Origin of the sequence: Maribacter sp. PR66, assembly GCF_028464205.1 — a bacterium.
In the GTDB taxonomy this organism is placed as follows: Bacteria; Bacteroidota; Bacteroidia; order Flavobacteriales; family Flavobacteriaceae; genus Maribacter; species Maribacter flavus.
Genome location: NZ_JAQPCH010000009.1, coordinates 1 through 115343 on the forward strand (window position 1 = coordinate 1; position 115343 = coordinate 115343).

Below are 115343 nucleotides of genomic sequence, written 5' to 3' on the forward strand. Positions count from 1 at the left end.
TATCGGGCGAGCCACCTAATTGAGCAAAGAGGTCGTTGTTGTCGAAGGTGTCCCCTTGGCAAATAGTTAACGTTCCGTCGCTTCCAGCGTTGGGAGGTGCCTGTTGGGTTACGGTCACTGTACTCGAATCATTGGTCGTACATGGTGCGGATGCCAAAACGGTATAGGTATGTGTCCCGTCACCATTGTCGGTCCATGTCCCTCCGGTATCTGGAGAGCCGCCGAGCTGTGTGAAAAGGTCGTTGTTGTCGAAGGTATCGCCCTGACAAATATTTAAGGTTCCGTCGGTACCGGCGTTGGGAGGGGCCTGTTGGGTTACGGTCACGGTACTCGAATCGTCGGTCGTACAAGGTAAAGTTGCCAGAACGGTATAGGTATGTGTCCCGTCGCCGTTGTCGGTCCATGTCCCCCCGGTATCGGGCGAACCACCGAGCTGCGCGAAAAGGTCGTTGTTGTCAAAAGTGTCCCCTTGGCAGATGTTCAAAACACCGTCGCTTCCGGCGTTGGGAGGTGCCTGTTGGGTTACGGTCACTGTACTCGAATCATTGGTCGTACAAGGTGAAGTTGCCAGAACGGTATAGGTATGCGTCCCGTCCCCGTTGTCGGTCCATGTCCCTCCGGCATCGGGCGAACCACCTAATTGAGCGAAAAGGTCGGTATTATCAAAGGTATCGCCCTGACAAATATTTAAGGTTCCGTCGGTCCCGGCGTTGGGAGGTGCCTGTTGGGTTACGGTCACTGTACTCGAATCATTGGTCGTACATGGTGCGGATGCCAAAACTGTATAGGTATGTGTCCCGTCCCCGTTATCGGTCCATGTCCCTCCGGTATCTGGAGAGCCGCCGAGCTGTGTGAAAAGGTCATTATTGTCAAAAGTGTCCCCCTGGCAGATGTTCAAAACACCATCTGTGCCCGCATTGGGAGGTGCCTGTTCCACCACGGTCACTGTACTCGAATCATTGGTCGTACATGGTGCGGATGCCAAAACGGTATAGGTATGTGTCCCGTCGCCGTTGTCGGTCCATATCCCGCCGGCATCCGGCAAACCGCCTAATTGTGCGAAAAGGTCGTTGTTGTCGAACGTATCGCCCTGGCAAATGTTTAATACTCCGTCTGTACCAGCATCCGGACAAGCAAATATGGTAATCGTCACCGTTGCATATTGTGTGTGTCCCTTAGAGTCCAAAATTCCGTAAACAAAGGAGTCAGAACCAAAATAATCAGTGTTGGGAGTATAGGTAAAATAGTCATCCACGGGATTGGTCGGTGTGCTATTATTATCCAATACAGTTGCTCCATTGGTCGGTGTGCTTACTAAAATAATACTACCCGTATTGGGACCATTCCCACCAAAATCATCATTGGTAGTAACTAAAATATTCACGGAATCATCTTCTTCAACTGTGGCCGTATCGTCTCGAGGTACTGGAAAGAAACTTTCGGTAAGGTCATCCAATAGATTTCCATCCGAATCAATTCCGTCATCGGAAATATCAAAAGTGTCTTTGGGCCCGTATGGACTGTCTCCCGTTGCCGTTGCCTGATTAATAACCCCTCCGGCATCAATTGCATTTCCATCAAAACTATATCCAGCAGCGTAGGTGGCTATTTCATTTGCTTGTAAAGTTCCTTCCCCAGAACCCATAGTTGCAGAAATGAAAGAAGGGGCACTGGTTAACGTCAACGGGTTTCCATTGGCATCCGTAAAAGTATCGGTGAGTTCGATATTTATGATTTCCACATTACCCGTGTTCTCTACTTGAATCGTATAATTGACCGCATCACCAATGGATACGGGCGTGCTATAATTTTCGGTTACTGTTTTGGTTACTTCAATGGAAGGTTCAGCAATTATCAGATTGGATAGCACAAATTCTACGTTTTCGTTAAAGCTGATTAGGCTTCCGGAAACCGATACGTCCATTTCGATGGATTGAACTGGAGCATCCATACGCATTGTCCCTCCTCCTGTACCTTGGTCCACACCATTTCCACACTCGCCGCCATTGGAGCTGAGTAGGGCACCCGCATCAATTTGAAATTGTGTGTTGTTTGATTGAAAAATGGGTCCATTGCTACTAATATTGGTCCAAGTTTCATTGGTCAAGGTAAAAACTCCGGTATTTGTCCCGTTCAACAGTGGAAACGGCAAAATACCATAGGTACCTACCTTATCAACATTTACCAATGGATTGGTAAGGTAAACCGGATTTCCAGTGGTTGCATCAAAAAAATGAAACTCCAAAGTACCCGTCAATAAAGATGCAACGGAAATTTCAAGGGACGGACTTCCAAAAACGTCCGGTGTAGGATTGTTATAGGTGTTGTCCGAAGTACAGCCCATGGTCTCATTTCCAGATATCAGTACACTCCCTGTTACCCTACATTCTACACGGACAAGACCGTCAGAACTTAAGGATTCCCAAGTGTTTAAATTAATAGGGGTCCAGGTAGTGGTTTGTTGTGAGTAAAGACAACAACTGACTAATAGTAATAAAAATAAAAAAAACCGTTTCCCAAGATTTGTTTTGGTCAATTGGTCTTTAATTGGTTTGGCCATTACTTAACAATCCTAATTTTATTCCCTTTTCCAACCTGGTTTTTGTTGAATTGTGGCACTATATTGATTTATAAAAGTAATCTGACCCTAATTCTTTAGAAATATAATGTTGTAAAGACAGTAAAAGGAAAGGTAAACCTTAGATTATCTGTTGGTAACAGATTTGAAGTTTTTAAAATTATCTACCTTGGTAGTTGGGAATATTTTTCCCTATTTAGGACATAAACCCAGTGATATACCTTTTTTTATCATAAAATTCTTGGCTGCATCATGCTCATTTGGGATTTCACCCTCCAGGATAGCCTCCTTAATGGCTTCCTTTATTATACCAATTTCTTTTGAAGGTTTTAGGTTAAAGGTGTCCATAATCTCCTCTCCCGAAACCGGAGGTTGAAAGTTTCGAATCCTATCCCGTTCTTCTACTTCCTTGATCTTTTGGCGGACAAGTTTAAAATTGTTCTTATACCTCCGCTGTTTTTTTGGGTTTTTTGTTGTAATGTCCGCTTCGCATAAGGTCATCAAATCCTCAACGTTGTTACCGGCGTCGAAAACCAATCTTCGTACCGCGGAATCAGTCACATGTTCCTCTGCTAAAATAATGGGGCGTGAACTCATCATGACCATTTTTTGAACGAATTTCATTTTGTCGTTCAGTGGCATGCGCAATCGTTTAAAAAGTTTGTACACCATTTTGGAGCCTACAAATTCATGGCCATGGAAGGTCCAGCCAATTTTCTTATGGAAACGTTTCGTAGGTGCCTTCCCAATATCATGGAGTAGTGCAGCCCAACGCAGCCAAAGGTCATCAGTCTCCGTGGAAATATTATCCACTACTTCCAGTGTGTGCCAAAAATTATCCTTGTGCCGTTGTCCTTCTATTTCCTCTATTCCCTGCAGAGCGGTCAATTCTGGCATGATGATGTCCAATAGGCCCGTTTTATGCAATAAGGAGAATCCTTTGGACGGGGTTGGGCAGAGCATAATTTTGTGAAGCTCCTCTACAATACGTTCTTTGGAAATAATCTTGATGCGTTCTTTGTTGCGTGTAATGGCATCCAAGGATGAGGCTTCAATCCTGAATTCCAATTGGGTTGCAAATCGGATTGCCCGCATCATTCTCAAGGGATCATCGGAATAGGTGATATCTGGATCTAGTGGAGTCCGTATCAGTTTGTTTTCCAGATCCTCCAATCCATTGAAGGGGTCTAAAAGGGTGCCATAATCCTTTTTGTTCAATGATATGGCCAAGGCATTGATGGTGAAATCCCTTCGCTTTTGATCTTCTTCCAATGTACCGTCCTCAACGACCGGTTTTCTACTATCCCTATGGTAACTTTCCTTTCTGGCACCTACGAATTCAAGCTCCAGTTCATCATGTTTGACCATGGCGGTACCAAAATTTTTAAAAACGGAAACTTGGGGCTTTCTCGGAAGTTTTGATGCCAATTGTGTAGCCAGTTCGATACCGCTTCCAACGGCGACAACATCGATGTCTTTTGGAATTTTTCTCTTTAAGAGGTAATCCCTAACAAATCCGCCAATGACATAGGTGTCCAGCTTGAGTTCGTCTGCAGTGCGACCAATAATTTCAAAAATGGGTTGGCTTATGGCCTTTTTATAGTCCATTGGATATTCTTCGGCATTATTCCCTAATCACTTTCACGCGGCCATCGATACCCATTTTAATTATGGAGGATGGACCCGCATACTGATTTTCAGGCTTCAAATTTACCACATAGTCCACACCTGTTAAAATGGCCTTGTCAATTTCTTTGAAATTTAAAGCAATTGGTTGGTCTTGAAGATTTGCACTGGTGGAAACAATGGGTTTTTTGAACTTTCCAATGAGGTATTTGCAAAATTTATCGGAAGCGACCCTAATGGCGACCGAATTGTCCTGGGCAATTACATTTGAGGCGAAGCCTTTCGGTCTATCATAAACAAGGGTGGTAGGTTTGGTGGCCAAGTCCATAATGTCGTATGCCAAATCCGGAACCTTTTCCACATGCCGTTCCAGCATAGCATCGCTAGCAACAAGACATACGAGGCCTTTGTCATCTAACCCTTTCAATGTAAGTACTTTTTCTACAGCGGCCGTATTGGTCGCGTCGCAACCAATCCCCCAGACGGTATCGGTAGGGTAGAGGACAAGGCCGCCATTTTGTAGTACTTTAAGGGCTTTGTTTAATTCGTTGGTGAAATCCATTCTTTAGATCGGTTCAATTAATTTCAAATACTTTTTTAATTGAAATGGGTAATTCCACTTCTTATGGGTATATAATTTCTTTGTTTCCAAGCTGTTGTTTGAAATACTGTTGAAGAGTTGCGCAAGGCTTTCAGAATCCTCGTAGAAATATGAGTTTTCGTATAAATCGGGCATTACGCTCATTTCTTGGGGTGTGATTAAAGGTTTTTTATAGGCAAATGCCAAATTATAGGCTCCTGTTATCTTGTATTTCAAATAATTCTGTTCAGTATTGGAAACCGGTGCCATAATGAAATCAGAAGTTTTTATATACTCGTGAAATATTTCATTTTCTATAAAGTGATCGAAAGTGATTAGGAAAGGGGTTAAATTCAGCTCTTGGACTTGTGAAGAGAACAGGGCAACATCCGGATTTTTTGGATTCATTTTTCCCAAAATAATAATCTTTAGGTTGGTACTCTCCAATTCCAATCTGGACAATGCTTCCAGTACTATCTTATAGTTTCTTCTTTTATAGTTGACCTCCCCAGGGATACAAATCCAAACATCATTCTTTTTATCCATTATTTTCGAACTTGGGAACTTCGGGAAATAAATGGGATAGTAAGGAAAAAGCCGAATGTTCCTATCATTAAGTACTGTAGAATCCACCAAAAAATCGTTCAGGACATAGTAGTTCTGAATCCGTTTACTAATGATTTTTTGTGAAAAACTGCCGTTCAGTTTTTTTAAATTATGGATACTCCCAAAGCATTTGATTCTTTTTGGCAACAGCCTGGTAAGTGCAATCGTTTCCTTATTACTACTGGCCGTATTGAAAATTACCACATCAAATCCATTTCTAACAATATATTGGTAGGTTGTAAACCAATTGTAAATTCTTTTTATAAAAAAAGAGGAGCTCCGTGGGTCTAGAAATCTAGTTTTGCTCGTTTCTATACCATAATGAACTATGTTTTTATGGATCTTTGGATGTATTATTAAATGAACATCGTAATTGGCGTCCTTTAGAAATCGGATTTGACTGTATAAACATTCTTCATGGTACGTGGTTAGCTCTATAAGGGCTATTTTCTTTTTGAGCATGTTTATCTTCTATTAATTTTCAAAGATACTGGAAGACTTTTATATTTTTGCCAAACTATGACCAATACACCAGAGGACCTAAAAATAAGTGTAATTGTGAGCACCTACAATGCGGAGGAGTGGCTCAAGAAGGTTCTTTGGGGTTTCAACCAGCAGACGTTCAAGAATTTTGAAGTGGTAATTGCCGACGATGGGTCCAAACCCGCGACCAAGGAGTTGTTGGACCAAATGTCGAAGGAGGTATTTTACCCAATCGTGCATGTATGGCAGGAGGACGATGGGTTTCAAAAGTCAAGAATCCTAAACAAAGCGGTCGTTGCGTGCCGGACGGATTATATTATTATGACCGATGGCGATTGTATTCCCCGGGAGGATTTTGTGCATGTGCATTACATCAATAAGGAACCTGGTTATTTTATTTCTGGTGGATATTACATGTTGCCGATGAATATTTCCAAATTGATAAGCCTTGACGATATCGAACAGCAACGTTGTTTTGATATCCATTGGCTCAAGGAAAAGGGCATCCCCAAAACATTTAAGAACAACAAGTTAACGGCCAGCGGCCTTATTTCAAAGGTATTGAATTGGGTCACACCAACGAACGCCAGTTGGAACGGCCATAATTCATCGGGGTGGAAACAGGATATTTTGAACGTGAACGGTTTTGATGAGCGAATGCAGTACGGCGGTCAGGATAGGGAGCTGGGTGAACGCCTTTTCAATTTCGGGATCAAATCTAAGCAATTGCGATACAGTGCCGTTTGTGTGCATTTAGATCACAAAAGAGGATACAAAACTCCGGAATCCATTGCAAAAAACCAGGGGATTAGAAAAAAGACAAAAAAGGAAAAGAGGGTTTGGACCTTTTACGGCATTACCAAATAGTAGGCCAACTCGTTTTTTTGTTCCAGACGCTTTAGTTCCCTGAATCTTTCCAAGACGCCAAGTGCGTTCAAATAGCAGATTACATAACCTTTTTTGCCGTCCAAAAACCCAAGTCTTAGAACATAATGGTTAAAGAACTTCCAACCAGTTTTTAGGTACATCGCGGCATAATTGAATTTTCGTTCGCGGTAGAAACATTCAATTGCCTTTAATCTACCATAATTTAACATTTTGGACTTGTAGTCCTCGTAGTTTTTATAGCAATAATGGGTAAGTTTTTCATTTAGAATACCGGAAGTACCTTCCACATCCAACGTCTCATGGACGATTCTCCTATCCGAAAATTTAGCTTTGCTTTTTCTAAAGAGTCGGTAATTCTTGTCAGTTTGCCATCCGCTGAACCTTAATTTCTCGTTTTGGAACATGAACTGTCTGAAGAACCAATACGCCACGATTTCAGTTTGTTTGGAAACCGTTTCCAAAATTTCATTTTTCAAGGGTGTAGGCACAATTTCATCGGCATCCAAAAATAGCACCCAATCATGGGTCGCCTGCTTGAGCGCGAAGGACTTTTGGGCGGTAAAATTTTCAAATGGATTTTGAATGACTTTTACCTTGTGATGCTTTAAAAGATATTCATAGGTGCCATCCGTACTAAAGGAATCCACCACAATGATTTCGTCAACAAAGGAAACGGACTCTAAACACTTTTCAATGTATCCAATCTCATTGTAGGTGATTATCAGGGCCGTAATTTTTTCTCTATTACTCATCATATTTTTCGAATAAGTAGGGTCGGTAGCATTGGGCTAACAAAGGTATAACAAAAAAAAAAGGCAAAAATTGTAATCCTTGGTAGATTTCTTACAAATTGCTTTAAAGACCCATGTTTTTAAGGAGATGTTAAAACCCGTTTAGGGTTGCGTTTCGAAGTTTATTTAAATGGATTTCACTTAAAACATCACTTAAATTTCAATGCCCCTTAAAAATATTAGGCCGATATTTTCAATAGTATAAAAATCGAAAACATCGGCCCTTGAAATTTTTTACAGATTTCTTTATACGGCTACATCATACTCTCTAAGCGCTTCGTTCAAGGAAGTTTTTTTGTTGGTACTTTCCTTACGTTTGCCAATGATTAAAGCGCAAGGCACCTGATATTCGCCCGCCGCGAATTTTTTGGTATAGCTACCTGGAATTACAACCGACCGGGGCGGCACAAATCCTTTGTACTCGACAGGCTCGTCTCCCGTAACATCGATTATCTTTGTGGAAGCCGTAAGCACCACATTAGCACCCAAAACGGCTTCTTTACCTACTCGAACGCCTTCAACTACGATACATCGAGATCCAATAAAAGCATTGTCCTCTATAATGACCGGGGATGCCTGCAAGGGTTCCAAAACTCCTCCAATTCCTACACCTCCGCTTAGGTGAACGTTCTTTCCTATTTGAGCACAGCTACCTACCGTCGCCCAGGTATCAACCATGGTTCCTTCATCCACGTATGCGCCAATATTTACATAACTGGGCATTAGGATAGTCCCTGGGGAAATGTAGGCACCATGTCTAGCCACGGCATTGGGCACAACCCTGATACCTTTTTCCTTATAGCCTTTTTTCAAAGGCATTTTATCATGATATTCAAAAATACCCGCTTCTAAAGTCTCCATTTTTTGGATAGGGAAATAAAGTACCACGGCCTTTTTTACCCACTCATTGATTTGCCAATCGTCCCCGTTAGGTTCTGCGCAACGTAATTTTCCCGCATCAATAAGGTCAATGACCTCTCTAATGGCGTTTTGGGTATCCGTTTCTTTTAAAAGGTCCCTGTTTTCCCATGCTTTTTCTATGGTATCCCGTAATTCTGTCATCTGTATTAAAATTTTGTCAAATATAAGCGGAAGCCTAGGAATTCCCTATCGGTCTATCTTCATATAACAAATTATCCTTTATTTTTGCCAAAAATTTAAAGTGGGAAGAATTCTTGCGTTGGACTATGGTCAAAAGAGAACGGGCATTGCGGTAACGGACGAGTTTCGCATCATTGCATCGGGACTGACAACGATACCTACGGATGAAATCATTCCATTTTTGACCCACTATTTTAAGGAGGAGTCGGTCGATGTACTTGTCGTTGGGGAACCCAAACAAATGAACAACCAGCCATCGGAATCCGAAGTATTTATAAAACCGTTTTTGACAAAACTGTCCGAAGCCTTTCCCGATATAAAAATCGAACGTCAGGATGAGCGGTTTACCTCTAAAATGGCATTCCAGAGTATGTTGGATAGTGGGTTGAAAAAAAAGCAGCGAAGGAACAAGGAACTGATCGATGAAATTAGTGCAACGCTCATTTTACAGGATTATTTAAAGAGAATCTAAATGATATTACCAATTGTAGCCTATGGCGACCCGGTCTTGAGAAAGGTAGGGGAAGATATTGATAAGGACTACCCAAAACTATCCGAGCTTATTTCCAATATGTGGGAAACCATGTACAATGCCAGTGGCGTTGGGTTGGCCGCACCCCAGATAGGATTGCCCATTCGATTGTTCGTGGTGGATACTACACCTTTTTCGGACGATGAAGACCTTTCGCCCGAAGAGCAAAAGCAGCTGAACGGTTTCAAAAAGGTATTTATAAACGCCCAAATTGAGGAAGAGACAGGTGCCGATTGGCCTTTTAACGAAGGCTGTCTAAGTATTCCAGATGTTCGCGAAGACGTCAATAGGAAGGAGCAGATACGGATTACCTATTTAGATGAAAATTTCGAGGAATACCAGGAAACCTACGACGGACTATTGGCCAGGGTCATTCAGCACGAATATGACCACATTGAAGGGATTCTGTTTACGGATAAACTTTCCTCCTTAAAAAAGCGATTGCTAAAGGGAAGGCTGGCCAATATATCCAAAGGGAAAATAAGCGTGGATTACAGGATGCGCTTTCCCAATGTAAAAAAAGGAAGGTAAAGGGATTTAATTCATAAGAAAAGTGGCATCTTTGCCCACTCAAAAAAAATAAAAAATAGTGCCTATGGGTTTGGAGAAAATTTTGTCGGTTGCCGGTAAACCTGGATTGTATAAATTGATAACACAGACACGGACAGGCTTTGTGGCGGAGTCTCTATTGGACGGAAAGAAGATCAGTGTAGGTTTGCGAAGCAACGTCAGTGTACTTTCTGAAATAGCCATTTATACTTTGGACGAGGAATTACCATTGCGGGATGTTTTCTTAAAGATTCAGGAGAAGGAAAATGGTGAAAAAACATCGGTAAGCCACAAGGACGAAAAGATAAAATTGGAGGAGTACTTTTTTGATGTATTGCCCAATTACGATGAGGATAGGGTGTATACCAGCGATATCAAGAAAATCATTCAGTGGTACAATCTTTTGGTAGAAAATGATTTGGCCGATTTCTCTAAGGAAGAAACTAAGGACACAGAGAAAAAATAGGAAAAAAAGTAGATTGTTAGAGATCTAATTTTATAAAAGGCCCTCATTCAGGGTCTTTTTTTATGGGGAATACGAAATCGAAGAATGCTTTAGAATCTTCATAGAATTTTGGTCGTGGGGCGAAAAAAGCTCTCCTCCCCGGGTAGGGAAGGGTGTTCCGCGACAGCGGAACCGGGATGGCGAGGCAGTAAACAGATTCTTCCTCCTCGCTACGCTCGTCATCAGAATGACAAAATCCACCTGTTTGTCTTACTGAGCAAAGCGAAGTATCCATTGTAGTAAAGATTGCCCAAAGGGAAACCGAGCAACGGAACGTGGAGGGTCGGGATTTCGTTACGCTAATATCCCACCTACCTTTTTATTTGAAATAAAAAAACCTTAATCCTTTTCAATGGTCTCGTACGTGAACTTACTTTTTTTCCAATCGATTAACGGGGATGGGTAGTAGTTCACATTGTTCCGATCCAAGAATGGGGCCTGGTCACCCAAACGGACTTTGTAATCTTCCCAATCCCTGTTTTCAGGTACCGTCCACGCAAGTTCTGAATATCCAATCATACGTGGAAACGCCAAATACTCCAATTCGCTGATATTGGTAATGGTTTCAGACCATAGGGGAGCTTCGGTTCCTAAAATATTTTCCTTTGGAATTCCGTAATCCTCCGGAGACCATTGGTAGGCCGAATCCACCGGAATGTAGGCCGCCCAGTGAAGCCCTAGGTCGGTCAGGGTATCGTATTTCATATCCAAATAGGCCTTGTTCGCAGGTGAGACGATGACTTTCATGTTTTTTGCCACCGCTTTCTTTGCATTTTCTTCACTGGCCCACCATTGTGCAATGGCGTTGGAGTCAATATCCGCATTGGCAACTTCGTCCCAACCGATCATGAGCTTGCCGTGTTTTTGCACAATTTTCTCCACCTTGTTCACAAAATGGATATAGTCGTTCTTTTTGGTAACATGGCTTTCATCCCCTCCCATGTGGAAATAAGGGCCAGGGGTCATTTCGGAGATTTCCCGTACCACATCGTCAATAAAGGCATAGACCGTATCCTTTCGGGTATCAAAGGTGCTAAACCCTACCTGCATGCCCGTGTACAGCCTTGGCGTTTTTCCATTGCCGTTCAAGATGGGATAAGCCACGGAGGCCGAGTTCGTGTGTCCGGGCATGTCCACTTCGGGTATAATCGTCATATAGCGTTCCTGTGCATAACGCACGATTTCCTTATAATCCTCTTGGGTGTAAAATCCGCCTGGCCCACCGCCAACTTCCGTGCTGCCACCAATCTCGGTAAGTTTTGGCCAGGACTTGATCTCGATGCGCCAGCCCTGATCGTCCGTGAGGTGCAGGTGCAACATGTTGATCTTGTAGTAGGCTAATAGGTCGATGTATTTTTTCACGTCCTCCACACTAAAAAAATGTCGGGCTACGTCCAACATGGCACCCCGATAGCCAAAATTGGGATTGTCCGTTATTTTCCCCGATGGTATGGGCCAAATTTTCTGAGCGGCAAGGGTGTCATTGCTCACATTTGGAATCAACTGACGCAAGGTCTGGATACCTCTAAAGGCACCTTCGGCGGTATTTGCGTTCAAGATGATGGAATCCTGATTGATGTACAGCTGATAGGCTTCGGGAGCGTTCAATTCAAGACTGTCCGACTGGTTGATGTAAATGACCCGTTCCACTGTGTTGGCATTTTCTCCGTTCACGGGTACGTCCAAGTCGATGTGCGCCTTAATTTTTTCGGCCAAAAATTCGCCAACCTTGTCAAAGCCCGTGGCATTTTTGGAAGTGTAAATGGCGGTGAATTGATCCAGTGCAAAAGCCGAATTCGTTGGAATCACCTTTACAGGCTTTGGAATTAAGCTAATTATTGCCAAATCCGTTTCGGGCATTTGGATGCGTGGTTTTTCAGGTTCGTTTTGACAGGCCAAAAAGACCATCCCAAGGGACAGGAAAAAAAGACTTCTGATGAAAACAGTTTTGATCATTGCTGTGGTTTAGGGGTTGTTTACTAAATGTTGCATGGCATGGAACCAAATGTCATATCCTTTTTGGTTCATGTGAAGGCCATCTGATACAAAGATATCCTTTTTGACTTCTTTCCCATTAAGCATGGGATACCAGACATCCGCAAAGAGGAGGGATTCGTCCTTTTTGGTCAATCTTAGGAATTTTCTATTGAGGCGTTTGTATTTTCTCCGCAAGTGCCATCTGCTGATACTGGGCTTGGCCGATATCAACACAATTTTCATGTCCGGGTTTTGTCTTCTGAGTTTGCCGATAATCATTTCCGTAGTGCCGATGATCTTCCGTGGTCTTTTTTTGGCCGAAATATCATTGTCCCCTTCGTAAATAAAAACTTTGGTGGGATTGTACCGAAGCACTAGGGTGTCCAAATAATAGAGCAAGTCCGATGCCTGGGAGCCGCCAAAACCGGCATTTAGTACCTGATGCTCTGGAAAGGAAGCTTGTAAATTGTCCCATTTACGTATACTGGAACTCCCCGTAAAAACAATGGTTTCCTTGTTTGGGTCCCAAAGGGAATCGTTTTTTTGGGTCAATGCCTCGACTTCTTCAGCAAAGGCGGGTCTTTCTTGGGCCGATAGCCAAAATGTGGTGCCTAAAAAGAAAATTATTAGAAGGATACTACCTTTTATTAAGGGTATTTTAATTTTCAAGATTAGAATATTATTTGGGTTCAACTTTATCAATTACTTTGCTTAATATCCCCAGAGTTTATCTCCACCTCCCACCAATCATAAAACCGTTGGATCCAATCATCAGAGGGTAGGTTTTGTTGTTTCATTCCAAAGCCATGTCCACCTTTGGAATACATATGTAGGCCCACGGTTTTGTTTGCCTTAAGCCATGAGGAATAGAGTTCAATGCTCCCGGCGGCCAAGCCTAACGGGTCGTCTGTGGCACAAATGATCAGCATCGGCGGGGCGTCCTGCGGTACCGCTTGGACGGGTTGGGCCGTGGTCCATGGATATACGGGCACTAGGAAGTCGGGCCTATTTTTTTCATTGTAGTTGTAGGCTACGCCCATGGTGACAGCACCCCCGGCGGAAAAGCCCATAAAACCAATTTTATGGGGGTCTAACTTATATTTTTCGGCATTGGTCCGCACGTATTCAATGGCGGACAGTCCGTCCCGTACGGACAAGGGAAGGACGGGTGCGACCCGTTGCATGATCCGTTGGGGATTGGTGGCTCCCTCCATACTAATTTCCTGTACCCCATCCTCCCCGGTGGGAACCAATCGGTATTTCAATACAAAGGCCGTAATGCCCCTTTCCGCCAGCCATTTTGCGACATCGTTTCCTTCGCTATTGATACTCAAGGCATACAATCCTCCACCTGGAGCTACGATAACGCTGGTGCCGTTGGGATTTTCCGGAGCAAATACCTCCATGGTGGGGGTAGAGACGTTGGTGACCACCTGGGTCTGCCAAATATCCGAAAAGTATTCCTTCTCGCCTCCTTCCCACTGTACAGTTGGTGGGATTTGATGGGGCAAGTCAATAATTTGCTGAGCAAAAATACTGCTTGAAAAGATAAGGACTAAAACTTTGATTATATGCTTCATAACTATCTAATTAATTCAATAACAAAAATACGCCTGCTGCCATTAGGGCACCTATAACCGGGCCCAAAACCGGCACCCAAGCATAGCTCCAATCGCTCTTTCCCTTGTTTTTCAAAGGTAGGATGGCATGCATGATCCGTGGCCCCAAATCCCTAGCGGGATTGATAGCATAGCCCGTGGGACCGCCCAATCCAAAACCGATGCCCATCACCAAGAGGGCTACGGGAAGGGCATCTAGGGACCCTAGGGAAATCGGTTCGTTGGCCAAGGCACCACCAGCGATGTAGAACACCCCAAAAACGAGGGCGAAGGTGCCGATCGCTTCGGTAACCACGTTCCAACCATAGCTTCGCACGGCCGGTGCCGTACTGAAGGTGGCCAATACGGCATCGGTATCATCGGTAAGGTCATATTGTTTTTTATAGGTGAGCCATACCAAAAAATTGCCGACCATGGCCCCAAAAATTTGGGCAATGATATAGCCGGGCACCAAGGTCCAGGAAAATTTTCCGGCGGCGGCAAGCCCAATAGTCACGGCGGGATTCAAATGGGCACCGCTGACATCAGCAGATATAAAAACCCCAATGAAGACGGCAATTCCCCAAGCCAGGGAGATGCCAATCCATCCGCTATCGGCACCTTTGGTGCCTTTTAAAACAAGATTTGCCACTACCCCGTTGCCTATAAGGATAAGCATTCCGGTACCGATGATTTCAAAAATATACGCTGTCATAGTTGGTTGGTTTATACTTTTTTAAAGAGATGGAATAATAATTTCGTGTTCAAACCCCAAATTGCTGTAAGTGATGCTCCAGATGCTTAGAAAATAGGGTGTTCCATTCCGTTTGGGTCAAGGTTCCAAAAGCATAGGATTCCTTCCCGTCAAAGTGGGCCGACCCTAGTTCCTGGGTCTTTCGCATGTTGGCAATGAGATTGTTCTTTTCCTTTTCAAAATCCCGTTCATCACTGATCTTAAATACGGGCGAAGTGGGGCCGTTTTTCTTGTATGGTTTTGGGCCTACAACGGTATTTTTTGCCAATAGCTTGATCAGGAATTTTTGGACGCCTTTGGGCCTGGGGTGTTTGTCCGTATAGGTGCTTTCATAGGCAACGTTACAATGCGCCAACATTTGGGAAACGTTCATCTTACCCCATTTAGGGGCGGTTTCTGGAGTAAGGTTATTGATGCGCGAAATGGTTTCCTCGCATTCCTGCTTGTCGAATAAATTTTTCCAGGTCATTTTGATTGTGTTTAATTAATGCCTTTTACTTTCATCTGTAAGATATAAACGGCGTCCATGGCCGTAATAAAGAGTATGTCCCTTTCCGGGCCTCCAAAAGTGACATTGGCGGTCCAATTTTCAGGGACCTTAATGTGTTTTATTTGTTTACCATCTTTGTTGAATACCGTTACCCCATTACCGGTTAGATATAGGTTGCCTTTATTGTCCAAGGTCATACCGTCCGACCCCATCTCACAAAATAATTCCCGATCGGAAAGGCTTCCGTCCTTATTGATTTTATATACATATGTTTTTTTATCCCCCGGATCGGCGATAAACAATTTTTTGCCATTTTTGGACCCTATGATTCCATTGGGCATCACCAAATCCTCTTCAACAATGGTCAGTTGGGTACTCCCAGGAGCTAAATAGTAAACACGTCTTTTCTCGACTTCTGGTTCCCTATCTTTCCACCAATCTCTTTTGTACAGAGGGTCCGTTATATACATTCCCCCTTTTGGGTCTACCCATACATCATTGGGTCCTCCCAAAAATTTTCCCTCAAATTTTTCTACGAGTACCGTAACATTCTTTTCCGGATCAATGTTCCATAATTGATTATTTTCATCGGCACAGGATATCAGGTTCCCTTGGTGATCAAAATAGAGTCCGTTCGAACGGCCACTGGGGTGCATCCAATCTGAAACGGTATTGGTCTCTGCGTCCCATTTTACGATGCGGTCATTGGGCTGGTCCGTGAAATATACATTTCCCTCAGCGTCCCTCGCCGGACCTTCGGTAAATTTGAATTCTTCAGATACCAAAGTAAGTGAAGCACCCGCTTCTACAATATCTTGGGCGTAAGCGCAGGAGTTCAAAAGAAGTAAAGCAAAGAGTACATTTATGGTTTTCATCGATTAGTCAATAATTATTTTGTTAGTTTTTTAGTTTACTTAGTGGCACCCGGACCTTTTACGAATCGGCCTGAAAAAGTTCCCGTATGTTCCCCGTCTTTTAAAACATGGCCCCCATTTACGAATACATGCTGCATGCCCGTGGCATATTGGTGGGGTTCCTTAAAAGTGGCGTTTGCCTTGATGGTTTTTGGGTCGAAGACGACCACATCGGCAAAATACCCGGCTTTTAAAGCCCCTCTTTTTTTCAATTTTAAATTGGTGGCCGGTAGTGTCGTCAACTTATAAATAGCCTCTTCCAAGGAAATCACTTTTTCATCGCGCACAAAATGGCCCAACAAACGGGCAAAGGAGCCATAGGCGCGGGGATGGGTACTTTGTTCCAAGAAGACCCCTTCATTGGTATAAGAACCCGCATCGGAACATATACTCATGTACGGCAGTTTCAATTTCTTTTTTACGTTTTCTTCGGACATGGAAAAATAGACGACCTGGATCCTGCTGTCGTCCTCGTAGATGAGGTCTACCAAGGTTTCGTTGGCCGATTTCTGACGTTCTTCGGCAACTTCCGCCAAGGTCTTCCCGATCAAATGCCTCAGTTCTTTATTTCTAAAACCGACCAACAGAATATTCTCGGGTGGTACGTGGAAGTCGATTTCGTCCATCATCTTTTTTCGGGTGGCCGGATTTTCCATCAGCGTAATCGTCGATTTATGTCCGCCTTCCTTGGCCCATGCCGGAAGTACCACGTTCAATCCCGTAGAACTGGCATTGTACATGTACATATCCGTCGTGATGGCCAGACCTTCGGTACGGGCGGCGTTTACCATGGTAATCGCACTGTCCAACAAATGCCAATTCGCGTTCCCCGATGCCTTAAAGTGATAAATTTCGGCTGGGAGTTTCGCTTCCCTGGAAATGGTAATCAGTTCGTCCACTGCCTCCAAAAGCCCGCCTTCCTCGTCCCGAATGTGGGAAATATACATGCCGTCATACTCGGCAACTACCTTCGCCAGTTCTATGATTTCATTGGTATCGGCATGGCCACTGGGCACATAAATCAAGGAAGTGGAAAGTCCAACGGCGCCCTCTTCCATACCTTGCCGCAACAGGTTTTTCATGGTTTCCATTTCTTCGGGCGAAGGAGGTCTTTTTTCTATGCCGATGGCGTATTCCCGCAACGTTGCATTCCCAACAAAGGAAGCGACATTGGTAGATATGCCCTTCTTTTCCAAATAATTAAGGTATTCTCCCAAAGAGGTCCATGGGATATCGTATTTGATATCGCCCTGCCCATTCTTCATCTCCTGCTTCATCACTTCACTTAAAGGTCCCATGGATGATCCCTCGCCCAATACCTCAAGGGTAACCCCTTGCCGGATATCTCCTTGTGAACGTCCGTCTTCCAACAGGGCCACATTGGCCCAGCTCAACATGTTGATGAAACCCGGCGCGACCGAAAGTCCGGTAGCGTCTATTTCCGCTTTGCCCACTGTATTTTCAAGGGAGCCTATGGCCGCAATGGTATCGGCATTGATGGCGATGTCCCCGGTAAAGGATGCCTTGCCGGAGCCATCCAAGATCTGCCCGTTACGTATAACGACATCATAAGTTGTTTTTTCGGGATTTTCGCAGGCCGTGAATAACGCCCATAGCAGCGTTAGACAGAGAAGGTATTGTTTTGACATCTAGAGGTTGTTAAGAAAATCCATATTGTGTTGCATGCTTTCCAAAGGGGTACTGGCGTATTCTTCTTGTTCAATCAGAATGTGTTTTACTCCGGATAACTCCCGGTTTTTCATCATGGCCTTGATATCCAAACCGCCCTTACCAAATTCCGTACTTTCCTTTTTGGTCATGTCCATATCCTTTAAATGCCAAAGCGGGAACCTGCCCGGATATTTTTTGAAATAGTCCAAGGGGTCCTTACCAGCGACGACCACCCAGCCCAGATCGAGTTCCATATGCACCAAATTTGGGTCGGTTTGGTCCATAAGTACGTCGTAAAGCACTTGCCCTTGGTCCGATTCAAACTCGTATTCGTGGTTGTGGTAGCCGAACTTGATGCCCAATTTTTGGCAGGCTTCACCGGCCTTGTTGAATTCCTCCGCCACCTTTTTATAATTCTCCACAGTTTGACCGTCGGACGGCATGGAGGAGCATATCAGGTAGTCCTGACCGGAGGCAGCGGCCTCTTCCATTGTTTTTTCGAAGTGCTTGTCCAGATGTACGTGTCCGCTGACCAATTTCATGCCCAGATCTTCGCAGGCCTGTTTCATACTCTTGGGCGTGAGCCCGTAATAATGCCCTTTAGTGCTCCTGGCGGATTCTATTTCTTTGATGCCGATGTTGGCAATCTGCTCCAAGGTGCCCAACGGGTCTTTGGCCATCTGGTTCCTAAAACTGTACAGTTGCACCCCGAATTTCAGATCGGTTTCCAAGGCGAAAGATACCGCGGGCAAAAGAACCGACCCTACCGAAAAAAGCGAGGAACGGACTAAAAAATTTCTTCTATGCATTTGCTCTTAGTGTTTGTCCCGATGCGTTTTATGGAAAGCATCACAATTTCCCAAGTTACTAAAATATACAACATGGCCTGTACCCTTAGATTTGTACTTTTGCAAAAACTTTTGAAATGAATACCAGGGAGGAGAAACTAAAGGCATTTGATCGTTTGCTTACCATAATGGACGAGCTCCGGGAGGAGTGTCCTTGGGACCGAAAACAGACCATGGAAAGCCTTAGGCACTTGACCATTGAGGAAACCTATGAGTTGGGAGATGCCATTTTGGACAATGATTTAAAGGAGGTACAGGGAGAATTGGGCGATTTGCTGCTTCATATCGTTTTTTACGCCAAGATTGGTTCAGAAAGTGGAAGTTTCGATATTGCCGATGTAGCTAATGGTATTTGTGAGAAGTTGATCAATAGGCATCCACACATTTATGGCGATGTAAAAGTGGAAAATGAAGAAGAGGTAAAACAGAATTGGGAAAAAATAAAGCTCAAGGAAGGAAAGAAAAGCGTTTTACAAGGAGTGCCAAAAAGTCTGCCCGCTATGGTAAAGGCGAATCGAATTCAAGACAAGGTGGCCGGTGTAGGTTTTGACTGGGAACAACCGGAGCAGGTCTTTGAAAAACTACAGGAAGAATTGGGGGAGTTGCAAGAAGAGCTTTCTACTGGAGATAAGGACAAGATAGAATCAGAGTTTGGTGATGTACTTTTCTCTATAATCAACTACGCCCGATTCCTGGGAATCAACCCTGAAAACGCCTTGGAGCGGACCAATAAAAAATTCTCAAAGCGGTTTCAGTTTTTGGAAATCGAGGCCCAAAAGCAGGGAAAGGCCTTAAAGGATATGAGTTTGGCCGAGATGGATATCTATTGGAACAAGGCCAAGGAAATGGACTGAATCCCTGCCTTTAAAATCGGTTTATAAAAGTATCTTTGTCGTTCTAAATTTCCAACCGTGTTTTCGAACTACACCAAAGAATTCGCATACAACATAAAACTTTCCGTACCCGTCATCTTGGGGATGCTGGGCCATACCTTTGTGCAGTTTGCGGACAATATCATGGTAGGCCAATTGGGTACGGCAGAACTGGCTGCCGTTTCGTTGGGGAATAGTTTTGTGTTCATTGCCATGTCACTGGGCATCGGGTTTTCCACGGCCATTACACCCTTGGTCGCGGAAGCCGATGGTGCCGGGAACAAGCAAAATGCCAAAAGTGCCCTAAAACATGGATTGGTACTCTGTACTATTTTGGGTTTTTCGTTATTTCTTCTAATTCTATTGGCCAAGCCATTGATGTATCTAATGGAGCAACCGGAGGAAGTGGTGGAACTTGCCATGCCCTATTTGGATTTGGTCGCCTTCTCATTGGTACCGCTCATCATTTTTCAGGCTTTTAAGCAATTCTCAGAGGGCTTGTCCCAAACCAGATATCCCATGTATGCAACCATTTTGGCCAATGTGGTAAACATCACCCTGAACTATCTTTTGATATTCGGAACCTTTGGATTTCCAAAATTGGGTATTGTGGGCGCTGCGTGGGGTACCTTGATATCAAGGGTCGTTATGGTATTTTATTTGTGGATGCTCCTCAAGAACAAGAAAAAATTCCACGATTACGTAACCGGTTTCAACCTAAAGAACATTGAAAAACGGGTACTACGAAAAATAATTTCCTTAGGGTTTCCATCCGCCTTACAGATGTTTTTCGAGGTGGCCATTTTTACGGCGGCCATTTGGTTGAGCGGCGTTTTGGGGAAAAATTCGCAGGCGGCAAACCAGATTGCGTTGAACTTGAGCAGCATGACCTTTATGTTTGGCATGGGACTGGGGGTCGCTGCCATGATCCGGGTAGGCAATCAGAAGGGACTTAAGGATTATAGGGAATTGCGGCGGATTGCCCAATCCATATTTTTTCTGACCTTGTTGTTGGAAATTCTATTTGCCATTCTTTTCCTTTTGGGCAAGGATTGGTTCCCCACGCTATATTTGGACGTGGACGATAGGATGAATTTTATGGACAATACAGAGGTGATATTATTGGCTTCCCAACTGTTATTGGTAGCGGCTTTCTTTCAGATTTCGGATGGGATTCAGGTGGTGGTTTTGGGTGCCTTGCGGGGCTTGCAGGATGTGAAAATACCCACGTTCATTACCTTTGTGGCCTATTGGTTGATCGGGTTTCCCATTTCCTACTATCTGGGTTTGCATACCTCATTGGAGAGTGTGGGGATTTGGGTGGGACTCCTTACGGGCCTCACGGCGTCCGCGATTATGTTGTATATGCGATTTAACTATTTGACCCAAAAATTGATTCGGACTACTTAACTTTTTGAGTGTATATTTATCGGAGTTTAGTAAAATCAAACGAATGGAATTACCCAAGTTTATATTAGGCGACAATACGGATTATCCAAACGCCATCTATGTTATCCATACCGATTATCCCAGGTTTATCATCAACTTGGAGGACGATGAGGTGGAATGGTTGGAAGAATTTTCAAAGGAGGACGAAAAGGAACTGGAATCCGAAGCCGAAAACCTGATAGAGGCGGCCACGGCCTTTTACGACAGGGAAGTTTCGAGATACGGGGAATAAGGATGCTCGACCAACTACTGCAGTTAGACAAGGATATATTTATCTATTTGAATGGTTTGGGAACCCCTGCATGGGATACCTTTTGGCAATTCATTTCGCATAAATTAAGTGCCCTTCCCCTGTACCTTTTCCTGCTGATTCTTTCCTATCGGAAATTTGGGTTGAAAGGGACCTTGGTTTTGATGGTGACGGTTGCGTTGTTGATAACGGTATCCGATCAGTTGAGCAATTTTTTTAAATATGGCGTGGGTAGGTTACGGCCCTGTCATGACCCTGAAATTTCTTCCCTAATGCGCCTGGTAAAGAGCTATTGCGGTGGGAAGTATGGATACTTCTCGGCCCATGCCTCCAACGCCTTTGCCGTTGCCCTGTTTTTTGGGATGCTTTTGAAATCGGGTTTACGGTATATCGGTCTCGGTCTTGTTTTTTGGGCTATGGTGGTGGCCTATAGTCGGGTGTACATCGGGGTACATTATCCATTGGATGTCTTGACCGGAGCCCTGATGGGGAGTTTCTTGGGGTGGTTGTTTGCGAAGTTATATATATTTGCACATCGGAAATACTCCCTATGATATCCAACCTAAGGTATTGGTTTTTAGTAGTTCTTATTGTTTTGGTGTATATCGCCGGTAGTATCGTGACCCTCTTTGAAAACGATTCCGCCCAGTTCGCCGTGATGGCCATGCGCATGGTGAACGAGAACGATTTTATCAATCTGTTCAAGGGCCCTAACGAGTATTTGGACAAGCCGCATATGCACTATTGGCTGGCGGCACTCTCCTATAAAATTTTTGGAATCCACGATTGGGCCTACAGAATTCCCGGTATTTTGGCAACACTCTTGGGTGCCTATAGTTGCTACGGACTTGGTAAGCTTTTGTACAACGTGGATACGGGGAAATTGGCAGCGCTCGTATTCATGAGCGCCCAGACCATAGTATTGGGAGCGATAGACGTACGTACCGATGCTGTTTTGACCGGCTTTACCATTTTCGCCATTTGGCAACTAACGGCCTACATTGAAAAAGGAAATCTTATGGCAATTCTCTTGGGAGGTTTTGGCGCCGGGATGGCCTTTTCCACCAAGGGTCAGATTGCCTTGGTGGTCATAGGATTGCCGATTTTATGCCATTTGGCCTATACCCGAAAGTGGCACCGATTTCTAAGTTGGAAGGTACTTTTGGCCCTGGTAATTTTTGGATTGACCATTGCGCCCATGTTATATGCATATTACCTGCAATTTGACCTACATCCGGAAAAAGTGATTCGGGGTAGGGGAAACCGAAGTGGCATCTTTTTTATTTTCTGGGAACAGAGTTTTGAGCGCATGAGTGGGGAAGGCATCGGGAAGAACAGCAGTGATTACTTTTTCTTCTTCCATACCTTTTTATGGGTCTTCCTACCTTGGACCCTTATGGCGTTGGCAGCTTATTGGAGTAAGGCAAAGGCCTTTTTAAAAGTACGGTTTGCCTACAAGCCCGGCCATGAATTTTTGACCTTGGGCGGGATTACCTTGGTCTTTGTACTGATTAGTTTTGCCCAATTCAAATTGCCACATTACCTGAATGTTACCATCCCCTTGTTTTCGGTTCTTACGGCTTCTTTTGCGTACGATGTGCATCGGTCCGACAAAAATAGGATGACCAAATTTTTATTGGGAGGCCAATATTTTATCTTATCGGTGGTATTCGTGGCGAGTGCCTTGATCTGTTTTTTTGTATTTAAGTTCGATGGTCTTTTAATTCCGATACTACTGAGTGTAGCCGGATTGGTCATTGTTTATTTTGCACTTAAAAGGGAGACCTATTATGAAAAACTCATTACCGTTTCGGTTTGCGCCTCCGTTTTGTTAAATGCGGTTTTGAACCTTCACTTCTACCCGAACCTTCTCAACTATCAGGGTGGATCTAATATGTCTGAATTGATTTCGGAACATACTATATCCGTAGATAAAATTTATAAAATTGGAGATGACCATACTTGGGCCTTGGACTTTTACAACAAGTTTCCCGTACAGATCAGTTCCTTGGATGAACTAAAAAACAAAGAGGATGTTTGGGTCTATGTAAACGATGCCGAATTGGAGACCATACGACAATCCCCACTGGACTGGGACAGGCAGTTGACGGTGAATCAATTTAGAATCACCCGGTTACAGGGCAAGTTTTTAAATCCATCCACTAGAAACCAAGTGGTGCGAAAGATGCATTTGGTGCATTTAAAGCATAAATAGGAGTATTGTCAATTAAATCCTTTCTTTTTATTTTAAGAAAGTCCACTTCAAATTGGAAAACAATCAACTCGTGACTTCCAGCAAGAATTTTTTTGTCGCACTAGCAATATGCACATTTCTATCATCGAAATGTAATTCTAACAATTCAATCCACTTTTAAGACGATTCAAAACATAGTCATTTTATTTAGGGTGTAGTGTGTCCATCTTTGGCCTATCGATAAAACCTTAAAACACTTAAAATGACCGCAACAATTGTTTTTTCACTGGCAAATATTTTAGTCTTACCCATGTGGGTTTTGATGATTTTTCTACGAAAATGGAGGCCGACCAGGTTCCTAATTGATAATAAAATTATACCGATCGTCCTATCGGGTATATATGTTTTTTACATCCTGCAAGTGCTGATCTCAAACGGTATGATGGACTTTGGGAGTCTTAAAAGCGTGATGGAATTGTTTACGATAGAAAATGCAGCATTGGCAGGATGGATACACTATTTGGCATTTGACCTCTTGATCGGAATGTGGATGATAGATCAAAATAAGGACCTTAACCTTCATCAGGTATTGATGGCACCTTGCCTTTTCCTAACCTTTATGTTTGGCCCCTTAGGTTTTCTACTGTTTATGGTTCTAAAAGGGCTTAAGTCCAATCCCATATAATTTAACAAAATACATTATTTAACAATTAAAAATATCAATCATGGAACAGCTAATATCCATATTCGTAAAAAATGACCAGTCTTCTTCTGAAAACCTAACCAACCATTCGTTGGTCGGGATAAAACTAAAACGTCTTTTTTCAATAGTGAAGGACCAAAGTCCTGTTTTGTATTGGATATCTATAGTTATATCCCTTTTGGGTCTGTTCTGTATTGTAGGAATTTTTATCGATGAAAGAACTTTATTAGGGGTCAATGTTTGGCTCAAGCCGTTAAAGTTTTCCATATCTATTTCTATCTATTTGATAACTCTTGGATACTTGGTTTCAAAATATCCGTACTCCCAGAAAAAGAAGGCAATAATCAACCATCTTACTGCATGGACCCTGCTGTTGGAGTTCTTGATAATTTTCTATCAAGGATCTAGGGGAGTTCAAAGTCATTACAACGTTGCAACTCCTCTTGATGGCATTCTGTTCATGTTCATGGGGATATTTGTAGGAATTAATGTTTTGACCATGGTTTTATTTTTGATTGATGCCATTCGGTTAAAGCTAAGGGTTGCAAAGTCCGTTCAATGGGCCATTTTTTTAGGTTGGCTAATCGTTATTTTTGGAAGTTGGGTGGGAGGACAGATGATAAGTCAACTGGGCCACAATGTTGGTGTTGCCGAAGGGCAGGAAGGCTTGCCCTTGGTCAATTGGAGCGTAAAAGGAGGGGATTTAAGGGTAGCACACTTCTTCGCGTTGCACTGCATACAGATAATTCCGTTATTCGCCATGTGGCTAGGTCATAGATGGAAATTCCCCCAAGGCAAACAAATTTGGGTCGTATCTTTATTTGCTTTAATGTTCGCCTCGGTGATAGGGTATATTTTTTTTCAGGCAAAACAGGGCGTTCCTTTTATAGCATTTTAATTTTCTTGTAGTGATATATAATAAAGAAAGTCGAATAAAATATTTAGGATTTGATGATTTTTGGTTTTCTGTTGTTGGTATTTTTATCCTAAGCATTGTTACCTCATATCTTTTCAGTAGCACAACATCGGATATTTCGCTTTTAGAAGTCGCTTTAAGTTGGGTGATTGCATTGATGTTTTCCGCCATAGACTGGGTGATAAATCGAGGGATGATGATTTATTTACGAAGGAAATACCCAGAATTTACTGACGATGCCAAGCGTATCGTATTGTTTTTTCTTACCATAACCTTCACGGTTGTATTTGTAGATTATATAGGAGGGAAGTTATTATCCTTAATACCGGGTATAAATTATAACGTTAATGTATCCAGACTTAAAATGCTTTTGCCCATTATATTAATTACCATAATGACCATGGCGATATACGAGGCTATTTATTATAATATACGTCTTCAAAAATCCATCAGGCAAGAGGAGCGTTCCAAACAAGCCATAGTACAGGCGCAGTTGGACGTTTTACGAAACCAGGCGCAACCGCACTTTTTTTTTAATACCTTGAATACATTACGTGATATTATCGACCAAAACCCTAGGGAGGATGCCAAGAAATTTGTAGATAAGTTATCCGATATGTACCGATTTATACTAGAGACCGGTAATGAAAATCTTCTCCCACTACGAGACGAGCTAAAGTTCGCAAGAGCCTATATCCATATACAATCAGAGCGATTTGGAACCAATCTAATGGTGAATTGGCATATTCCCGAAACTTCAATGGATTATAGGGTTGTCCCTATGAGCCTTCAATTATTGCTTGAAAATGCGATTAAGCACAACATAATATCCAAGGCAAAACCATTAACCATAGCAGTAGTTGTAAACGATGATAAATTGATCGTGGAAAATAAGATTCAACCCAAATCCACTCAGCTACCGTCCACAAAACTGGGACATGTCAACATTCAAAAAAGATATGCGCTGATTTCCGATACATCCATTGAAATCCATAATGATGGAAACAGGTTTAGAGTAAGCCTACCCTTAATTAAAGTTTCAGAACTAAAAACTAGCCATGAAAATATTGATTATTGAAGACGAGGCAAGGGCCGCAAGTCAATTGCAGCGTATGTTAACTACTTGTGGTTTTGAATACGATCTTTTGGACATAATAGACACTGTAGAGAACAGTATACAATGGTTTCAAGGCAACGCCGCACCAGATTTGGTGTTCATGGACATACAATTGGCCGACGGGTTGAGTTTTGAAATTTTTCAGAAAATCGAAATTGAGGCACCCATTATTTTTACGACTGCATTTGACCAATATGCCATACAGGCCTTTAGGGTGAATAGTGTGGATTATTTGTTAAAGCCTATTCAAGATGCCGATTTGAAAAGGGCCTTGGATAAGTTCAACAGATCTAATAAACCAAACACCCTTGATCCAAGTGTTTTGAGACAACTTCTAAGCAGTTTCCAAATGACTCCCAAACGGGAAGGTATCTTGGTCAAAGATGGTAGCGGTTTTTTTCAGATTAAAGTTTCTGAACTTTTGTACTGTTATTCCGAGGAAAGTGTCACTTTTGGCGTGACTTCTGGAAAACGTTTCATCATTAATGAAACGCTTGATGAACTGTTCGAATCTTTGGACCCAAACAGATTTTTTAAAATAAACCGTAGTCAAATCATTGCCAAAAATGCCATTGAAAAAATAGATTCCTATTTTAACCACCGAGTGAAACTCACCATTACAAACCCACGTGAACAGGAATTCATTGTTAGTCGACCAAAAACCACTAATTTTAAGGAATGGTTGAATATGTAATATGTGAATCGAATTTCTCAGTAACTATCAATCTAATGTACCTTGCATTACTTCAGTAAAACACTATTAAGGGAAAACTACGAGACGTATGTAGTATTTATGATTTGCTAAAGTTTAATGTTCTTAAAATGAAAAACAATCCCCGTCAAGGAGACCAACGCCGTAATCAAAAAGAACACTACACTAATCCCAACGGAGGTGCTTTCTTCTAGGTTCAGTAAAGCGGCACCATAGAAAAAGGTCACTTCCCTACTACCCAAACCTCCAAGGGTCAATGGGATAACGGATACGATGGAAGAAACCAAAAATATAACCAGATACGCAATAATATTGCCCTCAATGGATAGTGCCTTCATAATACAGAGTACACAGAGAAGCTGGGCGAATTGTACTAGGGCGGAATACCCAACGGACTTCCAAAAAATGGGCAGGACATACTGGAAAAATCGCTTGTTTAAAAAGAAAAAGGTCCCCACAGATATGGGTATTAAAAGCAAGAATAACCATCGATACGGATTCAAAAGCTCAAATTCCAATACCCATAAAAGGGCACAGGCATAGATAAACAGGAGTAGCAGGCCACTGAGTCGGTCGAGTACCAAAACACTCACCACGCGCTTGGTAGGCACCTCGAAGGTTTTTTTGATTAGGTAGCCCTTGTAGGCGTCCCCACCAATTCCACCAGGTAAAAAAAGATTGTAGAACATACCTAAAAGGTAGAGCTTCAAATTGCTTTTTTGGGAGAGTGGGATTCCAAGCTGATGGAAATAAGCGTTCAGCCGAAAGGAAGCGAGTATTTTGGACACAGAAAACAATAGTATCGCAGCGGTCAAATACAGCGGGTTGCCTTTTTTCAAGGTGTTCACCACTTCCGTAAAATCGATTTTGGTAAAAATGAAGTAAACAAGCGCAATGCTTATCAACAACTTCAGGGCGGTGGTAAGGGTCTTACGCGGATTGGCCACCTATGCTCACTTTTTTGATTCGGTAGGGTCTTTTTTGTTGCGACTCGTAATAGGTACGTATCAACAATTCCATCACGATGCCTATGGTAAACAGTTGGATACCTCCCAAAATGAACATCATTCCAAAGATCAATAAGGGCCTGTTCCCAATATCCTCGCCCAAACCGAACTTCACTAATAAAAGATAGATATTTATCAATATTCCAAGGATGATCAAAAGAAATCCAAAGATGCCGAAAAGGTGAATAGGTCTTTGAAAATATTTTCGGATAAAGAGCAACAACATCATATCTGCCACTACCTTAAATACACGTTCCAACCCGTATTTGGAAACTCCGGCATGACGGGCATGGTGTTTCACGGGCACCTGTTTAATTTGCGCACCTTCCAAATGGGCCAAGAGGGTTATAAAGCGATGCATTTCCCCATAAAGATTCAAATCCTTGGCAATGTCCTTGGAAAACACTTTTAGTGCGCAACCATTATCCTTAATATCCAATTTGGTAACCCGTCTTACCATATAATTGGCAATTTTTGATGGTATTTTTTTTACCAAGGAATCCTTACGCTTTTGACGGATTCCGGTAACCAGGTCATAATCCTCGTTTACGGCATAGGAGAGCATCGGCGGAATATCGCTGGGGTCGTTCTGCAGATCCCCGTCCATGGTGATGATGTATTCCCCTTCGGCGTAATCTATACCTGCAGCTAGGGCCAGGCTCTGACCGTAATTTTTCTTGAGTTCGATGAGATGTACCTTTGGGTCCTTCATTCCCTTGACCACTTTTTTGGTGCCGTCCTTGGAAAAATCGTCGATGTAGATAATTTGGTAATTATATCCAGGTAGGCTTTCATGGATCTTTTGGGTCAACAACACCACATTTTCTTCCTCATTGTACAGAGGTACTACCACGGAGAGTAGGGAAGGGGTTACAATATCCATTAAGCAGTTTTTGGATTATGGGGCAAAGTTAAGTTTTTATTCGAACACTGTTAGCAAAGGATTTCCTGTCTATGCTTTCCTATACGCTCTAAGTAGGCGTTCAGCGGCCACAAAGGGGGTGATTTCACTTTCCATGACCTTTTCTTCCATGGATGACAGTGCTTGGGAAAGGGTTGGATTATCATAAAAATCCTGTAGCAGGATGTGGTTCAAATGATGCCGAAGCCACTTTTTGTTCTGTTGTTTTCGTGTCCGATGGAAAGAACCGTTTTCCTTTGTATGCAACATAAATTTTTCAATGCAGGACCAAATCGGTTCCAAACCTTTGTTCTCTAAGGCGGAACAGGTCATTACCTGCGGAATCCATCCGTTCTCCTTGGCCGAAAAGAGGTGCAGTGCCCTACTGAATTCCAATTGGGCCGTTTCGGCAGGTTGTACGTTCTGACCATCGGCCTTGTTGATCGCTATGGCATCGGCCATTTCCATGACCCCCCTTTTAATGCCTTGTAGCTCATCGCCCGCACCGGGCAATTTTAACAAAAGGAAAAAGTCGGTCATATCCCGTACAGCGGTTTCGTTTTGTCCAACCCCAACGGTCTCTATCAAAATAACGTCGTATCCGGCAGCTTCCAAAAGTATGATGGTTTCCCTTGTTTTTCTGGCCACACCACCGAGTGAGCCACTGGTGGGAGAGGGTCTTATGAAGGCATTTTTTTCCTTGGATAAGGTTTCCATCCGAACCTTATCCCCCAATATACTGCCTTTTGTCTCGTTGCTCGAGGGATCAATGGTAAGTACCGCGACCTTCTTCCCTCTGTGGACCAATAACATTCCAAAATTCTCGATGAAGGTGCTTTTGCCAACGCCCGGCACTCCCGTGATACCAACACGAACGGATTCTTTCTGGTATTCAAGGCACTTTTCCAGAAGTCCTTCAGCTATTTTCTGATTCTCCTTTTTGGTACTTTCAATTAAGGTAATAGCCTTGGCAAGGGCGGTCCGGTCATTCTCGATGACCTTTTTTGACAAGTCGTTGATGTAGGCTACATCGGGAGTCATTTTAAAGCTTCTTTCTGAATGTCCAATGGCTTTCGGCTATTTATTGATGGGCACGTTGATACGTGTTTGGTCCCAGGAGAGGCTTAAATAAAGCTGGTCCTCATTAGTAAAGTCGATGGTAAAGTTTTCCACGGGTTGCGATATTTCCCTCGAGGGCACTTCTACATTGATGAGGTCCTCGGCCGCATCCCTGGTAGTCTGTGTGCCACCCCCAAAAATGCTAACCCCCCAATCCGGTACTTCCTTATTGAAAATCACCTTCCAACTTTCCTTATTTGGGATGGTCCAAAGGGAATACGTACCCGCGGGCAAGGGCTTGTCGATTATTTTGATGGCTCCTGATGTAGTAAATGTCGTGGGTTCGTTGGCCCCCGTACGCCACACTTGGTCAAAGGGCACCAGACCGCCAAAAATGGGCCTGCCTTTTTTGGAGGGACTGGAATAATGGACTTTGAGTTGGGTACCTTGTAGGGTATAGGAGCTCGTTTTTTCCGGGCTGTGTTTCTTGGTCTCTTTTCGCAAATAGGGTAGGCCCACAAAGTAAAACAGGCCAAATAAAACTATAAGTACCGCTACCAGTCTTTTTAGGAATTTCATGTCTTTTGAAGTGTTAAGTAGTCCTAAGGTACTAAATCAAAGGTAAAGATGGTAATGTTGTTATAGGTTTCCCCGGGCTTTAGAACACTGCTTGGAAAGTCCGGTTGGTTGGGTGCATCTGGGTAATTCTGGGTTTCAAAACAAATTCCGGGAAAATCCAAGGGAGTGTAGACCACCAAGGCGGGTTGGTTCGTGAATACCTGCATGGTAATACCGGATTTAGCCGAATGTAATTCCGCCACTTTTTCACTACCCATGTCTTTTATATAAGGTGTGTCCAAACGCTGTACGCCAATTTCCCTTGGCAGTAAAAAATCATATTTGGATTTCCGCACAGGGATGATGTCGCCCGTAGGTAACAGATTTTCGTCTGTTTCCAGTATATACGGGCAGTTGAGCTGTAACTCATAATTGTCAATGTACGGGCTGTCATCCAATTTAAAATAGGAATGATTGGTCAAATTGATGACCGTACTGCGGTCCGTCACCGCTTGGTGTATGACCTGTAAAGAATTTTTGACCAGTTTATAGGTTACGTTTACGGTCAGGTTTCCCGGGTACCCTTCCTCAAGATGTTTGCTATTATAAGATAATTTCACCATTGGGTCATCTGCATAGGACACCTCCTCAATTTGCCAATATTTTTGATGAAATCCTTCCTTGCCACCGTGAAGATGCACCCCATCTTCATGGTAGAGTAAAAATTTTTCCCGATCTAAAACAAAACTACCGTTGGAAATACGCCCGGCGTATCTGCCTATGCATGCTCCCAAACAATTTTCATCCAAACGATATCGGCTTGGGTGGTTGTATCCAACTACCACATTGGTGTAGTTTCCGTCCTTTCCCTTTACCAGAAGTTTCTGGATAATGGCGCCGTAGTCCAGCACCATTAAGGTCATAAATTCGTTGGAAATCGTAACTTGTTTCAAGCGGAAATATTAAAAAGATTCGTAAAAATAGAAGTTTTTTGCAACACCCTTTTTTTTCTTTCGTCCTTAAAGTAACAACAACTAAAAACAAACACCAAACCTACCAATGTTTCAAATTGACATTGTTGAAAAATGTAAGGCAAACGACCGCACTGCACAAATGCAATTGTACCGGCAGTATTGTGACGGAATGTACTGTGTAGCCATGCGGTTTTTAAAAAATGCGGACGATGCAGAGGATGTATTGCAGGAAGCTTTTATCAAGGCTTTTCAAAAAATACATCAGTTTAAGGGGGAGGTGACGTTCGGGGCGTGGTTAAAGCGTATTGTGGTGAACAAATGTATCGATTTCTTGAAGTCGAAAAAGGAACAGACCATCGCTTTGGACGAAACGTATATGCGGCCGGTGGATACAGATGATGATTGGACAGTGGAGGAACATATCGATATTGAAGAAGTAAAGGAGGCCATTGGGCAATTGCAAGGTAAATATAGATATGTCGTGATGATGTATTTGGTAGAAGGTTTTGACCACATTGAAATTTCAGAAGTATTGAACATAACCGAAACCGCCTGCAGAACGCGATTGTTGCGCGGTAAAGGTCAACTAAAGGAGTTGTTAAAAACAAAAGGATATGGCACGGGATCTTAAAAAATTGTTCGAGAAGGAACGTGAGGAACAAACCTTCAAAATGAAGCGGGGACATGAAGCCCGCTTTTTGGCCAAGCTGGAGGAGTCGCTTCCACAGGAAAGGGAGCAAACTTCCCTTTGGAATACCTGGCGGGTGGCTGCTTCGGTCATACTACTTGTTGGAGTGGGAATTTTTGCCTATGTACAAATCAATACGACGGAGGATGTACCCACCACGGTGGTTGACACTGAAAAATCCAAAGAAAATAACAAGGGCTTTTCCTTTGGGGACCTTTCTCCCGATTTAAAAAAGGTGGAGAATTACTACGTGGCCAATATCAATATGGAACTTTCCCAATTGGAGATATCGGAATCCAACAAGGAGCTTGTGGACAGTTTTATGGAGCGGTTGGCTGAGCTGAATTCCGAATACCAAAACCTGAATACCGAATTGAACGAATTGGGCCCCAACGATCAGACCATTGGGGCGCTCATAGAAAACTTGCAGCTTAGGTTGCAGTTATTGCAGAAATTAAAAAAGAAGTTAAATCAATTAAAATCATCAAAAAATGAACAGATCACCAAGAATAGTATCTAAACAACTCATCATTGTCTTAGGCTTTTGTATGGGTTCCCTAGTAGGTTTTGCCCAGAAGGAAAGCCGCACCTATACGGAAAGTTTCAATGTAGATAAGGATGCCGTTTTGGATATCAATACGAGTTACGCCGATATTGAGTTCGAAACCTGGAACAAGAATTCCGTTGAGGTGGCCGCGGTCGTCGAATTGGAAGGAGCGGATAAAGAGGAAGCGGAGAATTACTTTGCGAACGCCCCGATAAAGATTATGGGGAATAGTTCCAGGATCGAGATTTCTTCCGGTTCCAATAAATTCGGGTTTATAGGCTCCCAGGATTTTGAGTTCGAATTTGGGGAGTTTGATATTGAGATTCCCGAAATGGCACCCTTTGTGGTGGAAATTCCGGAGATAGCACCTTTCCCGGAAATCGTGGATATGCCGCCCATGCCCCCTTTGCCCCTTACCGATGCCTTTGAGTTTGACTACAAGGCCTATCAAAAGGATGGGGAAAAGTATATGAAAGAATGGCAAGAGGAATTCAAAAAGAGCTTTGATGAAAAGCATCAGAAAAAACTGAAGGAATGGGCCAAACGTATGGAAGAGCGAGGAAAGGATATGGAAAAGCGTATGGAGGAACGTGAGAAACACAGAGAGGAAATGGAAAAAAGGCGTGAGGAGCTCATGGAGCAACGTGTTGAAGAACGTGAGGCGATGCAGAAAGTAAAACATGAGGAGCGGAGGGCACGGCAAGAGGCAATGCGTTTAAAAAGCAGACATGAGGGACCCAATATTTTTTATTTTTCCACAGATGGGGAAAACAAGAACTTCAAGATCAAAAAGACCATAAAGATTAAAATGCCAAAATCCACCAAGATTAAAATGAACGTGCGGCACGGCGAGGTGAAGTTGGCGGAAAATACCAGAAACTTGAATGCGACCCTGTCGCATTCAAGCCTATGGGCCACTACCATTGACGGAGATGAAACACAGGTGTCCGTATCCTATTCCCCGGTCAACGTGAGACGATGGAACTTTGGGCAACTAAAGACCAACTATTCCAAGGATATTGAGTTACGTGAAGTGGGAAGTTTACAATTACAGGCAACTTCGTCCGATGTCACTATCGATAAATTGCTAAAAAGGGCCTTCATCAAGAATGATTTCGGGCCCTTGAAAATTGTTTCCATTGACAATGACTTTGAAGAGATGGACGTATCCTTGAAGAACGCAGAATTCCATTTTGCACTTCCTTCAGTGGCGACTTCGATTTACATTAAGGGAAATGCTTCGGAAATGGTTTTGCCCAAAAAACTGACCCTGACCGAGACAAAAAATGGAAATACCAAGATTTTAAAAGGATATCATCTATCCGATAATAAAGACCGTTCCCTGGTCATTACTTCGGATTATAGCGAAGTGACCATCCAATAAGTATCTTTGCCTCTTTTCTACAGTTTTGGTTCCCATCCAGGAGCATACTCGCGTTTCCAGAAATTCATCGCCATCTCATTGTTCAGCACTTTTCCTGTAGCCGTATCAATTTTTAAGGTCTCCCCGGCATCTTGGGCCATATTGCCCAAATGGCAGAGCATGGTCGTGATGCTGGCATCTTGAATATCTGCATGTAAACTCTCATCCTGCCGTATGGCATTGAAGAAGTTGCCTACATGATTCACGTCCAATTGGCCTTCCCCACGAGTATTCGTAGTTTCGCTAGCGCCTCCCTCTTTTTCCTCCTTTAACAGATTCCCTTGCAAATCGTATAACTGATAAAAGTTACGATCTAGCATGATGGAGCCTTTGCTGCCGTAGATGGTAATGCCCCTACCCGGTCTTTCCGGTTTCATGATGCCGCGACTATGTCCGGTCCAGGTAATGAATTTGTCATTATCGAAGGAGAACGTGACCTGTTGGTTGTCTACAAACTCCCAATCGTCGTCATACGTGTATTTTCCCCCAAAGGAAGTGACACTGTTGGGTAGGTCCACGTCCAGGGCCCATCGGCATATATCAATTTCATGGGTTCCATTGTTATGGATTTCGCCCGTTCCCCAATTCCGGAACCAATGCCAGTTGTACGGATGTACATTGTCCTTATATTTTTCTCGTAAAGCTGGACCTTGCCACAATTCCCAATCCAAGGTTTTGGGGACATCGATTACGGTGCCTTTGCCAATACTTCCCCTATTGTTGGAGTAATAGGCTTCGCCTTTGTATACATCGCCAATGATTCCTTCCCTAATATCCTTGATAGCGCTAATGGAAGTTATCGCAGAACGTTGTTGGTTTCCCATTTGCACTTTCTTTCCATATTTCCTTTGGGCGGCCGTCAACAATTCGTTTTCATGAGGATTGTGGCTACAGGGTTTTTCCACATAGACATGTTTTCCTGCCTGAAGTGCCAAAATCGCCATAGGGGCATGCCAGTGTTCCGGGGTGGCAATAAATACGGCATCTACCTTTCTGTCTTCCAGGATTTTCCGAAAATCCTTTTCTACTTTGGGTACATAACCAATATTTTCTTGGCACCATACATTGTGTTCTTCAATGATGACATCGTCTACGTCACAGCTATACAAAATGGTGGCATTTGGGTCGGCATGAATGGCCTTTACATGCGCTTTTGCCCGACTGCGAACCCCAATGACCGCACAATTGATTTTATCGTTTGCTCCTAAAATTCTGCCGTAAGAGGCCGATGAAAATAGCATGCCGCCAAAGGTCAAACCTGCCGTGCCGGCACTTGTTTTCTTTATAAAATTTCTTCTTGTTGTCATTGCCTATTCTTTTGTGGTTGGTTTTATTTTTATATTCTTGAAGGAAACGCGGTCCCCATGGTCTTGAAGGAGAATATGCCCTTTTTCCGCTTCCCCAAAGTTGGGCCAGGTCACATATTTACTTTCGGAAACCAATTTTCGATAGTCATCGCTACCGCGTTCGTATTCCAAAACCTTCATACCGTTCAGCCAATGTTCTACATGTCCGTCCTTAGAAATTATATGGGCCGTGTTCCACTCGCCAATGGGATTTATGGGTTTGTTTTCATCGGCCTTGATTAGGTCATATAGCGATGCGACCGTCCTGCTACCCTCATGATTGCCCAATTTGGCATCAGGATGGCGTTCATCGTCCAAAATTTGGTATTCGAGACCAATAGAAGAGCCCGGACCTTTGTTGATATCAGTATCCACGTAATATTTGATGCCGCTATTCGCACCTTCGGTAATTTTAAAATCCACTTTTAACTCAAAATCGCCAAAGGTCTCCTTGGTCACAATATCACCACCTGCCGCTGATTCTTCACCTCCTGACGAAAGTACGGTCAATACGCCGTTTTCTATTTCCCATCCTTTATCGGGGAATTCATCCAATCGGGCACCCCGCCATCCGTCGGTTGTCTTGCCGTCCCAAAGCATTTGCCAGCCATTTTTTTCCTCGTCGATGCCCAAAGCGTTTTTGGTAATAATCGGGTCGATTGGGGTTTCGGTAGCATATTTGGAAAGACTATCCGTCAGGATTTTAATGTTCTTCCAACTAATTTCGGTGCCTTCCTGTTGGTCATCGCCAATACTGTGTACTTGTAGCGCAATAAAACCATTGGAGGTTTTATCATCGATCAAATGTGCGGCCGGTACACCGTTGATCCATGTTTTTAAAGTATCGCCTATGGCCTCGATCCTGTAATGGTTCCAATCATTTTGTTTAAATGCCTTTTGAGCTTCAGGATTTCTGGTCAAAGGGTTCAACCATCCTCGCCGGGCCTCGTCATAGATACCTGCGCTCCAAGCCCTTTCCGATGGGTCGATTTCAATCTGATAACCATGCACCCTTCCGTCCATATAATGGGGAAAGCTGTTGCTCCTTATTTGTATTCCAGAGTTCATGGAGGGGTCTACCTTATAATCCAGCTCTAGGATAAAATCCCCGTACATTTTATTGCTGGTCAAAAAGGAGTTTGGGGTATCGTGGACGGTACTTCCTACGATGCTGTTATCACGGACCGTGTAATTTGCCGTTCCCCCTTTTTGGGTCCAACCCTCAAGGGATTGTCCGTCGAATAAGGATACCCAAGGGGTATTATCGGTGGGTTCCTGCTTGCAGGACATACATAGGAAAGCCCCAATGGAGAATGCGTAAAAAATCAACTTGTTTTTTGTCATGGCGATGCTTGTGGTTGTTAATCGGTTCAAAAAAAAGCGTCTTAAAAAAGACGCTTGAAGATAGTAATTTTATGTTGTATTGCTAATGCACTTCCTTTTTTAAGTAATCCCCAAAATTGGCCTTAAACCGATTCAACCTGGGAATGGAAACGTTACGGATGTAGGAATTGTTAGGGTGTTTTCTTTCATAATCCTGGTGGTAGTCCTCAGCATCATAGAACTTGGTAAAGGCGGTCACTTCCGTGGTAATGGGCGCCCCGCCGTAAACATTTTGGTCTTTCAGCGCTTGGATATAACTGTCTATGATTTTCTTTTCCTGCTCGTTCTTATAAAAGGCAATGGAGCGATATTGCGTACCCCGGTCCGGTCCCTGACGGTTTAAGGTCGTGGGGTCGTGCGACCCAAAAAATACCTGTACCAATTCCACAAAGGAAATTTGGGAAGGGTCATAGTACACTTCAACGGCTTCGGCATGGGAACTCTGTCCGCTTCCTACCATTTCATAGGTGGGATTTTCTTCTGTGCCCCCGGCGTAGCCCGAGATTACTTCCTTTACCCCCCTAACACTTTCAAAAATGGCCTCCACGCACCAAAAGCAACCACTGGCAAAGTAGGCCGTTTCGTATTTGCTGAGGTCCTGCGGACTCATTTTTTCAATTTTTTCCGATGTTGGAGTCCTTTCTGAGACGTTCTCCGAAATTGTTGCAGGTTTGGTCTTGGACTGGCAACCTGTGGCCAACAGAATGGCCATGGCCATAAGGGAATGTTGTATGAATTTCATCGTAATTGGTTTTTTGTGCGCATGTTTAGTAGGAAAAATACAAAGTACTTACCTCAAAAAAGGTTAAAATATGTTAAGGATAGCTGGTGACTACCTAAATTTATTCCATAAACCCTCATAGAGGGGTTTGTCATGTTGATTTAAACACCTCTGTAAAAAAAATGTTTAAAATCAAGCTAGTAACCTAATTTTAGACATGTGAACGTACTGGAGCAATTACTTTTTTCATATTCCGAAAAGTCCATCCCCATCTTGGATGAGGCTTTACCGATTGCAAATTATGTATCGTTGGATTTATCCAGTTCGAATTCCGATTTGAATGGTGTAAACATTACCGACCCAAACGAATGCCAATTCTATATTGACTCTATTTTAAAAAGGCAGGGAGGTAAGGTCGCCCATGGCGGTTATTTGGAACAAAGAAATCTCTATGCCGATAAGTCCGGCTTCAACGAGAAAACACAATCGCCAAGAAATATCCATTTGGGAATCGATTATTGGGCACCTGCCGGTACCAAAGTAATCAATCCCTTAGATGGGGTGGTCCATAGTTTTAAGAACAATGCAACCAGGGGCGATTATGGACCCACCATAATTCTGCAGCACAGCATACAAGGGTTGGTCTTTTACACTCTGTATGGGCATTTAAGTTTGGAATCGTTGGATGGATTATCGGTCGGTAAGGAATTTGCGGTCGGAAGTGTACTGGCCTCCTTGGGTACGGAAGATATCAATGTAAATTACGCCCCGCATCTGCATTTTCAGGTTATCCAGGATTTAGAAGGCTACGAGGGGGATTATCCGGGCGTATGTGCCCAGGTAGACCTTGATTTTTACAAGAAGAATTGCCCGGATCCCAATCTGCTATTGAAAATTTAATCTAAATAATTCCTCGATGGCTTTGCCTCGAGGTTTCCGATTATACCTACCCTTCGGGGAGGTGGGAATTGTCTTTTCGCTCCCGATAGTTATAAGGACCGTGTGGGGTAAATATAAAATTTCGGTTCCAGATGGTGATCGGGATGAAACTGGCGGAATACCCCTATGGCTTGACTAGGGAATAGTCGGTTTCAAGAAATTTTTTATCCCGCTCGATTAAAAACACCTTTTTCCGATAACCTGTTTTTTGTGCAGGGTACGTTCGTCGAGCAAATTTTACACTTAATCCGGATCGGTGCAGCTTATCGAGAAACCCCTGTTTTTCAACGAATGGCAACCCCCTTACATACGCTTGCGGTAGTTATAATAATGTAACAAACGCAAGTCATGAAAACAGTAGCGACCATCTTCTTCATCTTCTTCATAGGAACCGCGGCCAGTGCCCAGGACAGGCCTGAGACCCTAAAGGTAGAGACCATCGAAATGGGAATCGTTACCGAAACAGCTCCGATAAAAAAGATGGAGGTAAAACAGGAAGTGGCCCGTTTGTACCGGTTCAAGAACTCAAGGGTAAAGAAGGAACTTTCCTTTACTACCAAAGCGAACAGCCCTAAAATGGCTTAACCTATACCAGTATCCCCTCGGTATCCCTACCTGCCCAAAGGGCAGGTTTGGGACTACCCCTTCAAAAGTTCGTATGCTCTTTCAGCTTTTATAAATGATTCCGTTGTGACGTGTAAGAATCGGTTTTTTTTACCGATGAAATGCTTAAAAACATCGGTGAACTATAATTTTAATTGTAGGAAAATACGTATTATCGATTGTTGTTCGTCGAAAAGTTTGAATTTCATCGGTAAAACCTGACATTTTATCGAAACTCAAATTTTAAATCGGCAATATTGGAGTTATATACAGACCAAATCTACCTACAAATGAAGACTATTCTTAGTTTAATGCTTGTTATTTGCATGGGGACTTTTGCCCAAGCTCAGAAAGCGGAAATTGAAGTGAAAGTGAGTACCATTTCAAAGCCCATAGCTGAACCCATGGACCAAACTAATTTGGGTGAAAAGTTCCCAGCAGTAACAGGTATTTTCGTTCTAAAGCATTCTAGGGTCAAGAGAGCCCTATCCTTTATCGTGGAGGAAAAAAATGAAAAACTGGCCTAATCCATCGATGTTTCGGTCACGTTTTCCTCTAGGACTACGGGTCCTAGTATGTCCCAAACATTTCCGGCAACAATTTTTTGACCTTCTGCCGTTGGATGTATGCCGTCCTCTAAATTTAATTCAGGTTCGCCTGCAACCCCTTCCAATAAAAACGGGATCAGTAAAATATCATTTTCCTGTGCGAGATCGGGGAACATACTTCTAAATTCTGAGGTATACTCCAACCCCATGTTTGGCGGAATCTGCATTCCGGCAAGGATGATGGTGGTTTCCGGATTTTTTTGGCGCACGGCATCGATAATCTTCTGAAGGTTTTCCCTGGATTTGTCCAAGGGAATCCCCCTGAGTCCGTCATTGGCACCAAGCTCCAACACAAAAATATCTACCTCCTGGTTCAAGACCCAATCCAATCTATTGAGTCCCCCAGAGGTAGTTTCACCACTCAGTCCGGAGTTGATTACGGTGTAATTCAATCCCAGGGAATCAAGGCGTTTCTGTATCAGATTTGGGAATCCCTGTTCTGTTTCCAGTCCATAGGCAGCGGTAAGGCTGTTCCCAAAAAATAGGATCACCTTGTCATCCGCAGTTTCCCCCTGTTCAAGGGTAACATCGCTTTGGTTCGTATTCTCCTCCGTATTTTTTTGTTGTTTCTTACCTTCACCACAGGCAATAATCACCAAAAAAGCCAAAAAATAACTAAACTTTAATACTTTGTACATCATGGTTTCTTCTAAAAATAGAAATCATTTGTTTATTTTGTTCGCTTGTACCAAATGATTTATGGCAAAGATATTAAACGTACGCAATCTTAGGAAGACCTATAAAAGCGGTTCCAAGGAATTGACCGTTTTGGATGGGATTTCCTTTGAAATTGAAGCCGGCGAAACCTTCTCCATTGTTGGGCCCTCCGGAAGTGGAAAAACGACCCTTTTAGGTCTTTGTGCAGGATTGGACCATGTGGATGAGGGCAGTATTGAGCTCTGTGGGGTGGAATTAAGTAAGTTGAACGAGGATGAACTGGCCTTGTTGCGAAACCGGAAGGTGGGTTTTATTTTTCAGGATTTTCAATTATTGCCCACATTAACGGCCCTCGAAAATGTTAGTGTCCCCTTGGAATTACAAGGCAAACCCGATGTCCAAAAGGTGGCCAAGGATTTATTGGAAAAGGTAGGTCTTGGGAGCAGATACGATCATTATCCGTCGCAATTATCTGGCGGGGAGCAGCAGCGCGTCGCATTGGCGCGTGCGTTTTCAACGACCCCCGATATTTTATTCGCTGACGAGCCAACCGGAAACTTGGATGAGGAAACCGGGGAAAAAGTGATTCAGCTGTTGTTCGAACTGAACAAGGAAATGGGAACTACCTTGGTTATCGTAACCCATGATCTGGACCTTGCACAGCTCACCCAAAAGATAATCCGTCTGAAAGGCGGTAAAATTATTTCCAATCAAACCAAAACCCTAGCTTGAACCCATTGGATACCTCTACCAAAACCCGATTTTCTTGGTTGTTAAAAATGGCTTGGCGCGATGGCAAGGCCAGTGGAAAGCGACTGTTCCTGTTTATGGGCAGTATTATTTTGGGGATAGCGGCTGTGGTTTCCATCCAATCGTTTAGTCAAAATCTAAAGGAAAATATCGGTGGGCAATCAAAGGCCTTGATGGGTGCCGATTTCTTGATCGACAGCAATGAGCTGGCCAATGAGCGGGTACAACAAATCATGGATTCCTTGGGTGGCGCGGGCGCAAAAGAAGTAAAGTTTGCCTCTATGGCGGCTTTTGTAAAGAACGGTGAAACCAAATTGGTTCAGGTGCGGGGGGTGGAAGGAAACTTCCCGTTTTACGGTGAATTGGAGACGGAACCAGCATCGGCTGCTGCTGATTATCAGGAAAAAGGGGGGGCTTTGGTGGATGCCACGGCCATGATTCAATTTGATGTAAGGGTAGGGGATAGCGTAAAATTGGGGAACATTACCTTCCCGATTGTTGGCTCCTTGATAACCGCTCCCGGAAGTACGGGCATTGGAACATCCGTAGCGCCGCCGATCATCGTACCGTTCGAGTACATGGAACCTAGCGGTTTGTTACAAAAGGGGAGTCGCTTGGAATATGCCTATTACTTCAAATCACCGAAAGCTGACCTGGAACAACTTGACAAGGAAGTGGACCCTTTGCTGGACGAACAAAATGCCGATTTGGATACCCATACCTCTACCAGTGACCGATTGGGGAGAAGGTATAACAATGTGGGGCGTTTTTTAAATTTGGTTGCCTTCATCGCCTTACTGCTGGGATGCGTAGGGATCGCAAGTTCCGTACATATTTATATCAAGGAAAAACTAAGGGCGGTAGCCGTATTGAAATGTTTGGGTGCCACCAGAAAACAGACCTTCCTGATTTACCTTATCCAAATAGCAGGCATGGGCCTGTTGGGAGGGTTTATAGGGACGGTCATTGGACTACTGCTGCAGCAGACCTTCCCCATGATATTACAGGAATTTCTACCGTTTGAGGTTGAAATCTCTACTTCGTATTCCGCAATAGCCGTCGGTTTGATTTTAGGAGTGCTCATGTCCGTTTTATTTGCCCTTTCCCCGCTGCTAAATACCTGGTTCGTTTCCCCATTGCAGGTTTTGCGGGTACAGGACAACATTGGCACAAAATCAAGAAAGGCACAGATTTGGGTGGTTTTGGCCATTGTACTTTTTGTCTTTTTGTTCGCTCTGTGGCTCTTGGAAAACTTAAAATACGCCTTGGGTTTTGTGGTTGGAATCCTAATTACCTTTTCAATTTTGGCCGGAGTTTCCATCCTTTTCATGCGCTTGGTTAAAAAGTATTTTCCAAAATCATGGAGTTTTACCTCACGCCAGAGTCTATTGAATCTATTCCGACCCAATAACCAAACCGCCGTGTTGATTTTGGCGATTGGAATCGGGACTTTTTTGATCAGTACCTTGTATTTTACAAAGGATTTCTTATTGGCCAAGGCCGTGGTGGATTCCAACGAAAAGAGCCCCAATATCATCATGTTCGATGTGCAGACGGGACAGAAGCAGGATATCATCAATACCGTTGCTCCAAAAGGATTGCCCATTTTGGACAACATCCCGATAGTTACCATGCGGATGGAGCGAATCAAGGACCGTAGCGTCAATGAAATCCGATTGGATACCACCACAAGTATCAATAAATGGATACTCAACCATGAGTTTCGGGTTACCTATAGGGATTCGCTCATAAGCTCGGAAAAATTGGTATCGGGCGCCTTTGTTGAAAAAATGCCACAAAATGGTCCCGTACCCATTTCTTTGGCGGATAATGTAGCGAGGGATGCCCAGGTCGTAGTGGGTGACACCCTACTTTTTAACGTTCAGGGTATGCTCATGGAAACTGTTGTTGGTAGCATACGAGAGGTGGATTGGGGCAGGATGCAATTAAACTTTTCAATCGTTTTCCCAACCGGGATTCTGGAGAATGCGCCGCAATTTCATGTACTTACGACCAATGCTCCGGACAAGTCTACATCGGCCAAACTGCAAAGGGAATTGGTAAAGAAATTTCCAAATGTTTCCATTTTGGACCTACGTCAGGTCATTACCCTCATAGAGAGTATCTTGGACAAAATTTCATGGGTAATAAGCTTTATGGCTTTCTTCAGTATCCTTACGGGAATTATTGTCCTGATCGGTTCTGTGCGTAATAGCAAATATCAGCGAATTCGGGAAAGTGTGCTTCTGAGAACAATCGGGGCAAAAAGCAATCAGATCCTGAAAATTACCGCCTTGGAATACCTGTATTTAGGTATTTTGGGAAGCGGTATCGGGGTTTTGTTGTCTCTATTGGGCAGTCAGTTGCTCGCATACTTTATTTTTGAAACACCTTTTATACCTTCTTGGATTCCATTTTTGATTGTACTTCCCGGAATAACATTATTAGTGCTGACCATTGGTTTGTCCAATAATATTTCGGTGTTAAAAAGTCCGCCGTTACAGGTTTTAAGGAAGGAGACAAACTAGTTTTATTTCTTCGGATTTGTTCCGGGGCGGCCACTAATCTACCCAAAAACGGTCGGTCAAACGTCCTTTTTATCGGTAAGTGGAAAATGGCTGCGGTTCCGTATATCGACCTTTTTTTACACTTTATCCAACAAAAATCGAATGACCGAAAAATGTTGTATTTCAGCGATTTATAACGATATCACCTTCCTTGCCGAGTTAGCTTTATATAACCCAAATCGATGTTATGAAAGCTATTTTAACCTTTTCTCTAGTACTTTTTTTCGGAGGAATTTCCTTAGCTCAGGACGCTAAGATCAATCAAAAAGTGGCTACGCTACAAGAAGACGTAGTTTTGGTTGCGTCCTATTTGGAAACCAAGAATGTAAAAGGATTGGATATGAAAGGACAAACCGGAATTACCAGGTTGTACCGTTACAAAAATTCCAGGGTTAAAAGTGCTTTATTTTTCACAACAAAGAACAACAAGCCTAAATTGGCATAAAAATTGATCTACTTAATATACGGTATTTTTGGTACCGTTCACCTTAAAGACAAAGCTATGTTAGTATCCACCACACTTATTGCCACATTATTGATTGCCACGTATTTGGTAGTTTTTCCAAAAACTAAAGGAACGCTTAGACCGATTAAGATTCCGGTAGACCAAAACAAAAGATAAATCTTTGGGAGGGTCAAGCGTACCCTCTTCCTTTTATCATTGTTTTACCCCAGGTTGCTTTATCGAATAATTTTCTTTGGCCTTGGCCTCATCCACCTGGCGTTTTACATCTGCCAACAAGGCCTTTGAGTCATAGATGATTCCGTCCTTGATGGTGTATTTCACCCCGCCAACGCGAACGACCTCATTATCTTCGGTGAGTTTTATGGCGCCCGTTCCGTAAAGTACTTTTAGATTTTTAAGCGGATTTTCTTCGACAATCGCGAAATCTGCGAATTTTCCAATGGCAACACTGCCAATTTTATCATCCATGCCCAGTGCCTCGGCGCCATTCAATGTTGCCGACCTGATAATCTCCAAAGGATGAAAACCGGCCTCGCGTAAGAGCTCCAATTCACGGATGTAGGCGAAACCATAAAGTTGGAAAATGAAACCAGAGTCAGAGCCCGTAGTTACGCGGCCACCCCTATTTTTGTACTCGTTTACGAAGGTCATCCACAGGTCGTAGTTCTTTTTCCAGGCCACTTCCTGCTCGGTACCCCAATCATGCCAGTATGAGCCATGGGAAATCATGCTGGGCTGATAGAACTCCCAAAGGGATGGAAGGGTATAATCCTCATGCCATTCCGCTCTTCGAGCCCTTTGTAAGTCCCTGCTCGCCTCATAAATATTAAAGGTAGGGTCTAGGGTAAAATCAAGCTCCAACAATTCGTTCATTACGTTATTCCAATGCTCTGAATAAGGGGCCGCCGCTTGCGACCAGAGATTGCCCGCATTTTCAAATCGGTGTTGCTCGTTCTGATAGTTGTAGTCCAAAGGATAATCCTGTACCGTTCTATCATCAAATAAGGCTTCTGGAAGCCCGTACCAATGTTCCATGGAGGTCAGGCCTGCACGAGCGGAGTGCAACACGTTCCACCGGGCCACGCTCAATTGCGCGTGATGGCACGCGGAACCCAATCCCAATTTTTTGTTTTCGTCCAATGCGGCGGCCATGATTTCCGGCTCCGCGCCAAAAAACTTGATTCCGTCCGCACCTTTTTTTGCATTGGCCCTCACCCATTCCCGTGCCTGTTCCGAAGTTGAGATTGGGATATCGTTAAGGGGGTTGAAGGACTTGCTAGTCTGCCCAAAACCGGTATAGGCCATGATCCTTGGGGCTATAATTTCATTTTGTTCACTTTTCCTTTTTAGGTCCATCGTGAAGTCTACGCCCCTTCCGCTAGGTTCGCGCACGGTGGTGATGCCATGGGCCATCCAGAGTTTAAAGACATAATCCGGCTCCGCACCTTGGGCCTTTCCACCAATATGGCCGTGCATATCTATGAGTCCGGGCATTAGGTACATGCCCGTACAGTCCAATTCTTTGCCGCCAGGTTTCAATTGCGGTCTATCCGACCCCTTGATCTTTACTCCCGGATAGCCTACCACTTGGATGTCCTTAATAATGTTGTTTTCAACAACAATGTCAATGGGTCCTTGTGGGGGAGCGCCATTTCCGTTGATCAGCATTACCCCTCGGATAATGAGCTGTGAATGGGGTCCGTCGCCTTCCAAGGATTGGGCAAAGGCTAGGTTTAAAGAAAAAACTAACAGGACTAAGGGGAGAAGAAATTTGTTCATTTGGTTATAGGTTGATTAAAGCCAAATATTTATTAGGCTTTTTAAATATAGGAAATATCGGGTTATCAGGTGCAGGCCAATGCCCAGTTTCAATTGAATTTGTAAAGACCGTAAATAAGATAGAGGAAATTTAGGCTACTGGGGACAATTGCTGCTTTATTTCCTGAAACTTGATAATATAATTTGTTCCTTTTTTACTTGTATCCTTTTGGATGGATCCTTTAAGTTGCCTAGTAAGGTTGTGAATTAGCTTAAGGCCCAAGGATTTTGAATTTTTGTAGTTTATGGTATCGGGAAAACCAACGCCATTGTCCCCTATATTTAGTACATAATGTCTGTCGATTTCCTTTTTTAGAGCGATATAGATTTCCCCTTCCTGATCATCGGCAAATCCATATTTGAGCGCGTTGGTAACGGCCTCATTGATCAAAAGACCCAATGGAATGGCCGTATCTATACCTAATTTTATTTCTGGAATATCGATTTTTAACTGTACTTTGCTATCCAGACCTTTTATAGACCGTATCAAATATTCGCTAAGTTCCTGTACATAGGATTTGTATTCGATTTGACTAATATCTTTTCGCATGTACAACATCTCATGGACCATGGCCATGGAAATAACCCGGTTCTGGGTGCTCTTTAAAAGGTTTCGCATTTGGGTCTCCTCTACGTTTCTTGTCTGTAAGCTCAATAGGCTGGACACGGTCTGTAGATTGTTCTTGACCCTGTGGTGTACCTCCTTTAAAAGCATTTCCTTCTCGTGCATTTGTCGCGTGAGTTCTTTCTTTGACTTGTAAAGTGCGTTGTGGGACTTCAATAAGTCCTTTCCGAAAATACTGCCCAATAAAAAGAGGGAAAACGACACAGAAATAAGACTAAAAATACTTCTGAACTCAATGGGAACAAGATTTTCCGTAAAGCTCAATTGGGGAAAACTTTGTGAGAATATGAATAGGATAATGGCAAAGGTCAAGTAAAGGAAAAACCTGCCGTGTTTACGCGTATTCACATACCCTGCAAAAACCACCAACGCCAGCATAAATATAAAGCTACTATTTATACCTCCACTGTAAAGTATTACTATCAAAGCGGTTACAAGGGCCATCAATGAGGATATATAGTACGTTAAACTTATTTTTTTGGTGACTTGGTAGATATAGGTATTTGCAAGATTGGCAAGGCCATAGATAAAGAGTACATGTGGGATAATTTCTGTAATGTTCAACAAAAACAGGCAAATGAGTCCGAAAACAATGGCCAAGGCACTGGTGATGTAATTTACCTTTAGAACTAGCTTTGTTTTCTCCCTTAGGTATTCTTGCTCTATATGAGAATCTGGCATACTAACAATTTAAAAAATTGGTAATCAAAGTTTCCACTGTAAATCTAGGTATGTTTTTAACACAATGCTAAGATTTTTTGCTTTCACATAGAAATTCAACCTCAAGACTTAGGTTCTTCTTACCTGTGGCTCCAAATCCGTTAATTCGGATATTTTTATGGGTTTACCGGATTGAATGCTTTTTCTTGCTGCAATTCCTATAAGGATGGACATGGCCCCATCCCGGCTACCAGCCGTTCTACCAAATGGGTCCGGTACTTCTGGGTTCACGAATATTTTGTCCTGTAGACGTTTATCGCCACCACCATGGCCGCTTTCTTCCATATCTACTTGAACGGTCTCGAATTCTTGCCAAAGTTTATGCACGACGATTGGTTTTTTGGATACGATTTCCCCTCCGTCCTGTGCCATTTCATTGGCGTGCTTTTCAGCTTCATCTATAGAGGTGTTTTCAAAGTACGGAATATCCAACCAAGCCTCAATTCTACCTTCTGTTCCATTGAAGGCAACCCGCCAACCCTCAAATGGCGAATAGGTCGTTAAGGAATAATTGAGGATGGTATTGTCCGTATACCTGACCTGTGCCGACATTTTATCATATATATCAATGTCTTCCCGAAACAAGCAGTTATCCCGAATATATCCGTCAGCATGTTCGTGATCAACATATAATTTCTTCGAAAATTCATCTTTGTGGATGTCCCAATAAAAAGCACATTCGTTTTTATGATCACAGGTCCTACAGTTCTTTCCCCTAAAAGGACCATTTTTTCCATAAAATTCCAGATCACCGTAGGCAAAAACTTCATTGGGTTCTGAGTTGATCCACCAATTGAGCAAATCAAAATGATGCGTGGCCTTGTGCACCCAAAGTGATCCGCTGCTGTCCATTTCTCCATGCCATCTTCTAAAATAAGAAGCCCCGTGATAGGTATTTAAATACCAATTGAAATCTACGGAGACAAGGTCCCCGATTGTTTTATTTGAAATCAGTTCCTTGATCTTGGTGGCATAGGGGCTCCATCTATAATTGAACCCAACGATTAAATTTTTATTGGACGCTTTTTCGGCATCCAATATCTGCTGGCATTTAAACTCATCGATTGTGAGAGGTTTTTCGGTAAGGACATCGCAGCCCATCCCAAGACCTTTGATTATAAATTCATGATGGGTGGAGTCTTTGGTGGTTACGATGACCAGGTCTGGTTTCGTAATGGAAACCATATCTTCAAAGGAAGTGAAGGTGGGACAACTGGCTCCAATATAGGTTTTGCCATATTCCAACCGGCTAGGATTGATGTCACTAAGTCCCACGAATTCCAAAATCTCTGAATACTCGTCCATTAGGCGTTTTCCCCAAAAGGTGATTCCACGGATACCCGTTCCCACTAGGGCAACCTTGAGTTTTTTCGATTTATCAAAGGCAAATGCCTGTATGGGAAAAGCACTGCTTGCGGCCAACATGCTGATGGAAAAAACAAATTCTCTTCTAGAATTTTTCATGGTATAAATTCAAACTATCCTTTTAAAGATATTTAAAATTTATAAAGGTTGGAATATTATGGCTCTAATATTTCCGGTGCATTGGGGAAGCTTCCAAAAATAAAAAGGCGTTCCATTGAACGCCTCTATACTGAAAAATCTTTGGGTCTAGTCCTGAATTAGAACCCATTCCCCTTTGGAAATAAGGGGTTCCGCCTGTTTGAACTTCAGGGTTTTACTTTCTCCGGACATTACATTTTTAATGGTAACTTTTTCATTTCTTCCGATTTTAGGTTGCTCCCGTACGATAGTCTCCGTTACGGCAGGTCGCTGTCGCTGTGTCTGCCCCACGGCCCTGTTTTGCGCCGCCAATTCATCGCTGTTGGGGATTTCCTCTTTGGAAGTCTGTATATTTTCCTTTTTTCTGGGGATGTTTCTAGCCTCTCGGATGTCATTTGGATTGCCTGATGGCAGTTCGCCCTTAAACAAGAAGGATACAATTTCCTTATTTACCTTTTCGATCATTTGTTTGAAAAGCTCAAAGGCCTCAAACTTATAGATTAATAAAGGGTCTTTTTGTTCGTGCACGGCCAATTGCACGGATTGTTTTAACTCGTCCATCTTTCTAAGATGGGTTTTCCAGGAGTCATCGATGATGGCCAAGGAAATATTTTTTTCAAAATCGGTAACCAATTGCTTACCATCACTCTCATAAGCTTCCTGTAAATTGGTCACTACGTTCAGGGTCTTTACACCGTCCGTAAACGGTACCACGATACGTTCGAAGTTGTTCGCGTTATCTTCGTATACCTTTTTGATTACCGGAAATGCCGTAGCGGCGTTGCGCTCCATTTTTTCCTTGTAATGGTTGTACCCCGCCTTGTAGACGCGTCCGGTTATTTCTTGGGCGCTAAGTTTACCGAATTCTTCCTCGCTGACCGGCGAAGTCATGGAGAAATACTTGATCAGTTCAAACTCAAAGTTTTTAAAATCGTTGGCGGCCTTATTACCCTCTACAATTACCTCACAGGTATCATAGACCATATTGGCAATGTCCACCTTTAGGCGTTCACCTTGCAGGGCATGGCGTCTTCTCTTATAGACCACCTCCCGTTGTGCGTTCATAACGTCATCGTATTCCAACAAACGCTTACGTACGCCAAAGTTGTTCTCCTCCACCTTTTTTTGGGCTCTTTCAATGGATTTCGTCATCATACTGTGTTGGATGACCTCACCCTCTTCCAAGCCCATTTTGTCCATCATTTTAGCAACCCGGTCAGAGCCGAAGAGTCGCATCAGGTTATCTTCCAAGGAAACATAGAACTGTGAACTACCGGGATCCCCTTGACGCCCGGAACGTCCTCGTAGCTGGCGGTCCACACGTCTGGAATCGTGCCGTTCCGTACCAATGATGGCCAAACCACCCGCTTTTTTAACCTCGGGTGTTAGTTTGATATCCGTTCCACGACCCGCCATATTGGTGGCAATGGTCACAACTCCGGGATTACCCGCATCGGCAACGACATCCGCTTCCTTTTTGTGTAATTTGGCGTTCAATACGTTGTGAGGGACTTTTCGTACGCTCAATAATTTTGAAAGTAGTTCCGAAATTTCTACCGATGTGGTACCAATCAACACCGGTCTACCGGCCTGACTCAATTTGGTGACCTCATCGATAATGGCGTTGTACTTTTCACGTTTTGTCTTGTAGATCAAGTCGTTTCTGTCGTCCCTAGCAATTGGCCTATTGGTAGGTATCTCAACGACGTCCAATTTGTAGATTTCCCAGAACTCCCCTGCTTCCGTAATGGCCGTACCGGTCATACCGGCCAATTTGCTATACATCCTAAAATAGTTCTGTAGGGTAACGGTGGCAAAGGTTTGTGTTAAGGCTTCAATCTTCACATTCTCCTTGGCTTCAATGGCCTGATGCAGACCATCGGAATATCTACGACCGTCCATGATACGACCGGTCTGCTCGTCCACGATCATAACCTTATTGTCGATAACTACATACTCCACGTCCTTTTCGAACAAGGTATACGCCTTTAACAGTTGGCTCATGGTGTGTATACGTTCGCTCTTGACGGTAAAGTCCTTGAAAAGTTCCTCCTTTAGTTCGGCCTCTTTCTCTATTTCTAGGTTTTGTTCCTCAATTTTGGCAATTTCAGCACCAATATCGGGCATTACAAAGAAATCCCTGTTCTGCTCTCCGGAGATATAATCGACACCTTTATCCGTAAGCTCTATCTGGTTGTTCTTTTCATCGATTACGAAAAGGAGGTCCTCATCTACCTTTGGCATCTCTCTGTTGTTGTCCTGCATGTAAAAATTCTCCGTTTTTTGGAGCAATTGTTTTACACCCTCCTCGCTAAGGAATTTAATGAGCGCCTTATTTTTAGGTAGGCCCCTATACACGCGTAACAATAGAAAACCGCCCTCCTTGGTGTTTCCTTCGGCTATCAACTTTTTGGCTTCGGCCAGGACACCCGTCAAATGTTGTCTTTGTTTCTGAACGATTTCACTCACCTTGGGTTTAAGTTCATTAAACTCGTGCCTGTCTCCCTCTGGTACGGGTCCGGATATGATCAAGGGTGTACGGGCATCGTCCACCAATACGGAATCCACCTCATCCACAATGGCATAATTATGGGGACGCTGCACCAAATCCTTGGGGGTATGGGCCATATTGTCCCTTAGGTAATCAAAACCGAATTCGTTATTGGTTCCATAGGTGATATCAGCATTGTAAGCGGCCCTTCTACCATCTGAGTTTGGTCTGTGGTGATCTATACAATCCACCGATAGTCCGTGAAATTCAAAAATGGGTGCCATCCAGGCACTGTCCCTTTTGGCCAGATAATCGTTTACCGTCACCAAATGTGCACCATTTCCCGTAAGTGCGTTCAAATATAAGGGTAGGGTAGCCACTAAAGTCTTTCCTTCACCTGTCTGCATTTCCGCAATTTTACCTTGGTGCAGGGCGATACCACCTATCAATTGGACATCATAATGTACCATGTCCCAAGTAACCTGTTTCCCAGCGGCATCCCATGAATTCTTCCAAACAGCGTTGTCCCCATCCAGTGATACATATTCTTTTTCACCCGATAATTTACGGTCGTTCTCCGTGGCTTTTACCATTAAGGTTTCGTTTGCTGCGAAGCGTTTTGCCGTTTCCTTTACCACCGCGAAAGCCTCTGGTAAAATTTTGTTCAAGGTCTCTTCCGATAATTTATAGGCATCTTCCTTTAGCTTGTCGATTTCGGTATAGATATCCTCGTTTTTATCAATATCGCTGGATTCCTTTACTTCCTTCTCAAGTTCCGTGATTTTATCGGTAATATCCTTGTAGGAATCCTTTATGGTTTGTTTAAATGTTAGGGTCTTGTTTCTTAGCTCGTCATGGCTTAATTTCTCGAAGTCGCTTTCAAAGGATTTTATCTGATCTACCAAAGGCTGAAGCTCCTTTACATCTTTCTTGGATTTATCACCTACAAAAGCCTTCAGTATAGAATTTATAATACTCATAGTGTGTTTCTAATTTGAGCTGCAATCCGGAACCATAGGATGTACGCCCCGTTTACAAGCTATTATTCGTTATCGATGTAACCATCGATACATCGTCTGTTCAAAAGCCGTTCCAGTGTGCGAAAAACACCGGATTTCTTTTTTAGACTGCCAAAATTACATAAAAAAAAAGCCTCCAAAGAGACTTTTAAGTAGTTATTGTAATATGGGAATATTAATATTCGTCCTCGTTCCAGAGGTAATCTTCTTCCGTTGGGTAATCTGGCCAAATCTCTTCGATAGATTCATAGATTTCACCACCTTCTTCCTCCATGGACTGTAAATTCTCCACAACCTCCAAGGGAGCACCGGTTCTAATAGAGTAATCTATTAACTCATCCTTACTTGCCGGCCAAGGTGCATCACTTAAATAAGATGCTAATTCTAATGTCCAATACATGGTAATTGTTTGATTTTAAAATTTTTGCAAAAATAATTTTTAATTGGAAACGGCCAAGACAATTTATTATTATTTCGACCGAGTTATCAACATATTTTTTGCATTGATAAATTGATAACGCATAAAATGTGAATTTATTAGTCCCTTTTCTCGGGAATCCACTTTATTTCCTCCACTCCCAAATCCATTGACAACTTTCGTGCCAATACAAATAGGTAGTCTGACAGCCTGTTCAAATAGGTAAGAACGGTCTCGTCAAAAGGTTCGTTCTCATACAAAATAGTCGTTTTTCGCTCCGCCCTTCTGCAAACAGTACGCGCAATATGACAGTATGACACAATGGGATGTCCGCCAGGTAAGATAAAATGGGTCATTTGTGGCAAAACCTCGTCCATTTTGTCCATCGCCATTTCAAGGTATAGCACATCGTCGTTACTGATTCTTTCAATGTTCAGGCGTTCCTTGCCATTTTTTAATGTTGCCTTTTGTGGTTCGGTGGCCAATATGGCCCCAACCGTAAAGAGCTTTATCTGAATAGCTTGCAGTTCGTTCTGGTAATCCTTGGCAATATTTTGGTCAGCAATCAACCCCAGCCATGAATTCAACTCGTCAACGGTTCCGTAACTATCTATCCGAATATGATGTTTTGGGACCCGAGTGCCACCAAACAATGATGTTGTGCCATTATCCCCAGTTTTGGTATAGATTTTCATTTAAATTGTTCTAATTATAGTTGCCGAATGTAAATTGATTTTTTTCAAACGCTATTCGCTTTCCGCTATAAATTATTTTTTGAAGGTCCAGGCTCCTTTATAATTACAGCATGAATGTTAGGTCGAGCCTTTCGGCTCCGCTCAAGATAAACTAAAGTCGAGACCTCATTTTAAACGCTTTAGGTACCATGACCTCTCGACGGCCCTCGAGGAGACATTGGTTTATGACGGTTTACGGATATACAATTTATTTTAACGTTCAAGCTATCTGCCTTCATTCAATCTTCTTAATTGGTTAGTCTTCATTCCTTTTTTTTCGATTGTAATCTCCCATAAACTTGCGCGACTTTCGTTCCCTGGCTTTTCTTTTATTGGTAATGGTAATTACCAAATAGATTGCAAAAACAACCCCCAATACTATGTAAATTGTATTATCCATAATACGTCATTGAATATTTTAAACTCTAATTTTAAAATGTTCCTTGGCCTGTTCCTTTCTAAAAAAAACTAGTCCGCAGTGGAACAGATCCATGGTTACCGACACTTCCGGCAGTTTTTTTATACGTTCCCATGACACCTTTCTCTCCCTATTCTTATGTATTCCGTTTATCATGAGCATAGTGTCGTTATGATAACTTGCTTTTGAAATTGACTTGAACAGGGTACCATTAACTCCAACATAAATTACATCCAACGGTAAGGTATCAAACGTCAAATGGTCAAAATTAGCGACTAGCTTATCTTTAATATAGTCGTCTGCATCCACAAATCCAATACTTTTATAATTAAAATAAGAAATTGCCTTGGTAAGCACATGCTCTTCAAGGGGGATGTGCCTTTGTCTTTTCGTGTAAAGGCCTTTTGTTAGGAAATTATATACAAACGGTGAATGCACGCCGTGTTCATTGGAGGAGCGAATAATAAATTTGAGATAGGACAGCAACTGGAACACCTTCTTTGGCAAAATTTCCCAAATGTACTAATACCTTTTGTTTTTTAACGATGGATAAAAACTGGAGCCTCGTATTCTAAAATATCGGTTTTTTTATGGGGTAGCCCCAAACCTGCCCTTTGGGCAGGTAGGGATACCGAGGGGATACTGGAATAGGTTAAGCCATTTTAGGACTGTTCGCTTTGGTAGTAAAGGAAAGTTCCTTCTTTACCCTTGAGTTCTTGAACCGGTACAAACGGGCCACTTCCTGTTTTACCTCCATCTTTTTTATCGGAGCCGTTTCGGTAACGATGCGCATTTCGATGGTCTCTACCTTTAGGGTCTCAGGACTGTCCTGGGCACTGGCCGCGGTTCCTATGAAGAAGATGAAGAAGATGGTTGCTACTGTTTTCATGACTTGCGTTTGTTACATTATTATAACTACCGCAAGCGTATTTCAGGGGGTTGCCATTCGTTGAAAAACAGGTGTTTCTCGATAAGCTGCACCGATCCGGATTAAGTGTAAAATTCGCTCGACGAACGTACCTTGCACAAAAAACGGGTTATCGAAAAAAGGTGTTTTTAATCGAGAGATTTCATTTAGGAGTAAGAGGGTTTTCCTGATTTTAGGGAATTGTCAGCCTAATTGGTCTGCCAGTTCGAACCAACGCTCCGTTTTTTGGTCAATGGTATCTGAGAGTTCCCCCAGTTCAATGGAAAGGGCTTCGATTTCTTCGCCACTAAGGGAAGTGTCCGTAAACTTATCCTGGATTTCCAGTTTCTTGGCTTCCAATTGCTTTATTTCCTTTTCCAAGTTTTTGTATTCCTTTTGTTCCAAGTAGGAAAGCTTGTTCTTTTCAGGTTCCTTCCAGGTAGTTTTAACAGGTTCCGATTTCTCCTTCTGTTCCCGCTGCTCGATTACCTTGCTATCTTCATAGGCGCGATAATCTGAATAATTGCCCGGAAAATCTTCAATCACTCCTTCGCCCTTAAAGACAAAAAGATGATCTACGATCTTGTCCATAAAATAACGGTCATGGGACACTACAATGAGGCATCCAGGGAAATCCAGGAGAAAACTTTCAAGGACGTTCAATGTGACAATGTCCAGATCGTTCGTCGGTTCGTCCAATATTAAAAAATTGGGATTTTGAATCAGAACGGTACAGAGATATAGACGTTTTCGTTCCCCACCGCTTAGCTTTTCAACAAAGTCATATTGCTTTTTACGATCAAAAAGAAATCGTTCCAATAATTGCTGGGCCGATATTTGTCTTCCTTTCATCAGCGGAATATAATCCCCAAATTCCCGTATGACATCGATGACCTTTTGGCCTTCCTTGATCTGTATTCCCTTTTGGGTGTAATAACCAAACTTGATAGTGTCGCCTATAACCACCTTGCCGTTATCCGGTTTGTCCCTTCCCGTTAGGATATTCAAAAAGGTCGACTTTCCGGTTCCGTTTTTTCCGATGATTCCTACACGCTCCCCTTTGGTAAAGGAATAGTCGAACTTTTCCAGAATAACCTTATTGGGATAGGATTTGGAGACTTTATGGATTTCGATGATCTTGTTGCCCATCCGTTCCATATTCAGCTCCAATTGTACTTCATGTTCCTTTCTGCGCTGGCTTGCTTTTTCCTTGATGACGTGAAAGTCGTCTATGCGGGATTTGGACTTTGTGGTCCGTGCCTTGGGCTGTCTACGCATCCAGGAAAGTTCCTTTTTATAAAGGATTTCCGTCTTGTGCTGTTCAACGGCTTCCAGTTCCAAACGCGCCTCTTTCTTTTCCAAATAATAGGAGTAGTTTCCTTTGTAGGGATAGAGCTTTCCGTTTTCCAACTCTATAATTTCGTTGCAGACCCTTTCCAAAAAATAACGATCATGGGTCACCATGAAGAGCGTAAGGTTTTCTTTCTTAAAATATTCCTCGAGCCATTCTATCATTTCCAGGTCCAGATGGTTGGTGGGTTCGTCCAGAATGAGCAGATCAGGCCTGTTGATAAGTGCATTGGCCAGGGCCAATCTTTTTTTCTGCCCTCCGGAGAGTTTTCCCACCTTGGCATGTAGATCTTCCAGTTTTAACTTAAAAAGAATCTGCTTGTATTGGGTTTCAAAGTCCCAGGCTTCAAATCGATCCATGGCCTCAAAGGCTTTTTGATAGGCTTCGGTGTCCTCTGGATTTGAAAGGGCTTTTTCATAATTGGCAATTACTTTAAGGATTTCATTATCCGAAGCGAATATGGTCTCCTCCACGGTCAAATCGGCATTCATGACCGGTTCCTGGTCCAAAAACGAAACCCTTATTCCTTTGCGATAATTCACCTGACCTGAATCCGGCTGGTCACTACCTGATAATATATTCAATATGGAAGTCTTTCCAGTACCGTTTTTGGCGATAAGGGCAATTTTTTGGTTTTTGTTGATGCCAAAGGACAAATCCTGAAAGAGCACTAGCTCCCCATAGGATTTGGAAATATTTTCAACGGTAAGTAGGTTCATTTTTAGGAGTTAGGAGTTAGGAGTTAGGTTTTAGGGGTTAGGAATTGGACTGGCCATTAAAATAAGACCACAAAAATAGATATCTAAGGGCCAAAGACAACAAAATAAAGATCAAGAGTATGGAAAACACCTGAAATTCTATCAGCCATAATAGAACGGTGAGGGCTAGAAATCCCAAGAGTGCCAAGATATACCATCTTATCCGGTTTGGCACCGAATTTTTAATCAAAAGAAAGGCTACAAAAAGGTTCGGAGCAAAGGCCCATAACAAGTTAAAATTCATTTTGGTGGCATCGTGGTCCGTAAAGAACCAAAGAAACACGATTACTAGGCCCGCCAAACCGGTTAGCAGGAACAACACAAAGTCGAGCCACTTTGTTCTCTTTTTAGCCCGATGGTCTTTATAGCTTATAAAACCCACCACCAAAAAGAGCAGTAAGAGCCAAAAAATTGGGGATAGCAAAAATGGGGTGGGGTAGGACTGTGGTGGGATATCCACCAAAACAGATTCCCTTTTCACTATAGGTTTTCCCGCCAGCGAAGTATGTTTCATTTGTTCATACACATACAGGGGTAAGAACATAAGTTCATAAGGTGTCGCTTCCCGGTCGATTACGGCACCCAAGGCCAAATCGATGCCGAAATTCGACCACGAGTTAATTTCTAAATTTTGATGTATCAATTCCCTAAAAGTAAATTCTTCCTCAAGGTGGGAAAAGTTGAACTGAAGTGAAGGGCCTAAGGTTTTTTCAAAGACTAGGGGTATTCTGGTGGCGCAGTTATCAAAAAGAAAATCATATTGGTACTTCCTATTTTCCGGTAAAAGATTGTTTTCCAGAAAGACCACAATGGCTGTTCTCTTTTCTAGGTCAAGGTCCAGTTCCTGTTCCCGGACCCAACGTTTTTCAATTTCATAACTTCTTTTGAAATAAGAAAATGGCATCCTCGATATGGTATACGCCAGTTTCCCCCTGGTGAAATTCAAATAAAAGTTGGGGTCCTCAAAATCATAGGTGCCATAGCCATACACTTCGTCGATTCCCAAGGAAGCGTCCTGAAACCGAATGGCACTATGCCCAAATTTGGCAGCAAGCTCTTCCCCGGTTCCTACGGTCAACAGACTAATTTTGGAAAGGGGCGAAAGTTGGTTTTTCTGGGAATGTCCAGCAAAACCTACAATCAAAACCAGAAAAATTAGGACGGTCCTTTGAAACATAGTCGAAAAGCATGGATGCTACCGCAAAGATGCGAATAATAACCAATTTATGTTATTTTTACTCGAAATCGAAGTTGCTAACAAATACCGGTTTTAAACGACATGCAAAAACACCTCCCCAATTTTATTACACTTTTGAATATCTTTTGTGGCTGTGTGGCCACTGTTTTTGCCGTTTTGAACAATTTGGAAATGGCAGCCCTATTTGTCGCTTTGGGCATCTTCTTTGATTTTTTCGATGGACTTGCCGCACGGGTCTTGGATGTGAAAAGCGAATTGGGATTACAGCTGGACTCCCTCGCCGATGTTATCACGAGCGGACTTGTACCGGGTGTCGTTATGTTTCAGTTGTTGGCCATGTCCCAAAGTGGCGGTTGGAATCTGATCGGGGCTTCTTTTTTGGAAGAACCCGGGGTTGACTGGGTTTCCTATTTACCATTTTTTGGGTTTGTGATCACTATGGCGTCCGCCTATCGTCTGGCCAAGTTCAACTTGGACGAGAATCAGGTATCGTCCTTTATAGGCTTGCCAACACCTGCCAATGCCCTGCTTATCATATCACTGCCGCTAATCCTTTTTTACAACGGAAGCGAAAGTGTCAATGCCATTATATTACAACCATGGTTTTTAGTGCTCCTCACCATTTTAAGTGCCTATTTGCTCAATTGCAACCTTCCGCTTTTTGCCTTGAAGTTTAAAAACTGGAGCTTTAAGGACAATGCGCTACGCTATATTTTTCTGACCATAAGTTTGGTTATGATAATCACGATGAAATTTCTAGCGATTCCCTTTATTATCTTATTTTATATTTTGAGCTCTTTTGTGGAGGAAAAATTCTCGAAATAGACGGGATGGAGCCAACAAATCATAACGAATCCATCGAATATTGGTTACGGGGTCCCGTGGAGGGAATACCCTCTCTTTTACAACCGGCCTCACATGCCCTGCTGCAATCCAACAAGGATCTTTATGATTATTTGGCAGATTTTCCGGAGGTATTTCTTTGGGAAAAATTGGAAGATAGGGCATCCGTTGGGTTTCATATACAGCACATGACGGGCGTATTGGATAGAATGATGACGTACGCCAAAGGAACTTCGCTCACGGATGCCCAATTCGAGTATCTTAAAAACGAGGGGGTGCCTAACAACAATTCGACCTTAAACAATTTAATGGCTGATTTTACAAAACAAATGGAAATTATGCTTGGGTATTTTAAGGGCCTTTCCGAGGATACCTTAAAAGAAGCAAGATTCGTTGGAAGAAAAAAATTACCTTCTACGGTTTTGGGATTGCTGTTTCATGCAGCGGAGCATAGTCAGCGCCATATAGGACAATTACTGGTCACCGCTAGTGTGTTAAAATCCCAGCGTACGAGGATAAATTAATTTTTTTTAAAAGTTGTGAAGATTACACCAAGAATAGAAGAAAGTAAAGCGAGGAAATTAATTGGTGTGTCGTGCCACATGAGCATTTTGAATAACAGGACGGCTGAACTCTGGAGCGGTTTTCGGCCAAGGGTTTCGGAGATTTTCCATAGGGTTTCACTCGATTTTATTTCCCTCCAAAACTATCCCGAAGACTATTTCAGGCATTTTGACCCAAAGAAGTCTTTTGAAAAATGGGCCGCCGTGGAAGTATTGGAGGTATCCAATATCCCTAAGGGTATGCAGTTTTTTGAGTTGCCTGCTGGAAAATATGCGGTTTTTGAATACAAAGGGACAAGTAGTGACCCTCACTTATTCCAATACATCTATAATGAGTGGTTGCCGACTTCTAGATACCGGTTGGACCACAGGCCCCATTTTGAGGTGCTAGGTGAAAAGTATAAAAATAACGATCCCAATTCCGAAGAGCAGATTTGGGTTCCAATCCTGGACTATTAATGGATACCGAAAAAAGAGCTCCATGGTATTATTTGGCATTGTTGATTTTGGCTGGAGAAAGTGTTTTTATTTTGCCCTTCGTCCTTCAACGTGTATTTAGGCCTACCGTTTTGAAGGTTTTTCAACTGAACAATACGGAATTGGGTCTTTGCTTTTCCGTGTATGGGGTAGTCGCCTTGGTTTCTTATTTCTTTGGTGGACCCTTGGCGGATAAATACCCGCCAAGAAAGTTGATCGCCCTAGGCCTTTGGACAACGGCCGCAGGCGGATTGTATTTTGCCACCTTTCCCGAATTTCATTACTTACAGATACTCTACGGTTATTGGGGTTTTACCACTATTTTCCTTTTTTGGTCGCCCATGATAAAGGCCACAAGGGTCTGGGGCGGACGTAATTCCCAAGGAAAGGCATACGGATTTTTGGATGGGGGAAGGGGGCTTGTGGGGGCACTTTTCGGGACCTTGGGCGTATTGGTTTTTTCTTGGTTTATGGCCGATAATTTGGAAAGTGCCAACCTCGCCGATAGTCGGTTTGCGTTCCGCAAGGTACTTTTGGTATCATCCACAATTGTGGCATTCGTGGGCATTTTGGTCTGGGTGTTTATGAAACTGCCAGACCGTTTGGAAAGGGAAATCGTTCTGGAAAAAATATCCATGTCACAAATTGGACAAGTACTAAAATTACCATCGGTTTTATTGTTGATGGTCATCATACTTTGCGCCTACGTGGGGTATAAACTAACCGATGTTTTTTCGCTCTATGCAAGTGAAATCATGCTGTACGATGATGTGGATGCCGCCAAGACCGGAGCTTTTCTTTTCTACGTGAGGCCCGTGGCGGGAATCTGTATCGGGATTATTGCGGATCGCTCCCTACCTAGTTATTGGCTGTTTGTGAGTTTTGTCGTTTCTTTAATTGGTGCCATGCTCTTTTCTATGGGGTTTGTGGTGGACACCTCCGTGTTTTTATTTCTTGTTTCCATTTTAATCGTCACTTCGGGAATTTATGCGGCCAGGGCTTTATATTTTGCGGTTATGGAAAGCGGAAAAATACCGTTGGCATTGACGGGAACCGCGGTGGGACTTATATCGGTAATAGGCTATACCCCGGATATATTCGCCGGCGCTGCCATGGGCCTATTGCTGGATGCGAGTCCCGGATTGAAGGGACATCAGCATGTTTTTTATATGATCGCGGGCTTTTCCCTTGTGGGAGCGTTGGCAGCCTATAGGTATTACAAATTATACAGAAAGGATGGAAAGAAAATTTCCTAGGAATCTGCAATTGGTCCTATCCGGAATCATTGTCATTTTGGCGGGCCTAGTGTATGGACTCCATCCGTTATATTCCATGCCTTTACTACTGGGTTTTGAAGTGGAGGCAGTGCAGCTTGGGAATATATTTAGGGCCATCATGGGCATTTACCTCGGGTTGGGTATCTATTGGCTTTTGGGTGCATTTCGTCAGGAGTTGTGGAAATCAGCCACACTCTGCAACGTGCTATTTATGGGTGGTATCGCTTCAGGTATATTGATCGGCTTGCTTTGGGATGGTTTTGGTTTACCATTTTTCGTCGCCATGGTTTTGGAACTGATTTTTATGGTTTGGGGATTTTATAATTTGAAAGCCTTTAAGTCCTACGTCGGTAAATAAATAAAACCATTAATGTTATACCTTCGTAGATATTGTGTAGAATTAAAATATGAACATATGAAAACCGTACTTCGTTTACTTTCCTTATTGGCCATTGTGGTCCTTTTTTCCTCCCACGAACTATTTTTAAAGTCCGACTCTCATTTTTTGGAACCCAATACCTCGGGTCTCCTTTATTTGTTCAATGGTACATTTGATACCAGTGAAAATGAAATTACCAGGGACCGAATCGTAAAAGCCAAAATTTTGGGGCCGGGCTATCAATTTGAACCATCGGATACTGATTACTACGGAGAGGAAAATATCACCTATCTAAAATATACTACCGGAGCATCGGGAACGTATGTGGCCGGTATTTCCACCCTGCCGAGGATATTGGAAATGAATGCGGCGGATTTTAATGAATATTTGGAGCATGAAGGTCTGGAGGGCACCATTGCCGATAGAAAACAGGCCGGAATCACCAATAACGGCGCTAAGGAGCGGTATTCAAAACATGTAAAGGCACTGCTACAGGTGGGTGAAAATACCTCCATCGACTTTATGAAGCCGTTGGGCTATCCCATTGAGTTCGTTCCCTTGAACAATCCTTTTGAGATTACCTTGGGGGACAGGGTCGCCTTTAAATTGCTCCGGAACGGAAAGCCGTTGGCCAATCATACGGTTCATTACAGCACCTCCGTGCCGGGCCAGGATGCCCACGAGAACGAAAATTCCGTGAAGTCCAATGCCAACGGTATGGTAAGCATTTTGCCCACCTCAAAAGGAAAGTGGTACGTGGCCACTATTCACATGGAAAAGAAGGAAGGTGATGCCGTGGATTACGAATCCAACTGGGCCACCTTGACCTTTGAGATTAAATAATGGTTAGCTTTTTAATCCGATGTTCTTTTTTCTGGAAACAGGTTTTAATTTTGCCTTAAATTATTGTGTGAGCTATGTTCAAGGAACTAAAAAAAGGCATCAAGGAACTTAAGGGATATACGCCCGATGCGGTCCGTACCCCAATTTTACAATCGTTGATCGATTACATTCAGGAAAAAAGGGATGAGGATGAGCCCATTAACCTGAATTTTGTTTGTACCCATAATTCTCGAAGAAGCCATTTATCCCAAATTTGGGCACAGACCCTAGCCGCCTATTTTGATATTCCTAAAGTGGCTTGTTACTCCGGAGGTACGGAAGCAACGGCTTTGTTTCCAAAGGTCTTGGATACGTTGGAAGGTGCTGGATTTAGAATCAGCAAATTATCGGAGGGTGGGAATCCAGTGTATGCCATCAAATATGGAGATAATAGCCTGTCCATCATCGGTTTTTCAAAGACCTATGATCATGCCTTTAATCCGGACTCCAATTTCGCGGCCATTATGACCTGTGGGCACGCCAATGAAAACTGTCCCTATATTCCAGGAGCCGAAAAGCGCATTCCAATGACCTTTGATGATCCAAAAGCTTTTGATGGAACCAATCTCCAATCTCAAAAATACATGGAGCGAAGTTTGGAGATAGCGGCACAGTTGTACTATGTTTTTTCTAAAGTGGTATAGGAATTTCAGGAAATCCAACCTTTGATAATTTCCCTTTTTCCCAACTTTTTAAAGATGTAAATGACTTGTTAAATATAGGTAAAACTGTCAATCTAAAATTGTCATTAGGGTCTGCATGATTATCTTTAAAGAGTATGCTCTGCGAAAAACTGAAAATAGTTTACCGGTCCATTAAATACTGGTTTTTAATTTCCACCTTTTTGATTACTTCACTTAATGCTCAGAATTTAAGTGTGGAGAATAAAATAAAACCTGCCTTTAAGGACTATTTTGGAATGCCCCGGACCTCAGTTTTTTTGCATTTGAACAAAAGTGCCTTTGTTGAAGGAGAGCATCTCTGGTTTAAAAGTTACCTATATAACAGACTAAAGAACAATCTTTTAAAGGAACCGCTTAACCTTTATATAGGAATTTATGATTCCGTGGGCCAACCTATAAAAAAGGAGCTTTTCATCAGTAGGAATGGATTAGCGCTTGGACAAGTACTGATTGATTCCACTTTTGACAAGGGAACTTATTATATAAAGGCTTCGACCAGCTGGATGCGTAATTTTCAAGAAGATGATTCGTTCATTTCCCAATTTGATGTCGTTCAAGGGCCTACCAAAATAAAAGGAATCGAAGACGAAGAATTAGATGTCCAATTTTTACCAGAGGGAGGATATTTGGTTTCGGATGTACAGGGTACTGTGGGGGTTAAGGTAATAAATTCTCATGGAAACGGTGTTAAAGGAGCAAGAGGGATCATCAGAAATAATCGCGGTGATTCCATAACAGCATTCATTACAAACAATTTTGGCCACGCGAAGTTTGAGATTTTACCTCAGCAGGAAATTCTGTATTCTGCAACAATGGATAATTTTCAAGGGAAAAAACAAAAAATTTTGCTTCCCAAGTCCAAACCCAAAGGCATTGCAATGTCCATAAGGAGAATTTCTTCTGATCGAATAATGATTCTTTTGGGAACCAATTCCGTGACCAGGGCTGAAATGGGAAGTAAGCCATTTAGTTTACTTTTTCACAGGGATGGGCTTTTAAAACATATGGAGGTGGTGTTTCCATCGAATAAAAATTACGTTTCCTATGTTCTTGACTCGGAGTCCTTACATCCTGGTACCAACATTATTACACTAATAGACAGCTATGGAAATCCTCTGTTGGAAAGACTGGTATTTAATAGGAATAGCATAAAGCAGGGAGAATTGAAAACATCACTTGGATATGTTGATCGCGACTCAGTATCCATGCATATTGATTTGGAAAGAAAATCAAAAGGGTTTTTATATTTAAGCGCCTCGGTTTTACCGGCAGAAACTAAGGCTTATCGACATGATTACAACATTTTAAGTACCTTTTTGTTAACTCCATATTTGTCCGGAAGTGTTGAAAATCCTAAATATTATTTTTCAAATGTATCCGAAAAAACCGAAAAGGATTTGGATTTACTTCTATTGACACAAGGTTGGTCCCGTTATGAATGGAAGAATATTTTTGAGATTGCTCCAGATAAAAGAAATGGTTTTGAGACTGGCGTAGATGTTTTGGGCCAACTTAATTTTGAGCTTAGAAAAAATGAAGGGATTATGTTATATCCTGGAGAGGGGTCTCTTCCTCAAATGATAAAAATAAAAGAAGGTTCCAAAAGTTTTTTTCTTGAAAATTACAATCTTGAAAAAGGAACTGAACTCAGGTTTACGGTAGTAGATGCCAATGGAAGGCTTTCCAGGCCAAATTTATACGTCAGGGTCGATAACGGAACAAAATCGGATGTTCTACATAAACTGCCTAATAAAAGGCAAATGTCTACCTTTGATTATCAAGTAAATGATTACAGTGGCAATTTTAGTTTTGTACTTCCAGATAATACCATCACATTGAATGAGGTAACCGTAGAAAGCAGGCAGGAGGACCCTGTTTATGTGAGTCCCAACTTTACTCCGGATAAACTCGTTAAAGTTACAGAGAAAACCATAGGCAATTTCCCTAGACTATTGGATTTGATACGGTCCAGTGGATTTAATGTGTGGGAGGCACCCAATACGGGCTATGACCGCATTCGTATTACGTCCAAAAGACCCTTGGCACTTTCTTTGACACCTCCCTCTCCAAGATTATACGTGGATGACATACCTTATTCAGATTTCAATATATTGACAGATTTTTCCACTAGCCAATTGGAAAGCTATTTTATTGATAGGTCTGGAAACGGGGAACCTGGTGCCGCAGGAGGAGTGATAAGGGTATACACTAAGAAGGGGGTTGACCAGGATGCTGCAGGTTTGGGAAGAAAATATTCCGATAAGGAATTTTTTAAACATATTGTAAAAAATGGTTTTGACCAGGTGAAAGAATTCTATGTGCCCAAATATGCCAGCGTCAGTGATGACTCCTTTAAAAATTTTGGAACTATTCACTGGGTCCCCAGTTTGGAAATAGTTGATGGACGTAATGGTACATTCGTATTTCAACACCTAGACATCAAGCGCATGAAAATATTCATTGAGGGAATTGGTGAAGATGGTACTCTTTATTCCACAATGGAGGATGTTGAAATTAGTCCGGATTAGGTCAACGTTTTTTTAGATAACCGGTTAATTGAGTAAGATTCATAGGATGTACTTTTCATTTATTATTATAAACTAATAAGGCTATTAACATCTATTAAATCAACATTTTAGGTTGATAATAGCTACTTCGAAGGGATTGAAATTCTGAATATAAAAACTTTAACAAAAGATACTTGTCATAACAAAGTCACCTTGGCTAGATCAATAATTAATTCGTATTTGTAACATGAATTATACTATTCGCTCATTAAGTTGTTTGTTTTTTTTGTCGGTCTTCGCATGTGCAACCTTATATTCACAGAATTTAAGCATTGAAAACAGGGTCAAACCTGCAATCGGTGATTATTTTGGTATGCCGAGGCCTTTAGTCTTTTTACATACGAATAAAAGCGATTATGTGCAGGGGGAATATCTATGGTTCAATGGTTATATTTATGATCCTTTGACTGGCTTCCCTTATAACGAGAGACTGAATCTTTATGTAGGTGTCTATGATTCAGAAGGCAATCAAATCAAAAAGGAACTTTTCATTAGTGAAAATGGAATATCAAAAGGACAAATCAAGATAGATTCTATTTTTTCTGCCGGGCTTTATTACCTAAAGGCAACAACCGGTATTTTGCAAAACTTGAAAGAAGAGGATTCTTTTATTCAAAAATTTAGGGTTATAAATCGATTTCAGACTGTATTAGAAAATAGTAAAGATATTTTGGACATAAATTTTCTGCCCGAGGGAGGTACCCTAGTAAGCGATGTTCCTGCGACGGTAGGGGTTAAAGTTGAAAATCGATCGGGCCAGGGTGTCGAAAAATTTAAGGGCTATTTGGTGGAAAGTAAAGGTGATACCGTGGCGAGCTTTGAAACCAATATGTTTGGTTTGGCCAGGTTTAATTTCTTGCCTAGAAAAGAAGAGACCTACAGTACAAGTTTAATCGACAGCGAAGGCAGAATAAGGCAATTCTTCCTACCGGAGATAGAAGAAAGGGGAATAGGCATCAATGTCAAAAGGCTTTCTGAAAATAAAATACAGATTACTTTGGGCATGAATCCTTTAACTAGGAGTGAGATTGGTGAAAAAACGTATTCCTTATTGTTCCATAGAGATGGACTTCTTAAGCATATGGATATTAACTTTCCAAAGGATGGAACCTTTGTATCCTATATTTTTGATTCCGAAGAGTTAAACCCGGGAATGAATATTGTAACCTTGGTTGATAATACGGGAATTCCTGTGGTCGAAAGGCTAGTCTTTAATTCTGGGGATTCAAAAAAGAATAATGATTTAAACATAAACGTAAAGTCAAAGAAATTTGATTCTGTGCAATTAACCCTATTTGCAAAAAATAGCTCCAAAAGCTTAAAATTTTTAAGTGCTTCAATTTTGCCTTTGGGAACGAAAGCCTATCAAAAAAAGAAAAATATTTCTAGTTCTTTTTTATTGGAACCTTATGTTAATGAAAATATTGAGCATCCTTCGTATTATTTTACGGAGACCTCAAAGAAAAGGGAAAATGATTTGGACCTATTGTTATTAACGCAAGGTTGGTCCCGTTACGATTGGAAGAACATATTCAATAATTCACCAAGAAAAGAGAATAATTCCAGGACAGGAGTGGACCTTTACGGCAAGCTGAATTTTGAACTGGGAAGAAATGAGAATCTTTTACTGTATATTGGTGACAAGCCATACCCAAAAAGGATTGAGTTGTCCCAAGATTTGGAAGAATTTGTATTAAAGAACTATTATTTTGAAAATGGTGATGAATTACAATTCACCACAATCAATTCAAATGGAAAACTTTCAAGGCCCAATTTATATGTAAGGCTGGATAATGGCATTAGGGTCGATAAAATAAATAGTGTTGAGAAATATATTACAGAGATTGTTGCTAAGGACAATAGCGAAGCGTATAACCTGGAAGATTTTATAATGCCTGACAAAACCATAGTTTTGAACGAAGCCACGGTAGTTGAGAAGAAAAAGAGAAATGATTACTTAATCAGTCCGGTCGTTAACGAAAATCGTGTAACCGAGATTACGGAGCGGGAAAGAAAAATGTATCCCCGTTTTATGGACATTATCCGCTCCAATGGTTTTAGGGTTATTATCGACTGGACTAGCTTATATGAGGGTCGAGTATCCATTGTCAACCTTAGAAATGGCGTCTCACCAGCTTTGTATGTAGATGACATTCTTCAAGTCGATTTTAATAATATAGAACATATTTTGACGGATGAAATAGGGGCTTATTTTATAGATAAGTCTGGAAATGCAGAACCAGGCGCGGGAGGCGGTGTTATAAGATTGTACCGGAAGATTTGGGGCGAAGGGGAGGATGTAAAAGTTGAAAAGGAGTCAAGGTTTTTTCTGCACACCGTAAAAAATGGCTTTGCTCCGGTAAAAGACTTCCATGTTCCCAATTACGCTAGTGTTACAGACGATGCCTTTATTAATTTTGGAACCATTCATTGGGAGCCAGGTATTATTCTCGACGAAAATGGGAAGGTCGACATTATTTTTGATGGTAAGGGTTGGACGGAATTTGAACTATTTATCGAGGGCATGGCTTCTGATGGTTCTTTATTTTCAACCAACAAAATAATTAGAGTAGATTCTAGTCAATAAGTATATTACATAAAACAACTCAAAAATCGAGCTTCTTTTTTCTCAGCTCGAAGTTTTGGCCCAAATATACCTTTCGTACCATTTCATCGGCGGCCAGGTCTTCTGGTATTCCCGACTTAAGAATACCTCCTTCGAACATGAGGTAGGAACGTTCCGTAATGGCCAAGGTCTCCTGAACGTTGTGGTCCGTAATCAAAATACCGATATTCTTGTTCTTTAATTGGGCTACGATGCGTTGGATATCCTCCACGGCTACGGGGTCCACCCCGGCAAATGGCTCATCAAGCAATATGAATTTTGGGTCGGTCGCCAAAGCCCTGGCAATTTCCGTACGTCGTCGTTCCCCACCGGATAATAGGTCACCACGATTTTTACGGATGTGTCCCAGACCGAATTCCTCGATCAGGGATTCCATCTTCATGAGCTGCTCCTTTTTACTCAGCTTGGTAAGCTGGAGAACGCTCAGGATATTCTTTTCAATACTCAATTTCCTAAATACAGAAGCCTCTTGTGCCAAATACCCAATACCGTTCTGGGCACGTTTGTACATAGGGAAATTGGTAATCTCCATGCTGTCCAAATAGATATTTCCACCATTCGGCTTGATGAGTCCTACGATCATGTAAAAAGAAGTGGTCTTACCGGCACCATTTGGACCTAAAAGCCCTACAATCTCACCTTGATTTACCTCAAGGGAAATGCCCTTAACGACCTGGCGGCCACGGTAGGACTTCATAATATTTTCTGCTCTTAGCTTCATTTTTTCAAATCTAATCCTTCTTACTGGCGGGAAAAAGCAATTATAAAATCTTTAACCTTGATTTTCCTCCAACGCTTCCCAATATTCGTAGGCTCTTCGTAAGTGGGGAATTACTATGGTTCCGCCTACCAAGGTGGCAATACCCAAAGTTTCCATGACCTCTTCTTTAGTAGCCCCTTCCTTAAAGGAACTTTCCAAATGGTATTTTACGCAATCATCGCATCGTAGCACTGCGGAAGCGACCAATCCCAATAGTTCCTTGGTCTTTACGTCCAAAGCGCCGGGAGCATAGGCGTTGGTATCCAAATTAAAGATACGTTTGATTATCTTATTATTGTCCGCTAATAGCTTCTCGTTCATTTTGGAACGATAGGCATTAAATTCCTCAACTGGATTTGACATTTCTTTTGGCTCTTTTTGCTTCCCTTTTAGCTTCGCTTTTCAGTACTCTGGCGGAAATATAAATACTCACTTGATACAATATAAGTACCGGAATTGCCACTATGATTTGACTGGCAACATCGGGAGGTGTAATCACTGCGGACAGGATCAATACTATTACCAATGCTATTTTTCGGTATTTCCTCATGATTTCAGGTGTTACCAACCCTACCTTGGTGAGGAAATAAATAATAATGGGTAGTTCAAACAGCACACCACAAGCAAGTACTGCGGACCTTACGGTACCAATATAAGAATCCAAATCAAATTCGTTTAAAACGCGTTCACTTACCTGATAGGTTCCCAAAAAGTTTATTGATAATGGGGCTACGACATAATAACCGAACAAAACTCCAAGAAAGAATAGAACAGAGGCGATTAAAATAAAGCCTTTGGAGTGTTTGCGTTCCTTTTCATATAGCCCAGGACTAATGAACTTCCAAAGTTCATAGAGGATATAGGGAAACCCAATTATAATTCCTGCCCAAATAGCCGTCCAAATATCCGCTGAAAATTGACCGGACATGGTCCTACTTTGAATAGTGAAAGGTAATTGATCCTTACAGAAGTCGGATTCAATCCCAATGTATGTAGCCGCCCTACAAAAGAATTTATAAGTTGGAAAATCCATTTGCGAAGGTCCAAAGATGATGACGTCAAAAATGAACCTACTAAATACAAAGGCTACGACGCCAATGATTACTACCGCCAAGGTAGATCGTATTAAATGCCATCTTAGTTCTTCCAGATGGTCCAGAAAGGACATCTCATCTGGGGAAGTCGTACTTTTTGCCATTATATGATACCTTCGTTTATAAGGTTATGTAAATGGATCACGCCGCTATATTCGCCTTTTTCCATGGCCAATAATTGGGAGATGCCTTTTTGCTGCATCACTTCCAATGCCTTAATGGCGAGGGTGTCCATCTCAATTGTTTTTGGTTGTGTGGTCATGATATCGGCTGCAGTTAGCCCCTTGATATTATCATGATTGTTCAGCATTCTACGGATATCACCATCGGTTACGATGCCTACTACTTTTTTGTCATCCAGAACAGCGGTAACCCCCAACATTTTTTCGGATATTTCCACGATAACCTGCTTGACATCGGCGGAAACCTGAACCGCTGGTATTTGGTTGTTGCGGGCAATATCGGCTACCCTTAAATACATTCTTTTGCCCAAAGCCCCTCCTGGATGGTACTTGGCAAAGTCGGCACTACTAAAACCTCTCAGTTCCAAAAGAACAATGGCCAAGGCATCGCCCATCACCAATTGCGCCGTAGTACTTGTTGTGGGTGCCAGATCGTTGGGGCACGCCTCCTTTTCCACAAAGGTGTTCAAGACAAAATCCGCCTGTTTCGCCAAGAAGGATTCCAGGTTTCCTGTCATCCCGATCAGGGTATTTTTGCCCCTTTTGATGAGAGGTACCAACATCTTAATTTCTGGAGTACTGCCACTTTTGGAAATGCAAATCACTACATCGTCATCCTGGATGGTTCCCAAATCTCCGTGAATGGCATCGGCCGCATGCATAAAAATGGCAGGAGTGCCCGTGGAGTTCAGCGTTGCGACAATTTTTGAGGCAATAATGGCGCTTTTTCCAATACCAGAAATAATCACGCGTCCCTTGGAATTCAAGATACAATCGACGGCATTGGAAAAATTCGTGTCCAATAAGGTTGCCAAGTGCCCAATAGCATCCCGTTCCTTCTCAATAGTCCTTTTCGCCAACTCAAGAATTGTGCTCTTGGATGTCAATGTATTATTTAATTTTATCAATGGTATTCTTGTGAAGATGTGTTATCTTTAAGATTACAAAATTACGTAAACTTAATTTGATTGGGTATCTATCCATCAATATTTTAGTTCTATCAGATTGTTTGAAATAATTATTTAATTTCTTTCGGGGTCGGGGCCATTCGCCATAATCCGACGCTGTAAATTTGAAATACTGTATAAGTTTGAATGAGATTGATATACATGCCGCGCTAAAAAAATATTTTGGTTTTTCTCAGTTTAAAGGACTTCAAGAAGGCGTTGTAAAAAATATTTTGGAGGGACGGAACACCTTTGTAATTATGCCTACGGGCGGAGGAAAGTCCTTGTGCTATCAATTGCCTGCGCTTATGCAGGAAGGAACGGCCATAGTGGTCTCCCCTTTGATAGCTTTGATGAAAAATCAAGTGGATGCCATGCGGGGTGTTTCGGCCGAAATGGGAATTGCCCACGTACTTAATTCTTCCTTGAACAAAACCGAAATCAAACAGGTTAAAAAGGATATTACGGACGGTACCACTAAATTGCTCTACGTGGCACCGGAATCGCTTACAAAGGACGAGAACGTAGAGTTTCTGCGTTCGGTTAAAATATCCTTTGTAGCCGTGGACGAAGCCCATTGCATTTCAGAATGGGGCCATGACTTTAGACCGGAATATCGAAACTTAAAAGCCATCGTTGCCAGATTGGGAGAGGATATACCTATGATCGGTCTCACGGCCACCGCAACCCCAAAAGTGCAGGAGGATATCATCAAAAACCTTGGTATTACCGATGCCACCGTTTTTAAAGCATCCTTTAACCGTCCCAATCTGTTCTACGAAGTGCGGACCAAGACGGACAATGTGGATGCGGATATCATCCGATTCATAAAGCAGAACGAAGGCAAATCCGGCATTGTATATTGTTTGAGCCGTAAGAAAGTTGAGGAGCTCGCCCAAGTGCTTCAGGTAAATGGAATCAGTGCCGTTCCGTATCACGCGGGTTTTGATGCCAAGACCCGATCCAAATACCAGGACATGTTCCTGATGGAAGATGTAAATGTAGTAGTAGCCACAATCGCCTTTGGGATGGGAATAGACAAACCAGATGTAAGGTATGTCATCCATCACGATATCCCCAAAAGTATCGAAAGCTATTATCAGGAAACCGGTAGGGCCGGTAGGGACGGGGGCGAAGGCCACTGTTTGGCCTTTTATTCATATAAGGATATTGAAAAATTGGAAAAATTCATGTCCGGAAAACCGGTTGCGGAACAGGAAATAGGCAATGCCTTGTTGCAGGAGGTAGTTGCCTACGCCGAAACTTCCATGTCCCGCCGAAAATTCATGCTCCATTATTTTGGGGAGGAGTTCGATGAGATAAACGGCGATGGTGCCGATATGGATGACAACACCCGAAATCCCAAGGAAAAGGTGGAGGCCAAGGACGATGCCCTTAAATTGCTTAGGGTGGTCCAGGGAACCAGTGAAAAATTCAAATCAAAGGAAATAGTCAATACCCTTAGAGGAAAAAACAACGCATTGATAAGTTCCCACAAAACCAATGAAAAAGAGTTTTTTGGGATTGGGTCCGACAAGGATAAGAGCCATTGGATGGCCTTGATCAGGCAGTTTTTGGTTGCAGGTTATATACGCAAGGACATCGAACAATACGGAGTACTGCACCTAACCGAAAAAGGCCAGGAGTTTTTGAATAATCCGCACTCCTTCTTGATGACAAAAGACCACGTTTATAATGCCGAAAATGACAACGCGATTGTTGGGGCCTCCAAAGGCGGTGGTGTTGCCGATGAAAAATTGCTCAAGCAATTGAAGGACCTGAGAAAGTCCCAGGCCAATAAACTAGGGGTGCCCCCATTTGTAGTCTTTCAAGACCCCTCATTGGAGGACATGGCACTTAAATATCCGATTTCCTTGGAAGAACTACTCAATGTCCATGGTGTGGGCGAGGGCAAGGCCAAAAAGTACGGTACCCCTTTCGTGTCCTTTATCGCATCGTATGTAGAAGAAAATGATATCATCCGTCCAGATGACCTTGTGGTAAAAAGTACCGGGGCCAATTCAGGGTTGAAATTGTACATTATCCAAAATGTGGATAGGAAACTACCGCTGGATGACATCGCTTCGGCCAAAGGTTTGGAAATACCTGAACTCATCAAGGAAATGGAACAAATTGTCTACAGCGGCACCAAGCTGAATTTGGATTATTGGATAGATGAGGTCTTGGACGAAGACCAACAGGAGGAAATCCACGAATATTTTCTAGAAGCGGAAACTGACAACCTGGAAGAGGCCATGAAGGAATTTGATGGTGAATATGAGGATGAGGAATTACGACTCTACAGGTTGAAATTTATCAGTGAAGTGGCGAATTAGGATTGTTATTTTGTAACTGGTTTTTGAATTATTTTCAATTTTAAACGGTCTGCATCAAAATATGCTTCCATTCCTATGGGAAAGGTAAAGTTCTGTTCCACATGTCCAAAGCTAAAGCCATAAGCTGCGGGAATTTCCAGTGGTTTTATCCTATCCAGTATTACTTCCTTTAAGGTAAAAGAATTGGGATTGTTACTTGTATTGCATCCTTTGCATACTCCAAAAAGGATGCCCGAAGCCTTTTTAAACGTTTTACCTTCAATTAATTGGGTTAACATCCTATCGATTCGATACGGTGACTCCTCCACATCCTCTATACATACGATCTTATCCGTAAAGTCAATTTCATGGGGCGTACCTATGAGGGCATTGATCAAAGTAAGGCTTCCGCCGCAAAGTTCACCTTTTGCCTCGCCCGGGTTTATGGTATAGCGTTCATATTCCGCATCTATAAGCTGTTCCTTCGTAAGCTTGGCATTTCGTATCACCCTATTTTCTTTGGGCTTTTGAACGATATCGATGAGTGACTTTTGGGAATAACCATCATCAAGGGTACTTCCTACCGGTCCATGAAAAGTGATAAGACCGGTCATTTGATGAATACCGTTCAAAAGAGCGGTAACATCGCTAAAGCCAATTAGGGCCTTGGGATTGGAGGCTATCACCCCATAATCTATCAAATGCATGATTCTGGTGCATCCGTATCCTCCTCGTATACAAAGTATGCCGTCCACAACTTTATTTTCGAACATATGGTTGAGATCGGTTGCCCGTTCTTCATCGGTATTACTGAAATAACCATATGGTTTGGATAGCCTTTCCGTACAATAGACATTATATCCCATTTTTCGTAGCACCGACTTGGCCTTGGTCAAGGTTTCTTCGGCAAATCGGTATCCAGGGGCTATCAATCCAATGGTGGCACCTTTTTTTAAGGGCTTCGGATACAATTTACCTGTTAGTTTGAGCGGGTCTGCAGTTTTGGAAAACCCTTTTCCGGATACAATTTGATAGGCTGATAGGCTTAGGGCGGCGGTTAGGAACTTTCTTCTAGGTAACATTGGCTAGGTATTAAAACAATTTAATAATGTTTAACTATTTTAAAAATTAATTAAACAAAAATTAAGATTATGCTATGAATCAATCGCATACATTTGGATAAATCTAAAAAAAAGAACTATGAAAATTTTAAAAATTACCACAGTATGCGCTTTCCTTCTTTGTTTGACCGCGGGTTTTTCCCAATCGGACAATATCGTAGGGGTCGCCGCAGGAAACGAGAATTTTACCACGTTGGTAACCGCTGTTAAATCTGCCGATTTGGTAGGAACCTTAAGTAGTGAAGGTCCTTTTACAGTGTTTGCGCCAGTGAACAGTGCCTTTAGTGCCTTGCCCGATGGTACAGTTGAAAGTCTTTTGAAGCCGGAAAACAAGTCTACGTTACAAGGAATATTGACCTATCACGTAGTATCCGGTGAGTATATGGCCAAGGACGTAATCAAGGCGATAAACGATAACAATGGCGAATTCAATGTTAAGACGGTTGCGGGAGGTGATATTACCCTATCTTTGTCAGACGGAAATGTGATGTTGAAAGATGCCAAAGGTGGCATGGCCAAAGTTGTAATGGCCGATGTTGATGCCTCAAACGGTGTAGTACATGCCATTGATGGCGTGGTAATGCCTAAATAAGGTTATTTTGCCTTACAAAAAAGCCGTTGCAAATTTTTGCAACGGCTTTTTTCTTAACATTCATCTGGTTTATTGCGATGCGGCCGAGGTACCGCCGTCAATTTTCCCTCTTTTCAATTGCCGTTGAATTTTACGAATCGCGGATTCAATGGATTTTTCAGGTTCGATGATGTTGTATTCTCCCCAAAAATCAGGGTCGGCAAAACCTATGGCCTCATCGGTCAGGATAATATCGGATTTAATTCGGTCCTTATATTTTGGAATCTCGTTACTCAAGTTCTCTTCCCAATCCGTTATGGCCATTTCACAGCTCATGCTATAAACGGAATTAAAAAGCCTTTTGTCCCAATTGATTTTAAACTCCATCAACACGTTGCTATAACCATAGTACCATTTCCCATCTTTTTCGCGGTAATCTACCCTGTAGGCGACCTCCGTGGGCCAAACATCCGCATTTCTTGGTTTCTTTCTCACGAACATTTGAGCGGCAAGATCTCGATCAGTTATATTAAGGGAATAAATGGCACTGGTCAATATTTTATTGTCCACATCTATGTATAGTTTTCCCGTATAGAGGGGGTCTATTATCCCCGGTTTTTGGGTGAAATCTATCACATAGATTAATTTATCGTCTACCCTCGTAGAATTTGAGAATGAAAAATCATAGTACTCGAACATATCGGCCGCAAAAATATAATCGGGATATTTTACCATATCCACGAACAAAGCGTTGAAAGGACCGCCTTGAAGCTTCAAAGCAAGCGTGTCCAATTTACTGTAGTCCGTGCTTTTACGTGCTTTAAAAAGTTTCAGCGCATCACTTTTATTACTGGAGTAGGGGGCCTTGTAAATATTTACTACAGCCTCGGAAAGACTCACGTTCTGCCTCCTTCTTTTTATGGTTTCCCTGTAAAAGGCCGTCATCACGGTGGGATTATCGATATAGTTTTCCCCCCGTTTTTTCAAGGTTTCCCTAACCAGTGCCCTGGCATCTTTCGGTATACTGAGGCTTACTTCGGACAGTTGCGTGACGAGTTCCGTCATACCAATTTCATTGCCTTCGGATTTAAATTGCAACATGGGGATTCGTTTGGTCCTGTAACCTAAAAACGATACGATGACATTTTCACTAGTGTTGGAATCCGGCACCTTTAGTGAAAATTCACCTTCTGTGTTCGTAATTGTACTAATATTGGTATTTTCCAACGTAAGGGTCGCAAAAACCAATGGTTTTTTGGTTTCGCTGTCATACACTTCCCCTAGATATTCTTTGAAGCCTTCTTCTTGGGAAAACAGTCCGATACTTATAAACATAAAGGTAAAAAACCATCCAATCCTTGGATTGAAAACGTCTTTCATTTTTTGGAGATTTATTTTCTTGTTCATATCAATTTGATTTTAAGCAATCTTTGGGAACAATTCCCTTTTTCCTACCTAAAATAGTGATATTAAGAGTGATATAAAATAAATTTTAGTTAAAATAACTGGTTTTGTAATTTTTGCCGAAGTCGGAATACGGCATGTATTATCCTTTGTGGGTCTTGGAAGAACGACTGACCAATCTTTGAATTTCCTTTAATTCAGAAGCGGTAAGATCGCGCCATTTTCCCACGGGTACATCCAAGGTAACGTTCATAATCCGAATTCGCTTCAATTTTTTTACCCGATAGTCCAAGTATTCGCACATGCGCCTAATCTGTCGGTTCAAGCCTTGGGTAAGGATAATCCTAAATTGATATTTACTGACCTGATGTACTTCGCATTTTCGGGTGACGGTATCTAAAATAGGCACCCCGTTTCGCATTTTCTTTAGAAATTCGGGAGATATGGGCTTATCCACGGTAACCAAGTATTCCTTTTCATGATTGTTTCGGGCCCGTAAAATCTTGTTTACGATATCGCCGTCGTTCGTGAGGAAAATCAAACCTTCGCTCGGTTTGTCCAACCTACCGATGGGAAAAATCCTTTTTGGATAATTGATGAAATCTATGATATTGTCCTTTTCCACGCCCGTGTCCGTTGTACAAACGATTCCAACGGGTTTATTAAACGCGAGGTATACCGGTTTTTCTTTAGGTTCGGAAATCGATTCGCCATCCACCTGTACCAAATCCCCTTCGGATATCTTGGTGCCCATTTCAGGAACTTTTCCATTGATGGTTACGCGCCCTTGTTCTATTAGCTTATCGGCCTCCCTACGGGAACAATAACCGACTTCGCTCAGATATTTGTTGATACGGGTTTGTTTGGGTGCTTCTGGCATCTATCTCTTTCTTTCTAGTTCCAATCTGTGGATTTCCCTTCCCAGTTCGGCTAAAAAGGGAATACCTATTTCATTGTATTCATAGGCATCGTCATTGAAGATTCCATCCTTGTTTACCAAAATGGTCGCCGTGAGCATAAAATCCACCTTGTTTTTAGTGTCCTTGATGTAGGCGCAATCGGTCAGCGTACCATAGGCAAACCCCACCTTATTGTAGATTTCCATATGGGAAGGTATGGTATCCTTGGTGTCTCCGTATATGAAAAATTTACAATAACCATCATAATATTCCGTAGGGTCATAGCCCGCATTTCTTGGGAGTATCTTCATCGCTTCCAGTAAAAACGCATGTTGATCTGGGGACAGGTTGAATCGCTGTTCCGGACGGAATTGTTCAGGGAATATCACCCGCTTTAGGACACCGTGTTGGGCCTCAATGGGGTAGTAGTTTTTCAATGAAAAATCAAATGGATCCTCCATCAAAGTATCGTCTTCATAGTAGCCTATTCCTTTACGAATGTTTTTCAGGGATAACCGTATTGGAGCCAAATTTATACTAGGTTTCGTTATGCCAGTGGTACTATCGTTCAAATAGATGATCAAAGGTTTGGTTTCCAGGTCTTCCGAGTGATAGCCCAGTCTATGTGAGATACGGACGGGTTCTACGCCCTTTTCCCGTAATGAAGCGTTTATGGCATCCTGTCCCAACAGTTCCACCAATCGGTTGTTGGCCAAATTGTCGCTAACGCTGAAAATTTCTACAACATCCTTGGAGAATGTCGATTCTAGGGTGTCGCCTTCCACATAATAACGTACCTCCCTGTTCAGGGTATCCGTCTCGTTCAATCGTTCCAAGCCCAGTACTGCTATGGGAAATTTGACCGTGCTGGCGGGATAGAAGTAAGCGTTCTTATCCACCTGAAAATCATAATCGATAAAAAAAATACTGTCGTTTTTCCTATCGATTTTGGTATACCTGATCTGGACTTCGTACCGATCAAGGCTATCCATGACCCTCTTTATTTTCGGGTTGTTGGAACTTAGTGCAACTTCCAAAAGGTTATCGTTCACCGGTTCGTTCGAACAGGAAAAAAATAACCCAATGATCAAAAGGCCCAAGAGCCTTAATGATATATACAACGTGTGATTAATTTTCAACATAAACTTCCCCTCTATGTGGTTTTAATCGATCCCGCATGGCAATCATATCCCGTTCATGAACGACCAGGAAGGCTATACTGTGCATATCGTTCAATTCCGTGAAACCCGTTGTGATCGCCGCTACCTTTTCCAAGGTAATGAATTCCTTGAGATGAATTTCATGGTGCTCTGCGGTCTTGTGCGCGGCGGGACCCCTAAAGTCCCAAATCAATTTGATCTGTCTTTCCAAAATAATAAACTAATGGGTATCAAAATTAACATTTGGACCTTATTTTTCCATGGATTTCAAAACTTTTGTTGCGTTTGTCCAACTTTTTGAATGCAATTTTTCTAGGATTATCGCCTTATTCTGTTAAGGAAAACCCATAGCGTTTGTTCGGGATATTGTATTTGCTATTTTTGCAGGATGTGTAGTTCTCAAATGATACAACGGGGAGTCCTTTATTTGTTGATGGCGGTAGGAACTGTTTGTATCCTCGTTTCATGCGAGGGGTATTTCAACAAAAAAGAGGAAAAGGAGCCGTTGGCCAGGGTGGGCGAGTTGTATCTGTACAAAGAGGACCTAAAACCACTTCTTAAGGAGGGAATGTCAAAAGGGGACAGTGCTTCTTTCGTAACCAATTATATCAATAACTGGGCCTCCAAACAACTACTGCTTTCCAAGTCCAAGATCAACCTACCGGAGGAAAAGCTCCGGGAATTCGATGCTTTGGTCGATGCGTATAGAACAGACCTGTACACCAGGGCCTATCAAGAAGCTTTGGTATCACAGGGGACGGACACATTAATTTCCGAAACCCAATTACAGGAATTCTATGACAGACAAAAGGAAAATTTCAAATTAAAGGAGCGTATCGTGCGCATTCGTTTTGTGCAATTGCCCCTTAATTTTTTGAATCAGGACGAAGTTAAGAAGCGATTGCGAAGTTTTGACGAGGAGGATTTGATTTATTTGGATTCCATTGGGGTACAATTTAAGAAGCTGAATTTTAACGATTCTATTTGGGTGAGTTCTTCCAGGATATTTGAGGAAATTCCACCCATAACCTTTGATAATCAGGATAGATACTTAAAAAATTCACAATTTTTTGAATTACAGGATTCAATCGGGGTATATTTGGGCAAAATAGAGGAAGTAAAGGATGTCAATGATATCGCACCACTTTCATACATTGCACCTACCATAAAGCAAGTTTTATTAAGTCGCAGAAAAATCGACTACCTGCGAAAACTAGAAACCGAAATCATAGATGAAGCAATCAGAGAAAAAGAATTTGAGGTTTACAATGACAACAAGTAGGAGACTGTTGACCTTTTTGGCAAGTATCTTTTGTGCAATTTTGACGGCCCAGGAGAATACGGAAGAAGGCGCGGAGGCATCGGCAAGTGTTGAAACTCCCTCTAAGAAAGACTCCACAAACTTTAAGCGGATCAAATTGGACGGAATCGCCGCCGTAGTGGGTGATTATGTAATCTTGGATTCCGATATCGAAAAAACCCTCATCGATTTAAAAAGTCAGGGTGCATCCACGGAAGATATTACGCACTGTAGCCTTTTGGGCAAGCTGATGGAAGATCGATTATACGCACATCAGGCCGTACAGGACAGTATTTTGGTTTCGGATGACGAGGTGAATGCCACGGGCGAGCGTCAATTACAGTCCCTGGTGCAGCAGATCGGTTCTATGGAGAAGGTCTTGAAGTACTATAAAAAGGAGGACGAGCAAAGTTTTAGGGAGGAGTTGTTCAAAATCAACAAGCTACGAATGCTGTCCGAAAAAATGCAGCAGGATATTGTTTCAGAAATAGAGATAACCCCAGAGGAAGTACGTCAATTCTTTAACAAGATTCCTGAAAACGAACGGCCTGTTTTTGGTGCCGAATTGGAAATCGCCCAGATTGTGAAGGCTCCGGAGCCTTCACAGGAAGAAAAGCAGAAGGTGATAGACAAGCTCAATGAAATAAAGGCCGATGTTGAGGACAACGATGCCAGTTTTAGCGTAAAGGCCATTTTATATTCGCAAGATCCTGGCTCTAAATCCAAAGGTGGATTTTATAGTATAACCAAGGACACAGGATTTGATAAGACATTTAAGGATGTAGCTTTCAGCCTAAGGGAAGGGGAGGTTTCGGAGCCTTTTGAGACTATGTTTGGGTTTCATATTATTTACATTGAAAAAATAAGGGGCCAGGAGCTCGATCTAAGACATATTTTGATTCAGCCCGAAATTTCGGATAAGGCCTTGGCCGAGGCTAAATCGGAATTGGACAGCATACGTCAGAAAATTATAGAGGGGAAATTTACCTTCGCTGAGGCGGCCCTGAACTTTTCGGACGAAAAGGAGACTAAATTCGATGGTGGCTTGCTAAGAAACCCGCAGGATTTCAGTTCCCGTTTTGAACTTACTAAAATGGATCCTACCTTGTACAATCAGGTACGTGATTTGCAGGACGACCAAATATCCTATCCCATTTTGGAAGCTGACCCAAGGGGAGGTCCATCCAAGTACAAAATTCTTAAGGTGACCAATCGATATGACGAACACGTTGCCGATTTTGCTAAGGACTACACCAAAATTCAACAACTTGCCCTAACAGAAAAGCAATATAATGCCATCAAGGAATGGATGGAAGATCATATTGAAGATACGTATATTAGCGTAAGCGATGCCAACAGGGATTGTGATTTTGCCAATAACTGGGTAAAGGAATAAATATGTCAGATGTTGCTGCCGTTAAATTATTGGTCGAAAAACATAATGCCTTAAAGAAGGAAATAGCCAAGGTAATCGTTGGCCAGGAAGCCGTTATAGACCAAATATTGCTCTCCATCTATACAGGAGGACATTCCCTTTTAATCGGTGTTCCGGGGTTGGCCAAGACCTTGATGGTGAACACCATTGCCCAAGCCCTAGGATTGGATTTCAAGCGCATCCAGTTTACGCCGGATCTCATGCCCAGCGATATCTTGGGTAGTGAGGTTTTGGACCAGAACAGAAATTTTAAGTTCATCAAGGGCCCTGTTTTTTCCAATATTATTTTGGCCGATGAGATCAATAGAACCCCACCCAAAACGCAGGCTGCCCTTTTGGAGGCCATGCAGGAAAGGGCGGTTACCATTGCGGGCCATCAATATAAATTGGATTTGCCCTATTTTGTTTTGGCTACCCAAAACCCCATAGAGCAGGAGGGAACCTATCCCTTGCCCGAAGCGCAGTTGGACCGTTTTATGTTCGCGATAGAATTGAAGTATCCAAGTATTGAGGAAGAGGTCATGGTCGTAAAAAATACGACTTCAACAACCAAATACCATGTGGAGCCGCAGTTCAACGCCCAGCAAATATTGGAAGTACAGGAATTGGTCCGTAAAATTCCCGTTCCTGACAATGTTGTGGAGTATGCGGTAAAATTGGTCAACAAGACCCGACCAAATTTGGAATCCGCCTCGGATTATGTAAAACAATACGTTGATTGGGGAGCGGGCCCGCGCGCCTCCCAAAACTTGATCCTGGCAGCGAAGGCGAATGCCGCCATCAGCGGAAAATTTTCACCGGATTTCGAGGACGTACAGAAAGTTGCCTATGGTATCCTAAAACACAGGATCATAAAAAACTACAAGGCAGAGGCCGAGGGTATTTCCGAAGAGGCAATTATCAAGCAGCTACTATAATTTCCAAAACCCGAAAATCTTTTTTCCGCAAGATTTAAGCGTCTTTGAGCGTTAAATTCGGTATTCCGTAAATCTAATTTTCTGGGAATGGCAAAAAAGGGTTTATTCCTTTGTTTAAAATTTTAATTGCGCCTTAGATTTTCTTAATTTTACGGAATTGCTTTAACATTAAATAGAGAAATATGGCATTTGATATTGATATGATTAAAGGGGTGTACGCCAATATGGCTGAGCGGGTGGATAAGGCCCGTGAAATTGTGGGAAAACCACTGACCCTTTCGGAGAAGATTTTGTACGCTCACTTGTGGGACGGTACTCCCACTAAGGCCTTTGTTAGAGGCAAGGATTATGTTGATTTCGCTCCGGATCGTATTGCTTGTCAGGATGCAACGGCTCAAATGGCCTTATTACAGTTCATGCAAGCCGGAAAACCAAAGGTGGCGGTGCCTACCACCGTGCATTGTGATCACTTGATCCAGGCGAAAAGTGGTGCTGCTGCAGATTTGAAGACGGCCAATTCCACGAGTGCGGAAGTATTTGATTTTTTGGAATCCGTTTCCAATAAATATGGTATCGGGTTTTGGAAACCTGGTGCCGGAATCATTCACCAAGTGGTATTGGAAAATTATGCATTTCCAGGTGGCATGATGATAGGAACCGATTCCCACACCGTGAATGCAGGTGGTTTGGGAATGGTGGCAATTGGTGTAGGTGGTGCCGACGCCGTCGACGTCATGGCCGGAATGGCTTGGGAGCTAAAGTTTCCAAAGTTGATAGGGGTTCGTTTGACCGGGAAAATTTCAGGTTGGACCGCTCCAAAGGATGTAATTCTTAAAGTTGCCGAAATTCTTACCGTGAAGGGAGGAACCGGAGCTATTGTTGAATATTTCGGTCCCGGTGCCAAGGCGCTTTCCTGTACGGGGAAAGGAACCATATGTAACATGGGAGCCGAAATTGGGGCTACAACATCGACCTTTGGTTATGACGACTCCATGGAAAGATATTTGAGGGCCACGGATAGGTCTGATGTTGCCGATGCCGCCAATAAAGTACGGGAGTATCTTACTGCCGATGAAGAGGTATATGCCAATCCGGAACAGTATTTTGATCAAGTCATCGATATCGACCTTTCAAAACTGAATCCATTGTTGAACGGTCCTTTTACGCCGGATTTGTCCACTCCCGTCGGCAAGGAAATGACCAAGAAAGCCACGGAAAACGATTGGCCAATGCAGGTAGAATGGGGACTTATAGGTTCGTGTACCAACTCATCTTATGAAGATTTGTCAAGAGCTTCCTCTATTGCGCAACAGGCTTTGGATAAGAAACTAAAGACAAAGGCGGAATTTGGAATTAACCCAGGTTCTGAACAAGTACGTTTCACGGCGGAACGGGATGGTATCCTTGGCATATTCGAGAAATTGGATGCCAAGATATTTACGAACGCCTGCGGACCGTGTATCGGACAGTGGGCGCGTTACAGTGATCCAAAGAATGCACCCAAGAACAGCATCGTTCATTCCTTCAACAGAAACTTTGCAAAACGTGCGGATGGAAACCCAAATACCCATGCATTTGTGGCTTCCCCAGAAATTACCGCTGCCATAGCGATAGCGGGCAGGTTGGATTTCAACCCAATGACGGATACCTTGATCAATGAGGATGGCGAGGAAGTACGATTTGAGGAACCAACAGGATGGGAATTGCCACCCAAAGGTTTTGAAGTGGAAGATGCCGGTTATCTAGCGCCCAAAGAGGATGGTTCCAGTGTAAAGGTAGTTGTGGATCCAACCTCGGAAAGGTTACAGCTTTTGGATCCTTTCGAGCCCATCCAGAATGAGTCGTTACAAAACGTCAAATTGTTGATAAAAGCTTTTGGAAAGTGTACCACGGACCATATTTCCATGGCCGGACCTTGGTTACGCTTTAGGGGCCATTTGGACAATATCGCCAATAATACCTTGATCGGTGCGGTAAACGCTTTTAATCAAAAGACGAATTTAGTAAAGAATCAGTTGACTGGTGAATACGAAGGTGTGCCCGATACCCAAAGGGCCTACAAGGCGAAGGGAATAAAATCCATGGTTGTTGGTGACCACAACTATGGGGAAGGCTCGTCCAGGGAGCACGCTGCCATGCAGCCAAGACATCTTGGTGTAGCAGCGGTTTTGGTAAAATCCTTTGCTCGTATCCATGAAACAAACTTGAAGAAGCAAGGGATGTTGGCTTTGACTTTTGCCAATGAGAATGACTACGAGTTGATTCAGGAGGACGATACCTTCAATTTTGTTGATATAACCGATTTTGCTCCGGACACTCCGTTGACCATTGAGATTGTTCATGCCGATGGTTCCAAGGACACCATAAAGGCAAACCATACCTATAACGATGCACAAATTGGATGGTTTAGGGAAGGTTCCGCTTTGAATGTTATCAAGAAGCAGAATGCAGCATAATCTAGTAGTAATCTACCACTGGGCGATCCCATGAGGCATTCGCGGTAGATGCACTTTTTTTTCGAGGCCTGCCCGACAGGTGTTCAGGCGGGCAAGCCTTGAAGTATTGAACCCCTTGGCGGTGCCAATAAAATAAATTAGGAAAACTCCCGAAACTATTCGGGAGTTTTTTAGTTTTGGGTATTCCATAAACTGAAGATGAAGAAACAAACATTTTTCACACTTTTGATCATCGCATTTGTGTTGTCCTTCTTTGTAACCCCCCTTGGTGATTATAGCAAGATTCTTTTAAATAGATGGTTGGCCATGGCACCTACCATAATAACTCCGGAAAAGAGGGGTAAAATATCCAGCTACGATTGGACACTAAAGGATGAAGATTGGAAGCTCTTCAGTTTTGAGGAGGCTAAAGGCAATGTGGTGTTTATTTCTTTTTGGACCTCTTGGCATATGCCATCACAAGCTCAGTTAAAGGATATCCAAAGTCTATACGAAAAGTATAAGGGTAGGGTTAATTTCTATATCATTACCAATGAGGAGCGGGCCCCTGTGGAACTGTTTATGGAAGAGCATGGGTATACGTTTCCTGTTACGTACAGGATTGTGGGTGAAGACAGTCCGGTTACTATATTAAAACCGCCCGGATCCTATATAATCGATAAAAACGGTTTCATAGCCGTTCATCAAAATGCGATTGCCGATTGGGACAATTCTGCTGTGGATGCATTGTTGGAGGAGCTAATATCGGAATAAAACGAAACGGGTTTCCATAAAAAAACAGCAACAATATTCATTTTGTATCTTAGATATTCCTAAATGGCAATTTTCAGGAATATCGTATGTCCCAAATCACAACACTCACTTTTTTTAGATATACCAATTTTAGCAGTAAGTTATGGGCCTTTGGCGAAATGCAATTTGCACATGCAGGGCTTTCCAAAGTAGAAGGTCTTCAAATGTACAAACTTATGGGAAGCGGTAGAGAAGGCTTTAATCCCTTACCGGATTGGTCTGTTTATGGCTTGCTTCAGATATGGAAAAATGAAACTTGTGCTAACGAGTTTTTCAATGCCTCGACTATTATGCAACGTTATTTGGGGAAAAGTGAAGAAAGATGGACGGTTTACATGAAAAACACTACGGCAAAGGGGGATTGGGATGGTAATAATCCTTTTATCAAAAGTGAATCTTTGGAAGAAGCGAATCCGTACATTGCCGTAATCACCAGGGCGACAATCAAAACAAGAATGCTCCTTAAATTTTGGAAATATGTTCCAACATCCCAAAAATCCCTAGCTGGTAATAGGGGTCTTTTATTTACAAAGGGGATAGGTGAGGTCCCTTTTTTACAAATGGCAACATTCAGTATTTGGAGTGATAAGGAATCCCTTATGCAATTTGCCTACGCGAGCAAAGAACACCAAAAAGCGATCCAAAAAACAAGGCAGTTGAATTGGTATAAGGAAGAACTTTTTTCCAGGTTTCAGCCTTACAGGTCCATAGGCACTTGGATGGGCAAAAACCCACTATATGACTTAGAAAATTAGAAAAGGAAAAACCCAAAGAAAACAAGTTGGGCCAAATACAGATGGATTGAAAATTGTTTATTTCCCTCTATTTTTAAGACCCTTAGTAGTATCTGGAACAAAATCGCCAAGGCGAACCATGTCGTATAATTTTCAAGCGGTGCCATACCACCTTCAAAAGTCCAAAAATCGAATACTGGGGCATTGTGCTCCATAAAAAAATCAAGTAAAACCATAAGGCCCGCGGCCAATATAATCTTGGGGATGGATTTTAATTTGGTATAATCAAGCATACTTGCCGTGATAAAAGTAAGAAGGGCCCAGTATGTACCAATCAAATAAGGAACCCCGTCAAGTTTTGGGCCTAGGTTATTCCCATATGCATACTCCCCAAACAAAATTCCATAGTGTACCCCAAGCCATTCGGCAAACATGCCACCACAAAAAAACAAGACAAAGGCAAAGGACTTTATTGGAGTATTGATGGGATAAATAAATAAAAAGAGCGTTAAACTGATTATTAGGTTCAAAGGGGTTTTTTGAATAAACCATTCCAAATCCCCCGAAGCGATTCCAATAATGGCCGAAATATGAAATAACCATACGATGCCAATAGCTATGAGGACCTTATATTTGGATAGGGTTTCAAGCATTTGGAATGGGGGTTGGAACCAAATCGGAAACAATTTTCGCGGATAAAAGACAAAGGGGAATCCCCCCACCTGGATGTACGGATCCTCCACAGAAATATAAATTTTCAATCGATTTTGAAAAATTCGCATGCCTTACAAAAGCGGCAAATTTATCATTACTTGCCGCGCCATAGAGGGCTCCCCGGAATGAACTTGTACTGCTTTCAATCCCAACAGGGTCCAAAATATGCTCCGTAGTTATGAATTCTTCAATGTTTGTCTTTAGGATCCTATTTATTTTGGAAACAATGTTCTTTCTCGCCACTTGTTTTAGCTCGCGCCAATCCTGCCCATAGTTTCCTGGAGCGTTTATCATCACGAACCAATTCTCATGACCCTCGGGCGCATCCTTGACCTCTTCTTTAGAGGTAATATTGATGTAGATGGTAGGGTCTGTGTATAGGGTCTTTTTGTCAAACAATGCCTGGAATTCATCGGGGTAGGAATCGGTAAACAGAATATTGTGCAAATCCAGTTGTGGAAATTCCTTTGAAATCCCCCAATAGAATATGAGTGCGGAACTTGAGCGTTCTTGTTCCAGGGTTTTTTTTGGATAGGGTTGGTCCTTCAGCAATTTTTTATAGGTAGGATACACATCCATGTTGGAAACCACAATATCGGCCTTATGCGCGACTCCCTTGGATAGTACGCCAATAGCCTTTTTATTTTTAACAATGATATTTTCTACCGGATGTCCAAACTTGAAGCTGACCCCTTTTTGTTTGGCAAATTCATATAACGAAAGACTAATGCTGTGCATTCCTCCCTTGGGAAAATAGGTGCCATAATGCATTTCCAAATGGGGAATCATGGACATGATGCCTGGGGTTTTATAGGGCGATGAGCCATTATACGTGGCATACCGATTAAAGAGTTGTACCAACTTTGGATTTCTAAAATACTGCTTATTGACCGAGTCTAAAGTGTCATTTAAGTGTAGTTTTCCAATTTGAAGGATGGACTTTATTGTTTGTGTTGATAGGTACGTGGAGAGCTTATGAAGGGACTTTTCCAAAAATAGGTCCACGGTCAAATCATACTTTTCGCGGTTTCTTTTTAAATAGGATTTTATTTTTTGTGGAGGTTCATTGAAACTCTCAGATGCGTCTTTTATAAACTTTTCTATATCCGATGCCACTGAAAATCGGTGTCCATCTTCCCAAAAATAATTACAGACAATTTGTTTTTTACTGTATTGAAAATAAGTTGGGAAATCCTCTTGATACAGTGCAAAAAGTTCGGTGACCAAATGGGGCATCGTGAACAAGGAGGGTCCCAGATCAAAACGGTAGCCATCCTGCTCGATAGCGTGAAGTTTACCTCCAGGGTAATCGTTGACTTCCAGAACCGTTACTCGATAACCTTTTTTGCGAAGTCTTAAGGAAGTGGCTAAACCACCAATGCCGGCACCGATTACCAAAGCATGGGGCATTGGCTATTTTTTAAAATATTTGAAGGGCACTACCAACATTCCAAAACATTCCCCGTCCTCTTTTCCCAGGTGCTTGTGATGGATTTTGTGGGCGCGTCGTACACCACGTGCATACCAATTATTTGCGTTACGGAAAATTTTGAATCTTTGGTGTATGAAGATGTCGTGTACAAAAAAATAGGCGATACCATAGGCCAAAATTCCAAAACCAAGAGGGTATCCATACCAAAATCCGTTTGCCCCAGTGTAAAACAGCGACATACTTACAATGGCGTAAAAAATAAAGAAGGCATCGTTTCTTTCAAACCAGGAATCATGATCTTTATGGTGATGGTCCTTATGCAAGGACCATAGGAATCCATGCATGATGTATTTATGGGTAAACCAAGCCATAAATTCCATGAAAGAGAATGTACCCAAAAAAATAATAATCCAAAGAAACGTATTCATCTAAACTAAGTTCATTTTATATTTAACATAAGACCTTGCCAGAAGACCGAATTTTTCATAATCAGGAACCCGTATACGGGTGCTTTTAATTTCCATGGACGGGGTGTTTTGTAGCTTTTTAAGAAGCCTAGTGTAATATCTATAGGCCGTATATACCCCGAATTTTGCCTCAATGGGCAGTTTTACGATACCTTTGTACCCCTCTTGAAAATCTCGTTGTATCTCTTGAACGATTTCCATTTTTGAATCTTCGTCCAGCGCAGCGAGATTTGCGTTTGGAAAATAGGTGCGGTTCAACTCCTCAAAATCGGCCTTTACGTCCCTTAGAAAATTTACCTTTTGAAAGGCAGAACCCAAGGCCATGGCAGATTCCTTCAGATTTTCGTAGGATTCATCACAGCCCTTGACAAATACTTTAAGGCACATAAGACCAACTACATCCGCGGAACCATAAATATATTCTTTATACTCGGCCTCGGTTTTGTAAACGTTCTTGGTCAAATCCGCCCGCATACTTTTCATAAAGGAATCAACTAAATGAATGGGGATGTTGTATTTATGGAACGTGTATTGGAACGAGTTTAGAATGGGGTTCAAACTTATTTTGTTTTCCAGTGCGGCGGCAAGTTCTTCCTCAAATTTATCGAATAAGGTCTTTTTATCATACTCGTGGAAGGTATCTACAATTTCATCTGCAAACCTTACAAAACCATAAATGTTGTATATGTCCCCACGTATGGAACCATGAAGCATTTTTGTTGCCAAGGCAAACGATGTACTGTATTTTTCGGTAACGATTTTACTACACTGGTAGGATACCTTGTCAAAAGTGATTTTCATGTGTTCATTTATATGGTTAAAGCTGTGGAATGGTACACCCAAATAATCCTTTTGCCGATTAAGGTCTGTACTTTCATAGCCTTAAGTTAGTTATTTTTAGTTAAAAGTTCAGAAACCAATTTTCCTGAAATTAAAGATGGAGGAACGCCAGGTCCAGGAACTGTAAGTTGCCCTGTGAAATAAAGGTTTTTAACCTTACCGCTCTTTAATTTTGGTCTGAGAAATGCGGTTTGAGATAGCGTATTCGCCATTCCATAGGCATTGCCTTTATAGGAATTGTACCGCTCCACAAAGTCATTTACACAGAAGGTTTCCTTAAAGCGAATTTTATCCAAGACTTTTTGACCTGTTTTTTCCTCAAACCTATCCATAATCAAGTCAAAATATTGCTCCCGAAGCGCTTCAGTATCCTCAAGCCCGGGTGCGATGGGAACCAAAAAGAATCCGGTCTCACATCCTTCGGGTGCCATACTTTCGTCCGTTATAGAAGGAAAATTGGCATAGAATAGGGGGCTTGTTGGCCATTGCGGGTTATCATAGATTTCCTCAGCATGGCGTTCAAAATCTGTATCAAAAAACAAATTGTGATGGTCCACATTCTTGAGCTTCCCGTCAAAAGCGATATAGAATAAGAGGGAAGAAGGCGCAAAGGTTTTTTTGTTCCAATATGCTTCGCTGTATTGCCTGTACTCCGCATCCAATAAACTTTCGGAGTGATGGTAATCGGCCCCGCTGACCACGATATCGGCCAAAATAGTGGAACCGTTACAAATGATGCCATTACAGATGTTTTTTGTAACCAAAATCTTTTCTACGTTGGCATGGGTATGAATCTTAACTCCCAATTCTTCTGCAAGACTTCCCATGGCCTCAATGATACGGTACATACCACCCTGGGGGTGCCAAGTGCCCAAACCGAAATCGGCGAAATTCATAAAGCTGTAAAAGGATGGCGTATCACTAGGCTTTGCGCCCAAAAACAGCACGGGGAACTCCAAGGTCGCAATAAGTTTTGGGTTTTTGAACTTTTTTCTAACTTCTGAACTAATTGTCTTAAAAAATTGATCAACCTTTAAAACCGTTTCCTTGGTGACCAATTCGAAAGGTGACAGTCCAGGCCTTAAAACGATTTTGTTTATGGCAATTTCATAGTTTTCCTGTGCCAGGGCGATAAATTTTCTTAGATGTACGGAACTTCCGGATTCGATACGTTCAAATTCGGTACATATCTTATCAATGCAGTCCCCTATGGTAATTACGTCATCGGCAAAAAAAATTTTATATGCGGGACTTAATTTGTCCAGTTGGTAGTAGTCTGAGGTCTTTTTACCAAAATCGCTGAAAAACTTCTCGAAAATATCGGGCATCCAATACCAGCTAGGGCCCATATCAAAGGTGAAGCCATCCTTTATCAATTGTGCGGCCCTTCCTCCAATGGATTCGTTTTTTTCGTAGATGGACACCTGATGACCGGCTTTGGCAAGATAGCAAGCTGCCGAAAGGGATGAAAAACCAGATCCAATGATAGCTATATTTTTTTCCATAGGTTATAAATGATGGACCACCTCTTCAATTGAAGTAAAGGTTTTTACAAAACTTGGAAGTTTGGTGCGTTCCAAATGTTGGATTTGACGACCAAGTATCCATAGTTGTGGGTTTGAAGTATCCCTTAGATATAATTCAAATTCCTCAAGATAGGTGGCTATCTCGGTTTTGTCCGGCTTTACCGTGAAGTAAGATAGGAAATAAATATTGTCAAAATACTTTAGGAGATCGGTTAAATTTTCAATGGGTATCGTCTGGCCCAAATAAACCACTTTATAACCTTTTAGAAGAATCTCATAGTTTAGGTACAATATACCAATGTCATGTATCTCGTTTTCGGGTAAAAAGGACACAAAAACCTTATCCGTTTTAGTTGGCTTTTGATGTTGTATCCTCTCCGTATTCACCAAAATTTTTTGTTTGATGAGACTGGTTATGAAATGCTCATGAGCAGGGCTAATGGTATCCGTTTGCCAGAGAAGCCCGATTTCGTTCAACAGGGGAATAAATGCATCCTTAAAGACTTCCCTAAAAGACTTTGTACTTAGAAGTTTGTCATATGTTTCAAAAAAAATGGTTTGGTCAAAATTCATCATTGCCAACTTAAAGGCATTCAGATTTTGTGATTTACTGGTTTTTTTTGAAACTACCTCCTTAACGGTATTTGGTATTACCGATTCGGGAATCTTTGCAATCTTGGAAATTTTATAACCATTATCGTATAAAAGAGTGATGTTCAGAAGCTTTTGTAAGCTGGACAAGCTATAGGTACGTATATTCGTATCTGTCCTTTCGGGGGATAGCAGGTTATACCTTTTCTCCCAGATTCTAATGGTATGCGCCTTGATGCCTGATAAGTTCTCAAGGTCCCTAATGCTGAATATTTTCTTTACGTTGTTCATAGTTTGAAGAAAAACGTTAAACAAACTTAATGAATTGCATCTAAAGTTGGTTGGAAAAGATGTTAAAACCTCGCTAAATAAAAAAAAGCCAGGTAGAAAGTACCTGGCTTTTGTGCCCACGACTAGATTCGAACTAGCACGTCCTTACGAACACTACCCCCTCAAGGTAGCGTGTCTACCAATTTCACCACGTGGGCGATTCAGAATTGGGCGTAAAGATAAAAAGGTATTGTGTATTTCAAAGCAAATCTAAGATGAGTTTTAGACTATGGCTACTAAATAAGTATCGTATTTCAGTTCGCTTCAAATAATTCATGAATTGTGATTTGACAAAAGTGCCAATTTGGACAAGCTCAAGGAATTATTTTTAAATTGTTGTTATAAACCAATTTTATGTCCAATGATTTCTAAAAATAGTAGTATTCATGCTTTAATCTCCCTTTGCCTTTGTTTTTTGAGCTTCACCTACGGTCAATGGAAACCCGCCGGTGATAAAATAAAAACCAAATGGACCGAACAAATAGACACCAAAAATATCTTGAATGAATACCCTAGGCCGTTGATGGTTCGTGATCAATGGAAAAACCTGAATGGTCTTTGGGAATATGCAATTACAAGAAAAGGGGAGTCGTGCCCAACTAATTTTGAAGGTGCGATTTTGGTTCCATTTGCTGTGGAGTCGAGCCTGTCCGGAGTTATGAAGGAAGTGGGCAGTGAAAGGGAATTATGGTACCAAACCACCTTTGAGGTTCCTTTGGACTGGAAGGAAAACAATATGCTGCTTCATTTTGGGGCGGTAGACTGGAAAGCGGATGTCTGGATAAATGATATACTTGTGGGTTCCCATACTGGTGGATATACCCCTTTTGAATTTGACATTACACCTTTTTTGGGGGAAGGCGATCAAAAATTAACCGTTAAGGTTTGGGATCCCACGAACGATGGCCCGCAGCCCAGAGGAAAACAGGTAAAGAATCCGGAGGGAATTTGGTACACCCCGGTAACTGGAATTTGGCAGACCGTCTGGTTGGAACCTGTTCCAAAAAAGAGGATTCGCAACATAAAGACAGTCCCAAATTTGGATAGGGGTACCGTTTCTGTATATACTGAAATCGAAGGTGCCGCCTATGGCGATATTGCGGAAGTATCCGTTCTGGATGCTGGAAGTTTGGTTTCAAAGGCGAAGGCCAGGGTTGGTATGGAAATTGAGCTGCCGGTAAAAAACCCAAAACTTTGGTCTCCAGAGACGCCATTTTTATATGACTTGGAAGTAAAACTTATGACCGATTCCAAGGAAACGGATAAGGTAGAAAGTTATTTTGGGATGCGAAAGATCAGTATGAAGAAAGATGCGTTTGGCATTGTAAGGATGCAACTGAACAATAAGAATTATTTTCAGTATGGTCCCTTAGATCAAGGATGGTGGCCAGACGGACTCTACACGGCCCCTAAGGATGAAGCACTTGAATATGATATTATCAAAACTAAGGAACTTGGCTTTAATATGATCCGTAAACATGTCAAGGTGGAACCGGCCCGGTGGTATGCCCACTGTGATAGGCTTGGTATATTGGTGTGGCAGGATATGCCCAATGGAGACAAAGGGCCTCAATGGCAGAACCATGACTATTTCAATGGAACCGAATTTAAAAGAAGTTCGGAATCGGAAAAAATATACAGAACCGAATGGAAGGAAATAATGGACTACTTATATTCCGTTCCAAGCATCGTGGTCTGGGTCCCATTTAACGAGGCCTGGGGGCAATTTAAAACCGAGGAAATTGCGGAGTGGACGAAAAGCTATGACCCTAGTAGGTTGGTCAATGCTGCCAGTGGTGGTAATTTTTACAGGACCGGCGATATTGTCGATCTTCATAATTATCCAGGGCCTGCCATGTATCTGTACGATGCACAACGGGTAAATGTACTAGGGGAATACGGAGGTATTGGATTGGCAGTTGAAAATCATCTTTGGAAGCCTGAGAATAACTGGGGGTATGTAAAGTTTAAAAACTCCAAGGAAACCACGAATCAATATATTGAATATGCTGAAGAATTGAAGAAATTGGTAAAGGCAGGTTTCTCCGGTGCGATTTATACCCAGACAACGGATGTTGAAGGGGAAGTGAACGGTTTTATGACCTATGACCGTAAGGTGGATAAAATGGATTTTCCGGCAGTTCGTAAGGTGAATTTGGAAGTGATAAATAGTGTTGGTGAGAAGTAGCTTTCAACACTATTGTGAAAACACTGTTGCTTTTTTGCAATGGTAGGTTATATAAGTCTGTACACCTTAAATAGAAACGAGGATGTCTAAAAAGTCATTTCTTCTGTCAATTCGAGCGGAGTCGAGAATTATAACTTATTGGTTATTAACGCATCTCGACTTTAGTTTATCTTGAGCGGAGCCGAAAGGCTCGATGTGACATATGAATGGAATTGCGACTTTTTAGACAGCCTCTTTGGTGACCTCGGCAGGATTACCTTTGGTTTTCCTGACAAAGCTCCGCTTTTAAAATCAAAACCTCACTAAAACAACAAAGCAAGCTATGTTTTTTGCTTGCTTCGTTTTCAACTTATTGTTGATTTATTCGTGACCTGGCTGAGGTCTGAACTTACTTTGCTCAGGCCAATGAGAATCAAATACTTGCTATTTTGCACTTCACGTGTTGACGAATTGTGAACTTTAACTTTCGTTATACGAAAATACAGAATTTATTTCAGTGTTGATTTATACTACCAAACTTTTCGGTTTAACCGGAAACTTACATTGAATTTGAAAAACGGAACCGTTTTGATTACCGTTAGAGTTCATCGATAGAATACAGAAGCGCTAGTAAAACTAGAATGGTAGTTTTAAATGTTGAACAACATTACTTTTTCACTTTCCAATTTTTATACTACAAGTTTAATTAGCAGAGATATAAAGATTTTTAATTGAAAAGATTAATTCCGACTGTAGAAATGCTTTGTAATCGATAACCCTGAATATTAAAGATTGGATTTACAATCAGCCTTTAACATTTAAATTTGCTATTCCAATACAACTTAAGGCAACATACCTTTAAAACTTTGTTTAAAAAGTTCAATTGATTAGAATAAAACTACGATACAATAAAATAAAAAGGTTTTGAAATATTTATTTAATAATTAAACTTTCATATTATTTTTATATTTATTTCTCAATATTTATTTAACACATTTAATTCTGCAAAAAATGGTTCTTTCTGTATGCCCAAATCCCTCAATAGATACATATGCATGGCTGGATTCTTTTAGGATAGGTCAGGTAAATCGAATCATTGAGCTCAAGGAGTTCCCTGGCGGAAAAGGAATCCATGTAGCAATGGCTTTAAAAGAGTTGAGCGTTCCAGTTTCTTTATTGGGGAATTGGGCCGGTCCAAATGGACATTGGATTATGAAGGCCCATCCCCTTAGAGGAATAGAAATCGGAGGGCCTCAACTTAATGGTAGCACCCGAAAATGTTTCACCTTTCGTTCTGAATTGGATAATGAATTAAACAATACGGAATTGTTGGAACCTGGTCCAAAAATGTCCACTTTAGATTGGGATTTATTTCAGGTCCAGTTTCGGAAAGCATTAAGCCATTGTTCTTTGGTTTGCCTCTCTGGCTCATGGCCCTCCGGAGCCCCGGACGACGCATATGCCCAGTTACTTAAAATTTGTAACAAAGAAAACAAAAAGGCCATTTTAGATTGCTCAGGGGTGCAACTGGAGAACGCCTTAAAGGTTAAATTTTACGGCTTACATATTAATGAGCATGAAGCTGTAAGTAACTTTGGCGTTGAGAAGCACTCCGAGATTAGGAAATACTTAAAAAAGAATGTTCCGATGCTCGCCATTACCAAAGGGAAAGAAGGTCTATTTCTTTATTTACATGATCAATATGTTCACGCCAATGTAAAAGTTGAAGAGGTTAAAAGTACTGTAGGTAGTGGTGATTGCCTCACGGCGGGAATAGCCTTTGCTACATTTAATAATATGCCGATAAATAAAGTTGCCGCTTACGGAGTCGCATGCGGAGCGGCTAATTGCATGAATGAGGACTTAGGAATGTTGCATCTAAACGACGTACAGACTTTGTTGCCAAGGGTTGAGATTAAAAAGAATTGATAGTTTGCCGATTTAAATGACACGGTCTGATTTGATAATTGTAATAATGAAAGTTCTTTATAAGTTAACTCGGTATTAGTATTACATCAGTTTATGGTGGATAATTCCTTTTTCAAGGAAGCAATACAAGATCCGAATTGTAAATAATTAAGGTTGTAGTTGTGAAAGAAAATCATTAATTAAATAAAAGAATATTATGAAATTTCTACTAGGGTTCGTATTTGGTATTACATTGATAACTTCTTGTCAGAAAAAAGAAAAGGAAATAGATCTTTTTAATGGGGAGGATTTAAGTGGTTGGCATATCGATGTGCCTCAAATGGATACCATTCCCGATAGCACGAACCCATTTGTAATTCGGGACGGAATGTTGGTTAGTCTGGGTGAGCCAAGAGGTCATCTTATCACCGATAAAAGCTACAGTGATTACAAGCTTTTGATAGAATATCGATTCCCCGGCAGGCCCGGTAACTGTGGAGTTTTGGTCCATGCTTCAAAACCGAGGGCGTTGTATCAAATGTTTCCCAAATCGATAGAAGTACAAATGCAGCACGGGGATGCCGGTGATTTTTGGGTTATTGCCGAAGATATACAGGTTGACCGTATGGAAGAACGTAGAGGTCCAAAGGCCGAATGGGGTAGTACTGAAGATAAGCAAAGAAGAATCCTAAACCTTACGGATAGTTCAGAAAAACCGCTTGGGGAATGGAACACCATGGTTGTAGCCTGTGTGGGAGACGAGATAAAGGTATGGGTAAATGGTGATTTGGTAAATTATGGGTATAATGCCACGGCCAGTATAGGACAAATTGCCTTGCAGGCAGAAGGTGCTGAAGTGGAGTTCAGAAGAGTAAGCCTAACAACCATTGATGTACTGCCAGATTAGGGAAAAGCGCTATAGTGGTAAGCTTATTTGGAAATATTCTTTTGTTGTGTTTCTGGGTCACCGGAATCAAAAGCTAGAAAAAAGGCGGCCAACACTGCTAAAACGATTCCGATTATTTTAAAAGTACCAGGTATAAATCCTAATACGATCATGGATATTACCGAGGTTATCAGGGGTGCCCCGGCATTCGTCATCGGTGAGACCACCATTGCTTTACCATAGCGGAAGGCATAGACCAGACAAAGGGCTCCAATGGAATTTAAGATCTGTATGGCAGCGGCCAGCCATGGACCCTCGACCCCATAATTGATTTCTTGGGAAAAATCGGTCATAATAAGTGCGATGGGAATTAAGGCCAATCCGGTAAGGGTCATATAGAAGAAAATACTCTCCGCGTTCATGGATTCGTTGGCAAATTTCATAAAGTAGGCCTGAAGCCCCCAGGCAAATAGAACAATTACAGCAAGAACAAACCAAAGGAACCCGTAGTCTGTCGTTTCATTGCCGTCTGAATAATCAAATAGGGGAAGTGCCAATAAGGCTAATATAATTCCTATTGTACCTAGAATACCGGTACGTTCCTTAAGAAAGGTATAGGAAAGTACGATGGTTACCATTGGCGATAGTGAGATAATGGGAAAGATTAGATAAGAGGGTCCTTCGGAAACGGCATGAAATAGCACCATTTGACCGCCTGCGCCCAATAGTCCTATTAGGCATCCATAAAGTATTGAATTTTTATCTCGGTTCAATTTCCAGTCAATCAGTTTCAAGGCAATTATTGCCGGTGGAATCATCGTGATTGCCCACACGCAATACACCAGGGTTTCCGGAAAACCATTTTCGGTGGGCAGCCCCGTAAAAGCGCCCCAAATGCCCCAAAAAACTGTTGTTATTATTGCAAAAATCAACCATAGTTTTGATTTCATATGTCTGGAATTACAGATTTCTCTTTAAAATTAACGCGCCATCATCTTCAAGCTTTTGTGCGCATGCCCAAGTAACGGGACGTCTTACTCCTTTGATTTCTATAACGGCAGAAAGCCTAAGGCCTTCCCATTGGGTATCCTTTGGAAGCATAATGACGGCTTGCCTTACTTTTCCTGGTAAAGGATATCCAGGATCTAAACTACCTGAGACTTCAAATGTGTTTGCGGCATCCCGCACCTGGATTCGCAGCGCACCTGGTACACCCGAAATACCGTCGTTGACCAATCCCAAGACCAGACCCGGATATCCCTCTTTTTCAAAGGACCAGATCCAGGAAGGGCGCACACGGTAACCAATACTTCGAGATAAAGTGTTAAGTGCCTTTGGGTATTTGTCATGATAACTCATGAGATTTTCCAATGCAATGTCATGCCAATTCCAAAGTGAAAAGTAATTGGGTCCTACATCCTTTACATGGGCGATGATATTTTCATTTCTCATTAAGCCGTCCACGACCCTAAGATCCCCTATATTGCCCTTTGTGATGCCCTGCTCAATTGTGGCACCGATCCATGTGGGCCTATTGCTCAAAACGTCGATCTGTTCGTTCTCTATGAAAATAGTATCTGTTCTAAGCCAGTTGTATGACCTAATGGTCTTCTCCAAGACTTCGGCATTGCCTACATGATTATAATCGGGTTGGGTATTGGTGGTCAAGGGAGTTTTGGACCAATTAGCGGCCTGATGTTCAAAAATTTCAACAAAGGTATCGCGTGCCTTGTAGTAATCTGGAAGTGGCGAGCCTTCAAAGGGCCAAGTATGTCCTTCTCCCCAAAAACCGTACATACAAGTATCTACGTATTCCACAAGCTCATGTCCGTTATATCTTTCGGCAAGAAGCGTATCCATTTCCTTAAAGGCCTTCATAAATTCCGGGTGGTCGTACCTTGGGGCATAGTGTACCTTTCCGTTAATTCCTATTTCGTCGGTAGTTCCCAATTTCACCATGGGTACTTTATCGTTTAGGAAATCTGGCAGGGATTGTGGCTCAATAACAGGACTCATCAATTGGATCCGAAAAGCAACTCGCTTCCCATACTTTTTTGCCATTTCAAAAGTAAGGTTCCAATGTTCGGGAAATTCCAATTTACCTGGCTCCTTCTGAATGTCCCTCCAGTCTACTCTTAGGTACAAAACGTCTCCAAGTTCCCATTTCGCCAGTTTTTCTATAGCACTTCGAAGACTTCCATTTTTAGGCTTGGGAGGCCCTACCTCGTCGCAAATATAGGTAACCAGTCCCATCCCAAAATTCCTTACAGGTGCGGTTGATGGCGTGGTCGTCATTACAACATCGCTTCCTGGAACATTGGCTGCTGGGCCATAATTAATAAATGGACCTTGGTATAGACGATCTTTAATCGGAGGGGGAGGACCGAAATCATTATGCGGGACACCATGTTTGGGAACATTATTGGAGGAAGCACGTCCTAAGTTAATCCCTGCTAAGAGCGCTGTAAGCCCTCCGGTTACCATAAATGACCTGCGTTTCATAATTTATTGGATGTAGCGGACCAAAGGCTATTTTGAAAAACAATATGTGGTGCCTTTAAATCAAATATATTAATATTTCATATACTTTCTAAATTTTAATTACGAAATGTTAAGAAAGAATATTTATATATATAGAAAGTTATTGAAATATAATTTAGCATAAATATTAATTCATATAAATATTTCGCAACGAAAAGTCCTTTAATTTTATTTTGTTAACAAGATAAACCACCTCAACTCCTGAACCCCTTTCAGGTTCAAAATTTTTTCATATTCAAAAGGGCCAGGATTTGATTTCTAGACAGTGCCCGCTCATAAATCCGTAACTCGTCCAAACTACCTTTAAAGAATTGGGTGCCCCCAGGATAGTTGCCAAGCATCAAAAAATCTGGGTTGCCCTTTTGAGGTTTGATTTCCGACATCTCCATGGGCTCTCCATTTAAATAGAATTGGTGTTCGTGACCATCATAGACATAGACACAATGATGCCACTGGTTCAATTTAGGTATTTGGTTTTCAAGGATTGTAGCCCCTCCCCAATTCCAGACATCGAGACCCTTGGTTCGGTAGCCCGGAGCTCTAAAACCAAATTGAAGTCCAATGGCTTGAACCGTGTCCACCAAGGCGATCATGTTTCCGGCATCCATGGAGTCCTTAAACAATGGGTCGTCAATAATACTGTACCACCATGAGATGGTAATAGGGCTATTTAGATGGGGTTTTTTGTTTAGCGACAGGCCTAGGCTGGTCGAGGTTCCGTCAAAGTAGAAGGCTCCATTAGGGTTACCGAAACGGTCGGTAGAAGTTCCTGTATTATATTCGTACAGATTAAATCTTTCGTCATGTCCTTCTACTTTCCAATCAGTTACTGAGAGATAGTACAAGGGTACGGGAAGCTGATTATGACCGCAAGATATGATTAATAAGAATAATAGTATGTAATAGGTGAATTTTGTCATTGATAATTTTTGTAAACGAACCTGCATTACCATATTATCGAATTTGTAATGGTATGCTATTCTGCCCTTTCATAGAGGCGGATGAAGTATAGCTTGCTGTGAGCACATATGTTCCCTCTGAGATATGTGCCGGTTTTTCCATGATTTGAAAGGTACCCTCCAACCCAGTTAGGATCCATTGGTACTTTCTACTGCCTTGAGCGAGGATGAACGCTGCAATTTTCTCGGATTCTTCAACCGTTAGTCCTGGATTTGCGGGCATTTTTATATCGCTCCATTTGCCTTCTGAGCCCGCCAAGATACTACCTGCCAAGAACTTGATGCTTTTTGGGCTTTTCCCATACCTTTCGGCAATTTCAGAAAACGATGGACCCGTCATAACCTTTTTGTCTCCATGGCAGGAAAAACAAGTAGAACCCATCATCAGTGATAACCCGTCATAATCGGTCTCTTTTTTGGTCGCTTCTATTTTTTCATTTAGTCCGGTCTCTTTTTTGGCAGGCAAAAATTCAATTTCCAGAAGGACTTTGTTGTTCGGTATTTCACCATATTTGGAATCTCCGTCAATAGAGTCAGAAACTTCGATGGAATATCGGACAAAATCACCCCAGGTAAGGTTTCCATTGGTCTGACCAAGGTCCAATTTTACATGGGGCACGGATTTTTTCTGTCCCTCGATTCTTGCGGTACCTGAGGTTATCGGCAACATGGAAATGGCTTCCGACATACTTTGGTATCCAAATTTTTTTATCGGACCTATCCAATAAAGGAAGACGGGGAAAATCAATATAACAAATAGGATATTTCGCATGATCTTGTATTGAACTATTCTCTACTTAAGCCCCATCGATTTCCTGGGCAACCCTATTGGCAGCGTTTGTAGCCGCCTCCATTCCCCAGCTTCTGTTGTCTGTATGGGCACCTCCAAAATGAATTCTACCATGGGAGGTCATGGTATGGGGCCAAAACTTGGATAGCTTGCCTAAACCCGAAAATCCATGGCGCTCGCATCCGTGTACGTATGTATCTTTTGACCAATCCTTAACCAAGGTTTGCTCAATATCTATATTCGACCGTTTGCCGGGGTAAAGTTCCATAAAGGCATCCAAGGTACGGAGTGGATTCGTTCCCCCTGGTGCTTTGACCATTAAGCAAACACGATCTGTATCTACTTCGTTGGCAACTTGCCAAATGTGGCTAAGTGCTGGATGGTTGAATGATAGATTGATGCTTACATTGTCCTTCAACCAGAATTTAGATCGAGCTTGAAAGACGATTCGTGTGGTCTGATCATATTTGAGATGCTCCACGACATATTGTTTCTCTGGTGGAAGTGGCGGTGTAAAAGGAATATTTTTTAGTGCCGTCGTTCTTAGGCAGCAGGCCAGGTAATCTGCCGACATTTCCTTTACTTCCCCCAGTTCCCGATATATAGCTTTCACCCCTGTATTGTTATTTTCTATTTCCAAAATCTGACACCCCAGCTTTATACGTGTTCCCAAGCGTCGTCCAAATTCATTTGTTAATTCCTGATTTCCTCCTTTAAGACGAAATAGATCTAGCGTATCGTCATATCCACGTTTGTGCATTATAAAGGCTTGCCAAATACTATAAAGGGCTGATGTTTGACTCCCTCCCAAGATTGACATTGCAGCTTTGGAAGCTCCTGCTTCCTCATAGATTTGGGAGACCGGTATGTTTTCCAAATGGTCGTAGCCAATTCCAAAAGGCTGGTATTCATCTGTAAATTTTTCAAAATAAGGCTTCAGATATAACAATTGTAAGTTGCTGACTTGATTTGATTTTAGAAATTTCAATTCATGCTTGTTGAATCCCCCCAGTTGCTCCACCCTCTTATCGAGAATTTCTTTTTGCATTTCATCGGTCTGCCATACCCCGTCAATTCTTGTTATTCTATGCTCCCTATGATGATAGGGTAGCACGGCAAGCTTAAACTCATCAATATACTTCCAGTAGTTTTCGTAACCAGGTTTTGTAAAATTTTCGGCGCCAAAGTCGGCATAAAGTCCATCAGCCAGTCCATCGTGAACGGAAAGTATTGCACCGCCAAATCGGCCAGAGGCTTCCAGTACGGTTACCTCATGTCCCTTTTTCATCAATTCGTAGGCACAGCAAAGTCCGCTGATTCCGGCCCCAGCAACGATGATTTTCTTAGTGCTTCCTGAGGAATTTTGTTCAATTATAGGTTCATCAATGGTAGATTCCCCCTTTGCGATGAGGTGGGTGGGGACTAGAGAGGTGCCCAATCCGGAGTACAGGGTGTTTTTAATGAATCTCCGTCTTTTAATTTGTTTCATTTAACTTGTTTTTGGCGTTTATAGTACCATTCCAACACAAACATTCTGAAGCCGAATTTTTAGTTAAAGCTATTCTTTGATTTGTTCAAATCTCAAAAAGGTTGATTATAACTATTTTATATTCAAATAATTACAATAATTTTTTTAAAAGTTATTTTTGTTGGGCGATATACTCGCCTTTTAAAAATTATAGTGGGTCCCAACCGTTTTTGGTAATCAACATCATCTTCTTTTCCTATTTTTAGGGGTTACTCCTTTTTAGTAAAACCCAAAAGCCTTGAGGCATTTTTAAAGTAAATCTTATCAATTACCTCCCGAGGAAGTTTTAAGCCTTTTAATTGTCCATAACCTTTAAGTTCCAAAGGACGATCGGTTACTAAGAATGCCCATTCATCAAGCCATTTCTGGTGAATACGGTCTTTTAATTCGGCAGGTTTATCCGTTGGGTTAATGGCCATGTCCGTACCATATATCAATCGGTCCTGATAGGTAATGAAAAACTCCCGTGTTTTTTGCCTATCATTAAATGTGTGTAGTTTAAGGTTTGGCATACGTGTTATGTCCACACGCATTTTAGGATAAGCGTCCAAACGTTTTGCCAGTTCTTCCAAACTCCACTCCAAGCTGCCAAGGTGAGCCCCCATAAAATTCAAATTAGGATGTTTCTTCAGCATATTGTCCCTTGCATTGATCTGATCTTCATAGGAAGGATATTCTGGATGCAAATACATATGATACTCAGGGTGGGCACCATAATAGCCTTGGTTAAAAGTCATTTCTTCCAAGGGTAGCCAGCAATCCCTTGGTTCTCCATTATGACCAAGCAATGGTATATCGTTATCAGATAGAAAGGTCAATAAGGAATCAATTCTGGGATGGTCAACCATTACAAAATCTCCATTTTCATTCCTCAGGTCCATACCTATGTTTTTCCAGATCTTTACGGCGATGGCACCTTGGGCAAAGGATTTTTTGAGATGGGCTATGGTAGTGGCCACCCAATCCTTTTGGTTCCAATTGGAAACTTTGAAAGTGGTGGCAAAGTTCATTTGATTTGGAAAATTAGTCAGGTGAATTTTGGCAAATGCTTGTTGTTCGTCCATGGGTACTCCAAATGGACGATCATCGACGATATCCAAAAAAAAGAATCGATCTTTTATTGCTTGATGTATGAAATAGGGTTGTACCGTGTTGATATGGATATGGACATCAAATTTATCCACACGATTGAAATCTTCCAGGGTATAATAAGCCTTTTCTTCTATATCGGGTAACTTGGCCTGATATCCTTTCTGTGCCATTATGGGTAGCAGGGTCAACCAAAGGGCGAAAAGCAAGACGATTTTTCTTTGGTTCCTAATTGACATAGTTATCTCTGGTATAATGGCCTTAAATTCCATACGTTTTTTTGGCATTTGAATTAAAAATCTTATTGAGTACTATGGAAGGAAGACCAAGCCCTCTAAAGTTGCCTTCCACCTCAGGGACTTTAAAGGTTCCGTGACCTGAGAAATAATCCCAGTCCGATTGATACCGTTCATCCAAATACTCCATTAGCTCAAGTTTCGTATGATTATCGGCCCAAATAAAGTCGGTGCCATAAATTATCCGATCCTGGTATTTTATAAAGAAATCATGTACCTTTTGCCATGCCGAAACAGTCTGATGTTGCACATGGACAATTCTTTCCGCCAAATCGACCATGGCCAATGGAAAGCGATCCAGCCATGCGGCAATTTCATTAACATCCCATTCCAGACTTGCCAAGTGTAATCCTACAAAGCGTAGTTTTGGATGTCTTTCGAGCATTCTATCCCTTGCTGAAAGCTGGGCTTCATAATCTGGTACCTCGGGATGTAAGTGCATATGATATTCTGGATGCTTCATAAAATAAGAGCGATCGGACTCCACGGTCATTTGATCGAATGGTAGCCAACAATTTTTAGGCTCTCCATTATGGCCCAGAACAACTACATTATTTTCTTCAAGAAAATTAAAAATAGGTTCAAAGGAAGGATGGTCGATCATGGGGTAGCTTCCATATTTATCTTGGAGGGTCATGCCAATGTTTTTCCAAACCTTTACTCCAATGGCGCCCATGTCCAATGATTTTTTAATGAAATCTAGACTTTTATTTACCCATTTTGGGGAACCCCATGAAGCGCAGGTGAAGGTAGTGGTGAAATTTAAATAATCTCCATAAGCCTTTTTTAATTCCACTACGGTTTTCAACTGGTCGTCAACAGTAGGAAATCCTGGAATATCCGTGACTATGGATACAAATCCGATATCCTGTTTAACACCGTATTCCAAAAGTTCGGTTTTAGGTGAGTTTAAATGGATATGGGCATCTATTTTCATTTCGTATTGAATTTATATCGATGTATTTTAAAAATGTCAAAAAGGTTTCTAGTTGGTCATTGCCATCTAGGCAGAAATTTATATTGGCCTTTTAAAATTGCTCATTTCGGTTTTTCTATTCCCATACATCAAGATGAAAGCAACAATCTTCTTAAGGCCTAAGATGTTCTTGCCAAAGCATGGGTTAGCAACAAATATATGTCCCTGTTTTAATGGTCAAATCAGAATTATCTAGCTTCCAAAGCTATACTCGAAAACTATCGTTTAATAAGTCGCTTTCATCCAATTATAAGGTTTTCTCTTGATCCAAAGACCCCTTGTAAAATCTGGAAAATCCTGAGGTTCACCATTATTGGCAATTGAGGCTTCAGACAATGGGGTCACTGCACTCCATGCTGCCGCATCATATGCGTCCAAAGGCGGGGGAGTATTGGCCTTAGCCGATTCCACAAAAGAATTAAGTACAAAGAAATCCATACCTCCATGACCTGCACCTAGTGCATACTCACCATAATTCTTCCAAAGGGGGTGGTCATATTGCTCCAACCATGAAGTAGCTTCGTCCCACTCGTGTGATTCTCTTGACTTCCCTTCAATATAGATTCTATTACCATCCACTTCCCAGAGCCCATTGGCGCCTTGGACCCGGAAGCCCAGTGAGTAGGGCCTAGGAAGATTACAGTCGTGTGTGATGATAATAGTCTCATCATTTGCAGTATCTATAGTTGAAGTAATGACATCACCCAGTTTGAACTTTACCTCGGCATTGGGGTGCTCCTTGCCCCCCACGGCCACTACATAGTTATGTAGCCCAATGGCCTTTGTTGCATGCGAGGTTAAGGAAACAAATCTGTTACCTCGGTTTATGTCTGCCATTATGGCAATAGGGCCAAGGCCATGTGTAGGATAGACATCAGCATTGCGTTTTACCGAGTGTTCGGTACGCCATTTGGCTTCTGAAATTCCTTTTTCGCCAAACTCTGCGCCCTTGCCATAAGCAGACTTACCATCGTTAAATTTTACATGCCTCAAATCGTGCTGATATCCACATCTAAAGTGTACCAACTCACCGAATAAGTTCTGTTTTACCATATTGAGTACGGCCAAGATATCCCTACGGTAATTCACATTTTCCAAAATCATCATATGTGTTCCGGTTTTTTCATGGGTATTGACCAAGTCCCAACATTCTTCCAGAGTATTGGCCGCGGAGACTTCTACACCAGCATATTTTTCTGCTTTCATGGCATCTACGGTCATGCGGGTGTGCCAAAGCCATGGTGTGGCAATGATAACTGCATCCACTTCCTTTAATTCTAACAAGTTCCTATAGTCATATTCAGAACTTCCGAAAACTTTTGGCGCTTTGAACCCTGCCTCTTTAATATGATTTTGAGCTATTTTCAACCTATTAGCATCAACATCACAAATGGCAGTCACATTAACGTCTTTACGCAGCAGAAGGTTTTTGAGATGGTTGGTACCTCGCAATCCTACCCCTATCAAACCTACGTTCAATTTATCATTTTCGCTAAAGTACCGGGTGGCAAAGCTAGGTACTGCAAAAAGGCCTGCGCTTACCAAAGTAGTATTCTTTAAAAAATATCTTCTAGAATTCATAATCGCTGTTCTTTGTTATAACTTAATGTATTATTTTGGTGAAACTTCCAAAAGAAGAAAGTCCTCAAAAGATGCATTATAAACAGGATTTGCTCCTGAAATCTCTCCCAAAGTTTCATTGTGGTAGTAATCCTTAATATGATAGGTCTTATTCCTATCGAGACCTTTCAATTGGATATCACCATCCCAGCGATCCGTATAAAAGGCGTAAAAAAGAGCGCCATCTTTCTGAATGACGTGCCCTTCTGGTTTGTCATATCCAATATCATAAAGGTCACCTAGATACGTTCCTTTGGAGAGCATCAAGTTGTTGTAAAGATCGAACCATTTCTTCCAGATTATTTCTTTTTCAGGGGTAAGAAGATATTTTCCAGAGGCATTGGGATTGTCTTTGGGCCAAGTGAACTTTGTACCTAGAACCGCCCCAATACCGAAAGAGGTGGCGAAATCATCTGCTCCATCGCTTAACTCCACATGATCACCGTAGTAGGCTGTTTTTGGAACCAAGGCTTTATAAGTTTTTCCTTTATGACGAATCTGCCAACTGGAAAGAGGGTCGGATGATACCGCTTGATTCATTGAAGCCATGTTGTAAAAGGACATACAGGTACCACAGGGACAGTTTTCTATCACCGCATGAGGCTTGATGCTTCGGGCTTCTTCATATATCATCTGAAAGAAATCGGGTAAGCCTTCAACAGAATTGTTTGGGTTTTCCAGCGTATGGTCTGGAGCTACGGCATTCATATGCTGACCGTCCATCTTTAAACCATCGAACCCCCATTCTTCCATGAATAAATGTATGGTTTCCTTGGTATGGGCTATAGTAGCATCTTTAGTCGGGGAAAGGTAATATGAGTTCCACCACGTTATGTACTGCGGAGCCCCATCTTCCTGAATGATTTTACTATCTGGATGTTCTCTTAATACCTTGCTCCCTGGATCTGCTGCTAGGGGTGTCCACCATATTTTTGCCTTTAGCCCGCTGTCATGTATTTTGTCGACCAGTCTTTTAATTTCTAGGTTTCCTTGTGGAAACTTTTTGGGATTGGCGTTCCAATCCCCCTCCGCAATCTGAAAGCCATCATCCAACACGGCCCACTTAATTCCAAGTTCCTTTACTTTTGGTAGTGTACCTATCACCTCGTTCAAGGTAAAATCCCTTTCATAGCCCCATGCACACCATATGGGTTCAAATGAGGCTTCTTCCGGCTCCGCTATGGTAATACCCTTGGCCTGCATCAGTTCTGAATATCTTGCAAGACTCACAAAATAATCACCAGTGCTGAGGGAAACAAAGGTTTCAAGGGTTTGAATCGTGTCTTTAGGCTTCCATATTGTATGATCATCAAAATCTTCTTGAACGCCAATCTTCGCACCCAAAGGATTTGAAAATACTTCGGTAGGCAGACTTACCAACTTGGGTACCAGGGCCAAATGGCCCACGGTAACATTTACATCTTTACGCCAAACTGAAGTCACGGGAATACCACCTCCATAATCGGAATCGTTCATGCCCATGTAGTTTTTTTGATAATAACCGGCCTCCAGTGGTTTTACCCAGTCACTTCTTGAAGATGAGGAGCTTCCTTGAAAGGCCCAAAATGCTGGTTCGTCATTTTGAGATTCAATAATATAGTTATTATTTGACCAATTATCTATAATAATATTATTTGATGACATATTTATATAGGTAACTTGGGTGGAAACCAAATTTGGGAATGAGTCATAGGTAGTTAGGCGTACCGTTTTTTGAATGTCTATTTCTTCGTTTTTATAAATTCCTTGTAGTACCCATTGTCTTCCGGGTAAGTCACCACCAATGGTAGTTTCATTTGTCTCTTGATGTTTGAACTGTTCAATGGTCTTGCCGTTAATCTCTATGTTTTCCGAAGGTTGAAAAGACGAAACAAGAGTCTTTGTTTGTGGCAGGTTACTGGATATTTTGGTTTTTAAGTAGGTGTCAACCTCATAAATCAATGCTCCGTTTTCAATTTGGAGTATGACGCTATTGCCAGATTCCTTACGGCAGCTGGCAAGAAGTACAAAAGCCAAAATTGTTATAATCCTTATACTGAAATATCTCATCTATTTTAATATTTTTCTTGCATTTTCACTATACACCTTTCGTAATGTATCCTCGTCAAGATTTAAACCATTTAATGGCCAATGGTAGCTAAAAAGTTCATGCTCATAAAAATGCTCATCTGCGGTTTCTAAAATTCTAAAAGTAGTCTGGTACATTGAATCGTCCATCCCCATATCCGTTCCATATAGTAATCGGTCCTGATATTTTTTAAAGAACGCACTGGTCGCCCTAGGTACTGGAGCTACTTCTGCATAGCGGGCGGATATATCAGCGTATAGGTTTGGATACTGATCAAACATCTGGCCTAGTAAACTTAAATCATAGCCACAATTTGCATAATGACACGCTATAAATGTGGTGCCGGGGTTGTTGGACACGGCCTCTTCCAATGTCTTCAGTAATTCTGCATGAGATAAAACGTTAGGATTCGCTGTATCGATTTTCCAGGTGGCCGCATTCATAAGACCATCGTTATGAACGTCTATAGGTTCGTACATCCAGATAGGTTCTGCGACATGAATATTTACTGGCATCCCCAATTCCCCACAACGCTTAAGCAAGGGTTGCATCCTTTCGTCGTTAAAGTGCATCCCCGGTGCAGGTGTAGGACCTGAATTCGCCATGCCCAATCCTTTGTCCCCGAGTTCCCCAACTCCCTTGGCACCCACTTTAAAACAACGTTCAAGTTCTTTGATTGCCTTTTGAACATATCCTTTCTCTCCATATCCGCTATAATCAAAGCCGCACCAAATTTCAAATCTATCCCCATATTTTGAATACGCTTTATAGATGCTATCAAACTTCTTTCCAGTTTGGTAGGTAAGGATGATTGTTTTTTCAATACCACGTGCATCCATGGTTTTGACCCATTGCCCTATCTCTTCATCATTGGCAGCATAGGGATGCGAATGGACATCTATTGCGGTAAATTTGGCCTTGGTAATTTCCGTTTTTTGAACATTGTGAATGGTTTTTGGCCGGTAATCCTTGAGCAGGATATCTTCTTGGGCACTAGAGGAAAAAAATCCAAAACTCAGACACAGGAGCAGAATTATTCTTTTCATGATTCTTTAAAGTTTATGGTTTTCAATTTTGCACTGACAAGGGTTACAGCTGCCGTGGTTGCGGTGGGGAACACTTCCCTTAAATCAATATTATCGGTATGCTTTAGTGTCTCTTGTAAGGATTTCATAAAAACATTCTTTATCTCAGTGGCCAAATTTATTTTGGTTATACCCATTTTAATGGCTCGCTGTAGTTGATCGTCAGGAATTCCCGAGCTGCCATGCAGGACAAGGGCGGCATCCGTGACCGCATTGATTTCTGAAATCAGGTCAAATTGTAGATTAGGTGTCTCCTTATAGAATCCGTGGGCGGAACCAACGGCAACGGCCAGGGCATTTATACCGGTAGCTTCAACGAAGGCCTTGGCTTCGTCCGGACTGGTATATATCATTTTTTGCTCTTGGCCCAGTTTTGAGATGTAGCCCAGTTCAGCTTCCACATTGGTCTCGTACCCCGAAGCATAGTCCACAATCTGTCTCGTCACTTTTATATTTTCGGTAAATGACTTTTCACTTGCGTCTATCATAACGGAGTCAAAGCCGGCATCAATGCACCGCTTTACCAAATCTATATTTTGACCGTGGTCCAAATGAAGCCATGCTTCTACACCAAACTGGGAAATGGCTGCCCTGGCAAGAGATGTGGCTACCTCCAGTCCCATATAGTGGATCGAACTTTCGGAAAGCTGGAGGATTAATCCGGATTTCATCTCACGGGCTGCCGTTAGAACCGCCGCAAGGGTTTCAAAATTGTAAAAATTTGTTGCAAGCAGTGCGCTCCCGTTTTTTTTATTGTGTCTTAGTCTTTCTTTTAACTCCATAATTCAAAGGGTAAACCCGAATTTTTCTATTGCTATTTTTTCAATGTACTCCCTATTTTTAAAGGATGTGGTGCCGCCAGGTTCAAGCGTATTGATTGCGCCCATAACGTTTCCTACCTCCAGGCACCGATTTAACTCGGACCCTTTTATAAATTCACTTATGAAACCGGCATCGAAGCTATCGCCCGCACCGATACAATCGGCAACCTCGCTATTAAGGAATGCGGGTTTGGATGTTAGGTTTCCTTGATTCCAAAGATGGGCACCATGTATCCCATCCTTGATAACAACATAATTTGCATACTCCTTAATTTTTTCCAGCCCATCGGCCAGTTCCGGAACGCTCGTTATGTTTTTAAATTCCACTTCGTTGGGCATCCAAACATCTAGGTGAGGTAGCAAGCTGCTCAAATCCAGCTTCCAATTTTCTGAAGGATCCCATTGCGGGTCCATGGATGTTGTGATACCTAATTTTTTCGCCCTTTCGAAAAGTTGGACCGCATGTTTCTTTATACCTTTTTGTAGGAAAATTGAACTTAGGTGCATGTGTTTACAGCTCAATAACATCTGATCTGTAATATCCTCGACCGTTAAGTGCTCCATGGCCCCTGGAAAGGTAACATTTGCGCGATCCATCCCATAGTTCATTACAATGGTCAGTCCGGTACTGTATCTGTCTGATGACATGACAAAATCTATATTCACTTTTTTGTCAAGCAGGGATTTTTTTATAGTGTCGGCGAAGCTATCATTGCCCAGTAAACCCACCATGCCAACGGACACACCTAGAGAGCTAAGGTTACTTGCAAAAATGGCCGAACTACTGCCCAAGGTTAAATTGAGCTGATCAGCCCTGATTTCCTTTCCAATTTCGGGGAACCCTTGAATATCATTTAAAATTATATCAACATTTAACTCGCCAATTACTAATACATCGAAAGACGCCATGGTTCTTGATCTATTTATTTTTTGTCCTTTGAGGATTTAGGTAATCCTTGTTTGACCCATCATGAAGCTCGCTCTTTCTGACCCAAGCTGCAATAAAGTTCGGTCTATAATTGCCTAAGAATTCTATTTACTTTTTTTAAAAAAATATATCAAATAGGTATTGACTCCCACAAATGGAAACCCATGATAATCTTTTCACTTGTAAATATAAAATTATTGTTTACTTATTCTACCTTTTTATTATCAAAAAAAATCTTTTTTAAAGTTGTTTTTATATTGTAATAGGTTTAAAATGGTCTGATTTACTGAATTGATATTTATTGATAACTAAAAGGGTTGTTAAATATCCACGGTTCGTAATAAGGGGTGGGGTAAAATGATATTATAATATAAGTAGATTATTAAAAAAAAGACAGAACATACATGGTGAGAAGTACGTAAATATATTTGGTAAGCCCCATTTAAAATGCATGTTCGCCTTAATGGACAAAGGTCTTTGCTTTTCAAAGAGTGTTATCGGGATTGCCATACGATTTAACCATAAAAATTCTTATTGAATATTTTTATGAAGCTTGGCTAAAGTGCAAATTTTCAGGAAAGGGTTTTTGGTTAAAGGAATGTAATCGTATGGTTGGTTGGCGGTGAAGAAAATCGTGAGTCATTATTCCATGATGTCGACTTCAAGTTCGTCTAAGGCGCAAAGAATTGAAGCTTGGCCAATTACTTAAATTAGTTTTAGGCAACGATAACTTGAATATTCTGGTCCTTAAGCCAAACTAGGTCTTCCTTGCTAATCTTATCGTCGGTGATGACAATATCTATTTTACGGGTAGGGCAAATGAAGGCAAGACTTCTGCGCCGAAACTTACTGGAATCAGATACAAGAATAACCTCTTTTGTAATTTCGATCATCACTTGGTTTAAGGAAGCTTCTTCAATGTTTGGCGTAAACGCACCTTCCTTTATGTCAAATCCGTCGACCCCCAAAAAGACCTTGTCCACATAAAAATTTCGCATGCTTTTTTCGGCTAATGGGCCAACTAGGGAATGTGAGTTTTTTCGCAAGGTCCCTCCAGGTACAATTATATTTATATTTGGGTACTTTAGCAACTCATTGGCTATGTTCAAAGCGTTGGAGATTACATTTAACGATTTGTTAGAACCAAGGTTTTTAGCGATTTCCATCGTTGTTGTTCCCGAATCAAGAATAATTGTTTCCCCGGAGTTTACTAGCTCTGCCGCCTTTTTACCAATCCGAACCTTTTCGGTATAGTGCATCTTGTCCTTTTCAGATAATTGAAAATCCATTCCAACAGAATTCTCATTAATCATAGCACCTCCCCTTGATCGTATCAACAAGCCCTTTGTTTCGAATAGTTCCAAATCATTACGAATGGTGACCTCACTAACACCAAATTCTTCACTTAACTCGTGCACGAAAACCTGTCCATTTTCATCGAGTAGATTCAATATTTTTTTTCGTCGCTCAACCGTAGATCTTTTCGATTTTACTTCCTTCATTGAATAGGATTTTTCTTTAAAAAGCAAATATAGGCACATATGTTAGCAACCATCAAAAAAAAATGATTTCAAATAAATAAAAATAGTTAAAGAAACTTTAAATAGGTTTTATATATTTGCAAAGAAAGGAAATGAAAGATATAAACGTTATACATGACGACAATATGAAATACCTTGACATCGGAACTTCGCAATTGAAAGCTATTGGGGGTTATGATACAGCAAAGGAGATTTCTGGACAGCCTGAACTTTGGGGGAAGATTTTAGACAAACTTGAAAAGGAGAGGGACATAATTACTTCTTTCTTGGATTCCACTCTCAATAAAGTAGAAAAGATAATATTGACGGGTGCTGGAACAAGTGCCTATATAGGATTGTCCGTAGAGGGGTTCCTTCAAAGAAATACAGGAATTACCACCTTGTCGATAGCTACTACGCATTTGGTTTCCCATCCTCAGGACTATTTTGAATCTGGTGTTCCAACATTGTTAATTTCATTCGCAAGATCTGGTAATAGTCCTGAAAGCTTGGCAGCTGTTAAACTGGCAGACAATCATATAAGAGATTGTAGCCATTTAATCATCACTTGCAGTGAGGATGGGAAGTTGGCCAAATATGAATCGGATAATGATTATTTGGTTTTTCTGCTTCCCCCGGAATCCAATGACCGAAGTCTTGCGATGACTGGTAGTTATTCGGGTATGCTTTTGACTATTCTGTTAATGGGGCGTTTCGATAAGCTACAATATCTAAAGAAGACAGTCGCTACCATCAAAGATTCAGCTACAAAGCTTTTGAGTGAAAAGTTGGGTCAAATCAAGAAAATATCAGGGTTAGGGTTTAAACGAGTAGTTTTTCTTGGATCTGGGCCACTTTATGGTACGGCAATGGAATCCCAGTTAAAACTTCAAGAATTGACGGATGGGCATGTCATCTGTAAAAATGATTCCTATCTTGGTTTTAGACACGGCCCCAAAGCCGTGGTCAACGAGGAAACCCTTTTGGTTTATTTTTTCTCGAATAATGAAAAAGTCCTTCAATACGAATTGGACTTGGTCCAGGGGATGGGCGTAGGAAAAAGACCGCTAAAACAAATAGGAATCTCCATGCTTGAGTACGATATCCCTTCAGTTGATGAGCTTATTGTTCTTGGTGATGTTAAATCTGGGGTCATAGAAGATGAATATTTAGCCGTATTGTATATCGTTCTAGGGCAATTGTTGGCCTTTTATACTTCATTGAATTTTAAGCTTCGTCCAGATTCTCCTTCTGAGACAGGAGCCATTTCTAGGGTGGTCAAAGGGGTTAAGATATATTAAATGCCATTATTATTAATTATAATCTTAAAAAAAGGAAAAATAATATTATAGAAAGATAACGAAACTTATAATTTTTCATTATTTTTATTTCTGTAAATTTTTACATAAGTTTAACGGTAGTTTAGCCTTTTAGTAACAAAAAGCAATTTAATCTTTAATCTCTCAACTAATTCAATTAACTAAAACAGCTTCATATTATGAAAAAACCACAATGTAGATGCCATAAAAATATTCTGTTTTTTATGGTGTTTTTAGCTTTTATGGTCTTAGGTTCTGCATCGGCATACGCGCAGACAACAATCACGGGTAATGTTTCCGATAGCCAAGGACCACTTCCGGGGGCTACTGTATTGGTGAAAGGGACCACGACCGGTGCGCAAACAGACTTTGATGGTAATTATTCCATTGATGTGCCCCAAGGTGGAAGTACTTTAGTGTTTACCTATCTGGGATATCAGAGACAAGAAATAACCATCAACGGACGAAGCAGTATTGATGTCACCATGGTAGAGGATGCTGAAGCCTTGTCCGAGGTTGTTGTAGTGGGTTATGGTACGCAGCGAAAGGCGGATTTGACCGGTTCAGTGGGTTCCATTGGTGCTGCTGACATTGTTACCAAGCCAATTACTAGTCCCGATCAGGCACTTGCAGGAACCATTTCTGGTGTGAACATTACGAACCGAAGTGGTGATCCGGGTGCGCCAATCAGTATTAA

105 protein-coding genes and 1 tRNA gene (1 of these 106 running past the window's edge) are annotated in these 115343 nt (G+C 42.0%); 44 read left to right on the forward strand and 62 right to left on the reverse strand.

Annotated elements, in window-relative coordinates; all coding sequences use genetic code 11:
- The 4 genes from PP181_RS14455 to PP181_RS14470 form a co-directional block, all read right to left on the reverse strand.
- Positions 1–2560, reverse strand: a 2560-nt coding sequence (locus PP181_RS14455; RefSeq protein ID WP_272637614.1) for a DUF7507 domain-containing protein, incomplete at its 3' end; no start/stop codon positions are given.
- Positions 2561–2770: 210 nt separating this feature from the next.
- Complete coding sequence (locus tag PP181_RS14460; protein ID WP_272637615.1) at positions 2771–4186, reverse strand: CCA tRNA nucleotidyltransferase; 1416 nt, start codon at positions 4184–4186, stop codon at positions 2771–2773.
- Positions 4187–4202: 16 nt separating this feature from the next.
- Positions 4203–4766, reverse strand: coding sequence for an L-threonylcarbamoyladenylate synthase (locus PP181_RS14465; protein ID WP_154916768.1), 564 nt, complete (start codon positions 4764–4766; stop codon positions 4203–4205).
- Between the two features lie 3 nt (positions 4767–4769).
- Positions 4770–5852: a hypothetical protein gene (locus PP181_RS14470; protein WP_154916766.1), complete on the reverse strand. Its 1083-nt coding sequence runs from the start codon at positions 5850–5852 to the stop codon at positions 4770–4772.
- A gap of 57 nt (positions 5853–5909) precedes the next feature.
- On the opposite strand from PP181_RS14470, the gene PP181_RS14475 reads away from it, so the two are divergent.
- A complete protein-coding gene (locus tag PP181_RS14475; protein ID WP_272637616.1) occupies positions 5910–6740 on the forward strand; it encodes a glycosyltransferase family 2 protein in 831 nt (276 codons plus the stop codon).
- On the opposite strand, the gene PP181_RS14480 is transcribed toward PP181_RS14475, so the two are convergent.
- Both PP181_RS14480 and PP181_RS14485 read right to left on the reverse strand, forming a co-directional pair.
- Positions 6722–7516: a glycosyltransferase family 2 protein gene (locus tag PP181_RS14480; protein WP_154916762.1), complete on the reverse strand. Its 795-nt coding sequence runs from the start codon at positions 7514–7516 to the stop codon at positions 6722–6724. The genes PP181_RS14475 and PP181_RS14480 overlap by 19 nt on opposite strands.
- Positions 7517–7798: 282 nt before the next feature.
- On the reverse strand, positions 7799–8614 hold the full coding sequence (locus PP181_RS14485) for a 2,3,4,5-tetrahydropyridine-2,6-dicarboxylate N-succinyltransferase (RefSeq protein ID WP_272637617.1): 816 nt from the start codon (positions 8612–8614) through the stop codon (positions 7799–7801).
- A 100-nt stretch (positions 8615–8714) separates the two neighbouring features.
- Here PP181_RS14485 and ruvX point away from each other — a divergent pair, with 100 nt between their 5' ends.
- The 3 genes from ruvX to PP181_RS14500 all read left to right on the forward strand — a co-directional run bounded on the left by ruvX (position 8715) and on the right by PP181_RS14500 (position 10200).
- The gene (gene ruvX, locus PP181_RS14490; protein WP_154916760.1) at positions 8715–9125 is read left to right on the forward strand and encodes a Holliday junction resolvase RuvX; all 411 of its coding nucleotides are present in this window, start codon (positions 8715–8717) and stop codon (positions 9123–9125) included.
- Positions 9126–9716 carry a peptide deformylase gene (gene def, locus PP181_RS14495; protein ID WP_154916758.1) on the forward strand — a complete coding sequence of 197 codons (591 nt, stop codon included), beginning with the start codon at positions 9126–9128 and terminating at the stop codon, positions 9714–9716.
- A 64-nt stretch (positions 9717–9780) separates the two neighbouring features.
- On the forward strand, positions 9781–10200 hold the full coding sequence (locus PP181_RS14500) for a DUF5606 family protein (RefSeq protein WP_272637618.1): 420 nt from the start codon (positions 9781–9783) through the stop codon (positions 10198–10200).
- A 378-nt stretch (positions 10201–10578) separates the two neighbouring features.
- Here the strand turns inward: PP181_RS14500 and PP181_RS14505 are convergent, their stop codons facing one another.
- From PP181_RS14505 to PP181_RS14540, 8 genes are read right to left on the reverse strand one after another with little or no spacing between them, the layout of a single operon-like run.
- On the reverse strand, positions 10579–12195 hold the full coding sequence (locus PP181_RS14505) for a beta-N-acetylhexosaminidase (protein ID WP_272637619.1): 1617 nt from the start codon (positions 12193–12195) through the stop codon (positions 10579–10581).
- Positions 12196–12204: 9 nt separating this feature from the next.
- The gene (locus PP181_RS14510; RefSeq protein ID WP_246160779.1) at positions 12205–12885 is read right to left on the reverse strand and encodes a GDSL-type esterase/lipase family protein; all 681 of its coding nucleotides are present in this window, start codon (positions 12883–12885) and stop codon (positions 12205–12207) included.
- Between the two features lie 29 nt (positions 12886–12914).
- Positions 12915–13796: an alpha/beta hydrolase gene (locus PP181_RS14515; RefSeq protein WP_272637620.1), complete on the reverse strand. Its 882-nt coding sequence runs from the start codon at positions 13794–13796 to the stop codon at positions 12915–12917.
- A 10-nt stretch (positions 13797–13806) separates the two neighbouring features.
- Positions 13807–14529: an MIP/aquaporin family protein gene (locus tag PP181_RS14520; protein WP_272637621.1), complete on the reverse strand. Its 723-nt coding sequence runs from the start codon at positions 14527–14529 to the stop codon at positions 13807–13809.
- 49 nt (positions 14530–14578) lie between these two features.
- A complete protein-coding gene (locus tag PP181_RS14525) occupies positions 14579–15037 on the reverse strand; it encodes a DUF1569 domain-containing protein (protein ID WP_272637622.1) in 459 nt (152 codons plus the stop codon).
- A gap of 11 nt (positions 15038–15048) precedes the next feature.
- Positions 15049–15933, reverse strand: coding sequence for an SMP-30/gluconolactonase/LRE family protein (locus tag PP181_RS14530; RefSeq protein ID WP_272637623.1), 885 nt, complete (start codon positions 15931–15933; stop codon positions 15049–15051).
- Positions 15934–15968: 35 nt separating this feature from the next.
- The gene (locus tag PP181_RS14535) at positions 15969–17621 is read right to left on the reverse strand and encodes an N-acyl-D-amino-acid deacylase family protein (protein WP_272637624.1); all 1653 of its coding nucleotides are present in this window, start codon (positions 17619–17621) and stop codon (positions 15969–15971) included.
- On the reverse strand, positions 17622–18452 hold the full coding sequence (locus tag PP181_RS14540; RefSeq protein WP_272637625.1) for a sugar phosphate isomerase/epimerase family protein: 831 nt from the start codon (positions 18450–18452) through the stop codon (positions 17622–17624).
- A 116-nt stretch (positions 18453–18568) separates the two neighbouring features.
- Here PP181_RS14540 and mazG point away from each other — a divergent pair, with 116 nt between their 5' ends.
- The 9 genes from mazG to PP181_RS14585 all read left to right on the forward strand — a co-directional run bounded on the left by mazG (position 18569) and on the right by PP181_RS14585 (position 26686).
- On the forward strand, positions 18569–19345 hold the full coding sequence (gene mazG, locus PP181_RS14545) for a nucleoside triphosphate pyrophosphohydrolase (RefSeq protein WP_272637626.1): 777 nt from the start codon (positions 18569–18571) through the stop codon (positions 19343–19345).
- 57 nt (positions 19346–19402) lie between these two features.
- Positions 19403–20773 carry an MATE family efflux transporter gene (locus PP181_RS14550; RefSeq protein ID WP_272637627.1) on the forward strand — a complete coding sequence of 457 codons (1371 nt, stop codon included), beginning with the start codon at positions 19403–19405 and terminating at the stop codon, positions 20771–20773.
- 43 nt (positions 20774–20816) lie between these two features.
- The gene (locus PP181_RS14555) at positions 20817–21044 is read left to right on the forward strand and encodes a hypothetical protein (protein WP_154916734.1); all 228 of its coding nucleotides are present in this window, start codon (positions 20817–20819) and stop codon (positions 21042–21044) included.
- Positions 21045–21046: 2 nt separating this feature from the next.
- On the forward strand, positions 21047–21616 hold the full coding sequence (locus PP181_RS14560; RefSeq protein ID WP_138257605.1) for a phosphatase PAP2 family protein: 570 nt from the start codon (positions 21047–21049) through the stop codon (positions 21614–21616).
- The gene (locus tag PP181_RS14565; protein ID WP_272637628.1) at positions 21613–23277 is read left to right on the forward strand and encodes an ArnT family glycosyltransferase; all 1665 of its coding nucleotides are present in this window, start codon (positions 21613–21615) and stop codon (positions 23275–23277) included. The genes PP181_RS14560 and PP181_RS14565 overlap by 4 nt, the downstream gene beginning before the upstream one ends.
- Positions 23278–23518: 241 nt before the next feature.
- A complete protein-coding gene (locus PP181_RS14570; protein WP_272637629.1) occupies positions 23519–23941 on the forward strand; it encodes an ABA4-like family protein in 423 nt (140 codons plus the stop codon).
- Positions 23942–23981: 40 nt separating this feature from the next.
- Complete coding sequence (locus tag PP181_RS14575; RefSeq protein ID WP_272637630.1) at positions 23982–24857, forward strand: hypothetical protein; 876 nt, start codon at positions 23982–23984, stop codon at positions 24855–24857.
- Positions 24858–24867: 10 nt separating this feature from the next.
- A complete protein-coding gene (locus PP181_RS14580) occupies positions 24868–25953 on the forward strand; it encodes a sensor histidine kinase (protein WP_272637631.1) in 1086 nt (361 codons plus the stop codon).
- Complete coding sequence (locus PP181_RS14585) at positions 25934–26686, forward strand: LytR/AlgR family response regulator transcription factor (protein ID WP_272637632.1); 753 nt, start codon at positions 25934–25936, stop codon at positions 26684–26686. Before PP181_RS14580 ends, PP181_RS14585 begins: the two co-directional genes overlap by 20 nt.
- Before the next feature lie 107 nt (positions 26687–26793).
- Here the strand turns inward: PP181_RS14585 and PP181_RS14590 are convergent, their stop codons facing one another.
- The 5 genes from PP181_RS14590 to PP181_RS14610 form a co-directional block, all read right to left on the reverse strand.
- A complete protein-coding gene (locus tag PP181_RS14590; protein WP_272637633.1) occupies positions 26794–27651 on the reverse strand; it encodes a lysylphosphatidylglycerol synthase transmembrane domain-containing protein in 858 nt (285 codons plus the stop codon).
- Positions 27635–28594, reverse strand: a complete 960-nt coding sequence (locus tag PP181_RS14595) for a glycosyltransferase family 2 protein (RefSeq protein ID WP_272637634.1) — start codon at positions 28592–28594, stop codon at positions 27635–27637. Before PP181_RS14595 ends, PP181_RS14590 begins: the two co-directional genes overlap by 17 nt.
- A 69-nt stretch (positions 28595–28663) precedes the next feature.
- Positions 28664–29653: a methylmalonyl Co-A mutase-associated GTPase MeaB gene (gene meaB, locus PP181_RS14600; RefSeq protein ID WP_272637635.1), complete on the reverse strand. Its 990-nt coding sequence runs from the start codon at positions 29651–29653 to the stop codon at positions 28664–28666.
- A 36-nt stretch (positions 29654–29689) separates the two neighbouring features.
- Complete coding sequence (locus tag PP181_RS14605) at positions 29690–30250, reverse strand: DUF2911 domain-containing protein (protein ID WP_272637636.1); 561 nt, start codon at positions 30248–30250, stop codon at positions 29690–29692.
- A 23-nt stretch (positions 30251–30273) separates the two neighbouring features.
- Entirely contained in the window at positions 30274–31182 is a 909-nt protein-coding gene (locus PP181_RS14610; RefSeq protein ID WP_272637637.1) for an aldose epimerase family protein, read from the reverse strand.
- Between the two features lie 106 nt (positions 31183–31288).
- On the opposite strand from PP181_RS14610, the gene PP181_RS14615 reads away from it, so the two are divergent.
- From PP181_RS14615 to PP181_RS14625, 3 genes are read left to right on the forward strand one after another with little or no spacing between them, the layout of a single operon-like run.
- Positions 31289–31834 carry an RNA polymerase sigma factor gene (locus PP181_RS14615; RefSeq protein WP_154916712.1) on the forward strand — a complete coding sequence of 182 codons (546 nt, stop codon included), beginning with the start codon at positions 31289–31291 and terminating at the stop codon, positions 31832–31834.
- A complete protein-coding gene (locus tag PP181_RS14620) occupies positions 31818–32411 on the forward strand; it encodes a hypothetical protein (RefSeq protein WP_154916711.1) in 594 nt (197 codons plus the stop codon). Before PP181_RS14615 ends, PP181_RS14620 begins: the two co-directional genes overlap by 17 nt.
- Complete coding sequence (locus PP181_RS14625) at positions 32383–33822, forward strand: hypothetical protein (protein ID WP_272637638.1); 1440 nt, start codon at positions 32383–32385, stop codon at positions 33820–33822. The genes PP181_RS14620 and PP181_RS14625 overlap by 29 nt, the downstream gene beginning before the upstream one ends.
- 17 nt (positions 33823–33839) lie before the next feature.
- Here the strand turns inward: PP181_RS14625 and PP181_RS14630 are convergent, their stop codons facing one another.
- The 3 genes from PP181_RS14630 to msrA all read right to left on the reverse strand — a co-directional run bounded on the left by PP181_RS14630 (position 33840) and on the right by msrA (position 37332).
- Positions 33840–35168 (reverse strand): Gfo/Idh/MocA family protein, encoded by a 1329-nt coding sequence (locus tag PP181_RS14630; protein WP_272637639.1) that lies wholly within the window; start codon positions 35166–35168, stop codon positions 33840–33842.
- A 3-nt stretch (positions 35169–35171) separates the two neighbouring features.
- The gene (locus PP181_RS14635) at positions 35172–36497 is read right to left on the reverse strand and encodes a 3-keto-disaccharide hydrolase (RefSeq protein WP_246160857.1); all 1326 of its coding nucleotides are present in this window, start codon (positions 36495–36497) and stop codon (positions 35172–35174) included.
- Positions 36498–36633: 136 nt separating this feature from the next.
- The gene (msrA, locus tag PP181_RS14640; protein WP_211361130.1) at positions 36634–37332 is read right to left on the reverse strand and encodes a peptide-methionine (S)-S-oxide reductase MsrA; all 699 of its coding nucleotides are present in this window, start codon (positions 37330–37332) and stop codon (positions 36634–36636) included.
- Positions 37333–37530: 198 nt separating this feature from the next.
- On the opposite strand from msrA, the gene PP181_RS14645 reads away from it, so the two are divergent.
- From PP181_RS14645 to PP181_RS14655, 3 genes are all read left to right on the forward strand, one after another.
- Positions 37531–38211: a peptidoglycan DD-metalloendopeptidase family protein gene (locus PP181_RS14645; protein ID WP_272637640.1), complete on the forward strand. Its 681-nt coding sequence runs from the start codon at positions 37531–37533 to the stop codon at positions 38209–38211.
- A gap of 387 nt (positions 38212–38598) precedes the next feature.
- Entirely contained in the window at positions 38599–38835 is a 237-nt protein-coding gene (locus tag PP181_RS14650) for a hypothetical protein (RefSeq protein WP_272637641.1), read from the forward strand.
- Positions 38836–39143: 308 nt separating this feature from the next.
- Positions 39144–39380, forward strand: a complete 237-nt coding sequence (locus PP181_RS14655) for a hypothetical protein (RefSeq protein ID WP_154916700.1) — start codon at positions 39144–39146, stop codon at positions 39378–39380.
- Here the strand turns inward: PP181_RS14655 and PP181_RS14660 are convergent.
- Positions 39377–40102, reverse strand: coding sequence for an arylesterase (locus PP181_RS14660; protein ID WP_419776388.1), 726 nt, complete (start codon positions 40100–40102; stop codon positions 39377–39379). The two genes, PP181_RS14655 and PP181_RS14660, sit on opposite strands and share 4 nt — an antisense overlap.
- Before the next feature lie 58 nt (positions 40103–40160).
- On the opposite strand from PP181_RS14660, the gene PP181_RS14665 reads away from it, so the two are divergent.
- From PP181_RS14665 to PP181_RS14675, 3 genes are all read left to right on the forward strand, one after another.
- Complete coding sequence (locus PP181_RS14665) at positions 40161–40850, forward strand: ABC transporter ATP-binding protein (protein WP_154916698.1); 690 nt, start codon at positions 40161–40163, stop codon at positions 40848–40850.
- Positions 40851–40897: 47 nt separating this feature from the next.
- A complete protein-coding gene (locus PP181_RS14670; RefSeq protein WP_272637708.1) occupies positions 40898–43396 on the forward strand; it encodes an ABC transporter permease in 2499 nt (832 codons plus the stop codon).
- Positions 43397–43622: 226 nt separating this feature from the next.
- The gene (locus tag PP181_RS14675; protein ID WP_272637642.1) at positions 43623–43880 is read left to right on the forward strand and encodes a hypothetical protein; all 258 of its coding nucleotides are present in this window, start codon (positions 43623–43625) and stop codon (positions 43878–43880) included.
- A 213-nt stretch (positions 43881–44093) separates the two neighbouring features.
- Here PP181_RS14675 and PP181_RS14680 read toward each other — a convergent pair whose 3' ends face one another.
- From PP181_RS14680 to PP181_RS14725, 10 genes are all read right to left on the reverse strand, one after another.
- The gene (locus PP181_RS14680; protein ID WP_154916694.1) at positions 44094–45680 is read right to left on the reverse strand and encodes an amidohydrolase family protein; all 1587 of its coding nucleotides are present in this window, start codon (positions 45678–45680) and stop codon (positions 44094–44096) included.
- A gap of 130 nt (positions 45681–45810) precedes the next feature.
- Positions 45811–47025 carry a sensor histidine kinase gene (locus PP181_RS14685; RefSeq protein ID WP_272637643.1) on the reverse strand — a complete coding sequence of 405 codons (1215 nt, stop codon included), beginning with the start codon at positions 47023–47025 and terminating at the stop codon, positions 45811–45813.
- 108 nt (positions 47026–47133) lie between these two features.
- Positions 47134–48528 (reverse strand): Gfo/Idh/MocA family protein, encoded by a 1395-nt coding sequence (locus PP181_RS14690; RefSeq protein ID WP_272637644.1) that lies wholly within the window; start codon positions 48526–48528, stop codon positions 47134–47136.
- A gap of 147 nt (positions 48529–48675) precedes the next feature.
- On the reverse strand, positions 48676–52038 hold the full coding sequence (gene secA / locus PP181_RS14695) for a preprotein translocase subunit SecA (RefSeq protein ID WP_272637645.1): 3363 nt from the start codon (positions 52036–52038) through the stop codon (positions 48676–48678).
- Positions 52039–52252: 214 nt separating this feature from the next.
- Positions 52253–52477, reverse strand: coding sequence for a DUF2795 domain-containing protein (locus PP181_RS14700; RefSeq protein WP_027064442.1), 225 nt, complete (start codon positions 52475–52477; stop codon positions 52253–52255).
- Positions 52478–52614: 137 nt separating this feature from the next.
- Positions 52615–53190 carry a cob(I)yrinic acid a,c-diamide adenosyltransferase gene (locus PP181_RS14705; protein ID WP_272637647.1) on the reverse strand — a complete coding sequence of 192 codons (576 nt, stop codon included), beginning with the start codon at positions 53188–53190 and terminating at the stop codon, positions 52615–52617.
- Positions 53191–53647: 457 nt separating this feature from the next.
- Positions 53648–54154, reverse strand: a complete 507-nt coding sequence (locus PP181_RS14710) for a hypothetical protein (RefSeq protein WP_154916685.1) — start codon at positions 54152–54154, stop codon at positions 53648–53650.
- A 145-nt stretch (positions 54155–54299) separates the two neighbouring features.
- Positions 54300–54536, reverse strand: coding sequence for a hypothetical protein (locus PP181_RS14715; protein ID WP_154916683.1), 237 nt, complete (start codon positions 54534–54536; stop codon positions 54300–54302).
- A 222-nt stretch (positions 54537–54758) separates the two neighbouring features.
- Complete coding sequence (locus PP181_RS14720; RefSeq protein ID WP_154916682.1) at positions 54759–56624, reverse strand: ABC-F family ATP-binding cassette domain-containing protein; 1866 nt, start codon at positions 56622–56624, stop codon at positions 54759–54761.
- A 37-nt stretch (positions 56625–56661) separates the two neighbouring features.
- Complete coding sequence (locus PP181_RS14725; protein WP_272637648.1) at positions 56662–57840, reverse strand: lipoprotein N-acyltransferase Lnb domain-containing protein; 1179 nt, start codon at positions 57838–57840, stop codon at positions 56662–56664.
- A gap of 102 nt (positions 57841–57942) precedes the next feature.
- Here PP181_RS14725 and PP181_RS14730 point away from each other — a divergent pair, with 102 nt between their 5' ends.
- The 9 genes from PP181_RS14730 (at position 57943) to PP181_RS14770 (ending at position 68119) form a co-directional block, all read left to right on the forward strand.
- Entirely contained in the window at positions 57943–58686 is a 744-nt protein-coding gene (locus PP181_RS14730; RefSeq protein WP_272637649.1) for a CDP-alcohol phosphatidyltransferase family protein, read from the forward strand.
- A 5-nt stretch (positions 58687–58691) separates the two neighbouring features.
- Entirely contained in the window at positions 58692–59228 is a 537-nt protein-coding gene (locus tag PP181_RS14735; RefSeq protein ID WP_272637650.1) for a DinB family protein, read from the forward strand.
- A 15-nt stretch (positions 59229–59243) separates the two neighbouring features.
- On the forward strand, positions 59244–59726 hold the full coding sequence (locus tag PP181_RS14740; protein WP_272637651.1) for a GyrI-like domain-containing protein: 483 nt from the start codon (positions 59244–59246) through the stop codon (positions 59724–59726).
- Positions 59726–61000, forward strand: coding sequence for an MFS transporter (locus PP181_RS14745; protein WP_272637652.1), 1275 nt, complete (start codon positions 59726–59728; stop codon positions 60998–61000). Before PP181_RS14740 ends, PP181_RS14745 begins: the two co-directional genes overlap by 1 nt.
- Positions 60981–61379 carry a DUF4345 domain-containing protein gene (locus PP181_RS14750; RefSeq protein ID WP_272637653.1) on the forward strand — a complete coding sequence of 133 codons (399 nt, stop codon included), beginning with the start codon at positions 60981–60983 and terminating at the stop codon, positions 61377–61379. Before PP181_RS14745 ends, PP181_RS14750 begins: the two co-directional genes overlap by 20 nt.
- Before the next feature lie 57 nt (positions 61380–61436).
- Positions 61437–62243 (forward strand): DUF4198 domain-containing protein, encoded by an 807-nt coding sequence (locus tag PP181_RS14755; protein WP_154916670.1) that lies wholly within the window; start codon positions 61437–61439, stop codon positions 62241–62243.
- A gap of 74 nt (positions 62244–62317) precedes the next feature.
- Positions 62318–62926, forward strand: coding sequence for a protein-tyrosine-phosphatase (locus PP181_RS14760; protein ID WP_272637654.1), 609 nt, complete (start codon positions 62318–62320; stop codon positions 62924–62926).
- Positions 62927–63126: 200 nt separating this feature from the next.
- Positions 63127–65493, forward strand: coding sequence for a hypothetical protein (locus PP181_RS14765; protein WP_272637655.1), 2367 nt, complete (start codon positions 63127–63129; stop codon positions 65491–65493).
- Between the two features lie 352 nt (positions 65494–65845).
- On the forward strand, positions 65846–68119 hold the full coding sequence (locus tag PP181_RS14770) for a hypothetical protein (RefSeq protein ID WP_272637656.1): 2274 nt from the start codon (positions 65846–65848) through the stop codon (positions 68117–68119).
- 19 nt (positions 68120–68138) lie between these two features.
- Here PP181_RS14770 and lptB read toward each other — a convergent pair whose 3' ends face one another.
- From lptB to PP181_RS14790, 4 genes are read right to left on the reverse strand one after another with little or no spacing between them, the layout of a single operon-like run.
- Positions 68139–68879 carry an LPS export ABC transporter ATP-binding protein gene (gene lptB, locus PP181_RS14775; RefSeq protein WP_138257642.1) on the reverse strand — a complete coding sequence of 247 codons (741 nt, stop codon included), beginning with the start codon at positions 68877–68879 and terminating at the stop codon, positions 68139–68141.
- Between the two features lie 51 nt (positions 68880–68930).
- Positions 68931–69281, reverse strand: a complete 351-nt coding sequence (locus PP181_RS14780; protein ID WP_154916662.1) for a carboxymuconolactone decarboxylase family protein — start codon at positions 69279–69281, stop codon at positions 68931–68933.
- A complete protein-coding gene (tatC, locus tag PP181_RS14785) occupies positions 69265–70116 on the reverse strand; it encodes a twin-arginine translocase subunit TatC (RefSeq protein ID WP_138257644.1) in 852 nt (283 codons plus the stop codon). The genes PP181_RS14780 and tatC overlap by 17 nt, the downstream gene beginning before the upstream one ends.
- The gene (locus PP181_RS14790) at positions 70116–71081 is read right to left on the reverse strand and encodes a KpsF/GutQ family sugar-phosphate isomerase (protein WP_138257645.1); all 966 of its coding nucleotides are present in this window, start codon (positions 71079–71081) and stop codon (positions 70116–70118) included. The genes tatC and PP181_RS14790 overlap by 1 nt, the downstream gene beginning before the upstream one ends.
- A 197-nt stretch (positions 71082–71278) precedes the next feature.
- On the opposite strand from PP181_RS14790, the gene recQ reads away from it, so the two are divergent.
- Positions 71279–73477, forward strand: a complete 2199-nt coding sequence (gene recQ / locus PP181_RS14795; RefSeq protein WP_154918454.1) for a DNA helicase RecQ — start codon at positions 71279–71281, stop codon at positions 73475–73477.
- A gap of 5 nt (positions 73478–73482) precedes the next feature.
- Here the strand turns inward: recQ and PP181_RS14800 are convergent, their stop codons facing one another.
- Positions 73483–74538, reverse strand: a complete 1056-nt coding sequence (locus PP181_RS14800; protein WP_272637657.1) for a S66 peptidase family protein — start codon at positions 74536–74538, stop codon at positions 73483–73485.
- A gap of 118 nt (positions 74539–74656) precedes the next feature.
- Here PP181_RS14800 and PP181_RS14805 point away from each other — a divergent pair, with 118 nt between their 5' ends.
- The gene (locus tag PP181_RS14805) at positions 74657–75169 is read left to right on the forward strand and encodes a fasciclin domain-containing protein (RefSeq protein WP_138257647.1); all 513 of its coding nucleotides are present in this window, start codon (positions 74657–74659) and stop codon (positions 75167–75169) included.
- Positions 75170–75238: 69 nt separating this feature from the next.
- Here PP181_RS14805 and PP181_RS14810 read toward each other — a convergent pair whose 3' ends face one another.
- The 4 genes from PP181_RS14810 to PP181_RS14825 form a co-directional block, all read right to left on the reverse strand.
- Entirely contained in the window at positions 75239–76483 is a 1245-nt protein-coding gene (locus PP181_RS14810; RefSeq protein WP_419776391.1) for a carboxypeptidase-like regulatory domain-containing protein, read from the reverse strand.
- Positions 76484–76694: 211 nt separating this feature from the next.
- Positions 76695–77432 carry a 23S rRNA pseudouridine(2604) synthase RluF gene (gene rluF / locus PP181_RS14815; protein WP_154916658.1) on the reverse strand — a complete coding sequence of 246 codons (738 nt, stop codon included), beginning with the start codon at positions 77430–77432 and terminating at the stop codon, positions 76695–76697.
- Positions 77433–78572, reverse strand: a complete 1140-nt coding sequence (locus PP181_RS14820; RefSeq protein ID WP_272637659.1) for a serine hydrolase — start codon at positions 78570–78572, stop codon at positions 77433–77435.
- 7 nt (positions 78573–78579) lie between these two features.
- Positions 78580–78822: a hypothetical protein gene (locus PP181_RS14825; protein WP_138257651.1), complete on the reverse strand. Its 243-nt coding sequence runs from the start codon at positions 78820–78822 to the stop codon at positions 78580–78582.
- Positions 78823–79014: 192 nt separating this feature from the next.
- Here PP181_RS14825 and PP181_RS14830 point away from each other — a divergent pair, with 192 nt between their 5' ends.
- The 6 genes from PP181_RS14830 to PP181_RS14855 all read left to right on the forward strand — a co-directional run bounded on the left by PP181_RS14830 (position 79015) and on the right by PP181_RS14855 (position 86266).
- Entirely contained in the window at positions 79015–79893 is an 879-nt protein-coding gene (locus tag PP181_RS14830; protein WP_272637660.1) for a peptidyl-prolyl cis-trans isomerase, read from the forward strand.
- Positions 79880–81307 carry a peptidylprolyl isomerase gene (locus PP181_RS14835; protein ID WP_138257653.1) on the forward strand — a complete coding sequence of 476 codons (1428 nt, stop codon included), beginning with the start codon at positions 79880–79882 and terminating at the stop codon, positions 81305–81307. Before PP181_RS14830 ends, PP181_RS14835 begins: the two co-directional genes overlap by 14 nt.
- A gap of 2 nt (positions 81308–81309) precedes the next feature.
- The gene (locus PP181_RS14840) at positions 81310–82263 is read left to right on the forward strand and encodes an AAA family ATPase (protein WP_154916649.1); all 954 of its coding nucleotides are present in this window, start codon (positions 81310–81312) and stop codon (positions 82261–82263) included.
- A 182-nt stretch (positions 82264–82445) separates the two neighbouring features.
- Positions 82446–84719: an aconitate hydratase gene (locus PP181_RS14845; protein WP_272637661.1), complete on the forward strand. Its 2274-nt coding sequence runs from the start codon at positions 82446–82448 to the stop codon at positions 84717–84719.
- A 198-nt stretch (positions 84720–84917) separates the two neighbouring features.
- Positions 84918–85472 carry a TlpA family protein disulfide reductase gene (locus PP181_RS14850; RefSeq protein WP_317129169.1) on the forward strand — a complete coding sequence of 185 codons (555 nt, stop codon included), beginning with the start codon at positions 84918–84920 and terminating at the stop codon, positions 85470–85472.
- A gap of 86 nt (positions 85473–85558) precedes the next feature.
- Positions 85559–86266, forward strand: coding sequence for a DUF3291 domain-containing protein (locus PP181_RS14855; protein WP_272637662.1), 708 nt, complete (start codon positions 85559–85561; stop codon positions 86264–86266).
- On the opposite strand, the gene PP181_RS14860 is transcribed toward PP181_RS14855, so the two are convergent.
- From PP181_RS14860 to PP181_RS14890, 7 genes are all read right to left on the reverse strand, one after another.
- Positions 86263–86898: a carotenoid biosynthesis protein gene (locus PP181_RS14860; RefSeq protein WP_272637664.1), complete on the reverse strand. Its 636-nt coding sequence runs from the start codon at positions 86896–86898 to the stop codon at positions 86263–86265. The two genes, PP181_RS14855 and PP181_RS14860, sit on opposite strands and share 4 nt — an antisense overlap.
- Positions 86891–88369, reverse strand: coding sequence for a 1-hydroxycarotenoid 3,4-desaturase CrtD (gene crtD / locus PP181_RS14865; RefSeq protein WP_154916641.1), 1479 nt, complete (start codon positions 88367–88369; stop codon positions 86891–86893). Before crtD ends, PP181_RS14860 begins: the two co-directional genes overlap by 8 nt.
- Before the next feature lie 3 nt (positions 88370–88372).
- Complete coding sequence (locus PP181_RS14870; RefSeq protein WP_154916639.1) at positions 88373–88819, reverse strand: sterol desaturase family protein; 447 nt, start codon at positions 88817–88819, stop codon at positions 88373–88375.
- Positions 88820–89659 carry a phytoene/squalene synthase family protein gene (locus PP181_RS14875; RefSeq protein ID WP_138257661.1) on the reverse strand — a complete coding sequence of 280 codons (840 nt, stop codon included), beginning with the start codon at positions 89657–89659 and terminating at the stop codon, positions 88820–88822.
- A gap of 86 nt (positions 89660–89745) precedes the next feature.
- Positions 89746–91203: a phytoene desaturase family protein gene (locus PP181_RS14880; RefSeq protein WP_272637666.1), complete on the reverse strand. Its 1458-nt coding sequence runs from the start codon at positions 91201–91203 to the stop codon at positions 89746–89748.
- 3 nt (positions 91204–91206) lie between these two features.
- The gene (locus PP181_RS14885) at positions 91207–92106 is read right to left on the reverse strand and encodes a MerR family transcriptional regulator (RefSeq protein WP_272637667.1); all 900 of its coding nucleotides are present in this window, start codon (positions 92104–92106) and stop codon (positions 91207–91209) included.
- 113 nt (positions 92107–92219) lie between these two features.
- A tRNA-Leu gene (locus tag PP181_RS14890) sits at positions 92220–92303 on the reverse strand.
- Between the two features lie 257 nt (positions 92304–92560).
- Between PP181_RS14890 and PP181_RS14895 the strand changes: the two genes are divergently transcribed.
- The 3 genes from PP181_RS14895 to PP181_RS14905 all read left to right on the forward strand — a co-directional run bounded on the left by PP181_RS14895 (position 92561) and on the right by PP181_RS14905 (position 97127).
- Positions 92561–94333, forward strand: coding sequence for a glycoside hydrolase family 2 protein (locus PP181_RS14895; RefSeq protein ID WP_272637668.1), 1773 nt, complete (start codon positions 92561–92563; stop codon positions 94331–94333).
- Between the two features lie 990 nt (positions 94334–95323).
- Positions 95324–96241, forward strand: coding sequence for a 1-phosphofructokinase family hexose kinase (locus PP181_RS14900; protein ID WP_272637669.1), 918 nt, complete (start codon positions 95324–95326; stop codon positions 96239–96241).
- 196 nt (positions 96242–96437) lie between these two features.
- Positions 96438–97127: a 3-keto-disaccharide hydrolase gene (locus PP181_RS14905; RefSeq protein WP_138257666.1), complete on the forward strand. Its 690-nt coding sequence runs from the start codon at positions 96438–96440 to the stop codon at positions 97125–97127.
- A gap of 23 nt (positions 97128–97150) precedes the next feature.
- Here the strand turns inward: PP181_RS14905 and PP181_RS14910 are convergent, their stop codons facing one another.
- From PP181_RS14910 to agaR, 13 genes are all read right to left on the reverse strand, one after another.
- Positions 97151–98056: an EamA family transporter gene (locus PP181_RS14910; RefSeq protein ID WP_272637670.1), complete on the reverse strand. Its 906-nt coding sequence runs from the start codon at positions 98054–98056 to the stop codon at positions 97151–97153.
- Between the two features lie 10 nt (positions 98057–98066).
- Positions 98067–99608 carry a hypothetical protein gene (locus tag PP181_RS14915; protein WP_272637671.1) on the reverse strand — a complete coding sequence of 514 codons (1542 nt, stop codon included), beginning with the start codon at positions 99606–99608 and terminating at the stop codon, positions 98067–98069.
- A 257-nt stretch (positions 99609–99865) separates the two neighbouring features.
- Positions 99866–100567, reverse strand: a complete 702-nt coding sequence (locus PP181_RS14920; protein WP_272637672.1) for a LamG domain-containing protein — start codon at positions 100565–100567, stop codon at positions 99866–99868.
- Between the two features lie 34 nt (positions 100568–100601).
- Complete coding sequence (locus tag PP181_RS14925; protein WP_272637673.1) at positions 100602–101294, reverse strand: c-type cytochrome; 693 nt, start codon at positions 101292–101294, stop codon at positions 100602–100604.
- Between the two features lie 109 nt (positions 101295–101403).
- Positions 101404–102885, reverse strand: coding sequence for a flavin monoamine oxidase family protein (locus PP181_RS14930; protein ID WP_272637674.1), 1482 nt, complete (start codon positions 102883–102885; stop codon positions 101404–101406).
- Positions 102886–103133: 248 nt separating this feature from the next.
- Entirely contained in the window at positions 103134–104300 is a 1167-nt protein-coding gene (locus PP181_RS14935; protein ID WP_272637675.1) for an amidohydrolase family protein, read from the reverse strand.
- A complete protein-coding gene (locus PP181_RS14940) occupies positions 104275–105246 on the reverse strand; it encodes an amidohydrolase family protein (RefSeq protein WP_272637676.1) in 972 nt (323 codons plus the stop codon). The genes PP181_RS14935 and PP181_RS14940 overlap by 26 nt, the downstream gene beginning before the upstream one ends.
- 264 nt (positions 105247–105510) lie before the next feature.
- On the reverse strand, positions 105511–106866 hold the full coding sequence (locus PP181_RS14945) for a Gfo/Idh/MocA family protein (protein WP_272637677.1): 1356 nt from the start codon (positions 106864–106866) through the stop codon (positions 105511–105513).
- A gap of 30 nt (positions 106867–106896) precedes the next feature.
- The gene (locus PP181_RS14950) at positions 106897–108954 is read right to left on the reverse strand and encodes a glycoside hydrolase family 36 protein (protein ID WP_272637678.1); all 2058 of its coding nucleotides are present in this window, start codon (positions 108952–108954) and stop codon (positions 106897–106899) included.
- Positions 108955–110019, reverse strand: coding sequence for an amidohydrolase family protein (locus PP181_RS14955; protein ID WP_272637680.1), 1065 nt, complete (start codon positions 110017–110019; stop codon positions 108955–108957).
- On the reverse strand, positions 110016–110840 hold the full coding sequence (locus PP181_RS14960) for a class II fructose-bisphosphate aldolase (RefSeq protein WP_272637681.1): 825 nt from the start codon (positions 110838–110840) through the stop codon (positions 110016–110018). Before PP181_RS14960 ends, PP181_RS14955 begins: the two co-directional genes overlap by 4 nt.
- Before the next feature lie 3 nt (positions 110841–110843).
- Positions 110844–111788, reverse strand: coding sequence for a carbohydrate kinase family protein (locus PP181_RS14965; protein ID WP_272637682.1), 945 nt, complete (start codon positions 111786–111788; stop codon positions 110844–110846).
- Positions 111789–112523: 735 nt separating this feature from the next.
- A complete protein-coding gene (gene agaR / locus PP181_RS14970) occupies positions 112524–113309 on the reverse strand; it encodes a transcriptional repressor AgaR (protein ID WP_138257678.1) in 786 nt (261 codons plus the stop codon).
- 131 nt (positions 113310–113440) lie between these two features.
- On the opposite strand from agaR, the gene PP181_RS14975 reads away from it, so the two are divergent.
- Positions 113441–114628, forward strand: coding sequence for an SIS domain-containing protein (locus PP181_RS14975; protein ID WP_272637683.1), 1188 nt, complete (start codon positions 113441–113443; stop codon positions 114626–114628).
- Positions 114629–114825: 197 nt separating this feature from the next.
- A protein-coding gene (locus PP181_RS14980) for a SusC/RagA family TonB-linked outer membrane protein (protein ID WP_272637685.1) crosses the window boundary here: on the forward strand, positions 114826–115343 show its start. It continues 2581 nt past the right edge of the window; 518 of the gene's 3099 nt are visible here — the first part of the coding sequence; the start codon lies at positions 114826–114828; its stop codon lies beyond the right edge, outside the window.

Bases quoted from the DNA above. Each gene is read 5' to 3' on its own strand.
- PP181_RS14460 (WP_272637615.1), bottom strand. From the start codon at position 4,186: ATGGACTATAAAAAGGCCATAAGCCAACCCATTTTTGAAATTATTGGT.
- PP181_RS14465 (WP_154916768.1), bottom strand. From the start codon at position 4,766: ATGGATTTCACCAACGAATTAAACAAAGCCCTTAAAGTACTACAAAAT.
- PP181_RS14470 (WP_154916766.1), bottom strand. From the start codon at position 5,852: ATGCTCAAAAAGAAAATAGCCCTTATAGAGCTAACCACGTACCATGAA.
- PP181_RS14475 (WP_272637616.1), top strand. From the start codon at position 5,910: ATGACCAATACACCAGAGGACCTAAAAATAAGTGTAATTGTGAGCACC.
- PP181_RS14480 (WP_154916762.1), bottom strand. From the start codon at position 7,516: ATGATGAGTAATAGAGAAAAAATTACGGCCCTGATAATCACCTACAAT.
- PP181_RS14485 (WP_272637617.1), bottom strand. From the start codon at position 8,614: ATGACAGAATTACGGGATACCATAGAAAAAGCATGGGAAAACAGGGAC.
- def (WP_154916758.1), top strand. From the start codon at position 9,126: ATGATATTACCAATTGTAGCCTATGGCGACCCGGTCTTGAGAAAGGTA.
- PP181_RS14500 (WP_272637618.1), top strand. From the start codon at position 9,781: ATGGGTTTGGAGAAAATTTTGTCGGTTGCCGGTAAACCTGGATTGTAT.
- PP181_RS14505 (WP_272637619.1), bottom strand. From the start codon at position 12,195: ATGATCAAAACTGTTTTCATCAGAAGTCTTTTTTTCCTGTCCCTTGGG.
- PP181_RS14515 (WP_272637620.1), bottom strand. From the start codon at position 13,796: ATGAAGCATATAATCAAAGTTTTAGTCCTTATCTTTTCAAGCAGTATT.
- PP181_RS14520 (WP_272637621.1), bottom strand. From the start codon at position 14,529: ATGACAGCGTATATTTTTGAAATCATCGGTACCGGAATGCTTATCCTT.
- PP181_RS14525 (WP_272637622.1), bottom strand. From the start codon at position 15,037: ATGACCTGGAAAAATTTATTCGACAAGCAGGAATGCGAGGAAACCATT.
- PP181_RS14530 (WP_272637623.1), bottom strand. From the start codon at position 15,933: ATGAAAACCATAAATGTACTCTTTGCTTTACTTCTTTTGAACTCCTGC.
- PP181_RS14535 (WP_272637624.1), bottom strand. From the start codon at position 17,621: ATGTCAAAACAATACCTTCTCTGTCTAACGCTGCTATGGGCGTTATTC.
- PP181_RS14540 (WP_272637625.1), bottom strand. From the start codon at position 18,452: ATGCATAGAAGAAATTTTTTAGTCCGTTCCTCGCTTTTTTCGGTAGGG.
- mazG (WP_272637626.1), top strand. From the start codon at position 18,569: ATGAATACCAGGGAGGAGAAACTAAAGGCATTTGATCGTTTGCTTACC.
- PP181_RS14555 (WP_154916734.1), top strand. From the start codon at position 20,817: ATGGAATTACCCAAGTTTATATTAGGCGACAATACGGATTATCCAAAC.
- PP181_RS14560 (WP_138257605.1), top strand. From the start codon at position 21,047: ATGCTCGACCAACTACTGCAGTTAGACAAGGATATATTTATCTATTTG.
- PP181_RS14565 (WP_272637628.1), top strand. From the start codon at position 21,613: ATGATATCCAACCTAAGGTATTGGTTTTTAGTAGTTCTTATTGTTTTG.
- PP181_RS14570 (WP_272637629.1), top strand. From the start codon at position 23,519: ATGACCGCAACAATTGTTTTTTCACTGGCAAATATTTTAGTCTTACCC.
- PP181_RS14575 (WP_272637630.1), top strand. From the start codon at position 23,982: ATGGAACAGCTAATATCCATATTCGTAAAAAATGACCAGTCTTCTTCT.
- PP181_RS14585 (WP_272637632.1), top strand. From the start codon at position 25,934: ATGAAAATATTGATTATTGAAGACGAGGCAAGGGCCGCAAGTCAATTG.
- PP181_RS14595 (WP_272637634.1), bottom strand. From the start codon at position 28,594: ATGGATATTGTAACCCCTTCCCTACTCTCCGTGGTAGTACCTCTGTAC.
- meaB (WP_272637635.1), bottom strand. From the start codon at position 29,653: ATGACTCCCGATGTAGCCTACATCAACGACTTGTCAAAAAAGGTCATC.
- PP181_RS14605 (WP_272637636.1), bottom strand. From the start codon at position 30,250: ATGAAATTCCTAAAAAGACTGGTAGCGGTACTTATAGTTTTATTTGGC.
- PP181_RS14615 (WP_154916712.1), top strand. From the start codon at position 31,289: ATGTTTCAAATTGACATTGTTGAAAAATGTAAGGCAAACGACCGCACT.
- PP181_RS14620 (WP_154916711.1), top strand. From the start codon at position 31,818: ATGGCACGGGATCTTAAAAAATTGTTCGAGAAGGAACGTGAGGAACAA.
- PP181_RS14625 (WP_272637638.1), top strand. From the start codon at position 32,383: ATGAACAGATCACCAAGAATAGTATCTAAACAACTCATCATTGTCTTA.
- PP181_RS14630 (WP_272637639.1), bottom strand. From the start codon at position 35,168: ATGACAACAAGAAGAAATTTTATAAAGAAAACAAGTGCCGGCACGGCA.
- PP181_RS14635 (WP_246160857.1), bottom strand. From the start codon at position 36,497: ATGTCCTGCAAGCAGGAACCCACCGATAATACCCCTTGGGTATCCTTA.
- msrA (WP_211361130.1), bottom strand. From the start codon at position 37,332: ATGAAATTCATACAACATTCCCTTATGGCCATGGCCATTCTGTTGGCC.
- PP181_RS14650 (WP_272637641.1), top strand. From the start codon at position 38,599: ATGAAAACAGTAGCGACCATCTTCTTCATCTTCTTCATAGGAACCGCG.
- PP181_RS14655 (WP_154916700.1), top strand. From the start codon at position 39,144: ATGAAGACTATTCTTAGTTTAATGCTTGTTATTTGCATGGGGACTTTT.
- PP181_RS14660 (WP_419776388.1), bottom strand. From the start codon at position 40,102: ATGATGTACAAAGTATTAAAGTTTAGTTATTTTTTGGCTTTTTTGGTG.
- PP181_RS14665 (WP_154916698.1), top strand. From the start codon at position 40,161: ATGGCAAAGATATTAAACGTACGCAATCTTAGGAAGACCTATAAAAGC.
- PP181_RS14670 (WP_272637708.1), top strand. From the start codon at position 40,898: ATGGCTTGGCGCGATGGCAAGGCCAGTGGAAAGCGACTGTTCCTGTTT.
- PP181_RS14675 (WP_272637642.1), top strand. From the start codon at position 43,623: ATGAAAGCTATTTTAACCTTTTCTCTAGTACTTTTTTTCGGAGGAATT.
- PP181_RS14680 (WP_154916694.1), bottom strand. From the start codon at position 45,680: ATGAACAAATTTCTTCTCCCCTTAGTCCTGTTAGTTTTTTCTTTAAAC.
- PP181_RS14685 (WP_272637643.1), bottom strand. From the start codon at position 47,025: ATGCCAGATTCTCATATAGAGCAAGAATACCTAAGGGAGAAAACAAAG.
- PP181_RS14690 (WP_272637644.1), bottom strand. From the start codon at position 48,528: ATGAAAAATTCTAGAAGAGAATTTGTTTTTTCCATCAGCATGTTGGCC.
- secA (WP_272637645.1), bottom strand. From the start codon at position 52,038: ATGAGTATTATAAATTCTATACTGAAGGCTTTTGTAGGTGATAAATCC.
- PP181_RS14700 (WP_027064442.1), bottom strand. From the start codon at position 52,477: ATGTATTGGACATTAGAATTAGCATCTTATTTAAGTGATGCACCTTGG.
- PP181_RS14705 (WP_272637647.1), bottom strand. From the start codon at position 53,190: ATGAAAATCTATACCAAAACTGGGGATAATGGCACAACATCATTGTTT.
- PP181_RS14715 (WP_154916683.1), bottom strand. From the start codon at position 54,536: ATGAAAACAGTAGCAACCATCTTCTTCATCTTCTTCATAGGAACCGCG.
- PP181_RS14720 (WP_154916682.1), bottom strand. From the start codon at position 56,624: ATGAACCTACTTACCGTTGAAAATATTTCCAAATCCTATGGGGAGCTA.
- PP181_RS14725 (WP_272637648.1), bottom strand. From the start codon at position 57,840: ATGTTTCAAAGGACCGTCCTAATTTTTCTGGTTTTGATTGTAGGTTTT.
- PP181_RS14730 (WP_272637649.1), top strand. From the start codon at position 57,943: ATGCAAAAACACCTCCCCAATTTTATTACACTTTTGAATATCTTTTGT.
- PP181_RS14735 (WP_272637650.1), top strand. From the start codon at position 58,692: ATGGAGCCAACAAATCATAACGAATCCATCGAATATTGGTTACGGGGT.
- PP181_RS14745 (WP_272637652.1), top strand. From the start codon at position 59,726: ATGGATACCGAAAAAAGAGCTCCATGGTATTATTTGGCATTGTTGATT.
- PP181_RS14750 (WP_272637653.1), top strand. From the start codon at position 60,981: ATGGAAAGAAAATTTCCTAGGAATCTGCAATTGGTCCTATCCGGAATC.
- PP181_RS14755 (WP_154916670.1), top strand. From the start codon at position 61,437: ATGAAAACCGTACTTCGTTTACTTTCCTTATTGGCCATTGTGGTCCTT.
- PP181_RS14760 (WP_272637654.1), top strand. From the start codon at position 62,318: ATGTTCAAGGAACTAAAAAAAGGCATCAAGGAACTTAAGGGATATACG.
- PP181_RS14770 (WP_272637656.1), top strand. From the start codon at position 65,846: ATGCCGAGGCCTTTAGTCTTTTTACATACGAATAAAAGCGATTATGTG.
- lptB (WP_138257642.1), bottom strand. From the start codon at position 68,879: ATGAAGCTAAGAGCAGAAAATATTATGAAGTCCTACCGTGGCCGCCAG.
- PP181_RS14780 (WP_154916662.1), bottom strand. From the start codon at position 69,281: ATGTCAAATCCAGTTGAGGAATTTAATGCCTATCGTTCCAAAATGAAC.
- tatC (WP_138257644.1), bottom strand. From the start codon at position 70,116: ATGGCAAAAAGTACGACTTCCCCAGATGAGATGTCCTTTCTGGACCAT.
- PP181_RS14800 (WP_272637657.1), bottom strand. From the start codon at position 74,538: ATGTTACCTAGAAGAAAGTTCCTAACCGCCGCCCTAAGCCTATCAGCC.
- PP181_RS14805 (WP_138257647.1), top strand. From the start codon at position 74,657: ATGAAAATTTTAAAAATTACCACAGTATGCGCTTTCCTTCTTTGTTTG.
- PP181_RS14810 (WP_419776391.1), bottom strand. From the start codon at position 76,483: ATGTTTATAAGTATCGGACTGTTTTCCCAAGAAGAAGGCTTCAAAGAA.
- rluF (WP_154916658.1), bottom strand. From the start codon at position 77,432: ATGCCAGAAGCACCCAAACAAACCCGTATCAACAAATATCTGAGCGAA.
- PP181_RS14830 (WP_272637660.1), top strand. From the start codon at position 79,015: ATGATACAACGGGGAGTCCTTTATTTGTTGATGGCGGTAGGAACTGTT.
- PP181_RS14835 (WP_138257653.1), top strand. From the start codon at position 79,880: ATGACAACAAGTAGGAGACTGTTGACCTTTTTGGCAAGTATCTTTTGT.
- PP181_RS14840 (WP_154916649.1), top strand. From the start codon at position 81,310: ATGTCAGATGTTGCTGCCGTTAAATTATTGGTCGAAAAACATAATGCC.
- PP181_RS14845 (WP_272637661.1), top strand. From the start codon at position 82,446: ATGGCATTTGATATTGATATGATTAAAGGGGTGTACGCCAATATGGCT.
- PP181_RS14850 (WP_317129169.1), top strand. From the start codon at position 84,918: ATGAAGAAACAAACATTTTTCACACTTTTGATCATCGCATTTGTGTTG.
- PP181_RS14855 (WP_272637662.1), top strand. From the start codon at position 85,559: ATGTCCCAAATCACAACACTCACTTTTTTTAGATATACCAATTTTAGC.
- PP181_RS14860 (WP_272637664.1), bottom strand. From the start codon at position 86,898: ATGCTTGAAACCCTATCCAAATATAAGGTCCTCATAGCTATTGGCATC.
- crtD (WP_154916641.1), bottom strand. From the start codon at position 88,369: ATGCCCCATGCTTTGGTAATCGGTGCCGGCATTGGTGGTTTAGCCACT.
- PP181_RS14870 (WP_154916639.1), bottom strand. From the start codon at position 88,819: ATGAATACGTTTCTTTGGATTATTATTTTTTTGGGTACATTCTCTTTC.
- PP181_RS14875 (WP_138257661.1), bottom strand. From the start codon at position 89,659: ATGAAAATCACTTTTGACAAGGTATCCTACCAGTGTAGTAAAATCGTT.
- PP181_RS14880 (WP_272637666.1), bottom strand. From the start codon at position 91,203: ATGGAAAAAAATATAGCTATCATTGGATCTGGTTTTTCATCCCTTTCG.
- PP181_RS14885 (WP_272637667.1), bottom strand. From the start codon at position 92,106: ATGAACAACGTAAAGAAAATATTCAGCATTAGGGACCTTGAGAACTTA.
- PP181_RS14900 (WP_272637669.1), top strand. From the start codon at position 95,324: ATGGTTCTTTCTGTATGCCCAAATCCCTCAATAGATACATATGCATGG.
- PP181_RS14905 (WP_138257666.1), top strand. From the start codon at position 96,438: ATGAAATTTCTACTAGGGTTCGTATTTGGTATTACATTGATAACTTCT.
- PP181_RS14910 (WP_272637670.1), bottom strand. From the start codon at position 98,056: ATGAAATCAAAACTATGGTTGATTTTTGCAATAATAACAACAGTTTTT.
- PP181_RS14915 (WP_272637671.1), bottom strand. From the start codon at position 99,608: ATGAAACGCAGGTCATTTATGGTAACCGGAGGGCTTACAGCGCTCTTA.
- PP181_RS14920 (WP_272637672.1), bottom strand. From the start codon at position 100,567: ATGACAAAATTCACCTATTACATACTATTATTCTTATTAATCATATCT.
- PP181_RS14925 (WP_272637673.1), bottom strand. From the start codon at position 101,294: ATGTCGGAAGCCATTTCCATGTTGCCGATAACCTCAGGTACCGCAAGA.
- PP181_RS14930 (WP_272637674.1), bottom strand. From the start codon at position 102,885: ATGAAACAAATTAAAAGACGGAGATTCATTAAAAACACCCTGTACTCC.
- PP181_RS14935 (WP_272637675.1), bottom strand. From the start codon at position 104,300: ATGCCAAAAAAACGTATGGAATTTAAGGCCATTATACCAGAGATAACT.
- PP181_RS14940 (WP_272637676.1), bottom strand. From the start codon at position 105,246: ATGAAAATAGATGCCCATATCCATTTAAACTCACCTAAAACCGAACTT.
- PP181_RS14945 (WP_272637677.1), bottom strand. From the start codon at position 106,866: ATGAATTCTAGAAGATATTTTTTAAAGAATACTACTTTGGTAAGCGCA.
- PP181_RS14950 (WP_272637678.1), bottom strand. From the start codon at position 108,954: ATGAGATATTTCAGTATAAGGATTATAACAATTTTGGCTTTTGTACTT.
- PP181_RS14955 (WP_272637680.1), bottom strand. From the start codon at position 110,019: ATGAAAAGAATAATTCTGCTCCTGTGTCTGAGTTTTGGATTTTTTTCC.
- PP181_RS14960 (WP_272637681.1), bottom strand. From the start codon at position 110,840: ATGGAGTTAAAAGAAAGACTAAGACACAATAAAAAAAACGGGAGCGCA.
- PP181_RS14965 (WP_272637682.1), bottom strand. From the start codon at position 111,788: ATGGCGTCTTTCGATGTATTAGTAATTGGCGAGTTAAATGTTGATATA.
- agaR (WP_138257678.1), bottom strand. From the start codon at position 113,309: ATGAAGGAAGTAAAATCGAAAAGATCTACGGTTGAGCGACGAAAAAAA.
- PP181_RS14975 (WP_272637683.1), top strand. From the start codon at position 113,441: ATGAAAGATATAAACGTTATACATGACGACAATATGAAATACCTTGAC.